The sequence below is a fragment of the Alphaproteobacteria bacterium genome (assembly GCA_016722515.1).
GTDB lineage: Bacteria > Pseudomonadota > Alphaproteobacteria > Rickettsiales > JADKJE01 > JADKJE01.
Window position 1 is genome coordinate 1 of sequence record JADKJE010000001.1, and the last position, 115,343, is coordinate 115,343.

A 115,343-nucleotide genomic window follows, 5' to 3' on the forward strand; every position below is an offset into this window, starting at 1 on the left:
AAAAAGTTTGTCAGAGTTCTCAAATCGATTTCTGCCGTATTTAAGTAATTTTCATAGGCAAGCGACATTGAGATTAGGTCTTTTGGAAAAGAAGCAGAGTCAGGTTTCGTTAATTGGTTCAATTCAGCAAAGAATTGTCCTAACTGTTTTGACATTTGCCGGATATCACTGGCCGCCAGATCGATATTAAATCGCTCGACCTCAGGTGTGTTTTGGATTTCTTCTTCCGTTAAACCAATATATCTGGCCCTTAGTAACATCGATTTAAAGAGTTCTGGATTGTCTCTGAAAGCAAGGCGATCGATTTTATAAATTTGCCTAAGCGGAACCCCTGTCAGCGTTTGCGCGATCCTTGTTGCAATGTCTTTAGCGGTAGGATCGGTTAAGGGCACCGTATACATATCCAGCCGGGATTTAAGCGCTTTGTCCGCCCACGACTCATCACGTCCTGGGCCGCCATAATTTCCGGTAAAAAAGAAATGGAACGTAGCAGGTATCTGATCACGGGTGAAATGGTATTCTTTATTTTTCCCGCCCCGAATGGAAAAGCTGCTAACATTAGGGTCGTTAAGGAACAGGAATAACTCATAGAGAGACTGAATTGACCCTTCTTTAGCCAGGTTAAATTCATCCAGCACAATCGGGCGGCCAAAATCCGGTGAACTGGGATCAAGCGCACGAATTAATATTCCATCACGGGTGGTAATACCAATATCGCCTTGATGCTGGGATACATTAATCCCTGCTTTTTGAGCAATTTGATGCAGACCTTGTTTGAGAACATTAGCAGCTTTTGCCTGCTCATCTGGGGTTATGCCTTCACACTCAACCGCATTCCAATTAATGACAACATTGACAAGCTTAGGCGCCAAATCTACAATTTCTGAAATGGTTTCTTGATATGCAAAACCAAGCAATGCCTTTAAATCACGCCGAACCTCATCTGAGAAAATAGTCTCAGGATTATCACGGTTCAGAAAAATGTGGGCATCGATAGCTGCTTTGATTTCTGAAATGCCATTCGTATCAAAAACTGTTTCTTGAAATAAGGTTCGCAAATCCTTGCCTTTGCCATTCATATAAAGGCTGCCTTGTGGGTGAAGCGCTTTGCCCAACTCCATGAGCGTAAAGGTTTTTCCTATTGCAGGCGTTCCCATCAAACCGGTCACATAGTGCCGGTTGGGACGGCTTAAATTAGCCAACAATTCGGTATACATCGGTGCAACCGTTTCCGATGGCAAGGAACGCACGATCCTGCCATAAACTTGGTCGGTTGCAAGGTCGCCTCGGTGTAGGGTAGGAAGAGTCAATTCTTCCGCCAGATTCCATCTTACTTTACCTGGATTGTCTGAATCCCTGCTGGCTATTGGAAGAACCGTGGTGGTGCGGCTACCGATCACGACGCCTAACGATCGAGCTCCCTCCTTTTTAGGGATGCTTGCTGTGCCTTTATATAAATCACGGACAGGTTTAGATTTTCCAGAAGGAAGGGCTTCTTTAAGTGCGGCTTGTCCAATACCGCAACTATGGGTATACAAGAGTGCGGCATTATACAGTTTTATACATTTATCGCGTGCTATACCATGGGCAACGGGACCATCCAAAAACAAGGTATGTACCCAATCCAGAAGCACGTTTTCCAGGCGTTGTCCATGACTTACAGATCCGCTTAAAATAATGTTTGATGAGAATGATCCGGACTGGGTATTCTCCGTAAAGCTTTTGTATAAAGCCCGAGTTTGTTGCTCATCTAAGGTGCGAGGAAGGACAATACCAGCTTTTTGAATTAACTGGGCGATCGTACGAAGGTCAATTTCAATATCTTTGAGATATTTCTCCAATTGCGGATCAAGGTCCATATTATTACCGCTGCTGGTATAATAGTCGGAATTAACATCCACCATTTGGCGAATGCCCGTGATAAATTGGGCTAATTGGCTAGAAAGGATAAGATGCTGCTTCCATCGAGTGACTTTCCTGCTTTTAGAATCAGGTATTCCTGCCACACGGACATCACCAAGAAACTGTGCAAATTCTTTTATATCGTCTTTACTCTTAAATTTGTTATAGGTATCCAAGTACGTTTCATACAACTGAAATAAAGGAACACCTCCAGCCAGTGTATGGGCAATACGGTCCTGGAAATCACCAAGCGTTGGCTCAGAAAGTGATTTGGTAAAACTCTGTAACCGCGTGGCAAGCGCACGATCATCGCTAATGGATTGGCGGTCTTCAAAACCTTGACTGCGAATATTGCCGGTAAAATTCAAATGGAACGTAGACGGCAACTCCCTGCGTCTAAAGGTAAATTTTCGATTCTTCCCTCCATCGACTTCACATTCTTGCTTTTTAGGATCGGTTAATAATTCTAGATATCCATATAAATGTTGGATGGAATCGGGAATTGCCAAATTCAATTCATCCAGCAAAACCGGCCGACCGTAATCGGGAGAACCCGGCGTCACCACCCGAATTAAAATACCGTCCCGGGTAGAAATTCCTAACTTTCCCTGCTGCTCAAGTACTTGAATATTTTCTGCATTGCAAATTTGAAATAATGCCTGCTCAAAGACGTCTACAGTTATATCTCCCGTTGGAATATTCTGCCAGTCGATGCTAAAGGATAACGAGCCTTCTTCGCTGCTTTGTTCAACCATAGCGTCGCCCACCAGTTTTTTTAGCGCATCGATGGTGCGGTCAGGTAGATTGCCTAATTTAAGTCTGGCATCAATGGCATCCTTCACATGCGAAATACCATCCGTATCAAATACGGTTTCACAAAACAAGGTCTTCAAGTCAAGATCTTTACAGTTTATATTGTAGGCGCCAAGTGGATGGACAATTTCACCTATTTTTTTAAAGAGATGGCTTTTCCCCAGGGAAGGGGCACCCTCTAAACCTGAAGCATAACTACGGGACTCGGGGGGAGTGCGGATGGGATCACGGACCGTTAATTCTTCAATCAGATGCTGCAGCAATGTGCGCGAAGGCAATGAGCGAAATAACGTACCCCACACTTTGGAGCTTATCTCTGGCAATGTTCCTGTGCCAAAGCGCACTGGCAAGGTTAGCGTTTCAACGACCTTAAACCCTCTCTCTTTTATATCTCCCTCTTTAACATAATTAATGAGACCTTCAATCGTAATATTTGCATTTTCCCATTGCTTCATAGAATCATTCCTTAAAGTTAAAAAAAGTTAGGAGTTTTCTCAATTATTGCTTTTGCCTCAGACAATTGCTGTTTAACGTGCGAATAGGTCTCAGCCCGTTTTGGCTTTCGACTTTCCTTAAGCAGGTTTTTTAGTGCATCAAAACAACCTTTTTGAATCCCTTTTGAAGAGGCGATTGGTACAACAAAACAATTTTTATGAGGTATTTTCTCTAAAATAATCTCGGGAGTTATTCGGTTGGTGGTTGAATTACCGTCAGCCCCAATTAAACACATGGTTACCGAAGAAGGCGGCACTTTTTCCAAAACAGTCTTAATGGCATTAAACGAACGGTTACCATCCGTGAATCCTGCATCAGATAAAATAAAATAATGCGTTTTTCCGACCTTAGCGCCAGGAAGCAGCCGCTGAGCACCAAGGACTCCTAAAGCATCTTCTAACGTGTAAGATAATTGGTCTTGTAAGCCCCCGACATGTTGCTTTATACCCACTAATTTTTTACTGATTTCGGCATGCGCATCATCTGGAAAGGCTATGACCCGCGCAGATTCTTGATCCATTCCATAAATATAAACATTAATTTTAATCCCTTCTTTGTGGCATTGCTTAGCCGCCTCAAAAAAAATACAAGCCGTATTCAATGCATTCTCGAATGGTTTACCGATCATACTGCCTGAACAGTCGATACATAAGACCAGGTTCATCACAGCTGGTTTATGTGCATTTCGGTCGCTCGTAAATAGATGGTAATCCTTGGTTTGGATAGGTTGGCCGGTTAAACGTTTTACACGAAAATCAATATAGGACCCCGCATCAAAACGCCCCAAATTGCCATCTTCTGGCAACATGGTGTGTTGCCCCTTATTTTTAATCGTAATTGTTTGACGATATTCCTCGCCTAATTTTCGCAGTGATGCCGAAACCTGCTTTACAGTCTGGGCATTCATCTGGATAATCTTTTGGTACTCGCTTAAATCTCCGGCAGGTACGGGGAGTTTTGGAAGTGGATTATTTGCAAATGACTGCATTTCGGGCAACGTGCCTTGAGAAGGCGATTCTTTATCTTTTGAAACATGATCTTTAGAAGGTTTTCCTTTTCGACTTGCCGCCTTCTTTTTTCCTTTTTTTGAACCATCCTTGTCAGCTTTTTGTTTCTGAGCTTCTTGCTTCTGAGCTTCTTCGAGTGCCTGCTCAATCGCCTCATCGATTTCTTCTTGAATTTCCTGCTGAGTCACATCGTTTGGATTCTTACCAGAACGATCTGCTATTTTCTTACGAAGCTGCTCCTCAACCGTTTTTCCCATTTCCTCTTCATCAGGATAATCCCCATAATCCTTTTGCGTCGTTTCGTTGGGTGTTTTAACATCAGGCATATCCACACCCTCAACTGAGATGGATTGTCCTGCTGATTGGCCCTGCCCCCCCTGACCTTCACTATTTTTTTGACCATCGGATTGGGGCTGGTTCCGTTGTTCTTGGTTCGGTTGTTCTTGGTTCTGTTGTTCTTGGTTCTGTTGTTCTTGTTGCTGTTGTTCTTGTTGCTGCTTTTTCTGTTCAAACTGTTCATTGATTTGCTTTTCCTGTTCTTTCAATAACTCAGGAAGCAGCGTGCGCTCGACGCATCTTCTAAAAATAATATCCGTAATGTGATTACGTTCCTGGGTAAACTTTTTATGTTGTCGTTTCGATTCAGGCGATAGGCTGGCATGCTCGTGGGGAGCTAATTGCAAATGCTCAAGTTTTTGGGTAAGAGAAATGATCTGTTTCAAAGCATCCCATTCCCTTAAATGTTTGGCTGATTTGCCACCCTCTTCATAAAGTAGTTTTTCTATTTTTATCCCAATACTCATCCAACGGCTGGGGTCATTTGGGTCAAATAATCCATTACCGCTAAAGAATGATTCACGAATGACATTTTTGGTATTTAAAAATGAAGTAAGATCCACTCCACCCTTTTTTGATAGAGGCTCTTGAGGCACCTCAATGCCATTAAGACCATCGATATGATCCAGAAGGTCACTGATGACGCATTCTACATAATTAGCGGAATGATAAAAATTCTGTATACTGCGGTTGGTATATTTAACAACAAAACTATTCGCATAGCTGTTTTCCGTTTCATCAAATATATAAAATAATAATCGGTGGGTCAGTTCCAATCGGTTTAATTCAATATATTCATCTTTGGTCAGACAACCACCATGGCCTGGCTGCATTATGAGAGCTATAGTCGCTTCTATTTTATTTCGCAGCTCATCCATTCTGCGAGTGGGCATTTCCGTCCCTAAAGCGTGTGCTACCTCATGCAACGCGGCTGCCCGTGAATGCTCAATCCCAATAAGTAATCCGCAGATCATATCCAGATTGATATAATTTTTCTCTGTATCATAGTAAAAGCTGACCTCTGGATAACCACCGTTAGAAATCCCCCAATTCAAACGAACGTCTCTGCGGCCGATACTCGTTGCAAGTATCCAGGCAAACTGGGTTAGTTCCTGCTGCATGTATTCTGTTTGCCGGACCCCTAACCAGAGCGAATTACACAACCATGAAAAACCTGGAGTCTTTGAAGAACTTCCTGAGGATGAATTCTCGATCCATTTTTTTTGTAATTCCTTATCAACAGCCAATGTAGCCAAAGCCGTACCCCATGCAAGCTGCAAAAGAGGTTCATTAACATGAAAGGAGCCCGGCACGATTCCTTGAAAGATAGCTTCTTTGATGTTATTAATTTCTTGTTCGATAGTCGAACTAGCACCTGAAAGACTATAAATTTTTTCCAGATTTTCCTGAAGATTAGCGCCTGTAAGCTTACTGTCTAAAAATTCTCTGAAAATATTACGGCGTAAACGTAGCAAAGGATCCTTAGCCATGTCGTCAATTTGATTTAACATTTTGGCTTTATACTTTGACATTATTGCGACCCTTTGAATACTTACAAATGATTATTTGGGAGCATATTAAGAACCCCATACAATGTCAAACAATATTAAACAAATTCTAAATACAAAATCTAAAACCCTACTAATATTACCGCCTTATGATACGTATCAAATTTCACTCCTGCCTAAAGATGACAGCAGTTTGGAGATTGATGCCACCAAGCGGCCTGTTACCCTCTACCCAGGCAATATCATTGATATGGATTGGGACATTCATCCTATCACCGTTATTTTAGGAAGGGTTGTAGACACTAAAGGAAACCCATTGGCCAATGCTAAATTAATGGAAGCACGCAACATAACGGTAAGCGACGAACAAGGTAACTTTCAGGGGGAGATTATAAACAACAACACCCTCACCTTTGAATTACGTCAGGAACGTGCATCGATTGAGGTTGATGAAACAAATCCCGCCTTGAAGTTTAGTTCCTCACATCAACGCTGCCAGGTGAAGCTGTCGAACGTGAGTACAATCAATGGTGTCGCCGTTTACCCGGATCCACTTGTGTGTCAGTAGGTGGATGTGGAATTTTGTTAGTCGCAAAATAGTGTTGCGCTAGATCTCCAGCCCATTACGCTTACGCTAGGGTGTGGGGCGTCATTCTCACCCTTTTTAAGCAGTATGAGCCGCAGGCGAGTGCTGCTTAAAAAGGGTGGGAATCCAGCACAATACACATTGCGCGACTAGCGCAATTCCTTTTCATCGGTGCCTGAATCACAGTAATGTGGAATTTTGTTAGTCGCAAAATAGTGTTGCGCTAGATCTCCAGCCCATTACGCTTACGCTAGGGTGTGGGGCGTCATTCTCACCCTTTTTAAGCAGTATGAGCCGCAGGCGAGTGCTGCTTAAAAAGGGTGGGAATCCAGCACAATACACATTGCGCGACTAGCGCAATTCCTTTTCATCGGTGCCTAAATCACAGTAATACTGATTATTTCCTACCCTACAGTGTTATATCCCTCGAATTCATCCCATCAAACGTATGATACGTCACCGGTGCTTTGCCATAAGGCAGGTGACACTCCAGCTTTGGCCAGCATAAATGCGGCTGATTGTTAGCTCTTTGCAATGCCCGGCAGACTCGCATTGCTGGCCGGACTGCAGCAGTACATTGGTATTGCCCTTGTTGGTAAATTCAATGGTATTTCCCACCCGTTTAGCGATTAAATCAGGATGTGGGTTTTGAGGGCGGAGAATCACCAGCGCCTCATAACCAACTAACAATTTAAGGGCAACCTCTCTTCCTTATTGTCCAGTTCATTCACAACAGGCTTGATGGTAACTCGATAAATTTGATCCTGATCGGTTGGCGGTGTCAGCATAATAAAACGCATTAACTTGGTAACCTTAGCAGGTAACACCATTTTTGCTGGCGAAACAATCAACCCTGATTTCTGCATGTTTGTGACGAGAACCTGCTGTTGGTTTTTGCCCCCTGGATTATTAATTTTATAAATCTCGGTGGCGATGTATTGTTTTTGGTCATCGAGGCTTCTAATTTCGATGTCTTTATGCGTTGTGGTTCCTGGAAGAAAATCAAGAATCATCGCACTCATGCTAAATTCAGCATGGGCAGACGATGACCAGGATAAAAAACCTACTGTGAGGATAAACCGAAGTGACGACGAAAATGAACATGCCATACCCCTAACCTTCCTACCAAGTATGAATTCTTTTCCAGGGTAGTCTTTTAAAGTTAATCTTTGGTGTATGGGTTTTTGATAAGCCGTTACGCGATTAGCGCAATTCATGCCATAGGCGAATTGCGCTAATCACTGTAGAATTTTAACTAATTCATTTGCTGATGCCCATCAATGTTTTTGGGTGCCATTTTATTTGCTATAGTAATCAATGTATTTTTATCTTTTCTAGTGATATCTTTATTTTCTTCAATGCTCGTTATAACCTGATCGAGCGAGTTTTCTTTAAGTGCCAATTCAATAAATGTTTTTTGTGCTATTTTATTTGTAGCATTATTGGCTCTATCAATGATTGAATCTAGATTCTTATACGTAGTGGCTTTGGCAGCAATTCGTTCTTGGTGAATGGTTTTGGCCAAAGTTGCCATCGCATTTACATCAACATTTGCTTCGTTAATTGCTGTATAAATACTGACCAAAGGTTTTTTGGATTGATCCACTTCAAATGCTTGTTCAAGGTACATTTTTCGTATATCTTCATTCTGAGCTTCAGCAGCTTTTTTAACTAACAATTTTACATCAACTATATCACCGGTAGCCACGTCAAACTTGGCGACTTGTACAATTTCGTCGTCTTTGGTATATGTTTTGGGCTTCGCACCTTGTAAGAAATACTCTCCCAGAAGATCAACAGCAAGGCTTGACGTTCTTTTGTCTTCTTTAGATTTCACTTTTTTCTTATATCGCAAACCACATATTTCATCAATTTTTTTGGAGACATTCGTGTAGAGATAAGATTTTAGTGGTGTAACTTCTTGTTTTGACCCAGCCGTAGATAGGCTGGCATTAATATTTTCAATAACCAGATTGAATCTAGTCAAGAAATCTGTAGAATTTTCGGCTTGAATCGGTTTTTGTGAAAGTGCAGCTAACAAGGTTAATAATGTATTTTTGGTTTTAGACCCGCGTCTTTCAATCAATTGTATGGATGTTTTGGCCACCTTTCTTCTCCTAATTAATAAAATAATATGACTTAATTGTTCTATTGATTTTATTGAATATAGTCAAGTTATAATGCTGAATTCATGTGTAAACTAATAACACTCCTTAACCACCACATCATACACCGGATGTTCTAATCCTGAAATACTTGGTGTCGATGAAAACATCCAGCCGAAGAAAATCCTCACCGGGTCTTTGCCGGGTTCGTTATCCCAGATTTCAATAAGGGCTTTGTTATCTGGTAACTCATCCGCAGGTGCATGCCAGCAACTGCGGACAGTGATGTCCAAATTGCCAAATTTGAGTACCTGATGGAGAGGGATTTTATATTCAGAGGAGCGTGCGGTAATTTTATTCAGCGTTCTGAGCACCGCCCCTGTACCATAGGTTCGATCTTTAGACCAGACAACTCCCGTGCGTGGATCTTTAATCAACGTTGTTTCGCTTTTTTCCAGCTGTGTCGGTGCCGTTTTTGCTAATTTTAATTCAGCATCGGTAATGGGCGCAGCAACCACGTGTTTAGATTCGTTCGCAGGCGTTGGTACTCCCTTTCTTTTAGCTTCAAGTACGCTGGAGGTCGGGACGATTTCCTTCCGTTTGGCGGATGCAGCCAGCGCACTATCCTGATGAGGCCTTGCTTTAAATTCAGCCTGTAACACCACTTCATCCAGTTGTCCATCTTCAGCTAACACACCTACCGATAAGGCAACCGCGCCAATCGTGCATAAACCGGCTAACAAGATCACACGCGAAAACGATATTTTCATAAACTTACCTTGGTGACCTTAATGAGTGCGCTATAGATCTGTTTAAGCTGGTCGACATCGCAGCCCATAGCGGCCGCATCATCCAGTATATCTTGAAATAACCCCTTAAATTCAAGATAATTTTCATTCAACACTTTCAGTTTTTCATGACAGGTAATGGCATTGCCGTTGACGTGGAGCCAATGTGGAGTGCCTTGCTGCATGTGCATGATACGCCTCTATGTCCTATTGTTCTAACCTAATTTCTGTTTCAGGATATCATTTACCAAACCAGGATTTGCTTTACCTTGAGTGACTTTCATCACCTGCCCGACAAAGAAACCAAACAGTTTATCTTTGCCCGAACGGTATTCAGCCACTTTATCAGGATTGGCAGCAAGCACTTCATCGATCGATTTTTCAATTGAACCGGTATCCGTTACCTGGGTTAATCCTTGCTCTTCAACAATGACAGAGGCTTCTTTGCCTGTTTCAAACATGGTGTCAAACACCTGTTTGGCGATTTTTCCAGAAATGGTATTATTTTGGATTAATTCCAATAATCCCGCCAGTTGTTTTGATGAAACCGGCGATTGTTCAAGCGATAATCCCTGTTTATTCAGTCTGCCAAATAATTCACCAGTAATCCAGTTGGCAGCCAGTTTAGGGTCCTGGTCGCGGATGACTTCTTCAAAATAATAAGCGGTTACTTTATCCGAAACCAATACACCAGCATCGTAACGGCTTAAGCCATATTGCTGCATATAACGCTGTTGTTTTTGATCGGGTAATTCAGGGAGGCTAGCGCGAATACGGTCAACAAAATCTTGCTCAAGCTCCAAAGGCAATAAATCAGGATCGGGGAAATAACGGTAATCATGGGCATCTTCTTTGGAACGCATGACCCTGGTTTCGTTGAGGGTAGGATCGTACAAACGTGTTTCTTGATACACGGTACCACCCGACTCTAATACTTCGACCTGACGCTGCGCTTCGTGCTCAATAGCACGCATAATATTGCGCACAGAATTGAGGTTTTTAATTTCACAGCGCGTGCCAAATTCGGAATTGCCGACACGCCGTACCGATACGTTGGCATCACAGCGCATAGAGCCTTTTTCCATATCGCCATCGCACGTGCCTAAATAACGCACAATGCTGCGTAGCTTTTTAACATATTCGCCGGCTTCTTCAGGCGTGCGGATATCAGGCTCCGACACAATCTCCATCAGGGCAATACCACAACGATTAAGATCGATAAACGAATAACGCGGGCTTTGATCATGCAGGCTTTTACCCGCATCTTGCTCCAAGTGCATACGCGTTACGCCAATTTCGCGGGTGGTGCCGTCTTTCATATCGAGGGTAATTTTGCCCTTTCCAACAATTGGATAATAAAATTGGGAGATTTGATAGCCTTGAGGTAAATCGGCGTAGAAATAATTTTTACGATCAAAGGCTGAATGCAAATTAATCTCTGCATTTAAACCCAGTCCAGTTTTAATTCCCTGCTCTACACAATATTTATTGACCACGGGCAACATGCCTGGCATTCCTGCATCAACCAACGATACTTGCGTATTGGGCTCGGCACCAAATGCCGTCGAAGCACCTGAAAATAATTTAGATTGAGAATCCACTTGTGCATGGACTTCCAAGCCGATGACGAGTTCCCACTCTCCGGTATTTCCTTGAATTCGGTAGGTCATATCATTTCCTCCTGTATAGTTAGGCGCTGTGATGCGGGGTTAATTTAAATCCAGCTTGCTGTTCAATCACATGAGCAAAGCTAAACAGCGTATTTTCGCCAAACATCGGGCCAAGTAATTGCAACCCAAGCGGCAGGCCGTCGGTGGAAAGCCCTGCTGGGACCACCATGCCTGGGATTCCGGCTAAACTGGCAGGAACGGTGTAGACATCGTTTAGGTACATGGTCAATGGATCGAGTTTTTCATCCAACGCAAACGCCGCTGATGGCGTTGCAGGAGTGAGGATAACATCGACATCTTGGAACGCCTGTTGGAAATCCTGCGAAATCAAATTACGGACTCGCTGTGCCTTCATGTAGTAGGCATCATAATATCCGGCCGACAAAACATAGGTACCAATCATGATGCGGCGTTTGACTTCATCGCCAAAACCAGCTTGGCGGGTCTTTTCGTACATATCATCAAGTGAATCGCCGTCGTCACAGACCCTCTGACCAAAGCGAAGCCCGTCATAACGCGCCAGGTTTGATGAGGCTTCTGCCGGGGCAATAATGTAGTAAGTCGCTAAAGCGTATTTAGTATGGGGTAAGCTGATGTCTACCGGCTTAGCACCTGCTTCGGTTAACCAGGCAATGCCTTGATCCCATAAGGCCTTAATATCAGCAGGCAGGTTTTGGGCATATTCTTTAGGAATCCCAACTCTTTTGCCAGCAATCGATTGGCCAACCGCCTTGCTGAATTCAGGAACCGCTACATTAGCTGAGGTTGAATCTTTAGGGTCATACCCGCAAATAGCTTCCAGCAATAAGGCCGAATCCATGACGGTACGTGAGAACACACCAGCTTGATCAAGCGAGCTGGCAAAGGCAATCATGCCATAACGTGAACATCTGCCATAGGTTGGTTTAATACCAACCGTACCGGTAAAAGCACCAGGCTGGCGAATAGAGCCTCCCGTATCAGAGCCAAGGGCTCCCATAGCCGAATAGGATGCAACAGCTGCTGCAGAGCCACCAGAGGATCCCCCTGGCACTAAATCTTTTTGATCCGACTTGCGGCGCCACGGATTAATCACGGAACCGTAGCAGCTCGTGGTATTGGCTGATCCCATAGCAAATTCGTCCATGTTCGTTTTACCTACCATTACGGCACCGTGGTTAAACAGGTTGGTGGTCACGGTCGATTCATAGGTAGGGGTAAATCCTTTGAGGATTTTAGAGCATGAGGTTGAAAGGAAACCTTTGGTGCAGAACAAATCCTTGACGGCAACAGGAATTCCTTCCAGAGCCCGCCCCTCACCTTTGGCTAAGCGTTGGTCTGAATCATGCGCTTGTGAACGTGCATGGTCAAAGCTTTCTACCATATAGGCGTTGAGGTTACGTGTTTGTTCAACCGCTTTAATATGCGATTCGACCAATTCAACGGCAGTAAATTCTTTTTTATCAAGTCCGCGGCGGGCATCGGCCAAGGTTAGATGGTTAAGTCCGGTCATGGTATTTCCTTCTGTTATTCTATTCGGCATCGATGACTTTAGGCACGGCAAAACAGCCATATTGGGCATCCGGGGCATTGGCTAGAATCTGCTCCTGTATGCCTCCATCTGTCACGACATCTTCGCGAAGATAAGGCAACATGTTAGAGACATTAGTCAGTTGCGGAACCTGTTTAGTATCCACCTCGCCTAATTGTTCGACCCATTGCAACAGCGAAGATAATTCTTCCGCGAAATGAGCGACTTCATCGTCTGATACGCGGATACGCGCCAGCTTAGCAATTTTTTTGACATCCTGGTGAGTAAGAGCCATAATGCACCTTTTGAAAAATCTGAATCAACGCAGTTATTCTGCGTCGCATAAGTGTTCAAGAAATTATCGTTTTTTGGCGCCAAAAGCAACACCCACTTCACATCAGGACTTTAAGTTTTTATGATAACCACCGATTTCAATGAATTCCGCTCTACCATTCCTTCAACCGGTTCACTGCTAGGGCTTGATGTAGGACAAGTACGCGTAGGGTTTGCTATAAGCGATAAAAACCGCATGATCGCCTCTGCACGCGAGGTCTATACGCGCCGTAACATCCAGATTGACACCACCTATATTCAACACTACATCCAAAAAGAAAACATTGTTGGCATCGTTAGTGGCTGGCCTTTGCAAATGAATGGTGTCGCTGCCGAAAGTTGTGAAATGGTAATGAAATTATTAAAACCTCTGGAGGCATTAATCGAATGTCCCGTATTCTTGCAGGATGAACGATTGTCTACCCGTGCTGTTTCGCGGGTCTTGATGGATGCGGGCCTTAATCGCAAACAACGTCAGGCAGTGGATGATAAAGCCGCTGCTACGTATTTGCTTCAGGGAATTCTTGACCGTCTATAAGGTTTGATTTACCCTGAATAGATGACAAAAAAACAGGTATGGACATTAACAAAAGCCTTCTTTTATATTATTACCGGATTTTATCTCGTAATAACGGTGGTGTTCCACAACCTGTTACCGACATCTGACGTCACGTTTACTGCCATACGGCATCGGCCAAAACCCCATGAAGATAATGGTCAGTGCGTCATCTTAATGCATGGTGCTTTTTCTAAAGAATCCATGTTGGAACCACTCGCTAATGCATTTTATAAAAAAGGATATTGGGTTCTGAGTGCGAATTATGCCTGGAACCGTTATACAACAGACCAGCTTAGTTTCTATACCAGTAAAATGGCACGCACCCAATGCTCAAACCGCCTGACGCATTTTGTGGTGCAATCCAGTGCCGTGATCTTGCTGCGCCATATGTTGGAGCACCACCCTATTCCTAATGAAATCGGTAAGGTGGTGATGATTAGCCCTTTAATCAAAGGCAGCGAACTGGTGAGTGATTTTAGCTGGATACCTGGGTTTAAAAAAAGTTTAGGTTTATCGATTGCCGAGATGGGGCAGGACAAACATGACCTACCGGCTAAATTTTCGCCGCAATTTCCATATCCAACAGGCGCAATCATGGGTATTCGAAGTTTTAACCCCCTCACCTCGGTTATTTTGCCCGGCATTGATGATGGCTTAATTTCTCAAATAAGTGCCGTTGCCCCTTTTTATAAAGACTCAATTACCATTCTTGATACCTATACTTTTTTACCCTCTAACCAGGACGTTATCCGGCAAACCCTGCAATTTGTTGAAAGCGGATCTTTTGATCATGTATTACCACAGAAGATCGTCTTGCCCAATACATCCAATCAGCCCAAAGGATTTCTTCAATCTAAGCCTGATGGCGCCACCAGGCCTTCTCGTTAATCGAATAAATAGGATGATAATGGCTGATCAAAGTCGAAGGTTTAACATCACTGTTACGGTTATCTAAAATATAGGCTGTGCCATCAACATACACCGCCAATACGGCATGAAGGATTTGCAGGCGCATATCTTTTAAGATCACCACCCGCATATTATCGGTAGGGATACCTGCGGCTGCCAGGCCATAATATTTAGCGATAGCGTAATCTTCACAATCACCTGAGCGTTTGCTAAAAAATTCCAAAGGTGTTGCCCAATAATCCGACTTTCCCCATAATTTTTGATCAAATCCATAAGGAATGGCGTTTACCGATTGGTTGACCGCTTGCAATGTAGCCATGGGCGATTGGCCAGAAAGCCCCTGCATACGCCTGATCCATTTAACATACGCACATGCCCCTCCCGTGCCGCTGCTGCACGCAGAACCTGCATTGACCGAATCGCTTTGCTGGCGGGCCATCACGCCTGTCCACTTCGGAAATTCATCGAGCTCATAGGAAATACTATCAAGCGAACTGTTAAATAGATGCTGACGTTCGTTTTCATCGGCACCCGAAAACAAACCATACGCATAGGCGGCACTACCAGCACAAACCAAGTAACCTGCTACTATTGCGCCTATAATTAAATGATTTAATCTCATCATAAATCCCCCTATCGTTAAATAATTATATCAATTATAGTTACGATAGTGTCATCTATTTAATTATATTATATTAATACTATGGCTTGTTTTTTGTTTTACCTTAAAAATTAAATTTGGCCACGATTTTAAAAATCGGCTTGAAATTTCAAAGCTATGCTCTTTCTCGCATGGACATTCATTGGGATATCACATTGAGGACACACCCTAGAAAAGCAAGGCACCACGCATCTAACAAAGGACGCCACCACATCTGTGCCCCTTCCTAATGGCGCGATGCACCAAGGTGATTTGTCTATACCCTATTCATGCCAGCCAATTGGCCATCGTTGACAACTTTAGACGTGATAAGCGTACTTCCAATACTAACGGCAGGCTTTATGGATTCTTTAATAAGGTTAGAAGTAGATGTAAGACAATACTTATTTGCTTTCGCTAATGCTTTTTCTTTATGAGCGGTGCTGATATCATCTCTTTGTTGCAGCAGGAACCTGCAAGATTCTTGACAATCAATAGTAGCAACGAGTGCTTTTCCAACATACTCAGGGGGTATGTCTTGTCTTTGCACCAACACGTGTCTGAATATTTCTTCACTATCATTTCTGGCCGCATAAATGAGTGCTTTTCCAGCATCGGCAGCGGGTATGTCTTCTCTTTGCTCCAGCAAGAGTCTGCAGATACCTTCATGTTCTTTCTTGGCAGCAAACATGAGTGCTTTTCCTGCATCAGCAGCGGGTATATCTTTTCTTTGCTCCAGCAAGAGTCTGCAGATACCTTCATATTCTTTTTTGGCAGCAAATATGAGTGCTTTTCCTGCATCAGCATCGGGTATATCTATTCTTTGCTCCAGCAAGAGTCTGCAGAGTCCTTCATGTCGGTTCTGGACAGCAATAGTTAGTGCTGTTCCAGCATCGTCATCGGGTATGTCTTTTCTTTGCTCCAGCAAGAGTCTGCAAATACCTTCATCTCTCTTTTGGGCAGCTAATGTTAGTGCTGTTCCAGCATCGTCATCGGGTATGTCTTTTCTTTGCTCCAGCAAGAGTCTGCAGATCGCTTTATCTCCCTTTTGGGCAGCTTGTGTCAATGCTTTTGCCGCATCCTGAGTTGTTATATTTGTTTTTTCTAGGAAGAGTCTGACAGTATCTTCAATTCCAAATTGGCCAGCCAAAAGTATTGCCTTGCCAGCGTCCACAGCTGTTATATCTTTTATTTCTTCCAGCAAAAACCTGACGGTATCTGTGCGGCTACAGCTAGAAGCATTAAATAATGCCTTTCTAACATCTTCAGCTGTGATATCTTCTCTTTTTTCCAGCAAGCATCTGACGGTATCTGTATTCCCCATTTGGGCAGCATTTAAGAATGCCTTTCTAACAGCTTCTGTTGTTATATCTTTTCTTTCTTCCAGCAATAATTTGACGGTATCTGTATGTCCATTTTGGGCAGCACTTACCAGTGCCAATAAGGCACAATTAGTTTTTATGTCTGTGATTTGTCTTAGCACGATCTGGCAGAAATCTGTATATCCTTTGGAGGCGGCATTAGTCAGTGCTTTTTCAGCAGCATCACAGGGTAAGCACTTTCCTTCTAAAGTTAATTTTTTCAGTAAGGTGAGACAGATTTCTTCATGACAATTTTGGGATGATTTTACGATTGATTCTATGATTATTTTAGAAATTTCGTCTTTGGAATCTTCTGCGATACTACCATTATCAAATAAAGAATCTATTAATAATTCACAAATATGATCATGTCCTTTACCAGCAGCTTCTACTAGTGCTTTTCCAGACATTATAGTCACTATATCGTTTTTTCCCTCTAATTTTAATCTATCCAGTAGGGATTTACAGGTATTTATTATTCCGTTTTCAGCAGCGTCTAATAGAACACCCCCTACATATTCAGATGCTTTATCTTTGCCTTCATTTAGAAACAAGGCATCCATAAAGTATAGGCAATTAGCTTCATCCCCTTGTACTACGGATACTGCTAGTGAATATTTAATAAGTTCGAGAGCTAGATCCATTTTCTTCTCACAGAAGAATTTTTCCAATATGAGTTTGCTAAAACCTGACTGCCCCTTTCTCATAGATTTTGCCAATATATGTTGTATATATTTATCCTCTATCACTCGTTTATCCAGGAAGATTCCGCAGATCTCGTCATTTCCTGTTTTAGCGGCATGTGCCAGTGCTTGTGCTACTGTTTTATCTTTTATTTCATCTCCCTTATTTTCGAGGATAAGAGAAACCATTTTGGAATCACCATATGCCGCAGAAATGATTAAGAATTCTGAAAATTTTTGTTGGTCAACCATTTTTTTATCTTGGCTCTTTTGAATTTTGAGTGGGTTATCAGAGGGGAGTACATTGGCATTCAATTTATCTATTTCAGATAAGAATGACTCAAATGGATCTTTTGGATCTTTTGGATCTTTTGGATCTTTAAATGTCAACTCGATAAGTTTTATCAAATTAACCTTATAAGAGTCAATTTCATTAGGCTTTGGTATATTCAATTTGTTATGTTCATTTAACTTAAAAACAATATTTAATGCCTTACAGGCGACCTCTTTCTGCTTTAGGAGCACTTGGTGATCAAAAACATAATCAACCAAATTACCCACCCTTTTTTCCAAAGAGCCTTTATCTTCAAGCAAAGAACTGTATCTTTCTATAAGTTCATGCTTTACTTTTTCAGTTTCATTATCAAATACCCATGGGAATTCTTTGCTTAGCCTGTCCAAACGCTCGTGTATCAATTTATCTTTTGCAGCCAGGAATTCCTCACGTTGTTTCTGCTCTGTATCACGTATTTCTTGAGGAATGCTATGTTTATTTTCAAAGAAATAGGCTTTAGCTAGGTTAAAAATATAGTCTTTCAGTTCTTCAACATTCATTTCTTCACCATTGAGTTTCCGCAATAGTTCTTTATCCGATTCCAAACAAGTCTTAAATGCCGACATATTGGTTTCTTTTAGCTGTTTTTCCATCTCTTCCAGGCTCTCTGAACCCATGTTTTCAATGAAACCCCGTATCGCTATACTTTTTACGAAATCCTTAAAGTTTGTTTCATTCTGTAATGTCTTGAGATAATGCCGAAGATCAGCACGTTCGCTGATATTGACCGCCCCTACTGCTAAGGATTTAAACTTTTCTTCGATCCAATTTTGCGGGGCAGTAGTCGGGAAAGAGTCTCGCCATAACTGATAGATGGTTGAAAGCGCTTGCTCCTGCTTTTCTTCTTGCGTGAGATAGCGTGAGGTACGCAGTATCCTATCCGCTTCCTTGGCCAAATCAGGATGATCTTTATCACCCTTGTACACGGTTCCATGCTGGTGGCGCGCAACGTCATCTTTTATACTCAATACCGCCAACACACTGCATTCCCAGTCATTTTCCTGGCTTTTATAAGGACTCTGTTGATAACCATCTATAGGGGAATCACATCCCAAAGTACTGGTGAGTGTCATCAATAACGGGTTTTTGATACTGGCTTGCCGTGTTGACTCTTGATGGTCATAGACGCGCAACTGCTTCAATTTTCTATCCACCACAACGCCTATCATGTGTGCTTGGCTGACGGCATAAGGGAAAACAAAGAACCTTTTCTCGCCATGCGTCTCCATCGCGGCTCGGAGCACGATTGACAATTGACTGTCCTGGCTGACTTCATGGCCTGATACAACATGAACATCGCTCTGCTCAGCAAAAGCAACCTGCAATGCACGCAGGGTTTGAATAAGGTCAAAACCACCTTTGCCATTGATTTGGGTGCGTTTAAGCTCTATGGCCACTTCACAATCTTCTAAAAAGATGTCCATTGCCAGTACCTGGCGCATATTATGGTCTGCATCCCTTGCCATCAGATATTCTGGAGAACCTTTATAGGCTTCCAATCCAGCTTTTACAGCATCAAAATCGCCACCGGCAACCGTATACGTAATGCCCCCGTCCTTATTCAATTGTGCAGCGAAGCTGAAGTCCTTCCCATTATGGTTAAATGCAAACCCATCCCAAATAATACGGGTCGTTTTTTCACTAACATGCTTCGGAAATATCCCTTCAAACATATAACGTGGGAAATTCGTATGTTCCCACATGGTACCAGGAGCTGGGATATAGGTGATGGTTGCATTTTTACCGCTTTCACTCACCTGGATATTAAAACAGGCTTCTTTACGGGCAAACACTAATTGCCGGCCTGACACTTCATCAAGAATCTGTTGCAACACGTCTTGGTTTAGCTTCTGCTCCTGGTGGTCTATCAACCTTATCTTTTCTGCGTACTGGGGCAGAATCTGATCACGCAACCCTTTGCGTTTCTGCGTGGCGAGTTCTGCACTACCAGCAATATCCTTTGATTTCTTTTTAAAGTCAAAAAGCGATGATGTATCATGGCTATAAATGGTGGTGCCATTCCAGACTTGCTGTTGACCCTCTTTTGTGCTCAGCTTTTGTACGATTTCCTTACCGTGCTTAGCGAGGTGACCCGCCATTTTATAGGCAAATACTGAACAATTACGGTTGTCATCGGGTAATTGAAATTGATTGGAAGAGGAGTGAATGATGCACTCTGGAAATGCTTCATGCAGGGCAGCAGCGATATTAACATTAGGCGCATATGTATCCCCCAATCCCTGTGGATCCACAATCAAAGCATGGATGCTCCCTTGTACATTGACCATATAGAGGTTGATGGCATGAATATAAGGGCGGACAATGCTGAGGCATTCTGTGTCTGGCTGTGACATCTCGTGTTTAAGGTGCTGAAGCAGAACCCGTAAATCTTCTGTCCCACCTAAAAAGTAAGCATGCTTCAGACCATAACGATCTTTAACCCTGACTTTAAAGATAACCGCAAGCTGTTCATGTTCCAGGGCTAAATCATTCTCCCTCTTACCCTTACCAAAACGATTGATTTGAGAGGTTTGCATCCATTGGTTGAGGATAGGCTGAATAGACGTTGTTTCTGAAGAGCCTTGGGTTTTCATACTATTTTCCAAATAATTAACGACAATGATAATTCATTATACTAAATAATTATTGTAGTGATGTGACTTAACAATAGAAAACCATTAGAGACGAGAATAAAAACATAGAAAATTTTAAAATCTCTAGCCCGGTTACTTCATAAAGCAGTTCATTTCTGATTAATTCTGTCGAGTGGTTGCTTTTTGTTATTAAACCGTGAACGAAAGAGATTTTTTAGGATGATTTCCAGATTTTGAACACACTTCCCCCCTACCACCATTATTTGCAAGTGTCAGGGGGGAAGCAGAGGAAAAGATGTTGATGGAGGTAATGGGAAGCCCGAACGTAAATACGCCTGGTATTCCCGGTAATCAGAGCACCAATATCGATAATCTATAGGCCTAGCTCTATTTTGATCTGGCGACTTTCTGCCCTACGGTAAAGCTGTCAGCGCTAGAAGTGATACGCGTACTGCCTATACTGACAGGAGGATTTATAGATTCTTTAATAAGGCCAGCGATAGCCTTGTTATTATGTTTATTTGCCTCATTTAATGCCGCCTGTTTATGACTGTGGTCGATATCACTTCTTTCTTCCAGTAAGAGTACGCAGAGACCTTCATTTCCTCTTTTGGCAACTTCTACCAGTGCGAATCCAGCATCGTTAACATTTATGTTTTTTCTTGTCTCAAGCAAGAGTCTGCAGACATCTTCTTTTCCTTCTTTGGCAGCCTCTACCAGTGCACTTCCTGCATCAAAAACCTCTATGTATCCTGTGTTCAGCAAGAGTCTGCAGACATCTTCTTTTCCATTTGCGGCAGCGACTACCAGGACCATTCCAGCATCATAATTCCTTAATTTTCCTGCATTCAGCAAGAGTGTGCAGGCCCCTACATTTCCTCTTTTTGCAGCTTCTTCCATGGCTCTTCTAGCAGCAAAACAATCCATGTTTACTGTCTTCATCAAGAGTGCTAAGACACACTCATTGCCATTTTGGGCAGCCGCTACTAGAGCCGATTCAGCCTGTAAAGCATTTATGTCTTTTCTTGTCTCAAGCAAGAGTCTGCAGACATCTTCATTTCCTGTTTTCGCAGCTTCTTCCAATACCCAGCCAACGACGTTAGCTGTTATGTCATTTCTTTTGTCTAACAAAAGTTTGCAGATATCTGCACGGCCATTTTCAACAGCTACTCCCAGTGCCTTTCCAGCATCTTCAACCACTATGTCGTTTCTTTCCTGCAGGAAAAGTTCGCAAATATCATAGTAGCCTTTTTGGGTTGCTTTTCGTAGTCCTAACCCGATTTCTTCAGCTGTTATATCTTTTCGTTTTTTCAGCAAGACGTTGCATATATCCTTATATCCATGTTTGACAGCACGCTTCAATGCCACACTTGCATAATCAACTCTTATATTATTGAACTTATCCATGATTAGAAGGAAGCTGTCTAGATCACCATATCCCGCAGAAGCGACTAATATTTTTGAAAATCTTTTTTGGTCATCGATATTTTTATTTTGGTCCTTTTGAATTGTGAGGGGGTTATCAGAGGGTAGTTCATTGGCATTCAATTTATCTATTTCAGATAAGAATGACTCAAATGGATTTTGTGAACCACGAAATCTCGACTCGATATGTTTTATCAAATTATCCTTATAAGAGTCAAATTCATTAGGCTCTGGTATATTCAGTTTCTCATGTTCCTTCAACTGCAAAACAATATTTAATGCCTTACAGGCGTCCTCTTTCTGCTTTAGGAGCACTTGGTGATCAAAAACATTATCAACCAAATTACCCACTCTTTTTTCCAAAGAGACCATATTTTTATCTTCAAGCAAAGAACTGTATCTTTCTATAAGTTCATGCTTTACTTTTTCAGTTCTATTGTCAAATAACCATGGGAATTCTTTGCTTAGCCTGTCCAAACGCTCGTGTATCAATTTCTCTTTTTCAGCCAAGAATTCCTCACGTTGTTTCTGCTCTGTATCGCGTATTTCTTGAGGAATGCTATGTTTAGTTTCAAAGAAATAGGCTTTAGCTAGGTTAAAAATATAGTCTTTTAATTCTTCAACATTCATTTCTTCACCATTGAGTTTCCGCAATGGTTTATTATCCGATTCCAAACAAGTCTTAAATGCCGACATATTGGTTTCTTTTAGCTGTTTTTCCATCTCTTCCAGGCTCTCTGAACCCATGTTTTCAATGAAACCCCGTATCGCTATACTTTTTACGAAATCCTTAAAGTTTGTTTCATTCTGTAATGTCTTGAGATAATGCCGAAGATCAGCACGTTCGCTGATATTGACCGCCCCTACTACTAAGGATTTAAACTTTTCTTCGATCCAATTTTGCGGGGCAGTAGTCGGGAAAGAATCTCGCCATAACTGATAGATGGTTGAAAGCGCTTGATCCTGCTTTTCTTCTTGCGTGAGATAGCGAGAGGTACGCAGTATCCTATCCGCTTCCTTTGCCAAAACAGGATGATATTTATCGCCCTTGTGCACGGTTCCATGCTGGTGGCGCGCAACGTCATCTTTTATACTCAATACCGCCAACACACTGCATTCCCAGTCATTTTCCTGGCTTTTATAAGGGCTCTGTTGATAACCATCTATAGGGGAATCATATCCCAAAGTACTGGCTAGTGTATTCAATAGAGTTTTTTCGATACTGGCTTGCCGTGTTGACTCTTGATGGTCATAGACGCGCAACTGCTTCAATTCTCTATCCACCACAACGCCTATCATGTGTGCTTGGCTGACGGCATAAGGGAAAACAAAGAACCTTTTCTCGCCATGCGTCTCCATCGCGGCTCGGAGCACGATTGACAATTGACTGTCCTGGCTGACCTCATGGCCTGTTACAACATGAACATCGCTCTGCTCAGCAAAAGCAACCTGCAATGCACGCAGGGTTTGAATAAGGTCAAAACCACCTTTGCCATTGATTTGGCTGCGTTTAAGTTCTATGGCCACTTCACAATCTTCTAAAAAGATGTCCATTGCCAGTGCCTGGCGCATATTATGGTCTGCATCCATTGCCATAATATAATCTGGAGAACGTTTATAGGCCTGCAGCCCAGCTTCTACGGCATCAAGATCACCACCGGCAACCGTATACGTAATGCCCCCGTCCTTATTCAATTGTGCAGCGAAGCTGAAGTCGTTCCCATTATGGTTAAATGCAAACCCATCCAAAATAATACGGGTCGTTTTTTCACTAACATGCTTCGGAAATATCCCTTCAAACATATAACGTGGGAAATTCGTATGTTCCCACACGGTACCAGGAGCTGGGATATAGGTGATGGTTGCATTTTTACCGCTTTCACTCACCTGGATATTAAAACAGGCTTCTTTACGGGCAAACACTAATTGCCGGCCTGACACTTCATCAAGAATCTGTTGCAGCACAGCTTGGTTTAGCTTCTGCGCCTGGTGGTCTATCAACCCTATCTTTTCTGCGTACTGGGGCAGAATCTGATCACGCAACCCTATGCGTTTCTGCGTAGCGAGTTCCGCACTACCAGCAATATCCTTTGATTTCTTTTTAAAGGCAAAAAGCGATGATGTATCATGGCTATGAATGATGAAGCCATTCCAATCTTGCTGTTGCCCCCCTACTGTGCTCAGCTTTTGTACGATTTCCTTACCGTTCTTAGCGAGGTGACCAGCCATTTTATAGGCAAATACTGAACAATTACGGTTGTCATCGGGTAATTGAAATTGATTGGAAGAGGAGTGAATGGTGCACTCTGGAAATGCTTCATGCAGGGCAGCCGCAATATTAACATTAGGCGCATATGTATCCCCCCATCCCTGTGGATCCACAATCAAAGCATGGATTCTCCCTTGTAGATTGACCATATAGAGGTTCGTGGCATGAATATAAGGGCGGACAATGCTGAGGCATTCTGTGTCTGGCTGTGACATCTCGTGTTTGAGGTGTTGAAGCAGAACCCGTAAATCCTCTGTCCCACCTAAAAAGTAACCATGCTTGAGATGATGACGATCTTTAACCCCGACTTTAAAGATAACCGCAAGCTGTTCATGTTCCAGGGCTAAATCATTCTCCCTCTTACCCGATTTTAAATTAAAACGATTGATTTGAGAGGTTCCCATCCACTGGTTGAGGATAGGCCGAATAGACGTTGCTTCTGAAGAGCCCTGGTTTTTCATACTATTTTCTAAATAATTAATGATAATGACAATTCATTATACTAACTAATTATTATGACAATATGATTTAATAATATAAAAACACTGCAAACACAAAACAAAATATAGAAATTGTAAAATTTCTATCCCGGATATTTCATGAAGCAGTTCTTTTCTGAATAATTCTGTCGAGTGGTTGCTTTTTGTTATTAAGCCGTCAACGAAAGAGATTTTTTAGGATGATTTCCAGATTTTGGACACACTTCCCCCTTACCACCATTATTTGCAAGTGTCGGGGGGAAGCACAGGCATTTTCGATTATTCCGTTGCCAGGGGTTTTGCAATGAGGAGGAAAAGATGTTGATGGAGGTAATGGGAAGCCCGAACGTAGATACGCCTGGTATTCCTGGTAATCACAGCACCAACATCGATAATCTATAGGCCTAGCTCTATTTTGATCTGGCGACTTGCTGCCCTGCGGTGAAGCTGCCAGCGCTAGAAGTGATACGCGTACTACCTATACTGACGGGAGGATTTATGGATTCATCAATAAGGCCAGCGATAGCCTTGTAAGTACTGGGATATGCCTCACTTAATGCCTGCTGTTTATAACTGGCACTGATATCACTTCTTTTTTTCAGTAAGAGTACGCAGACATCATCATGTACATTTCGGACAGCTCGTAGCAGTGCCTCTCCAGCATGCTGGACGGTTATGTCTTTTTTTGTCTCCAGCACGAGTCTGCAGAGACCTTCATTTCCTCTATTGGCAGCGTCTACCAGTACGAATCCAGCAGCGTCGGCTGCTATATCATTTCTTGTCTCCAGCACCAGTGTGCAGAGACCTTCATGCCCTTTTTTAGCAGCTTCTACCACTGCTCTTCCAGCAGCGCAAGCTGCTATATTTTTTCTTGCCTCAAGCACGAGTCTGAAGAGACCTTCATTTCCATTTTTGGCAGCTTCTATCAGCGCACTTCCAGCAGCGTCAGCTGTTATATCATTTTTCCTCATCAAGTATCCGCAGAGACTTTCATTTCCTCTTTTGGCAGCTTCTATCAGCGCACTTCCAGCAGCGTCAGCTGTTATATCATTTTTCCTCATCAAGTATCCGCAGAGGCTTTCATTTCCTCTTTTGGCAGCTTCTACCATTGCCTTTCCAGCATCGTTAACCAGTATGTCTTTTTTTGTCTCCAGTAAAAGTCTGCAGAGATCTTCATTATCTTTTTTGGCAGCTTCTATCAGTGCCCGTCCAGCATCGTCAGCAGTTATGTCTTTTCTTTTATCCAGCAAGAGTCTGCAGAGATCTTCATTGCCTCTTATGGCAGCTTGTAACAGCGCCCGTCCAGCATCCCCAACCTGTATGTGTCCTGTCTTCAGAAAGAGTCTGCAAAGACCTTCTTTGCCTTTTTTGGCAGCCTCTACCAGAGCCAATCCAGCATATTCAGCTACTTTGTCATTTTTTACCTTCAAGAGCTCGCCTAGCAAGAGTCTGCAAACATCTTCATTTCCTTTTTTGGCAGCCTCTACCAGAGCCAATCCAGCATATTCAGCTACTTTGTCATTTTTTACCTTCAAGAGCTCGCCTAGCAAGAGTCTGCAAACATCTTCATTTCCTTTTTTGGCAGCCTCTACCAGAGCCAATCCAGCATATTTCGCTACTTTGTCATTTTTTACCTTCAAGAGCTCGCCTAGCAAGAGTCTGCAAACATCTTCATTTTCTTTTTTGGAAGCTCCTACCAGAGCCCATCCAACATATTTCGCTACTTTGTCATTTTTTACTTTCAAGAGCTCGCCTAGCAAGAGTCTGCAAATATCTTCATTTCCTGTTTTCGCAGCTTCTTCCAATCCCCAGCCAGCAACCTTAGCTGTTATGTCATTTCTTTTGTCTAACAAAAGTTTGCAGATATCTGCACGGCCATTTTCAACAGCTACTCCCAGTGCCTTTCCAGCATCAGCAACCACTATGTCGTTTCTTTCCTGCAGGAAAAGTTCGCAAATATCATAGTAGCCTTTTGGGTTGCTTTTCGTAGTCCTAACCCGATTTCTTCAGCTGTTATATCTTTTCGTTTTTTCAGCAAGACGTTGCATATATCCTTATATCCATGTTTGACAGCACACTTCAATGCCATACTTGCATAATCAACTCTTATATTATTGAACTTATCCATGATTAGAAGGAAGCTGTCTAGATCACCATATCCCGCAGAAGCGACTAATATTTTTGAAAATCTTTTTTGGTCATCGATATTTTTATTTTGGTCCTTTTGAATTTTGAGTGGGTTATCAGAGGGTAGTTCATTGGCATTCAATTTATCTATTTCAGATAAGAATGACTCAAATGGATCTTGTGAACCACGAAATCTCGACTCGATATGTTTTATCAAATTATCCTTATAAGAGTCAAATTCATTAGGCTCTGGTATATTCAGTTTCTCATGTTCCTTCAACTGCAAAACAATATTTAATGCCTTACAGGCGTCCTCTTTCTGCTTTAGGAGCACTTGGTGATCAAAAACATTATCAACCAAATTACCCACTCTTTTTTCCAAAGAGCCTTTATCTTCAAGCAAAGAATTGTATCTTTCTATAAGTTCATGCTTTACTTTTTCAGTTCTATTGTCAAAGAACCATGGGAATTCTTTGCTTAGCCTGTCCAAACGCTCGTGTATCAATTTATCTTTTGTAGCCAAGAATTCCTCACGTTGTTTCTGCTCTGTATCGCGTATTTCTTGAGGAATGCTATGTTTGGTTTCAAAGAAATAGGCTTTAGCTAGGTTAAAAATATAGTCTTTCAGTTCTTCAACATTCATTTCTTCACCATTGAGTTTCCGCAATAGTTCTTTATCCGATTCCAAACAAGTCTTAAATGCCGACATATTGGTTTCTTTTAGCTGTTTTCCATCTCTTCCAGGCTCTCTGAACCCATGTTTTCAATGAAACCCCGTATCGCTATACTTTTTACGAAATCCTTAAAGTTTGTTTCATTCTGTAATGTCTTGAGATAATGCCGAAGATCAGCACGTTCGCTGATATTGACCGCCCCTACTGCTAAGGATTTAAACTTTTCTTCGATCCAATTTTGCGGGGCAGTAGTCGGGAAAGAGTCTCGCCATAACTGATAGATGGTTGAAAGCGCTTGCTCCTGCTTTTCTTCTTGCGTGAGATAGCGTGAGGTACGCAGTATCCTATCCGCTTCCTTGGCCAAATCAGGATGATCTTTATCACCCTTGTACACGGTTCCATGCTGGTGGCGCGCAACGTCATCTTTTATACTCAATACCGCCAACACACTGCATTCCCAGTCATTTTCCTGGCTTTTATAAGGACTCTGTTGATAACCATCTATAGGGGAATCACATCCCAAAGTACTGGTGAGTGTCATCAATAACGGGTTTTTGATACTGGCTTGCCGTGTTGACTCTTGATGGTCACAGACGCGCAACTGCTTCAATTTTCTATCCACCACAACGCCTATCATGTGTGCTTGGCTGACGGCATAAGGGAAAACAAAGAACCTTTTCTCGCCATGCGTCTCCATCGCGGCTCGGAGCACGATTGACAATTGACTGTCCTGGCTGACTTCATGGCCTGATACAACATGAACATCGCTCTGCTCAGCAAAAGCAACCTGCAATGCACGCAGGGTTTGAAAAAGGTCAAAACCACCTTTGCCATTGATTTGGGTGCGTTTAAGCTCTATGGCCACTTCACAATCTTCTAAAAAGATGTCCATTGCCAGTACCTGGCGCATATTATGGTCTGCATCCCTTGCCATCAGATATTCTGGAGAACCTTTATAGGCTTCCAATCCAGCTTTTACAGCATCAAAATCGCCACCGGCAACCGTATACGTAATGCCCCCGTCCTTATTCAATTGTGCAGCGAAGCTGAAGTCCTTCCCATTATGGTTAAATGCAAACCCATCCAAAATAATACGGGTCGTTTTTTCACTAACATGCTTCGGAAATATCCCTTCAAACATATAACGTGGGAAATTCGTATGTTCCCACACGGTACCAGGAGCTGGGATATAGGTGATGGTTGCATTTTACCGCTTTCACTCACCTGGATATTAAAACAGGCTTCTTTACGGGCAAACACTAATTGCCGGCCTGACACTTCATCAAGAATCTGTTGCAACACGTCTTGGTTTAGCTTCTGCTCCTGGTGGTCTATCAACCTTATCTTTTCTGCGTACTGGGGCAGAATCTGATCACGCAACCCTTTGCGTTTCTGCGTGGCTTGTGCGGTATTACCAGCTATATTGTGTGATTTCTTTTTAAAGTCAAAAAGCGATGATGTATCATGGCTATAAATGGTGGTGCCATTCCAGACTTGCTCTTGACCCTCTTTTGTGCTCAGTTCTTGTATGATGGCTTTCCCGTGCTTAGCAAAGTAGCCCGCCATTTTATAGGAAAATACAGAACAATTACGGTTATCGCTTGTTAATTGAAATTGATTGGACGAGGAGTGAATCTTGCACCCTGGAAATGCTTCATGCAGGGCAGCAGCGATATTAACATTAGGCGCATATGTATCCCCCAATCCCTGTGGATCCACAATCAAAGCATGGATGCTCCCTTGTACATTGACCATATAGAGGTTGATGGCATGAATATAAGGGCGGACAATGCTGAGGCATTCTGTGTCTGGCTGTGACATCTCGTGTTTAAGGTGCTGAAGCAGAACCCGTAAATCTTCTGTCCCACCTAAAAAGTAAGCATGCTTCAGACCATAACGATCTTTAACCCCGACTTTAAAGATAACCGCAAGCTGTTCATGTTCCAGGGCTAAATCATTCTCCCTCTTACCCTTACCAAAACGATTGATTTGAGAGGTTTGCATCCATTGGTTGAGGATAGGCTGAATAGACGTTGTTTCTGAAGAGCCTTGGGTTTTCATACTATTTTCTAAATAATTAACGACAATGATAATTCATTATACTAACTAATTATTGTGGTAATATGATTTAATAATATAAAAACATTTCACACGCTAATTAAAACATAGAAAATTGTAAAATCACGAGTGAGGGAAGCCATCTGCCGCCCATAGGTGACCCATCCTACTGGCGCAATGCACCGCGGGTATTGGTATCGACAAGTGCGTTGATCAATAATCCAGTTCTATTTTGATCTGGCTACTTGCTGCCCTGCGTTGGAGCTGCCAGGACTAGAAGTGATAACAGTATTTCCTATCCTGATGGAAGGATTTATGGGCTGTTGAATAAGGTCAACAATAGCCCTGCAAGTGCTAATATTAATTAATTAATTATGAAATACAACAGAATACCATCAAAATTATCATCCATGCAAACTAAACATAGAAATCTGTTTATGAAGGTGGCTGATACATTTTTTTCTTGGTTTGGCAGCCACTACCAACGCCAAGCCAACAGCGTCCGCTGGTATGCTTGCTCTTTCCCAGCAAGTATTTGCAGAATACGACGCATAGCATGTTAACCACGCATCATTGTCGTCAAACACGACTCGATAATAAACTTAGTACTCAGCGTCTTTGGCTTCATCCAGCTGATTCATCGACTGGTTGATTTCTTCCTGGGTAATACCCTGGTCGCTCATACAGCGCGAAAAGACAACTTCAAAAGGAACTTCTACGGATTGATCTGCCCTGGCAGAACACATGTTATACGCGGATGAATAAGCCTCGTCTGCTGCTTGTTCGTCAGCTGCATAGCACAGCGTAGAAAAAGAAATAACGACCACACTAGACAAAATCGGAAGAATTTTAAAAGCAGTCATAAAGACTCCACATGCCTTACTTTCCACACGTTCCCAACACGGCTATTGTACCATATTCCAACTCATAAATATAGCCAAATCCTTAAGAAACTTTTAACACCTGCTGGCCTATAACTTTACGGGCTTCCAGATCTTTATGCGCCTTGGCCACCTGGGCTATGGGCAGGATTTGATGGATATGGGGCCTGATGATCCCCTGTTCCATCCGGGTGAAAACTTCACTGGCAGAAAGTACCAGTTCGTTACGGTCAGCCTTATACATATAGACAGTAGGCCGGCTCAAAAACAGCGAACGAGCTGCCAGATGGGCAACTTCAAAATTGTCTATGAGCCCTGAAGGTTCTCCGATAGAAGCCATAAGTCCAAGAGAGGAAAGACATTTGAGTGATTCATAAAAGGTGGCTTTTCCTACCCCATCATAGACTACTTTAACCCCCTCGCCTTTAGTAATACCCATGACGATTTCAGAAAAACGCGGATACTTAGTGTAATTAATAACTGCATGGCATCCAGCCTTTTTCGCATGCGCAATTTTATGGTCACTACCAACAGTCCCTATCACCATAGCCCCGCCAGCAGAAGCCCATTGGCACAGTATCTGCCCTAACCCACCTGCCGCGGCATGGACTAACACGATGGAACCCGGCATGATCAACACTAGCCTTGTTAATAAATAATGAGCGGTAAGCCCTCTTAAAAAACACGCAGCGACGGGTTCATCATCGAGGTAATCAGGAATTTTAATCAGGTAACGTTCGTGAATCAGGCGTTTAGTACCATAACTGCCCACAGGTAATGTGGCATAAACGATCCGATCGCCTTCTTTAAACCCTTTTACATTTGGACCAACGGCTTCCACGATACCCGTTGCTTCGGTACCAGGTACCAGGGGCTTGGGAGCGGGATACACGCCATTGCGATGAAATACGTCAATATAACTAACTCCCACAACGGTGTGCCGTACTAACACCTCGTGCCCCTTAGGAATAAGATCTGAATAGTGCCGCCATTCCATGGTCTCTACACCACCTGGACTCTGGACAACCCACGCTTCTACTGGCATACTACAATAACCTTTTTATAGAGTCAGTATATGCGAATTTTTTCTCTTATCCTAGTGCTTATTGCTATCTCTTTTGGCTGTGCCGATAGCTGGGCACAGATAAAAGCAAAAGAAGAGCCCATGCCTACTCCCAAACAGGAAGAACAGGCGCAAGATATTTTTAAAACGCTTCGCTGCATGGTATGCGAAGGGCAAAGTATCGATGCCTCCAAAGCCGAATTAGCAGTCGATATGCGCGTCCTTATCCGTGACATGCTCAAACAAGGTAAAACCGAAGATGAAATTCGCACCTATCTGGTGGGGAAATACGGCGAGACCATCACGATGAAAATTGGCAATAAACCCGGGATAACCGTCTTAATCCTACTGCCCTTTATTGTCTTATTGATGGCAATGATTATTATCATGCGAAAGGTTAATAGTAAGCGGGAAAATTAAACATAAGAGACTTTTGAAGTGGCGCTATCTAGATAAATATCACACAAGCAATCAGTAGTTTCATCTTTAATATTTATTATTTTCAATAGATTTCAATACCCTCTTCTACTTTGAGGAGGGGCAGATTCCTTCATGCAGTCCCTGAAATTAGTTCTAGGCACGCCATTCAAATAATCCCGCTAACACCCGTTACGCATCTATAAACCCTCTTTTAACCTATTCTCCGCTAGAATAAAAAATCACTGGTCGCATCGCTTTAATTGGGCTAGTATGCTTATTCTCTAAACGGCTCAACCCCAGGAAAAAGGCAAATCCTGTGTCCGATAAACGGAAAGACCCCTCATTAACTGGGGGCACATCACACTTTAAACCACAGCTTGTCGCTAATAATATGGGGCTACGAGCAACGAATCTTGGAAAAATTTATGATGGTAGGCCAGTAGTCCGCGATATCAGTATCCAGGTTCAACGTGGCGAAGCCGTAGGGGTACTGGGTCCCAACGGTGCGGGTAAAACCACAACCTTCTATATGATTTCAGGACTGGTCAATCCCGATTATGGAAACATCAAGCTGGATGATCATGATATCACCTCTTTACCTATGTACCGACGTTCACGACTTGGCATTGGTTATCTGCCACAGGAAGCTTCGATTTTCAGAGGCATGAGTGTTGAAGAAAATATCCTCAGCGTTTTAGAACTTAACGAGCCGATTATCGAAAAACGCCAAACCGAACTGGACGAATTGTTAGCCGAATTCTCCATCACGCACTTACGCCGCACATCAGCACTGGCATTATCAGGTGGTGAAAGGCGACGTGTCGAAATAGCGCGTGCCCTTGCCTCTAACCCGTCCTTTATTTTACTCGATGAACCCTTTGCCGGTGTTGACCCTATTGCAGTCAATGACATACGTAACCTGGTATCACACCTTAAAGACCGTGGCATTGGTGTACTCATTACCGACCACAATGTCCGCGAAGCCATGGGGATTATCGACCGCGCATACATCATCCATGATGGCACGGTCTTAATGGAAGGTAAACCATCTGAAATTGTGAAGGATACCGAAGTTCGGCGGGTTTATTTGGGCGAAAAATTCAGCCTTTAAACCCGAAACTCATCCCACCAAGACGTGTCCCCTGACCAATTTTACTCTATCATAGCCGACACTCCCTAAATCCCCTTGCTGCAGCCTTGGCCTTCTGATATTCTTGAATCCAGGGGAATAAAAGGGGGGTACACATGCGGGGGCGTGGAAGCACACACATTGGTTTGCATCAAGGGGGCAGTCAACGGCAGCGCCAGGAACAAAGCCTGCAATTGACGCCAGAACTCAAGGAGTCCATAGAGTTACTGCAATTACCATCCGTTGATGTCCTTGCTATCATTCAGCAAGAGATAGAACAAAACCCCTTTCTCACTACACAGGAATTAGAAGATATCAAAGCCAGCGATGATATACCCGACTCAACGAGGGATATAGACGCAGATAACAACGCCGATGTTGAATCTGATGAGTCTGATTTTCAAGAACACGAACAGGAACATCAAAACCCCTGGGATAACGCCGATATTGATATGGACGATTATCAGGCAGGTTTTTCTTATGCAGCCTTTCAATCTAAACACCATGAAGCCGGCGATGATGGCGATTATTTTGAATCGCTATCGCAGCAACCCAATCTTAAACAGCATCTTCTGCAGCAAGTGGAGTGCATGGGGCTTCCGTTTGCACAACAGATCGTTATGAACCATCTCATCGATTTGATCGAAGCCGATGGATATATCCGCGAAGATATCTATCAGATATCATTGATACTCGGCGCAAACCAACACGATATTGACCTTGGCTTAATGGCATTACAGCAATGTGAGCCTGTGGGGATCGGCGCTAGGGACCTCAAAGAATGTTTATCGCTGCAACTGGCTGATCAAGGGCTTCTTACGAAGGAAATGGCACTATTGTTAGACCATCTTGAATTGCTGGGTAAACATAAGCATGATGCGTTGGCATCCCTATGTCAGGTTCCCTCCTCTATGCTGCAGATTATGATCGCCGACATCAAGGCTTGCAACCCCAAACCTGGCCTTGCTTTTGCGCATGAACCAACCATTGCCGCCATTCCTGATATTTTTGTTAGAAGAGGAAAATTCGGCCAATGGCTCATTGAGTTGAACCAGGAGCTACTGCCCCAGGTACTTATCAACCAACAATACCGGGTGATGCTGGATACCCATCATCAACACGAACAACTCAAAACATACATCACCAACCAGTGTCAACATGCGCAGTTTTTAGTCCGCGCCCTACACCAGCGTGCCCAGAGTATTTTGAAAGTCACTACCGAAATTGTGTTTAAGCAGGAAGCTTTCTTTCTGCATGGTATTCATCACTTAAAACCCATGACACTGAGCGTTATTGCAGAAGCTGTTGGATTGCATGAAAGCACGATCAGCAGAATTGTTAACCAGAAATTTATGTCTACACCGCGTGGATTATTTGAATTGCGTTATTTTTTATCCTCAGGACTGGTCCAAGAAAACAGTGACCATGCAATTTCTAGCCTTGCTGTTAAGCAAAAAATAAAAGATGTGATTGATAATGAATTACCCAGTGCTATACTCTCAGATGAGGATATTGTTTCTCATCTGCGTGGAAAGGGAATAACCCTATCTAGGCGCACCGTTACAAAATATCGGGAAGCGCTAAAAATAGGTTCATCATCGCAGCGCAGACGACAAAAAATAGTAAGCTAATTTATGAGGGAGTGAACATCATGAAAATTACAGTTTCCGGCCAGCAAATGGATATCGGTACAGCGATACAAGAATACGTTCAAAATGAGATTGAGCAGAAAGTCTCTAAATTCTTCGAGCGTGCCGTTGGCGCCGATGTTATTTTTGCTAAAAAAGGCGCCTTCTTCCATGCTTCTATTCAAGTTAACGAAGGCACAGGTGTATTGCCAACCATTCGTGGCCGCGGCGATTCACAAGACGCCCATGCCGCATTCGATATCGCCCTTAAACGTATTGAACAACAGCTTCGCAAATATAAAGGGCGGATTAAAAACCATCGCCATCCAAGTACAGGCAGCATTGCAGCCAAACAGGAAGCTTTTTATGAAGGTCATAAATATGTGATCGAAAATAAAGCCGAAGAAGCCTCTTCCGAAGAGATCCCCGTTATTGTTGCAGAAAGAGCTCATAATATTGATACACTAACCGTGGGTGAAGCTGTCATGCACATGGAATTGGCTAATCTTCCTGCACTTATGTTTATTAATAAAAAAACAGGAACCATCTGCGTGGTTTATTTCCGTCATGACGGCAATATTTCATGGGTTGATTCTCGCATTCAAGCTGCTGCATAATAACCAAATGTAACATTGCAGTGATAGGGGGACGGTAATGAATGACGCGCAGCCTCGCGTAATCTTAGTCACGGGTCTTTCAGGCGCTGGTAGGACAACGGTTCTAAAAGCTTTTGAGGATTGTGGTTTTGAGGTCATTGATAACCTCCCCCTTTCACTTTTACCACTGGTGCTAGACAAAACAAGCCAGCGTCATGGCCAGTTGGCGATTGGTATTGATATCCGCAATCGCGATTATACAGGTGAAGATTTTGCCGCCAACATTATCAATACCTGTAGCCAATTTTACGTAAAACCAACCATCCTCTTCCTTGAATGCGATACGGATATTCTCACCCGGCGTTACATGGAAACACGTCGTGAACACCCTCTTGCCAAAGGCAGATTAACAACCGATGGTATTGAACAGGAACGCGTGTTACTGCAAAGCGTCAAAGACGTTGCCAATCATGTTGTTGATACATCATCACTCACGGGTCATGAATTACGAAATTGGATCAGGCACCACTTTTCTAAGGAAGCAGATGGCATCTCTTTATCGGTTATGTCGTTCTCCTATAAAAATGGTCCCCCTCGAGAAGCCGATATTGTGTTCGATGTTCGTTTTTTAAGGAATCCACATTATCTGCCGGATTTAAAACCATTAACAGGACGTGATATCGCCGTCAGTGAGTATGTTAAGGGCGACCCACAATTTTTACCGTTCATCGAGCAATTTTCAACCCTCTTAACGTCTCTCCTGCCTGCGTATGAATTGGCTGGCAAAAGCTTTTTAACCATCGCCATCGGTTGCACCGGCGGCCAGCATCGATCGGTCGTGGTTGCGGAAGCCCTGGCTAAGCAATTCCAAGATGCTGAGCTTGAGGTTCATGTTTTTCACCGCGAGTTGAAATAAATCACAAAAAGAATTTTTTTTAGAGCAAACAAAGCACGACCCCAATTTTATAAGGAAAAATGGTAATTCTTTACTGCACCTTGCCGTGCAGAAGAATGATGCAAAAATGGTTAAGATATTACTTGAGCATCATGCCAATCCAGCGACGTTAAACCGCAAAGGATATACCCCCATCGTAACTGCGATCAAGCGTGCACAAGGGGATATCATCCAGGAATTTATTAACAGCAAAGCTTTAGTAGATGTTGTGGATAACAAAAAGCGCTGCGCCCTTCATTATGCAGTCAATACTAACAAGGATAGCATTATTCAAATGATTCTAAAGGCTAATGTGTTTCAGGCCGATATACCGGATTATAAAGGCAATACTCCTGCACATCTTGCTGCCCAAAAAGGGAATCAATATTTAGTGAAGCAGCTCTTAGTTGCTGGTGCCGATATTTTTTATATTACCAATAATGAAAATAAGACAGCCGATGCACTCCTCAATGAAACATTGAATAAACCGATAAGCCATCAACATAAAATAAAACGGTCCCCTAAAGAAACGAAATGCCCCCCTGTGGAACGCAGTAAATCAACTAAGGCTAATTCCAGTGGGCATAAGGGGCTATGAGTTATAACGCTCGCGCTTCAAGAATTAGGATTAAGGGAAAGCATTCTTATAGCTGGCCGAAAGCCGACGTGCAGCATCCAAACTCTTGAAGAGCGAGGGGCATATAAGAGCCTTATTCTATTATTTTCAACTTGAAACCACGAAAATGAAACGTAGTATAGTTCTGAAAGGCTGCGTACTATAGAATGAAGTAAAACACCAAGTCACAACATCTTTCTATGACATGACTAAATAATTTTATAAATATATAATTATCTTATTTATTTATTAAGGAATTTAATATATAAGAAAAATCAATTTTCTTACATTAAATAATAGATAGAGGAATATTCATGAAACAGACTGTTGATTTTGATCTTTTAACGATAGACCTTTACCAACTTCTAGAGGTAAACAAACAGGCTTCTAAAGTAAATATTCAAGAAAAATATTGTTATTTACTATCAAAAGCAGTGAATTCAATGCCTAGTCGAAGTGAAGCCCTAGATGAAAGAAAAAACCAATTAACACAAGCTTTGGAAATACTATGCGATACAAAGCAAAAAGAGGAATATGATAATTGGATGGAATTCCGCATACAGGAATGGAGTACAATTGGAGACTTTAATCATTTAAGTTTTGATCCTTACTCCGTTTTACATTCGAAGCGTGAGGATAGCATTCCCACCATTAACGACAATTATATGAATGTATTTAAAACTTTAACCAATGATGATACATTCTCAAAGGAAGAAAAAATCAAACAACTAGACGACGCGTTAAAAATATTAGGACATGGGATTTCAAAGAAGAAATATGATGAATATTTAAATCTTAAGGAAAGGAATGCCAAGATGCTGACGACTGAAGATTTTAAAAAATTATCATACAACTACTATGAAGTCTTAGAGGCAACCGTAACAATGTCAATTTCTGACATTAAAAAATCCTTCAATAAATTAGCTCTAAAATATCATCCCGATAGATCATCAAATAGGTCAGATTCATTATCAGCACAAGCAGCAGCAGAAAAAATGGTACAAATAAATAATGCATGGGAAACAATTAACAATCAAGAAAAAAGAAAATATTATGATGAATACCTAAGTAATAAAAAAGAATCACAATTAGCAGTGGAGGCTGTTCCATCTTTTCATGAAACGAATCACGCTTCATCTGTAGGTCCTATCCACACTCATTATCCTGTAAACACACCTCATTCTGATGGTTCATCAACACAGAGAACACCAGGAACACCCTTTAATTTCAATGATACTAAACCTACATTTTATACGCCAAAAAACGAGAATCGTTTTTTTATGAATTCCTCCACGGGCAATAGCTCATTCCACCCTGAGCCTCAACATAGGAGTCCGAGGAGTTCTAATTCGCATAATGCTGATTACCAAACACCTCCCTATCCCACCGCTTCAGACCAACAATACTTTAGTAGTAGCGCCACTAATTACGACCAGCCCTATTATCAGCCAACAGGACAACAGCAGAATGCTAGCCATAATAGCGCCACTAATTACAATCCGCACCATTATCAATCAACAGGAAATCAGCAGAGTTTTAGCCATAATAGCGCCACCTATTACAACCAATACTATTATCAACCAACAGGATATCAGCAGAATGTTAGTCGTAATAGCGCCACTAATTACGACCAGCCCTATTATCAGCCAACAAGACAACAGCAGAATGCTAGCCATAATAGCGCCACTAATTCCAACCAGTCCTATTATCAACCAACAAGACAACAGCAGAATGTTAACCATAATAGCGCCACCAATTCCAACCAGCCCTATTTTCAACCAACAGGACAACAGCAGAATGTTAGTTATTCCTACCCACAACATAATCAGCCTAAACCAGAACAGCAGAATGTTGACTATAGTGACGAAAGAACACCCAATCGTAACACTAATAGCAATTTAAAATTTCATACCCACACAGTAATGCCCAATGGATCAGTTAAAAACATATCTTTACCTTCTGTAAACGAGTTGTTAGCCTCCGCAAAAGAACGACAACCCCGTCATCCCTATAAGCGTGCTGAGGGTCAATCATATAAACGTAGGTCTGAAACGCCCCCTTCTCAACATAGCAGTGACAGACAGCTTTAAAGGGAAGCGCCCTGACATTTTTTAGAAAAACCTCAATGGGAACGACCCATTGAGGTTTTTCTGACTGCTAGGTTAACGTTGATTGAATTGCACTTTATTCACGAAAAACGATGCATACTCTACAACCATCGCAATCAAAGGTAGCAACGGGATAAGGCAAGACCGCCGATAATTTTCTTCTTAAGACAAGAGAAGATAAGTCATAGAACTCACAGTTCGGGTGTTTTATCTCCCCCCTGCAAATCAAACTTAATTCTATCCTTTTACCCTCGATGTTTGCACTGATGTCACACTATCTTTCCAGCTTAGATCAGGTTTATTTGCAAGGCCCTCTGTGTTAATCCGGCTTTGGTGATCCAACCTATTTTCACTCTGTAACGCGGCGTTGAATATTTCGATTTTTTTATCGACTTGTTCACTAAAGCCTTTCAAGGATACCGCATTTTTACTTGCAGATATGTGTTCAACACCGTGGTTGTCAATAAAGGCTTTATTGCGTTTATAAGCTTGTTCGAACTTGTGATTCAGACGTAAGTTACGGACTTTAGTTTTACCATTCCCTAAATCAACATTTCTTTCATAGTGCTTGAATGCTTTTGCTAAATCAGTAGATTCACATGTTGCCGCCGCCTTTGCAATTTTTTGTTTGCTATAGAGTTCAGATTCATCCTTGCCAATGGTGCTAATTACATCCTCTTTTTCCTTAAACGATTGACAACTACGGTACGTACGCGAAGGGAACAATGTAGCTTGGCAGACATACTTATGGTTGTCCCTATCTTCAACATCAAAATCCTCTATTTTATGTTCTTTCAGATAACGTGTCATAGCGTCTGGAGACGACAGATGATGAGACACATATTTTGCTGGCATATAATCTAAGCTTGTTATCAATTCAGACACTGAATTTGCTGCAAAAACAGTGCACCCAGTAGGAGCTGACTGCATTGCCCGTCGGTTGAAATAGATATCAACAGGGGGAACAAAACGACTAAGTGTTGATAATACTGCTTGTGTATTTGGATATGACCCCAACGAATCAACCCAATGCAAGTTAGTCGATTCACGACTAACTACAAATTGAGCACCTATATCATGTATTCCATATCGAAAAACAAAAGGCACACGAACAGGAGATATCCCAAGATAAGGCTTTAAACGACAAATCTCTTCTACAAAAAGTCCAAACTCTGATTGAGATACATAAACAGGAAAAAATGTTTTCTCAGTATCAATCTTACCTGCAACTAATAAGGCCTCATTTTTAGCTGCCATGGTAAGTTGCAGCATATCAACAGGTATACGTTCTGGGTTATTATACCCTATATCAAAATATCTCTTATTTTGAGCATAATAAACTTGCTTTACCTTTTGCTCATAGGCCTCAAAAATATTTGAATGGTTGAGCCGCGCAGCAAGTGCTAAAGCTGTTTCACCCGACATATTGGTAATATTAATATCGTCTAGTGAACTATGAGAAATGAGATTCTCGAATATGTCCTGAAAATTATGATAGGCAGCAACATGAAAAGGTGTATTACCATTATGATCAGCACTCGTAACCATATAGGGATACTCTTCTATGATCACGTTGACTATCTCATTACTTCGATTTTGCACAGCGTAATGTAGCGCTGTCCTGCCTAGATTATCTTTTTCGGTCTTTCTCGCACATGACTTAGCAATATTTAGATAAAGGTCCAAATCTCCCGTAGCTGCTGCAAGATGGAGTATGGTTTGACCAGCCATATTTTTATTCTGCTTGATTATATCAAGTCCAGCTATCACGAGTACGGCATCTTTATTATAGACTAAAAGGGCAATATGTAATGGCGTGTTACCTTCTGCATCAATCACGTTAGAAGGAAAATATTCACTTAAAACACGGAGGCAATCATAGTCGACAACATGTCCAGCCGCCCAACACATCATGGGCCCCATGGGGGTGTTATGCAACGATTCAAATCGTTCAGGCTCATTCTTTCTAATATCGCTGAGCCATTGCACTAACGAGTGATCATCCCCTTGTCTTGCAAACGTCAGTACTTTTGCTAAATCAGCACTTGCATAATCTTTCATTTCACAAACCTTTATTGTGTTTTTTCTATTATATCAATTTTATGTTGAGATTATGTCAAATTATAATAATTTCTATAAAAACATAATAAGCATTAGGCAAATATATAAATATAAACTGTTTTTTATATGAAAAATAAATTTAATACTTAGTTTTATGTCATTAAATCAGCAGAGGATGGATGAGCACTCCCCTCTACCAACCATGGCTGAAATCTGGTAAACCTTAAATGTCAGCAACTGCGGTGGTTGAATAAAGTCTGCATCCTGCTGTTGTTTTGAATACAGAACAGACGCCTGACTAGCGGGGATTGTCCGGACTAGTTTTTGGTCTAAAAACACATCCACTTCATAAGATTCAACCGCCTCGCCTACTTGCATATCCACCCCGTCTACCCATTGTGTTGGAATGCGGCTACGGCGGATCCAGCTTATGAAAATATCTCCCATTGGTAAGCGATTGGCTTGAAGATAGACGGGAGCTAGTGGTTTTAGGCATTTTCCTTGATAAACATAAACCTGTCCGGATGACGTATTAAATTCACTCCCTTTTGAAACGGCCTGTATGAAACGCTGCTGTCCTAACCATGACGACCATGCAGGCAGTGCAAGTAATTCTGGGGTTATTAAAATAAACCGTTCACCTGGCTGATGGTTAGAAATTGCATGACCCGTTCCATACCGACCACGGAGCAAACGAGATAAGAGATAACCATCGGCAGATGTAGATTGCACCTGACAAAACTGAATGAGTTCATCGCCAACGAGCGCTAAATTACTTCCCAACAAAACCTGATCCTTATTGGCTGAAAAAAGGGCACCATGAATGAGAGATACTTGAATCTGCGATACCTCATCCCACACCTGCTCAGGCATCTTACTAAGTCTGTTTAGTACATACCCCATGGTGGCTTGCTTGTCATGTGCAGCAACAAATTCATAATGATTTCCACCATCAGCAGAGACGTAAAGCTGCGCACCAGGCCAATAAGGTCCCGTCCCACACATAGCCATCCAGATAAGCTGAGTCGTATCTTTTTGTTGAGGTATGGTAGGCATCTCAAAAATCCAAGCCTCTGTAGCGGATGGATGAGTGGGAACAACCGCCGTCATTGGCTCCGGTAAATCTGTATGGTAGGAGAGTTCATACAGATCCGGCTCAAAGGAATGCGAGGTTATGATGATTTTCATACTATCCAATACAATCTCACGGACACAATATCGGTTGCTATTAGTGTTAGAGTTACTGTTACTGTTACTCTCTTTAAAAACAAATTGATCTCCTGGCTGCAACGTAATGTAAGACGGTGGCAACGAAAAATGCGCAGAGACTCCTTCCATCTGTGCTTCTTTCAATAAACGCTGACATATCTGCTGTGCCTGCGACGCTGTCAGCACCAGTGGCACACCATTGGTTATCGTAGATACCGACGCTAATACATCATTCCTTTTTGTTAAACAGGCCGAAGCAACAGCAGGCTGATAATCACGCGCAGGATCTACATAGAGCAAATCAGCCTGTACCGGCAATTGCCAAGAGCTGGTGTTGGATACCACCCCCTCAACGATTGCGTGATCGTTTAAAATAGTATCTTGCCAGTCTATGACCCTGTATTCCTGTTTTTGTCGCGGCCTGGCAGACATACCGTTACCGTGCTCTACCAGGTCAAATGCGTACACATCGGCCAAATCCATCAATGCCGTGTAGGCTGTGGTGGGTTTGGATAACACATATCCGAATACAACTCCCCTTAATTGAGAAACATCTATCTGCTGATCTTCGAGCCCTACTTGTTTAAGCAGATCATGCACCACTGCCGCTAATTGGGATAACCCCATTTTACCTTGTACCCAATGGCCCGTGCGCCAATTGGGACCATCAGCCCATGCTTCATGCAAATCAGGGAAATATGGATAAGGCCTGGCATCCCATGTCCATAAGAACTTGTATTCAACCATGGCTGAATGCTGCCACATCAACTCAGTAGCGGTAATCGCAGCACGTTGGGCAAGGCAATCAATCAAGCCACTTGATCCAGTAGGATAATTCGTTTCGACGCTGCTAGGGTCAATAAAGCGATTGGGTTGATTACTACAGGCATCAACACTGGGAAAACCATATTCGGTAAACCAAATTTTCTTTGATTGTGGTAGCCACGGTGTTGGCGAACCATCAGGATGATAGTGTTTCGTTTGCCACCAATAGGTTATATTTTTCCAAGCGCTTTTAGGATCGGTATAAGGAATCTGCTGGTCGGATTGCCCTGCCTGGCTTAGGTAGAAAAAATCATACCCCTCACCACTTACCCAACCTTGCTTTATGGTTTCAAGTAAATAGCGATTATCCTGAGTACCTGTGGTGAGTGGAAAATAAGCATCAATGCCCACTACATCAATGGCAGCAGAAGCCCAAAGGTCATCGAGTGTATACCAACCATTTACCGAATGATATTCCGACCAGTCTGCAGCATAGGTAATCGTAACAGCCGCCCCTAAAACCATTTTAACATGGCTGGCTAAATCACTGAGGCATTGTGCCGCAGGAAAACGTTCGATTCCAGCCTTTGTTTCATCGTAAAGAGACGTCATTCCCTTTAATTCAGAACCGATAATAAATCCATCCACCTTACCCTTTACAAGATTAGCGTAATGCATGATAAATTCATTATATCCATCTGTTTTATAGAAATAATGATGTATATCATCTATAGATCCTGTAATGTCTCCGCGCCACGGTTTCCCATCTATATCCATTTGCAACATGGGGTAAAACATAATCTTAAGATTACGTTTTTTAAGTTCTTCAACAACCCGCGTGACGCTGCCATCATGATAGGTTCCACCATAGCGAAGTTGGTTGAGTGTATCGCGTGAAATCTGTCTGGCATTACTGCGATTCCACTTTCCGACTTGCCAGGATTCCGGTTGGGTTTCAATCACAGGGCCATTTTCTACACACGGCACAACGAGACAATCTTTCATAGTAAGGCTCGTACCAAACCAACACACAACCAACGCTACCCATTCTAAATTTGGGAAAGTTTGCTGTAACTGGTCGAGTGCCATCATAATATCGGCTTGACCGGATAAGGTATGCTGATTAATCATCACACTCTTTCCCTGTGGCACAAAACCACCATTTGCCAGTGGGGTAATGAATCGCTTTGAATGAATGACAGTATCAATCGTAAATTCACCACTTCCAGGAATGAGCGTTATTGCCTTTACTAATTGTTCAGGTTGTTCATCGACAAGTGACTGGGACAGCTGGTAACTGGATTGCTGGCGTGTTACCTCAAAGACAAAACCTGGAATGCTGTTCCCAAACGCCGTTAAGGGAAAATCTTCCATCACCACATAGGCAAGGCCTCGATAAGCAGGAACCACGCCGATTCCATCAAACGCTTCGATAATAGGGTCGGGTAACTGTTCTTCCGTTCCCTTATAGATGCGGTAACTTCCCAGCGATAAATCAAGCAAGGTTTGGTCAGCCCAAACCCTGTTTATGCTTGCAATGGGCCCTTCACAAATGGCAATGGCCATGGTTATTGTATAACTGTAATCCGTCGAAGTGTTCGTCATTTTGGGCCCCAACCCAAATTTTCCACCTCCTTGGGTAAAACTTGAAGTATGGATATGTTCTTGAATAGGTCTGGCCCAGATGATATTCCCTGCCATTCTCATGGTTCCATATACGATAGGAATCATAGCCCCATAAGACGAGCCCTGAACACGGATATCGTCGAGCCTTACTCCTTCATGATGGCGATAACGGTGGCGGTCATTACCCTGTAGCCTGTCATCCATTAGATTACCCGCATATTTACCAAGCGTACTGCCAATGGTTGACCCGAAGGTTCCAAAAGCCCCACCCAAGGCCGCCCCCATATTACCCAGTATTACCGATGCCATAGATACCCTTTTTTATTGTGTAGAGATTGACAAAATGAGGATTTTTGTTAGACTTCTTTTCAGATAAATTCTTATATATTTCTCACCTATGACACCTGAAAACGTCCTTCATAATCTTTTTGTAGTCACCACCGTTGTGTTCGTGCTGTCGATGATTTTCACGCACGTTTTTTCGCATATATTCTAACCGGTTACGCTCCCCTTTACACCTTATCCCCTCACAGCCAAGAGAAGCTGCTTGCTCTGAGTTTTTTTTCTGATTACACTGAATGATTATGGGCATTCAGGGGGATTCATATGCACAAAAAACGTTTTATTCAATTGCTATCCGTTGCTTCTTTACTCGTGTCTGGCTGCACTGCCTTGAACCATGCCCATGATCAAAGCATTCTTATTATCACACCTGATGCCGAAGGAGCTAAATGCAAGCTAACAGACAGAAAGGGCAATGAATGGAAATTAATGCGAACACCCGGCAATATAACCGTTGAACGTGGCCATCCCCCCATGAGCGTCATTTGCACTAAAACAGGCTATCATACGCTGGTTGAAATGGTCGACGCGAATCCCTATGAAAGTGATTATAACGATCTGGTCCAGGGGGTTACAGGGTTGACCAAAGATCCTTTTGGCCAGGTTACCGATAAATATCCTTACAAATTAACCTTCTATCTTGAGCCTTTGACATTCGCTTCGGAGGTCGATAAAAAACGCTGGCTTGCCAACCGCGATTTTGCCAAACAACAGCAGGCTACCGAGCAGGCCATTCTGCGCAAGGATTATGAAAAGCAACAGGAAGAAAGGCGCAAAAACAGCTTGTTTCAATTTAATAATAGTGAACCGGAAGGAAAACCGTTGGCAGACCGTGAGGTTCCTGTCATTTCTGGGCAAATAATACCTCTTGATTTTCAGGATACGGATACTATGATAACAACCATAGACAACCATACCAGGTAATATATGAAATTACTGCTACTCGCGCTTTTATCCTTGATTTGCTTGTCTGCTTGCCAGGAAATATTGGGGCCACCTTATGCACCTGTTGATTCGGATTATCGTGCCTGGTAATAAAAACCCTGTTTTTGAAAGGCAGTTTTAGTGTTTAAATGGATCTTCTTAGTTTTTATATTCTTAATACTGTTGGGAGCCTGTGCAGATTTTGACAGCGGTGGAGCATTCCAGAAAAACTTCTCAATTTCGTACAATCCCCTTAGCACTGGTTGTCATTATGCCTAGACTAGAGTATAATCAAACCGATACTGATTGGAGAATATCATGAAAAATGTGTCTATTTATCTTAAAGGGTTCCTGCTTACAGCCGCTACATTTGCGCTGGTTGCTTGCGCTTCTCATCCACTTGATTTTGGACAGCTTTAATCCAATCTAGAATCAGGCAGAACCGTGCCTGTGGTATACGTGCAATGGCGCTGGTCCAGTAGGTGTGTTGTGCTGGGTTCCTCTATTTTTCATCCAAAGCTGGGGGTGAGTAAAAAAATTACAGCCGATACACACCTTTACACCGACTCTGCCATGATTCATCATATCGATGCTCTACCACGCCCCCTGCCCTTATATGGCAATGAATGAGTCCTAACTCTGAAACATTTTCTGGGGATGGATAATCACTAAAAATACCTACATGCTGATTATAATTGGCCATAGCAAAAAGGCCAATTGCGCCTGGGTATGGCTTACCGTCATGTTTGAGCAAATGCAGATCTAAAACCTGACTTAGCTGATCTTGGCTGTGGATAAAGCCATAATTGGGGTTATCCAATTCGCATAGAAACGGATGCGGCGCATACAACGATTGGATGCCTAAGGATTTACAGACACCTATTACCAGTCCCAGGCAATCACAACCACCCGGTTGATCACTTGTTTTTTTACTACGCCCCTGATGCAAAAAACGCGTACCTATCCAGGTACGCGCTTCTCTTACCACGGGATTCGAATCCCATGTTTTACTCATCGATTCGATTATTGATCCGAATCGTCTTGATGATCATTCCGCTCGGGCCTGTCGTTTCTTTCTGAGCGGTTATTTTTTTCCTGTCTGTCATTCCTGTCTTGACGGTCGTTGCGCTCTTGATGCTCACCACGATTATCACGATGTTGTGGACGGTTATGTTGACGATCCTGACGTTGATCACGGTTATTATTTCTTCCAGCAGCCCTTCTAAATTGACGCTTAGAAACCATTACGGCAATAAACAAATAACCAAAACCAACCAAAACTGTCAGCAACGCTAACATGGAGTGATCCGAGGTTGCTAATCTGACAACGGCCCAAAGCGTTCCTAACGCAATAAGGAGCGAAAATAATTGGCCAAAACGGTAGCTGCCCTTCATTGCCTGAAGATAGGCGGCTTCAACACGATGGCGATGCTCCATCTCTTTTTCAGCCATAGCAAACAAACGGTCTTTTGCTCCTGGAATGAGCTGCTCATATGCCTCAATAACAGCAGCCGGAGGCAATATCGAATGAGAACGGCGTGGACCTCCGCCAAAGTGAGGACGCCCACCTCCATTACTGCGTGGACGTGAATGTTGCCGTGAGTTACGGCGATTATTATTATTGCGATTATAATTTGTATTCATAGAGAAATCCTTTTATTATGAGTCCTGCGAGTCATTATCTCGAGGTAATGCATCCGCATCATGATCTGATTCGTCTTCAACATCTTGGTTGCCTTCATCTTCTGGCTGACTCTCTTTATCCTGCACAGCAGCCCTGTGAGAATGAGCTTCTTGAGGAATCACAGAAGTAAGGGCTTCACTAACGAATTTCCAATCTTCACCCATGGCGATGTCAGACGGGGCAAACGGGCCGCGATCAATAGGTAAAGCAGGCAAAACAGCCGCCCTAGCGCTGCCGATAGAAAAGTTTTTAACAAACAAAGAAATTGACTGTAACAAAATAACCTACCTTTAAAGCGGGAACAACCAAGCGTATTGCCTCACTAACGTGAGCCATACATTTGCAATACTACTGGAATATCCCAATCAATGCAAGGAGTTATGCACCCTTTTCAACGCTTAACAACCCGGATTGCCCAGGTATAAAAGGTTCACCCCTAAAATTGATGGCATTATTGAAATAGCTGACACAGGTAGAAAACCGTTTATCACAACGGATCTGGCTAGGATACTGTGCTAACATAACTCCGCATTTTTTATCCCCCAATTCAGCCCTGCAGGTAGACGAATAAAATTGCCCCAAACGAGCCTGTAAACGGTCTCCAAGACCCGCTACTTCTGCATAAAAACGCTGGCCTTGTAAGTGAATTTTAACAATCTCACCAACTCTCAAAACACGGTGCCCCTGAGATAAATCGTCATAGTTAACCAGCCATAGTTCTACTTTAGCATGATCAAGTAACCCATTGTTAATTATATCAATACTTAGGTAATCATCGTCAATGATGGCTTCACACGTAAAAGGGAGCTCCTGTTCATCTGGGTAACCCAGTGTAGAGGGTGTCATCAATCCCGCTCCAGGACGAAAAAGGATCGATTGATAAGTTATAGCCCGATCATGGGATGTATAGGCTAACAAGGCACCATTGCTTAATGAGATATGCCAAAGATAAGCAGTCGTGGTTAGCGGCTGCTGCAAATGATGATGCAGTGCGGGAGATATTTTCATGGGAGATCATTGGAAAAAAGATTCAAAAACGCAGTATCCCCATCGCCTTCCCTCGAAACCGAGGAGCAACGAGGATACTCATTCTAATTATTCTAATTATTCTAATTATTCTAATTATTCTAATTATTCTAATTATTCTAATTATTCTAATTATTCTAATTATTCTAATTATTCTTTTTATGCATTTTCATGCACGCCAGCTCTTTTGCGTTGCGGAATAGAAACAGCCGGTGTTTGCTGAGGAACCAAGCTTCCTACCCGTACAAATGGATCATGATAGAATTGCACACCGGCATCGGCCATAATGCGCCCAAACGCTTTCAGGTAAAATTTATCCTGTGGCGAGAACCGGGCTTTAATGGCGTGCGCCAAACGTTGAATTTTTTGTAATAATTCTGAAGGGATAATGGATTTTCTACGGATATCAGAAACAGATTTGGCTTTGAGGACATTTAGTTGTTGCGCGCGTTTAACCTCTTCCTCAGAAGTGACACGACGAACCTCACCTTCATAATCGTCCTCTTCATTCCCCGCTTCAGCCTGCTCGTCTTTTTTCTCTAATAAAGGTGGAAATAATAAGTCACCAACCAGTTGTGGGTTTTCTAATGGAAGAGACTGCTGACGCCCCGCCCGTTGCATACGCAAGCTCAATTCTTGAGCCTGCTGCTGGGCATGTTCTTCTAGCTGGAGTCTAAGCTCTTTATTTTCATTGGCAGAAGGGTGTGCCTTTACTTTGACGTCAGGTATAACGGGCTGTTCCGGTTCGACGACTTCCTGAGCGACCATATCATTTAACCATTGATCAAACGCTGATCCCATGAATTGATCGTCTTTAACGATCTGCGGATCCCCATCGTGTTCATTAATATGCTGATTATGACGTTTTGTTGATGTAGCTCGTGGCATATATGCTTTCCCCTTTTCACAAGTGAAACTATTATACCATAAATTTCCATTAAGTTCAATCCCTTAAATCCTTATTATTTAACTGACTTTGTAATAAAACCTGCTATAATACAGGTAGGAAGACAGTATAAATAGGACATCCCTATCATGAAAGGTGAAACCGCCAATATGCAGCCTCAACCGATTCGGTTGGCCTTGACCCCTGAAATCAGGGCACAGGCGCTTGTTCTAGCCACCCAACTAATCGATTCAGGCGTTATTTCACATAATGGATCTGTTCTTAAAGAATGGGTATTTGATAAGGCAGTGTCGAATGCCAATAAGCAATCTCCACAACCATCAACCGAAGAATCACAATCAAAAGAGCCCTCAGACAAAGCAACCACGTCAGAATCTGCTCAATCAAGCAAGCCTCCTCAAAGCACTAAAGGCCAATCCCCAAAAGGCCAGATGAATAATAAGCAAGCCAAATACCTGGCTCAGGAAACCATAAAAACCAGCCTCATGCTTAAAATCGGAGCAGAAAAAGACCCGAGTCAGCGTGCTGGCGAATCTCGACAAACGAATATAGAAAAGGCCTCTATTTACCATCGTGAAGGCCATGCCAATGTGGGTTTGATTCGCAAAGCCTTGGGTGCGACCTTAGCTCTAGGTGACCAAATAGGTACAATCATCAGCCATATTTTTAATCCCATCCACGGCAAAGATGCTCAAACAAGTGTTGAGCATGATGTAGGCCCTTCCGTTGGCCCTCAGGATCAAACAACAGCCAAAGAGAACAGTGAAAAAGCAGCACAAAAAGCGCTTGAAGAATACACGAAGCGCTTAATGGTCGAAGTCGAGCGCCAGAAAAAACCGGAAGTGCAAAAGAAACTTGCCGAATCTGCGAACATCGAAACACCCCGGGAAGTGGTTATGCCTATCCTTGAAATTCCAACCTCACTGAATGATCTGGGTTCTGGAGTTAGAATGAAAATGTCCATCGGCAATCTACAACCAGACCCTACACCGCCTACTGACCAGCAAGAGAAAACCCAAGAAAAAACTCCAGGTTCTCACCATCCAGCCCGTAAAGGTGGATCGGTCATCCCGGGACGTTAAACCCAGGCTTCCCATTTCACTTGTCCATGCTGAATGCCACCTTCATCCAAGGTGCTTAATTCGATCTTGTTTATCTTTATGGCTCGAACGCCCGCTGTTTGCCAGTCATGTTCCTGTAGCGCCTGTTTCACTTTTTCCATCACCTCTATGAGATGAATCAGTGATGAATCCTGACTGTAATAGTGGCACATAAGTTCAAGCCTAAAACCGTAATCCGTCATGGTGTCACACGACCAAGCCTCCTTACACTCCAGTGTCATGTAGGGAAATGGTGACAGGGGCCACACTTTAGTAAAGACGGGAATGCCATAGGACTTGATCTCATGATATTCTTTGAGCATCCCACACGTTTGCAGGAGAACATTGGCAATCAATAATGGTTTCATTTCATCGGTCTCCCTGTCCCTGACAAACGATAATTTCCTGCCAACCATGACGATTATCAAGGTTTGTTATACTGATAATACCAAAGGTTAGGTCGTTAAAGCGGATACGCATGGTCTGATCCACTCCAGGCTGAAAGCGCAGGATAATGCGTAGCATCTGGCGCAATTGCTGCTGCTGGGCCAATTCCATTTCCTGAGAATATCCGACACGCACGGTCGTTACCTGCGCAAAAACAGATAATATTTCTGTCCAGATAGTCGTATACCCGCCGCCCCCGTCATCAAGGGGTTGTGGTGCATCAATCTTGATTAAGTCACGTAATTTTGAGCTATCAAATCTAAACATTGCAGACATCGGATACTCCCCTTCAAAAACGATACGCACGACGATGAATGAGCAACTGCGATAACGATAATGGTTCTTTGGCATCATACGCTGCTACCACCCATTGGAACAACGCCTGGACAATATCCACGGGAACCTCTTCATCGTCGGCAAGCCCCACCAGTTTTCTGTTTAAAAATAATTCTGCTTTGATGCGTGCCGCCTTAATTAATTGCGCAAGATACGCATCATCTTCATCGTGGTTAATCCGCAATTGTTTTTTAACCTGTGCCACTGAAACAGGTTCGCAACAAACGGACAACAAATGAATGTCTGGCATAAAATCTCCTTTAAAGATAATGACTTTTGTGAAAAGGATCGATATAATACTGGCTCGAAATGGTCTCGTAGCTCAGTAGGATAGAGCACAGGATTCCTAATCCTGGGGTCGTGCGTTCGAATCGCATCGAGACCACCATATTTCCTAGGTTTTAAGCACTTTAACCTAGTCAAAAAAATGCTCTTTTTTGCTACTTTCTGCTCTTATGTATGCAGAAAGTATACAGAGTGCCGGCGCGGCTGAGCCAAACTTTGACCAATTTCCCAAATGGCAACCAATCGCCGAATGGTTTAAAACTCAGCATTACCATTCTCACCATTTATCAGATGCCCAGTTTGATGAACTGATAGCCCAGGTCAACAAATCCATAAACCATTATCAGTTTATCAGTGATAAGGGCGACATCTGGAAAACTCCAGACCAGTTCCATCATGACAAAGGTGGCGATTGTGACGACTATTCCATTGCTAAGATGGATCGATTGGCCAACGCTGGTCACTGCTGTCCCGTTTAAAAAAACGCATATAGCTTGCATGCTTAGCCAACACTGAAAAAGTGCCTATAATGTTGGTATCGAAACAGCATTATGGAGCACAGGCATGCATCACAAAGATATGTTATTTAGTCAAATAATCAAATATATTCCCCGTCATAGGTTCGATACTATAGTAGAGCAGCACGGCGGAGATCGGCGTGTGCGTAAATTGAGTTGCTGGACGCAGTTTAGGGAGTGTTTAAATAACTGTGTCACTGATAGCAAGTTAAGCAGAAAGCTGTTATGCTGGCTTTATCTCTGTGGCGATTTTTGAGATGCATTTAAACCTTGGAGCAATGTTTTTTCTTTGATATAGTTTTTGCTAAAATGCCCCGCTCCTTTTCCTTTGATGATATCCATACTGCCTTTATAAAGTGTTGAAAGGCCGCGTGAGGAGTTTTTTTGAGCTTCACTAACACTAGTAGCTATACTTTTGATAAGCTTTTCTTTGTCCACTTCGTCCACTTTTTCAATATAATTTCCTATATTGTCTTTACAGAATTTATCTAATATTTTATCGTTTTTCTTAGTGTTATATTTTATTCCCTTGCTTTTCAATTCTTTTTGTAACGTTTGTTTAAAATTTTGTTCTTCGCCCTTAATATCATCGCATATTTTTTTAATAAACTGATCTTTCTTACCCGTTGTATCTCTATAAATAGTTGAAATATCACGGAAACTTTTGTTGGTAATCATGTTCTGGATCAGCTTGTCAGGATTATTATATCCTAATTCAGTAAGTGTATTTTTGAGTTCTTTTCTAGGTAATGATTCGGATATTGTTTCTTTTATTAATCTTTTCAATGGTTCTTTTAGTTCTTCGGGATTACCCCAAGGTTTATCATGGTATTCCTCATGAAGCTTATGCAATAATCTGTCAGATAATGTTTTAGCAGTACTTTTAAAATTATCAGTGGTGTCCTCTAGTTTTTCGTGATTTAATGCAGCAATTTTAACAATAAGATCTTCGGGCGAAATATGCTCGCTTTCATCAATTCCCTTTAAAATATCAACTATTTCCTTACGCAAATCATTATTTTTATGACTTTGTTTACAAATAAAGCGGGAAAGCAAATGACATTGTAACGCTGGCTCAAGTATAGCTATATCTTTCGATTTTTTTGTATCATGTTTTTTCGATGTGTCGACAAATGATTTGACCTTTTTTTGTAGTTCCTCTACTTGTTCTCTTAAGTTACTTTTTTGATCATTATTTAAGTCTGCGTTCTCAGGTTGTAATAATTTGTCTTTAAAGCTCCCTGGTATTGCCTCTAATTGCGGGATCATATCATGGGCCCTGCTTTCTTTTAAATCAGCTATTTTATGTTCGGTCAGCGGGCCATTTTTTGTTCCAAGCTTGTACGGGTTATCTGCTTTACTGCGCGCATCTAGCATTTCCACGAGACCAGAAATGATAGTATTCTTTTCAGGAACGACATGCTGAACTGGTCTTTTAAAACCCTCGGTGGGTATTCATCTGCTCCCATGTTAGTTTTGAGAGCCTCTTTGAGAGCCTCTTGAAATTTAGCTAATTCTTTAAATCTAGCTAATTCAGTATTGTCTTTGCTTGAGTATATCTCGTTTATGCGCTCTGTTAATGCCTTGCAATTACCCGTTTTGGCATCGGCCAATACTTCTTTTTTGACGCCAAGTACGTTGATGATAGCTTTGTCCAGTTCTTCTTTTTTGTTATCAGGTACATTTGTTTCAATGAACTTGATTAATGCATGCACTCGATACTCATCAGAATCAGGGCTTTGAGCTATTTTTTTAATTTTAGCTTGGATGCTAACGACTGAATGCTGACTTTTATCATCTTCTACATAATTAATATTTTTATCCTGGCCCGCTAATTTATACAGTTCCCATAATTTACTTTCAGATAAGTCATTTAATTTTTCTGAAACCATTTTTTTACTACCAATGAGTAAATCATACAATCTTAAATCATCCAAAGCGGCTATTGAAAGTTCAATCGTTTCATTAGCTTTCTTAATTTCATCCTGTAGTTTTTTAAAAATGTTTTGGTCTTTAGACATATTAAGTGCTCTATTATAATATTCTATAATGAAATGCGAAAAATTAATAGTGAACTATAATATAATTAATCGCCACATAATAATATTATACACTTTATTGTGAATAAATCAATAAATATCATTTTTAGTATGATTATTAAATAATTAACAAATAATTTTTACGAAAATATTAATTATTATAAATTGATTTCTATGATTTTTGACTAGGAAACCCAATGCCTCACCCATATTAAGGCTACAGACCAAGAATATAGATGAAGAATGTGCCAAGAGATGGGGCTCTTCGTGTAAGAGACCATTACTATAAATGTATCGATTGTTTACAGGTATTTTTGAGGGAATATACACAAAAAAGAGCCAATGGATTTACCATTGGCCCTTAATTTTTATTGGCGTAAAAGAAAGAGGCTTCAGCAAACATCCTGCGTAGCTTTAGCGAAGCAGGACCGTTTGCTTAACCCATGCAGCAGCGCTTTGATAAATTAATTCGGCATCAAATGGGGCTACTAAAATAGCATCGATACCTAGCAAATTTAATTGCTCTTTTGAAGCACCGAGTGTTTCTTTGGTTAGTGCCAGGACTGGGATTTCTGGATAGGCTTCTTTTAATAATTGGGCGATGTGTTTTCCATCACCATAAATATCAAACAAATCACAAAATACCAGACGTATTTCGTTTTCTTTAATAAGCACTAATGCTTCAGCTGCATCGTTGGTGGAATAAATATCCATAAATCCCTCTTGCTGTAATTGACACAATGTTTGCGGCTGTAAACCAGCATTTTGAAAAATAAGGACCTTGATACACTGCACAGGGGCTTCAGACGAACCTTCGTTACTGTTACTTGGATCATCCATCCATGACACTTGATTGACTGTCACAGGAATATCAATACGACAAATCGTTCCACCTTTTCTATTATCGCTGAAAACAATAGATCCAGATAAGGCGCGTACCATTTGACGTGTAACAAATAACCCCATTCCTAACGTGATAAGATTATCATCTATATTATTCTTCTCAGAAAAGAACTGGCTCATTTTTTTCTTTTCCAGATCAGACATACCAGAACCGTTATCCATGATTTCAACTAATAAAAAATCGTTATTTTGCCCCAGACGTGACAAACCAACAGTAACGGTGATAGTGCCTTTGTCAGAATATTTAACCGCATTACTAAGAATATTCATCACGATATGCCGCAAAAAAATAGGATCACTGGAAATGATGTGATAAAGAGGAATAGCCAAATCCAGTTTAATATTTACGCACTTGTCTTTAAGTGGAAGATCAAACATCGAAACCACGTGCCGCACCAATTGTTGTACATCAACAGGTTGGGTGCCGATCACTTTAAAATTCTGTTCTAATTTTGAAAGATAAAGAAAACCATTAACCGTTTCCAGCAGATTCTGACTGGTTTGTTGGATGGTATTGACCCATTTTTTCATTTCCGGTGTTAACATTTGATCTTGTAATAAACCTGACATCGCTACGATAGCCTGCATAGGGGTACGCACTTCATGGCTGAGTGAGAGCATACATAACTGCATGAATTGCACCTTAGAGACAGCTGAAGACGGTTCATTCTCGGTATTAATACCTACTCCATGATGATTCATTCGCATGATATGGATAGTGCCCATGACAACTAAAAGCAGCAAAACAGCAATCAAGCATCCGACAATAATGAATTCTGACATTCCCATTTGATTACCATGATTTGGGTTAAGAAATGTTCAGTATCATTAACAATTCTTAATATTTTGATAACCGCCTAGGCTGTGACAGCTTAACCATCAATCTTAGATTGTTAAACCTTACCATCATAATTTTTATTTCTTCATTCATAATGATCATTTTTTCTTTTAAACCTATAATTAAAAAATTATTTTTCAATGTTTTGAAGCATGTTTACCTGCATAGGAAACCAGAAGCTCTTGTATCTCTTTAGCTTCCTCATTTTCTCCACTGGCAACCTGATCGGCCAAACTTATTAAATTATCCCCTTTTTGTGGGATAGTACCGTTTGACTTTGAAAGCAGATTCCAAATCAGATAGGCCTGAGGTAAATATTCGTTAATAGCAAGATATTGTTCATGATGCTTATAATCGAGGATTTCCTCATACGTATAGTGGCTACTAAGGGGCTTCATCAGCGGTAAATCATCAAATTCAAGCGCGAGTTTTATCATTTGCAGATGCTGTTTACTGGGATTTAATACCAATAAATGTAAGGGCGTGAGCCCTAAAACATCGTGCATACGAATGGTTTTCTCACTGAGATTTTCTTTAAAACCTTCCATATCATTTAAAATAATGGATTCCAATAATCCAAAAACGTCGGCCCAATAAGCCGACTATGGCGATGTTGTTGACCCATAGTGCATTTTCCATTGTGTCATGTATGTGCCACATCATTTCAACTCTAAGAACTTCTGGTACTGGGTTTTCCCCACTAGGTGAAGTAACGTTGAAGTAACTCAGGCATCTATAATTCTATAGGAAAATAGATAAAGAATTGCTAACATCCTCCCGTTCATGCTTAAGATCACTTGGGGAGTTATGGGTTATACGCGTTCGCTTTCATTTTATATCCTGATGGCCATATTACTGGGTGCGCTGCTTGGTTTTTATGATCCAACAGCAGCAACGGCCATGAAACCATTTGCCGATGCGTTTATTAAAGCATTAAAAATGATAATTGGCCCTATTATATTTCTCTCTTTAACCATAGGAATGGCTAAAGCAGGAGATATCAAACGCGTGGGACGCGTAGGCATCAAGGCCATATTATATTTTGAAGTGGTCAGCACTATCGCCCTCCTGTTTGGCTTGGCAATAGCACTTATCGTTAAACCCGGCCTTCATGCCGCTTTACCTGACATTGAGAGCCAGCGTGCCATAGCCTCCTATATCGACAAAGGCCATCATTTATCAATGGTCGAGTTTCTCGTCAATATCATTCCAACCAGCTTTTTATCAGCCTTCTCTGAAGGCAATATGCTACAAATCGTTTTTATTTCGCTCCTTTTTGGCCTGGCGCTCATTTTAATAGGCCACCAGAAATCAAAACCGATTGTGCAACTCTTTGAAACGGTTAATGACATCTTCTTTATTATCGTTCGTTTGCTTCTCTATACAGCACCTTTGGGAGCCTTTGGTGGAATGGCCTATACCGTAGGTACCTTTGGCGTCCATATATTAGGTAACCTGGCAATGCTGGTAGGCTTGTTTTATTTTACCTCTGTATTGTTTATTGGACTTTGCCTGGGAGCCATCAGCTGGTGTTGTGGCATTTCGTTGTTGAGTTATATCAAATGGAATCTTCCAGAATTATTGATGGTCTTTGGTGCCTCTTCCAGCGAGCCGGCGATGCCTTCCTTGATGAAAAAACTTACATTACTCGGTATCAGTAAAGAAACCGTAGGATTGGTGGTGCCTGCCGGTTATAGTTTTAATCTGGATGGCACTAATATTTATATGGCTTTAGCCAGCTTATTTATTGCCCAGGCTTATGGGGTAGAGCTTTCATGGCAACAAATAGCCCTACTCATTCCTATTATTATGATTACCAGCAAAGGAGCTACCGGCATTAGCGGCAGTGGCTTTATTACCCTGGCAGCAACCCTTGCCGTCATTCCCCAAATTCCAGCTGTAGGGCTAGCCCTTATTTTTGGCATAGACCGCTTTATGAGCGAATGCCGGGCTCTCACCAACCATATTGGCAACGGTATTGCAGCCATTGCCATTGCCCGTTGGGATAAAGAGATTTCTGCCGAATCGCTCCATATCAATTTGGAAGCCCATAAAGATAACCTGATCAATGATTCTTTAGTTGATAAACATGTCACAATTTAATTTGAATGTGAAAAAAATTGGCTCTTGTCCATAAAAGGTAATTGTGATAGTATACGTACGAAATTTTTGTAATATATTAGGACTATATGTTTGTTTAAAAAACATTCTAGGAAGGTTCTCATCCCATAGAATAATTAACGTACGTTTTAATCAAAATTAAGTTTAATATTGAGAGAGAGAGGGAGTAATTGAAGTATGGAAAATGATGTAAATCAACAGGACACTTTAGATAAAAAACCCATTACACCGTTCGTTATGGAATTTGATGAAATTGAAATTCCACCCACTTTTACTTCTGAAGAACCCATTAGTATAGAACAAGATGAACCTATTCTTGAATGGAAAAAAAGCAAAGATTATGAACTATTGGAAACCTATTCTGTTTCGAAAGTAGATGCCAATTCCAAAAATCAAGTCCCTACTCCTAATAGTGATTCTCAGATCAAACCCATGCAGTATACTGCACAACCAACATTCAAGGTACCAAGTTGCGTACAAATACAGGACTATTCATCACTGATTAACTTCACAACTACTCACCACAAAAGCTCAAAAAATACAAATTACAGGAAAAATATAGCAAGACGACCAGAACGTATTAAGGAATCTTTCCCAAATCAAACTGCATTTATTTCTATAAATAGCAATTCATCTTCTCTTGATAGTGATTCGGAAGATTTTTTTGCAGACCAGTCCACCCAAAGTTATTACAAGACTGGTTCAACAGGAAAATCAAAACGTTCCATGAAAAGCACTCGCCAGAAGCAGAGTATAAATTACAGCCAGACCCCTTATATCCCCTCCTCAACTCATGGATCTTACAATCACGATAATTCTTCCCATTCAGAGAGTGAGGAAGAAATCGATTTGACTTTTCATCAAGACAATCGTAAAAAAAGCCAACCACAAAACCAAACGAAAACTAAGAGTAAAAAAGTTGCGATAGATACAAAACAATCACGCCAAGGTAATCGATATTTTGGTGATCATGGTCAATTTTTTGCACCCCAGCCCTCCCAAGAATATTCCGCGAATGCCTCAACAGCAAATTCAAACTATTACAATAAAGCTCCTAACAGGCATCCGAATAGAAATTTCCCTGATTACGATTTATTTAATGAATTTTCGCCTACTTTACCTAATACTCCTTTGTTTTTAAGTTTAAGTAATGATGAAGTAGACATTCATACTAATTTTACTCAAGACAATCATAAAACGAAAGAAAAACTAAACACTGGGAATTTTGATGTATCTAACCAAATGAGTCAGAAACCTAAAAAATCCACACAGCAAAATACACTTGTCTTTACAACTTCCGCATGTGATCTTCTGATGATGATTTGAGAAACCAGGTTCATGGATCAGTAGAGACTAAGAAAGAAAAAGCAGAAAGAAAAAAAATCACAAATCAGCCACCACAAAAAGAAAAGCTTACCTCACGCGGCCAGAATAGCCAGAATAGATATAATATCCAGAGTAACCGTGGGACTGAAATAGGCCAACCAACAGAGACATTTGTGGACAGCGAACAGCGCCGCAGAAATGTCTCCCGTCCGACAACAACGAATAAAGATGGTCAAGTAGTGATGAATATTAGTTTTAAATTTTAGTTTAAAGCTATAGGATCGCTACCATACGAGAAAAGCACTCTTAAATCCCCCCAAATTCAAATTTGGGGGGATTTTTATTAGTCGGTATGATCCTCTTAAATATCAATTCTCATTAATTTTAATGCTTCGTAATTCGTGACATCTCCGCCCACCCGTTTGGTTGAATAAAATTTAACAAAAGGCTTATTGGTGTAAGGATCTCTGAACACCCGAATACCCATTCTATCAACAATGCGATAAGCGCGTTTGAAATCACCGAGAGCTATCACCAATTTTCCAGCACCCATTGTCTCCATATCGGGAATCTGGATAACCGGAATTCCAAGCAGAGTATCTGGAGTTCCCGCACTTAAACCTGGCTGCCATAAATATTGTTTTGACCCAGCCGAATCAACCTTTATTTGTCGCAAAGCCTGAACTGTAAAACGGTGCATAACGAATTTCGCGTTTGCCGCATAATCCTGCTTTAAGCTATAATACATCGCCAAAAGTGCATCACCTGAAATTGCACCAGATTGGCCCGATGATACCTGTTCAATTTGCCCCCAATTATGACCTTCTGGATAGGAACAAAAACCACGCGGCTTACCATTACCATCCCCTTTAACAAACGCATAATTCTCACTGCTGGCAAAGGCCTGAGTTAGTTTATCATTGAGCCAGGATTCTATGTCAAAGGCGGCATCATCCAATAATTTTTGTGTGGCTTTAGGTTGCGCAAACATTTCATGCACAGGAATGATTTTCTTACCCCAATGAGGTGTAGGGGTGTCATCTGTAACCAGGGTTGTTTCTGTTGTCCACCCAACTCCAGCTTCTCCCGTATCTTCCATGACTTCGAGGCTGTCGGTAGAAATGGTTTCGACCGCGCAGATACTTCTCAAAGGAGAAAGCTCCACCAGGTGACGCACCACATCACGTGACATGCTGGGCGTAACCAAATATCCACCATCTGCATCCACCTGCGTCGACAAGGCTTTTCTTTCCATGTGCGATAGATGGGTATCAATCCCTTTACGCAAGAACTGATGGAATGCCTTTTTATGTTCTGCGCTGGCAGGATCTTGCCCATTGTGATTGGGGTGTCCTTGATGTGGATGGGAAAATTCGGATACCGCCGACATAATTGGCCGCACAACGTATTGTTCTAATTCCTGTAAGCGTGCCTGGTAAGTATCAATCGTTTGATTGATTTTATCCAGTTGCTCAAGATGCAGTGGATCTGCGCTCCCCCGTTGTTCAATTTCGGTTAGACGCTGATCATTGACACGTTTAAATTCTTCCCATGCACGACCGAGTACATCGATTTTTTCACGTATTTCTTGAAATACCATAGAAGCTCCTTACTGTTAAAATAGGTTAAAGTTAAAAAGAAAGTGGTGTGTGGATGGTTGCAATTAAGCCCTCTATCATCGTAGTGAGGTCTTGTATGTGTGCTGATTCTTGGAGTGTTAATTGTCGCTTAAATGAAGAAATAGCCGCCTCAGGATTAGCTGGAAAAGTAACAAGGCTTACCTCCCATAACCATAATGAGGTGATATGGCGAATACCGGTTTGTGGATTAATGAATGCCTCATTAATAGAGAAACCAATACTTAATCCATCAATCGATCCAGCATTGAGTAGCGCATAGGCTTCCTTTGCCCTCTGCAATGATAATAAGAGTTTACCTTCTACATACAACCCGTGACCATCTTCTCTTAAAGTAGTCAACACACCGATAGGCTCTTCTGGCAAATGTTGCCATAATAATTTAACGCGAGGGCTATGGTTATTATCCGCTAAGGTTTCTTTAAAGGCCCCTACTTCAATAATATCCTGATGCGCATCAACAATGCCAAACACACTAGCATAGCCACTAAATATACCCGATTCGCCTAATGCCTTCATAGCAAACGGTGCGTATGATCTGAATTCCATCCTTATTCTCCTTGTTGAATTAGACATAAAAAAAACGCACCAAAAGCGCGCTTTCATGGTTATTTGCATAGGGAATGTGATGATGCGTTGAGGGATTGAGGATGACGCCCCTCGCCAAACTCCGTCATTCTCACTTTTTTTAAGCAGTATGAGCCGTAGGCGAGTGCTGCTTAAAAAGGGTGGGAACCCAGCGCAACACCATATCCCTCAACGCATCATCACATCCCCTACCCAAAACGCATGCTAGATTTCAAGAGTTGCGGTAAACCACGACCGTATCGGCAATAACGTCATGCAACCCCTGTTTATGATGATGCAACCCTACCATCATCACCCCCACACCAGTAAAGAATGAAAGCCAAAATGCTACTGCACGCAGCAGCGATCGTCCCAAACCGATAGGTTTATCACTATGTGCTTGATGGATATAAATACCCAGTAGCCTCTTTCCTAATGTTGCCTGCAAAGGCGACGCAGTCAGTGCCACGGTATAAATCACCTGGCAGATAATTCCATAGATTAAAAAATTACTGACATGTACCCAGGCATGGCCTTTGAGGGGAACCAGCGCAATAATTATAGAAACCCATATGATATAGACAAATAACGTATCAAATAGAAAAGCCCAGAAACGAACCCAAAACCCAGTACAAACAATGCCATGCGGTAAATTGCCGTGCTCGAACTGATTCCATGTCTGCTCCACCTGCCGTGCATGACTTCCCATAAAGCGGGGTATATGCCGTATATGTTTGATAAACATCTTCGATTTCCTCCACCTTTAATAGTAGCAGGCAATGGATAATAGATAGTAAATACAACAATTACTATAGTCAAAAACGTATAAGTAAGGACTTGTTTGAACAATACTATCGATTACACCCAATCATCGGGTCATAACACACTTTATGGTGATATGGGTGACGATAGCGTTATACGTGTTTTAATTACCACTTTTTATCCCCAGGCCCACCATTTCCCGTTTTTCATTTTGCGTTAAGAAATCTGCCTTCTCTAAGCGTGACCAGATAGAATCGCGCCGGGGAGCAAGGGCGCTAATACTGTCGCTATCATAACCTAACAATAAATCTTTTTCGAAGTACCTCACCAGCCAACGGTTCAAGTGGCCTGTTAATTGATCAATCATCGGCAAAATAGTTTGTTCCCATAATGCCAGCCGTGCCTCAGCCAAATTACTATACGTGTTATCACCTGGAATGCCTAATAATTGCGGCGGAACGCCAAAAGCCAAGGCAATTTCGCGGGCAGAGCTATGCTTGCTTTCAAGGAAATCCATATCTTTAGGATTATATCCCATCTCGTGCCACTCTAGCCCTCCTTCTAATATCAATGGTTTTCCGGCTTTGGCAGAGCCACTATATTCCTGCTCAAATTGATTTTTAAGGCGATAAAACTGGTCATCTGTTAAATAGCCACCAGATCCGTCATCCATTGGTTTCACCACTAATGCTCCAGAAGGCCTGGCACCATTTTGCAATAATGATTGGTTCCATTCGCTGGACTGATTATGCTGGTCAATACTGTAGGCTGCCGATTCTATCGGTGACAATCCATACCAATCATTAAGCGGATGGAAATACCGCCAATGAAGGCACGTTGAAAGACCTGTTTTTAAATCGATCATCATATCCTGCACATTCTGGCCACACCGATAGCGGTAACCAGCCGGCAATCCTCCCGTTTGAATTAATATCTCAACACGATCTGGCCTTAATGCATAAAGTTCAATGGGCATTTTTTGTTTTGAAACAGCCATATATTGAAAACTATTACCACTGATTAAGCGATAACTATAAACTTGCTCTAAATACTCACTGCCAGAAAGATAAGGATTGGGATGGGCTAACAATGTCAGGAGTGGATGTGCTTTGATGTGTATTTTTTGATTCTCCTGGCATCGATACAGTTTCCACGGAACGGATGATGCACACGAGGCTATCATGTGAATGGCACGATGAGCGACCACGTTACGTATATATCCTTCTTGAGAAAATTGCTGATACGAACGCTCACTCCATTTCGCTGGCAACATGTCCTGCATCCACGTGGTTGGTGCTATCCGTTTAACCAGCGTTGATTTGTAAAGAGTTGATTTTGGTTTAAAGAATTTAGCCAGCATAATTCTCCGCAAACAATTGTCCCAGTCTACCTATTACGCTAACAAAATGATTTTTCCTTCTGCAAGTGCATTTTTAAGGTAATATTGAAAAATAATTCTATGGTAGCGACACTAATTCCTATAAACTGTCAACAGACACTGTCAAGACTTCCTATATGCTTATTATTGCGAAATATGTTAAAAAAATTCTTGGATCACATCTCACATACCGTGGGTGTGGCGCATTGCTTTCTGTTATCGGGATGGCCTTGATTATAGCTATCATTAGTTTTAATCCTCATGATCCCTCGTTTAACAGAGCTGCCCACGATCACCCCAGTAACTGGCTAGGTTATCCGGGTGCTTTCATTGCCGACCCTGCCCTGCAATTCTTAGGATTTGCATCGATTTTAATGTCGCTTGCGATTATTCCTATAGGCTTTCACATGGTTATAAAAAAACCAAAACTTTTCGCAAGCCTTCGCTTACCACTGTTACTCCTCATTGCCGGACCACTTCTTGCTGCATCACTGCATCCACTTCCGTCTCCTGAATCATGGGACCTTATCGGATTAGGAGGCGTTATTGGTTTTATGATTTATAAACCGCTCACTTATTATATCCCAGGCTCGGTTTTGGTACCCGCATTGATGATCCCTGGAATCGTTCTATTATTCGTAGCGTCTTCACTTAAAATGTCTTCCATTAAATGGGCTATTTATCATATTGCATCGTGCCTGGGCTTTTTACGTTGGTGCGTCAAAAAAATTAAATCACCAAAGCAATCTTCTGATGCCGATCCCCTGTCCAACGAAAACGAAGCTCAAGAGTATAAAGACGAAAATCAGCACGTGTTAACCCCTCCCATACAAGCTCGAAATCATCAAACTACCATTGAAAACTCTGATGAATTTTCAGCAAAGGATACTGACGAATCCGGTGCGTCATCTCATGCCTCCATGCTTAATAAATTCCGTGATAAATCAAAACCAAGAGAAACCCCCTTTCCCTCACAGGAGGAATTTAATTTCTCAGAAAACAGTTATGTATTACCTGCCCTTTCACTTCTAGCGCCAGTTCCTAAGAAAAAGAAAAAATTAAACAACGATAATGCGCTCGAGCAAAATGCTAAAATGCTCGAAAATGTTCTAGAAGATTTTGGTGTCAGCGGTAAAATTACCAAAGTCCGTCCAGGACCTGTGGTGACGCTTTATGAATTAGAACCATCGGCTGGAACCAAATCCTCCCGTGTCATTGGACTAGCTGACGATATTGCCCGCTCCATGAGTGCCGTTTCTACACGTATTGCCGTTATTCCTGGACGCAATGCTATTGGTATAGAATTACCCAACCAGCTAAGAGAAACGGTTTATCTCACCGAAATTTTTGAATCCACCGCCTATAACACCAGTGCTGTTTCATTGCCACTTGCCCTGGGTAAAGATATCAGTGGTGAAGCCGTAGTAGCTGACCTTGCTAAAATGCCACATCTATTGGTAGCCGGAACCACCGGTTCCGGTAAGTCAGTCGCGGTCAATGGCATGATCCTATCTTTGTTATTCTATCATACCCCCGATCAATGTAAGTTTATTATGATCGATCCCAAAATGCTCGAACTGTCCATTTATGATGGCATTCCACATTTATTGGCACCCGTAGTTACAGAACCAGGCAAAGCGGTTATCGCACTTAAATGGGCGGTACGTGAGATGGAAAACCGCTATCGTTTAATGTCAAATCTTGGAGTACGTAACGTTCATGGTTATAACGAGCGGATCAAAGATGCCATTCAAAAGGGTGAGGTTCTGGAACGTACCGTTCAAACAGGGTTTGATCCAGAAACCGGCAAGCCAATTATTGAACGCGTCCCACTCAACATGAATACCCTTCCCTACATTGTGGTCGTGGTCGATGAAATGGCCGACCTTATGCTGGTTGCAGGCAAGGACATTGAAGCATCAATCCAACGTCTGGCGCAAATGGCCCGCGCTGCTGGCATCCATTTAATTATGGCAACCCAACGTCCATCCGTAGACGTTATCACTGGCGTTATCAAAGCAAACTTCCCTACCCGTATCAGTTTCCAGGTCACCTCACGTATCGATAGCCGTACTATTTTGGGGGAGCAAGGTGCAGAGCAACTATTAGGTATGGGTGACATGCTTTATATGTCTGGTGGTGGCCAAATCCGCCGCGTCCATGGTCCCTTCGTTAAAGATCAGGAAGTTGAACAAGTGGTTAAGTTCTTAAAAGAACAAGGTGAACCTAAATACATGGAAGATGTCACCGCCGAAGACGACGAAAGCACAGGTGCAGGAAGTCATGGCGGAGAAGCAAGTGGCGATGGATTGTACGATCAGGCGGTAGCGATTGTTATCCGCGACAAAAAAGCATCCACCAGTTATATTCAACGTCAGCTAAAAATTGGCTATAACCGAGCAGCTGACCTTATTGACCGCATGGAAAAGGAAGGCGTAATTAGTGCAGCCAATCATGTAGGCAAGCGTGAAGTCATTGGCAGCTAAATAAGTACCCTCAATTTTGGATAGAAAATGTGATAATGCATTGACTTAACACGTCTCCGCTAGCAACATTCAGCGCAGTGAATAATCCTATAAATAGCTTATATTCGGTATTTTTGACTCTGGTAATAGTTCGAACTGCTCTTGTTAGGATATCCCTCTCGCGTTTCAAGAGCGAGGATTCTGCTCGTCAACGTTGGACCATAATACCAACGCTTGAAGCGCAATTTCTAAGTCAATGAAATGGCGCGCGTACGCTGAGCTTTCATTGAAAATAGAACGTCACCCCCTCACGGAGGGCCTCACCCAAGCAGTGTTTGGCATCATTCATAAAAGTTTTTTTAACATGAAACTCATCACCGGCTATCCTAAAATCGCTGATTCCAGGCGAGCGCTTATCCCATCTCAGAAATAAGGATTTTCCTCTTTTAACTTATTCAAGAGAATGAATTAAACTTCCTTTCAAGAATCGAAACTTGACAGTCAGCACTTTTCTATTAATGTATCATCCTCTGTGGGTGCAGTGAGGGTTGCGTGATATCTGTAAAAAACAATGACCTCCCCTGCAAAATATAACAAAAAAAACATTGGCGGTATTCGTTATTATGCTTAGTTTTATTTCAAGAACATGTCTTGCAACGACGAGTTTAGTATTATTGGGCTTTCCAGCTTTTGCCGCCATCCCTACTAGCGTTGAACCCGATAGGCTTCCGCAACAATATAAACAAATTGAAGAGCTTAAATCAACCAAAGCTCCCTTATTGGTTGTTCCAGCTCCTGAAGAAGTGGTTGCAGCAGCCGATACCGTCAAAATTTTCAAACTTCAACGTGTTAATTATAAAGGACTAACGGTCTACTCAAGCGATACGCTAAAGCCATTATCAGAGGACTTCGTCAATCAGCAAGTCTCAATGGCTGATTTACAGACGATTGCAGCCAGACTTACGCTGCGTTTACATAATGATGGTTACGTTTTTTCCAGAGCGGTCATGGAGCCTCAGGAAATTGAAAACGGCACTGTGACATATACTATTATAGAAGGCTATATCAGCGATGTCATCATTGAAGGTGACGAGGCACAACGAAAGTTGGTAAACCAGTACGTCAACAAAATTAAAAAAATGAACCCATTACGCATTTCGACGCTAGAGCGCTACCTGCTATTGGTTGATGATTTACCCGGTGTCACAGCCCGCACGGTACTTAGACCCTCTAAACAAGCGCAAAATGCTGCAGAGTTGATTTTAACTCTTTCAAATAAAAAAGCTGAAGGCGATATTGAAGTCAATAATTACGGAAGCAAGTATCTAGGACCTATTCAGCTGGAGGCGGTAGCCGCACTTAATTCGCCTCTAGGAATCTATGATCGCCATGTCTTGCGTGGTATCACCAGTAGTGATTTTGATGAGCTCGGATATCTGGAATATTCCAATGAAGAACAATTAGGCAGTGAAGGTACTCGCCTGCTTCTAAGAGGAGCGCTGTCAAAAGCACATTCAGGCGGCACTCTAGAGCCTCTTGACATCAAAGGCGAAAGCACCTTATTAGAGGCCAGCTTGTTGCATCCGTTAATTCGCTCACGTCAACAAAACCTTAATCTTTATCTGACTCAGCAAGTGCTAGATTCTTCCGTTGATCTATTGGGATCAGAAATCGCCGAGGATCGCGTGCGTCATATATCCGGAAAGGCCGCCTATGATTTCACGGATCGTTTTAGTGGGGTCAATTTGCTAGAAGGCGAATTGGTTCAAGGCCTAGATATATTGAACGCTACCAATGATGGTCTTGGGCGATCACGGGCGAATGGAAATCATGTCTTTACGCGTGGAAATTTTAGGGCAACCCGCTTACAAGCATTAACAGGTTCTTGGTCTGCTTATTTTGCAGCCTCAGGTCAATACTCACCTGATCCATTATTAGCTTCTGAAGAATTTGCCATTGGCGGCCGCACTTTTGGCCGCGGATATGATTCAGGTGAAATTGCCGGAGACAGTGGAATAGATATGTCTTTAGAATTAAGATTCAGCCAACAACTCAATAATCCTTATTTAAGTTCTTATCAATTATACAGCTTTTATGACATAGGCACTGTGTGGAATAAAGATGCCGTCGTCGGAGAAAGTTCTCGTAATAGCTTGGCATCTGTGGGAATAGGAACACGGGTAAACCTTGCCTATAATATGTCAGGTGTCCTTGAATGCGCTGTTCCCCTTACAAAGGATATCACTTCATTTGGCAACGCTGGTGATAATCCTAGGGGCCTTTTTAGCCTGACAAAACGGTTTTAAGCCTCCCCTCTCTCGACAAATTTGAATTATTTTTTACTTAAAAAACGCTATTACCTAAAATCAAACCATTTTAGGTAGCTCTCATCATTTAACCTAAACAGAGCAGCTACATCATAGCAAATAAGTCAGACATGCACATTTGGTGCTGCTGGCTCTCGCAATCATTTTAGCTGCTCTTTAGGTTAAAACAACTCACATTATTAAAATACCCCTAACTATTACGAATAAAATATGTTATAATACCCGGACTTCCTCTTTAAAAATTAGGTATTGGTCAGATAAATTGTTGGAGTTTTATGAAAAGCACAATAAACACAGTTAAAAACTGGAGTATACGAAAAAAAAGCAGATTTGTTTATAATGTTTGTGTTACTGCCTTATCAAATTTTACCTTCTTAATTGGAAGTCTAGTCAATATGGGTTTAAGCACGGAGGCGTATGCTGGGCCTAGTGGTGGCTCAGTCGTTGCCGGCGAGTCGGTGATCTCTTATTCAGGCAACCAAACAACCATCCATCAAACCAGTGATAAAACCATTATTAATTGGGATAATTTTGATATTGGTGCAGATGAGATAACTACTTTTATTCAGCCCTCTAGCAGTGCAATTGCCGTCAACAGAATCCTTACTAGCGGAACTTTTACGACCATTGAGGGGCTTCTTCAAGCGAATGGTCATATCATGATCATTAACCCAAACGGGATTTTAATTGGCAATACAGGAAAAGTGGATGTTGCTGGTTTCCTCGCCACCACCACAAACATGACAGATAGTGACTTTATGAATAGTCATGGTTCTTATCATTTTAGCCAACCATCTTCCAACGCCAATGCATTTGTTGAAAACCGAGGAACCATAACCGTTGCCGAAGCCGGAATTGCTGCTTTGGTTGCGCCAAATGTTAGGAACCATGGAGTCATTCAGGGAAAATACAGTAATATTAAACTAGCAGCGGGTGATGCTTTCACCGTTGATTTATATGGCGATGGGCTCATTAATTTTGAAGTCGGCAACTCACCTGATAATAAATATGAAGTCAACAACACAGGGACGATTAAAGCTCCCGGTGGAACCGTTATTTTGCAGGCAGCAGCAGCCAGCCGTGTAGTGGACAGTGTTATCAATACATCAGGTACTATTTCAGCGACTTCGTTGCAATCACGTAATGGAAAAATCATACTGACTGCTGACAAGGGAACCGTTAAAGTTTCTGGAAAGCTCAATGTTTCCGGCAACACAAGTGCTGGCACCATCAACATTGGCGGTGATCAACAAGGTCAAGGTGACATGCCCAAATCGGCACATGTCACTATTTCTAAAGATGCCGTTTTGACTGCTAGCGCAGCAGATCATGGTCATGGCGGCACAGTAACGCTTTGGGCCGATCGTCGCCTCTCTTTTTCAGGTAATATCCATGCCAATGGAGGAGCAGCAGGTGGTGATGGCGGATTCGTGGAAACCTCAAGCTCTGGGGAATTATCCATTTCCGATGCTACAGTGGATACCATGGCTGCACGCGGGAATGCAGGAACCTGGCTTTTAGATCCCAACAATATTAATATTGTTGCCAGTGGAACCTCTTACGATCCATTGCTTCACCATAACACATCAACATCTGGTACGTCTAATATTGATGTGAATTCAATCAATAATGCAGCCTCCAATGTCGTATTGGCTGCTTCGAATGATATTGATATTACGACCAACATTAAAATGACGCATCTTGGCGTTGGCCTTAGCGCAACCGCAGGCCATGATATTTTAGTTACGAATCAGTCAGTTGAAACAAATGACGGTGATTTAAATTTAAATGCAGGCAATAATCTTACCATAAATAATAGCGATATTAACACGAAAGGCGGAGACATCTCATTTCAAGCGGGCAAAGATTTTAGTATCAATAATAGTGATATTGTGACCCACGGGGGTGATGTTTCAGTTGTCGCCGACAGAAAAGCCATATTCAATAGCACCAATATAACAACAACAGGCGGCCACACTCCTGGACACATCGACGTAACAGGAAATGATTCTGACAAATTTTTAACTCATGTTAACAACAGTTTCACAGAGGGTGAGAATGGTGGTGATATTACCGTAGCCACTGGAGAAGGTAAGCAACAGGAAGTAAGCGGAAACTCAAATTGTTTTGAAGCAGGAGGTCTTGGCGCTTGCGGTAGTATATCTACCCCTCAAGATACGAACGCTGACAACGGTGGCGACCACTCAGGCGATAACGGTGGCGATCATTCCGGTCACAACGGCGACGATCACTCAAGCGATCATGGCGACGACCATTCCGACAATAATGGTGGCGATCATTCCGGTCACAACGGTGACGATCACTCAAGCGACCATGGCGACGACCATTCCGACAATAATGGTGGCGATCATTCCGGTCACAACGGTGACGATCACTCAAGCGATCATGGCGACGACCATTCCGACAATAATGGTGGCGATCATTCCGGTCACAACGGTGACGATCACTCAAGCGACCTTGGCGACGACCATTCCGACAATAATGGTGGCGATCATTCCGGTCACAACGGTGACGATCACTCAGGCGATCATGGCGACGACCATTCCGACAATAATGGTGGCGATCATTCCGGTCACAACGGTGACGATCACTCAGGCGATCATGGCGACGACCATTCCGACAATAATGGTGGCGATCATTCCGGTCACAACGGTGACGATCACTCAAGCGATCATGGCGATGACCATTCCGACAATAATGGTGGCGATCATTCCGGTCACAACGGTGACGATCACTCAAGCGATCATGGCGATGACCATTCCGACAATAATGGTGGCGATCATTCCGGTCACAACGGTGACGTTCACTCAGGAGATAACGGCGGCGATCACTCAGGCGACAATGGTGATGACCACTCAGGCGACAATGACGGCGACCACTCAGGCGACAATGACGGCGACCATTCAGGAGACAATGACGGCGATCACTCAGGCGACAATGACGGTGACCATTCCGGAGATAATGACGGCGATCACTCAGGCGACAATGACGGCGACCATTCCGGAGATAATGACGGCGATCATTCCGGAGACAATGGTGATGACCATTCCGGCGATAATGGCGGCGACTACTCAGGCGACAATGACGGCGACCATTCCGGCGATAATGGCGGCGACCATTCCGGAGATAATGACGGCGATCACTCAGGAGATAACGGCGGCGATCACTCAGGCGACAATGACGGTGACCATTCCGGAGACAATGACGGCGATCACTCAGGCGACAATGACGGTGACCATTCCGGAGATAATGACGGCGATCACTCAGGAGATAACGGCGGCGATCACTCAGGCGACAATGACGGCGATCACTCAGGCGACAATGACGGTGACCATTCCGGAGATAATGACGGCGATCACTCAGGAGATAACGGCGGCGATCACTCAGGCGACAATGACGGTGACCATTCCGGAGATAATGACGGCGATCACTCAGGCGACAATGACGGTAACCATTCCGGAGATAATGACGGCGATCACTCAGGAGATAACGGCGGCGATCACTCAGGCGACAATGGTGATGACCACTCAGGCGACAATGACGGCGACCATTCAGGAGACAATGACGGCGACCACTCAGGCGACAATGACGGCGACCATTCAGGAGACAATGACGGCGATCACTCAGGCGACAATGACGGTGACCATTCCGGAGATAATGACGGCGATCACTCAGGAGATAACGGCGGCGATCACTCAGGCGACAATGACGGTGACCATTCCGGAGATAATGACGGCGATCACTCAGGCGACAATGACGGCGACCATTCCGGAGATAATGACGGCGATCATTCCGGAGACAATGGTGATGACCATTCCGGCGATAATGGCGGCGACCATTCCGGAGATAATGACGGCGATCACTCAGGAGATAACGGCGGCGATCACTCAGGCGACAATGACGGTGACCATTCCGGAGATAATGACGGCGACCATTCCGGAGACAATGACGGCGACCACTCAGGCGACAATGACGGCGATCACTCAGGCGACAATGACGGTGACCATTCCGGAGACAATGACGGCGATCACTCAGGCGACAATGACGGTGACCATTCCGGAGATAATGACGGCGATCACTCAGGCGACAATGACGGCGACCATTCCGGCGACAATGACGGCGACCATTCAGGAGACAATGACGGCGATCACTCAGGCGACAATGACGGTGACCATTCCGGCGATAATGGCGGCGACCATTCCGGAGATAATGACGGTGACCATTCCGGAGACAATGACGGCGATCACTCAGGCGACAATGACGGTGACCATTCCGGAGATAATGACGGCGATCACTCAGGAGATAACGGCGGCGATCACTCAGGCGACAATGACGGTGACCATTCCGGAGATAATGACGGCGATCACTCAGGCGACAATGACGGCGACCATTCCGGAGATAATGACGGCGATCATTCCGGAGACAATGGTGATGACCATTCCGGCGATAATGGCGGCGACCATTCCGGAGATAATGACGGCGATCACTCAGGAGATAACGGCGGCGATCACTCAGGCGACAATGACGGTGACCATTCCGGAGATAATGACGGCGACCATTCCGGAGACAATGACGGCGACCACTCAGGCGACAATGACGGCGATCACTCAGGCGACAATGACGGCGATCACTCAGGCGACAATGACGGTGACCATTCCGGAGACAATGACGGCGATCACTCAGGCGACAATGACGGTGACCATTCCGGAGATAATGACGGCGATCACTCAGGCGACAATGACGGTGACCATTCCGGAGATAATGACGGCGATCATTCCGGCGACAATGACGGTGACCATTCCGGAGACAATGACGGCGATCACTCAGGAGATAACGGCGGCGATCACTCAGGCGACAATGACGGTGACCATTCCGGAGATAATGACGGCGATCACTCAGGCGACAATGACGGCGACCATTCCGGCGACAATGACGGCGACCATTCAGGAGACAATGACGGCGATCACTCAGGCGACAATGACGGTGACCATTCCGGCGATAATGGCGGCGACCATTCCGGAGATAATGACGGCGATCACTCAGGCGACAATGACGGCGACCATTCCGGAGACAATGACGGTGACCATTCCGGAGACAATGACGGTGACCATTCCAGCGACAATGACGGTGACCATTCCGGAGACAATGACGGCGACCATTCCGGAGACAATGACGGTGACCATTCAGGAAATAATGGTGGTTTAATTTCCTCTCACCTTCCACGAGAAAACATTAATCTTTGGGAAATAGATCCGCTTGGCAGACCTATTATTTCGGTATCTAATCAAAGTATCGTTATTGATCGCCCCTTTGAGCATATTGATGTATCAGGAGTTGCTACCAATGTTAGCCTTCAGAAAAATGACAACGATATATCACCACGTTCTGAGACACTAGGTCAATTGGAACCCGCCGCTGGAAACAATCTTGAAGATGATAAAGACAACCAACGAAAAACTTCTCTAAAACTTGATTGTGTCAATGCTTTCTTAGATAATAAAGTATGTGTCCAATAAAAGGACACATACTTTCTGATAAGGGAGGATCAGAAAAGGCACGCCTTAACTGATCTAATGGTTAGCTTCTCTTATTCGATGACATCGTGACAACGGGAACCTCAATCAACGTGAATTTCGGAATCACTCACGTTAATCTTATTATGTGAGCTATGTAGCTAAAGCATCCTTCAATGTTCTGCTATCATGCGGATTGCAGTGGAATGCTGTGTGTTAGCTGGTTTTTTATGGCCAACCATTTATTTTTAGTTAAACGATTGAATGTGTTCTACGTTTTCGTTATAAATCAACAATCTTATTGATCTGTGTTTATCATGATGAGAGTTGTATATATGAAAGATTGTAAAACTTCAGCTGGTTCAAATACAGCACTTATTTTAGCCGTTAGAAGAGACGACCTTCCGCAGGTGGAGGCGTTATTAAAGCAAGGCAGAGAAGATATTAATCACCAGGGTGAATTTAAGTGGACAGCGCTTTATAATGCAGTGCGTCAGTGTAATATTGAAATAACGAGGCTGTTGCTTGCACATGGGGCTAATCCCTTTATAGGCGGTCACCAGGAATTAAATCCAATTGAATTGGCATGTCAGATAAGCGACGATATTCAAAAGAATAAGTTTGTAACGATGTTAACAACGGCCGCTTTTCATAGCATAGGGTTAACCGCTTCTGAGCGTTCTAACTTACGTGAATTTAGCCGGGGATTCAGGTGGAAAAAAGGAAACCATGACATACTAACGATCACCTATCGATGGGATCTTCCAATGATTGGAAAAGATACGCCATTGGCTAGAAAAATGGAAGTTTTAAGCAATTGGCCTCTAGGAGGAGCGACTTTAAATGCGGGTCAACAAACGATGATAAAGCAGGCATTTTTAGCATTCGAAGAAATGATTCCTGTTATGTTTGTGGAGGCTGGGAGCGACGAACCAGCGCAACTGATTATTAGACAAATTACAAGACCCTTCGGATTTTCAGCAAATGTGAATATTTTTCGGTTAATAGATCATCAAGGTTATATTACTCAGTCCTGTATTGACCTATTAGATGATACCGGCTTAGTTAATCCACACCATCCTTTTAATAGGAAAATCACTGATACCAGATGTCTTCATAAAGATCAGTTTCTCAAGACACTCATCCATACAATCGGACATGCTCTTGGAATGGAACATCCCAAATCCTATGGCGTTAACCAAACGGTTATGTCCTACGATCTTCGACCGCTGCAGCCGTTTGAAACAAGTGACGGAGTTGATCGTATTTTAACGTATCCTAGTACCCTAATGCCTTATGATATAAGAGCGTTACAGTCTTTGTATGGTGAAGCGAAACATCTAACGCATGTGGTTCCTATAACAAGAGGCGGCAAACTCTATACCCTTCCTCAGACGGGAGTAGAAACGATCTATGCAGGGCATATTGATACTCCTTCTGAGATTAACCTTGATGAGATGACCCAACTGGAACGTCCATCACATATTGCATCAAATCGGTTTTACATCGTTCCGGGAACAACGATCAAACGCATCATTACTGGTCGTGGCAATACGACCATTGAGAGCAATATGAAGGGAGGTAATACCATTGATACACGACGGAACGTCGGTAAAGTACGTATCCATTTAAATGGGGTCGGTAACCGCATCAACCTCCATGCGGGTAAAATTGAAGAAAGGAAAGGAAAGGCACAATTATCGGTATCGCCAACGCCTGGAATTGATTTTGTTCGCGGATTCACGTTTGGACAGGATAAGTTAACCATGGAAGCCGCCCATGATGAAGCTATGAACGCAACACTAATCGTGATGAAAAACATTTACCCCCATTTACCCCCTGCTTTGTTGGTTATGATAACTTCAAACCAGTTAGCGAATAAAAGCAAGTTTATCTTGCTGGAAGGAATATCGGCTCAAACGGTCGAAAAGGCCTTAGAAGATGGTACATTAAATCAAAGTCTGATTTTTTCCAGATGTTCAATGGAACAAGATCTTGAATTAGGAAAAAACAGCGTCGATGCCTATCTCAAGCAGGAACAGCAGATTTTCAATGATGAATTCCCCCCGATTTCTAAGTATAATAAAGCTGCTTACGTTATTGCCAATCACTGGAGAAGCTATGTGGGTAATCGGAGTCCACATAGGGAGGCGAATTCAAGAAACTGTCATTAAATATAGTGACGATAACCTGAAACCTCGAAAAAGCTCAACGGGATAACTCCTAATGAGGCCTTCCTAAAAAATATCACAGGTTGCACTTCAAACTTGAATGTAGCCTGCACTTCAACGTTGAATGTAGCAAGAATCGTTTTTGTCATACGAAATTCTACTATGCTTGCTAGGTGTTAAGCATGCGCTTGGATTTGAAGCACATTGCTGAAAGTCTTGCTGCCTTTCAAGAAGGCGTTTCGCCACGGCCTCGAAATCCTGCACAGACCATTTTTGACATATAAAACTTACATCGACCGTGCGATTATCGACTCTAAAGGTACACTTATTGTCGATGGCTTCACGCGTTCGGTTAACGAGTTCTTCAGAATAAGAACCGACTTCACTAGCCATACGCTTACTAATCAAAGGAAGTAATTTCTCCGCGCTTTGATCCCCACACCAATTTAGCAGCGTTATAGCTTTATCAAACGTTAGCATCCCCACCGAATTCTTAACCAGCAATTTGAGCTGTAATGGCGAGAATAGAGGAGAAAATTTATAAGCCCCCCCACCTGGATTAATCAGCCCATCGGTGAGGCCTTCATAAAATTTTTCCAGCGCACCAATAGGAACCGCGCCACCTGACTTCTCAATATAGTTGGCCAAAGCATCGTGGACATGTTCTATCATCGTTTTTCCATCTCCTTTGGTTGCCTTATTCATAAGGAGAATGCGCAGCTTCCCGCTCTTATTATGCCTAAAACAATCTGATATCACATCGAAATGCTGTTGGATAAAACCATTTTCCCCCTCCTTTAAGATATTTAATAAAAGAGATTGGATTGAAACCGGTGGCCTGTTCTAAAATGAAGTGCAACACCTTATGATGTTTGTTGTCAAAACAGATAATCAAAAAGATGTTGCGTATGAAAAGATATAACCATTTAAGTTATGATGAAAGAGTAAAGATATCTCAGCTGAAGCAATCTGGCCTGCTAGCAGGCCAGATTGCTTCAACGATCAGCCGTCCAGTGTGTACCGTTTATCGGGAGCTAAAGCGCAATGAAGCACCGCCAGGTCAATATTGGCCGGATACGGCACATCGCCTGGCAGCTGGCCGCCGTTGCCGTCAAGCGCGACTCGACAAGGATATCAAGCTCCAGGAATTTGTTATGGAACACATGCAGAACCATTTCTGGACACCTGAGCAAATCGCCGGTCATCTTAAGCATGGTCAAACCGAGCTAAAATCCATTTGTCACGAAACGATCTACCACTGGATTTATCAGGGTTCCAGACGAAAAGAGAAAATCTGGAAGTTCCTTCCGCGGCATAAAGCAAAGCGGGGACTAAGGAAATCTAAAGGCGCTGGTGCTTCACGTATACCAAACAGAGTCTCTATCCATCAACGGCCCAAGCACATTGATAAGCGGACAACATTTGGTCACTGGGAAGGGGATTTGATGAGCTTCTGTAAGGGCTCTCAACATATTCTGGTTCTCAGGGAAAGACAGACCATGTTTACCCTCAGCAAGCAATTGCCCAGTAAAAAGGCCGATGACGTTGCAAACGCAATCCTTAACCTGCTAACCAAAATACCTCAAAAAGCACGCAAGTCGTTGACTTTGGATAATGGTGGTGAATTTACCCGTCACCAGTTATGGGGTACAGCACTGGACATCAAAACCTTCTTCTGCGACCCATATGCATCATGGCAAAAGGGCGGCGTCGAGAATACCAATGGAAGACTGCGAAGAGACTTACCCAGAAAAACAAACATTCACACATACAACAAGGAGGATTTCAATGAAACCATTGATAACTATAACCTAACACCACGCAAAAAACTCAATTGGATAACTCCTAATGAGGCATTCCTAAAAAAATGTCAGAGGTTTGCACTTCAAACTTGAATGTGGCGGTGGAAAAATCTTAAAAACATTATTAATATAAATGAAGGACCTCAATTCAAGAATATCGATCTGCGGCAAAGGCGAAGGAGCAGCCCTAAATCTCTTAATCATTTCAATGGTATTATGGTGAGAAGATTCAAAGATGCCTATCGCCCACTTAAATTCATCATTGTACCAATCCCTATTCAAAAATACAGATTCAAAGCTTCTTGCTGTTTTTAACTTAGTGTTCATGTCGCTATCATTCTTGCTGATCGCTAAAATAAGTTCTTTATATTGCGTGCGTGCTAATGTTTCCAGATCGTTTGGGACATTAAATAATTTAAATGTTTTATCCAACAGCATCAATGTGAAGAAGTCAGTTATAACGTGATCTTTTTTCTCATTGATTAAGTACTCATACGAGTTTTTGAGAACTTCCTGGAAATGAAGCTGCTGATTTTCATCTAATAGAGGAAACAGAAATTTTAGAGTTGCATGGAAATGTTTATCAAGAAGCAAATCCAAAACATCTGAGCCTGTAAGCTGGCTTTCAAATGCTATGAATTTTTGCGTAATATGGTCTTTTATTCCATTTTTAACAGCAAGCTTCCACTCTTGCGGATAATACCGATCCAATCGTTTCATACCCTGAGAAACAAACTTGTCTAGTATTGCGATTAATGATTCGTAGGTGAGCTGCTTAGAAGCAGTCGTAAAAGAATCATTATCTTTAAGCATGCCCTCAAACGCAGCAGTCCACAACAAAACGATAGTGTCTACTGTGAAATTATAAGGCTTAAGGCGATCTTCTTTTAAATTATATTCATAGATAGGCAACACAGTATTTTCAAAATAGTGTTTATACAGCAAAGACAGCTCAATCGCCTGAAGCGGTAAGCGATATTCTAAAGCACCTTTATCAACTTTAATATCTAGATACGAATGATCCGTAAAGAATATTCCCTGATAACTATCAATATTAAAAATACATTCATTGTTAGAATATTTAGTGCCAGAATCCTTACTGCCCCCTAGTTTTAAATCATGATGCACTTTTTGTATTTGTAGTAACACTTTATCTGGAGCGTCCGCAATAGTGTCCTTTTTCTTACCTTTACCTGACACTAAATTACGGGAACTGGCTTTGACACATTGATCAAACCTAGGTTTGATCAGCAAAAATCCTACTGAGGCCTTATAAAACAGAGGCGCTCCATAACCAATCATCGTGGTTGAACGATTTCTATTAGCCCTTTTTACGTCTAATTTCTCATCCCCTACGGGTTTTATATTAAACCCTCTTCTGACTTTTCGTAACTCAAGCTCTGCTCTTGATTCTTTATATTTAGCCGTAATATCCATCGGCTTATTGATACACCTGGCAAATATTTCGCCGCTTTGCATGATTCTATCTATTGGAGCCAGTGAATCTTTGGCTGCTTGAAGGATCAAAGTAAGATCTAGTTTTTTATGATAGGGTTCCTTAACCAATGCACCTAAAACACGGTAATTGCCCTGAGTAATAGAACTCCGCAAATCACTTAGAGGTGTCAGTGAGGATTCAAGAGGGACTTTAAGAGTAGGGTTTTTATCATAGATTAGATCGCCCTGCTCATGGAGCAATTTCCGGAAATCCTGGATAAGGCAGGCAAGCACGTCTAAAAGCACTTTCTGTTTCTGTACAACAATGACACGCTGGTAAAAATCCAACCTTGTACCGTCAAATTTATGGCGCGCCCGCAAAACATCTAGACAGTCACCGCATTGCAGTAAAGCTATTATAAGTGACTGTGATAAACCAAACTGATTTTTTGTATCTTTTAAAAGGATGGTGTTCGCATATTTCTGCGCTTCCTCTTGGGTGAGGCCAAGAACATCATAAAGATAGAAATAACAATTTTGGGCACTATGCTCTTCCCACAGCTCGGTATCTTTAAAATCTCCTTCCCTTCCCGTATCGTGTAGCAGGCCAACAATCTGCATTATTTTAAGTAAGTTATGATCATACGCCAGGTCAAAATGCTGATCAAAGCTATTATAAAGTTTAAAAAATACTTCAATTAAAAGCGCCACCCTATATGCATGAGACCTGCCATGAAGGTCTCTGTCTCCAGTGGCTGCATTATCTTTGCTTTGATAGGGATGACGTAATATAAACTCCCCTATAAAGCGCGCATGCACATCAATATCATCATCCAAACGTGGACGAACGAAGTGACTCCAATCAATATTTAGAAATTTATAAATAGTCATTAATAATAATCACAAATTACTTTATAATGATTATTATATAATATAATCACATCAGCTCAATCTGATTTATATGAAATATTTGTGAAAGGCGTACGGAGCCGTCTTCTTTAGCCTTTATTGTGGAGCAGGCCAAGGGGGAGCGCTCATCAAGAAATCAGGGGGAAGACGGCGTATTGCTCTAATTCATTGCTTTATAACGGAGCAGGCAATGAGGTTTCCTGCGTTATTTGCACTTCAATGGCGGAATCAAACTTAACATTGCTTGGCACGGTTTAATAAAAGTCTCCTGAAGTTTCATAAGTAACTACTTAGCCAGCTCCTCCTCAATCGCCTTCACCAGATGTTTTGCATCAGGCTTGGTATTAGAATAAAAATAATCCACCAGCTTTCCATTCCTACCAATTAGATATTTATGGAAGTTCCATTTAGGAGCAGAGGCAATTCCCAGCGTTTTACGGGCCCAACGATAAAAAGGGTGTGCTTTATCACCAGTGACTATTTCTTTTTCGGCCATTGGGAAGGTAACCCCATAATTGATACGGCAAAATGTCTGGATTTCTTCACTGGTGCCGGGCTCCTGTTTACCAAAATCATTGCTTGGCACGCCAATAATCACGAGCCCTCGATCTTTATAGGTATTAGAGAGTTTTTCTAATCCCTCATATTGAGGTGTAAAACCACATTTAGAAGCCGTATTGACTACCAAAATAACGTTGCCTTTAAAGTCGGATAACGGCAAGGGTTTATCCTCTCTTAGTTTAGTGAAAGTAAAATTATAGGCGCTTCCAGTTTGATTCTTTGCGTTTATCGTAAATGGCCACATGAGTAAGACTCCTAACATTAATATTGTTTTCCATTTCTTATTCATGAACGTTCTCACTTGTATTAAGTTAATTAAATTATGGTTTTCGAAAGGTAACAACCAACTCACCGACAGTTAAACCAAATTTTTTCATTTTTATTCGGTTAATGATCGTTTTATCATCCATTAAGTACAACCAGTCATCCATGTTAAGGTGGATCGTTTTACCATTGTCACGTTTAGCATTGAGAACATATTTAAGATTGGCCACATTGCCAAACTGCTTTCCAGTAGCCTGGCCTATGACATCACCCGCTGTTGCTGTAAAATGATGGTCATCCGCAAACTGAATTTTCCAGACGCGATGATCTTTACGTCCATCGCTATAAACAAAATCTTCTTCCAATATGCCTTCATTAGCATTCCAGCTTCCTTTCATGGTTGCATAAAACCGTAAATCGGCTTTCCCTGTCATATCATAGAGAATACCCCACGCTTCTAATGGCCCATTCATGTATTGTCGAATATCCAGTTTAGGAGTATTGGGTGCATAATCTTCAACATTCATATGACTACAGCCACTTAGCATCAATGCCAAACCGCCTAAAATTGTACTGATTTTTTTCATTTATTGTTTCCCTTTCAAGAGGTTCGTTCTAACAGCCGGTTCAGAGGTTTTTTCACCAAGCCAGATATCCAGAAATTGTTTAGAAAACGCTATTGAGCTTATCGTTCCTTTCTCATTCCCATTGAAAAAGAAGTGAATTCCGTGGCTTGGGCTAAATAGCGCGGTAATTCTATCTCCACGACGTACACTGGGAAAGACGGCTTCTAATTGGGGCCGATATAAAGCTTGCTGTGCCTCATTATAAGGCTGGATACGGTTAAGCTCATCAAAGGTTCTATCGACTAATTCTTCTGTAGAGAAATTCCTATAATACGTCAAAGAAAGGGCAAAGGGCTGCTCGTAAGACCAGATTCTTGCATCTGTCCATAATTGAGCATCATAAACATGCAGGAAAAGTTTATAGAGTTTGCCTTGTCCGTAAGGTGCCGTTGCCCTAAACAGAGTATCCAGTTCGCTCGGTTTGTTAGCCGCATAGGCTTCAATCGACATCAACATGGCCAACATGACAATAATCCATTTTATCCCTTTATTAAGCATGTACCAGCTCCACTTGCATCACATTGGTTCTTCCATTTCCAAATGAAGCCGCGCACATACTTAAGTACATATCCCAGCTTCGGATAAATTCATCATTATGCCCAAGCGCCCTTATAGCAGCATCACTGGCCGTAAATCGACGACGCCATTCTTTTAATGTTGTTGCATAATCTTCGCCAAAAAGATAAATATCCCGGCATGTTAATCCGGCTTGTTCTGCATATTCTTTAAATTTAGTGACTGAAGGCAGTAATCCTCCTGGAAAAATGTAATGGCGAATATAATCACTCTGCTTAATATAATGGTCAAACGCATCATCCCTGATGGTAATCGTTTGCACCATCGCCACACCATCTTTGGCCAAGCACTTCTTCAATGTAGAAAAATAGGCAGGCCAATAACGAATACCAACGGCCTCAAACATTTCAATCGAGGCAATCGCATCAAACGTGCCCTGCTCACGTCGGTAATCTTGCAAGCATATCTGTGCACCACCTTTAAGGCGGTTAGTTGCAAAGAGCTGTTGTTGTGGTGATACGGTCAACCCTTTAAGTGTATGCCCCCTAGAAATGGCCATTTCTGCAAACCCTCCCCAACCGCAACCAATTTCTAAGATAGATTTTCGTGAAGGCTCTATGCGCTCTAGAATGCGTTGATATTTCTGTATTTGCGCTTCTTCCAGCGAGATGGGTTTTCCACCAAAAATCCCTGAAGAATAGGTCATGCTTTTATCAAGCCATAAACCATAAAAATCATTTCCTACATCATAATGGGAGCGGATATTGGACTGACTACCTTTGATACTGTTACGCCGCAAGAGGTGATTGACAACATAAAACCAGCAACGGCTCCACAAATGTCCATTAGCATAACGGTCCATTTCATCGATATTATCGATGAAAAACCTTAATATTCCTTCCAGGTCATTTGTTTCCCATAAACCTTGAGCATAGGTTTCACCAAATCCTATATCTCCTCGGCTGGCAACGGCTTTTACCACACGCCAGTCTTTTATGCGCCAGTCTACTTCCTGGCCAGATTCGTTCCCTTTATAGGTAATGGTTCTTCCGTTTGGCGCTGTCACGTGTAAGATACCTTTAGCTGTACCTTCGCTCAAAACCTTATCCATTAAATGCTGCAGAACATGCTCAGAAAAACTCATCGGCTAACCTCATCTTTAGGGGGCAACGGTTTAGATTGATAGCGTATACCTTTTATAATCAATTTTAGTGCATGATAATGAATCATGGCGATCACTTTAAGCGTTACTAATGGGTAACGGCAAAAACTTTTAAAAGCACTCATTGCTGTTAGATCTGAACGATTTCCAATTAAGGATGTTACCAGCATTTTGCGGTTCTCTACCCAGTAATTAATCCACACACCAATAGTTTCTTCCGAGTAAGAAAATCTAAATTCATAGCGTCCCTCTACTTTCATAAACGGCGACACATGGAATATTTTGCGTGCTTGAATACTATCATCTGGTTCAATCGGCCGCTGATCATCATGAAAACTCACATAACAATGACGCTCACCAAACGTATTCCTAACTTCAGAGAGTACAGCTCGAATCTGCCCAGCGTGGTCTAGACAAAACCAGAAACTGACAGGGTTAAATACATAGCCAAGCACCCTTGGCATTGTCAGCAACACGATATCTCCATTGGCCTCTGTTATATTCCAGGCCTGCAATATTCCATCAATCCATTGCTGCGATGTCTGCCCTTCCTTACCGTGGTCCTTATCATAATAACTAAGCAGATTAAAGCGGTTGATGGAAACACATCTATTTTTAAGCTCCTGCTGTCGTTTAAGCGGAAAACAAACATAATAGACTTTATAACCAAGCACATGTTCCTTTGGCAATAAACGCTTATGAAAAACATCGGCGATCAATAAGCCACCCTTTAATGCCATGGTGCCGATACCCCCAATTCTTTTGCAACCGCAACGGCACTCATCAAACCATCTTCATGAAACCCATAACGCTGATAAGCCCCACAAAACCAAATATTGCGTTTACCTTGAATCAACGGTATTTTTGCCTGGGCTGCGATGGCTTCCGTTGTAAAGACAGGATGCATAAATTCATGTTGGTTGAATACCGATTGCGAATCAATAGGCTGAGAAGGATTCAGTGTCACAAACAACGGGTAGTCATTATCAATATTCTGGAGCGAGTTCATCCAATAGCTAAGCGATAGCTTATCGATAGTGTCTTCACGAATGGTGTTATACACCCAGCTGGACCAACATGACTTACGTTTTGGCATAACGTTCACATCTCTGTGCAAATAAGCGATATTTTTCATATAGCCAAATGCTCCTAAGATTTCTTTCTCCTGTGCTGTTGCATCAATCAACATCTTTAAACTTTCATCCGCATGGGCTGCCAACACCACATGGTCATAAAGTTCTTTCTTACCCTGAGATATCACCGCAACCTGTGCACCTTCCTGCCGTACCTCTTCTACAGCACTATTCAGGCGAATCGAAGATTCGAAAGGTTTAATGAGTTTTTTTAAATACTCCTGCGAACCACCCGTAACCGTATACCATTGATGCTGCCCTGTGAAGGATAACAAACCATGATTTTTAAAGAATCTAACGAATGTTTTAGCCGGAAAATCAAGCATGGTTTCAATAGGACAACTCCAGATGGCGGCTCCCATTGGCAATATAAATCGCTGGCGGAATTCAGCACCCATTTTATAACTATCGAGCAATTCCCCCAGCGACATCTCACCAGCTGTATCAAGATACTCAGGGGCGTGTTTATAAAAACGGTAAACATCCAAAAGCATCCGGTAAAAGCGAGGATTAACCAGGTTGCTGCGTTGCCCAAATACCGAGCTTAAGGTGCGTGCTCCCCATTCAAATTTTCCATGGTCAGTGGTAAAGCCAAAGGACATTTCACTTTTTTGGACCGTGACACCTAAGTGCTTAAACAGGCCCTTTAATTCAGGATAATTAACCTCGTTATAAACGATAAAACCTGTATCAACAGAAATCTGCTTATCACCATATTGAATGGTCAGCGTGCGGGTATGCCCACCCGGTTTATCATTTTTTTCATACACAGCCACTTGGTATCTCGGCGAAAGCATATACGCCGCCGCCATACCCGAGATTCCAGTGCCAATAATCGCAACTTTAAGAACCATTTTATCTACCCCACTTAACTTGAGATAGTTTATGTTAAGGCTGCATGAGATTCAAGATAATCGTGATAGAAAATCAAAATGAAATTCTGCATATTCTACCCTCTCCTCATCGGAGCCGCAGATTCGTGCTTTCTGGCACGAATCTGGGAAGAGTTGAAACTCCTAAGCCGCCTTCAACTTCGCTTTTCTTTGACGAATAACGGCCTGGGCTGCAGCTAAACGAGCAATCGGCACCCGATATGGCGAACATGATACATAATTCAAACCGACACTTTGACAGAAAGCAATCGATGGCGGATTACCACCATGTTCACCGCAAATACCTAATTTTAAATCAGGTCTGGTTTTACGGCCTCTTTCTGCGGCAATCTGTACCAACTCTCCTACACCTTCTTCATCCAAACGAACAAATGGGTCATGCTCTAATATTCCTTCAGCTTTATAAACCCCTAGGAATGATGCACAATCATCGCGCGAAATACCCATGGTAGTTTGCGTCAAATCATTCGTACCAAAACTAAAGAACTCTGCTGTTTCAGCAATATCACCGGCACGTAAGGCAGCACGAGGTAATTCAATCATGGTGCCAATAATATAGTCAAGCTTAATACCCTTCTCGGTGGTCACAGCTTCAGCCTGGCGATCAATGACCTCTTTAAGGATATCTAATTCCTTTTTACTTAAGACGAGCGGTATCATGATTTCAGGAATCACTTTTAAATTTTCTTCCTTAAACACTTCGGCCGTTGCTTCAAAAATAGCACGGGCCTGCATGGCATAAATCTCTGGATAGCTGATACCTAAACGGCAACCACGATGGCCAAGCATCGGGTTAGATTCCGCCAACGCAAGCGCCTTATGTTTAACTTCTTCAAATGTCACTCCCGCATGGCTTGCTACTTCTTTCATTTCTTCATCAGTATGCGGCAAAAATTCGTGCAGCGGCGGATCAAGCAAACGAATCGTCACTGGTAAACCCGCCATGATCGCAAACAACGCCTTAAAGTCGCCCTTTTGCATCGGCAATATTTTAGCAAGTGCCAATTCACGACCTTCTACAGTGCTGGCTAAAATCATTTCGCGCACCGCAATAATGCGTTCAGCGTCAAAGAACATGTGTTCGGTACGGCACAGACCAATTCCTTCAGCACCAAAACGACGAGCGGTTTGAGCATCAAGTGGGGTTTCTGCATTCGTACGCACTTTAAGTTCGCGCGTTTCATCTGCCCATTGCATCAAGGTCATAAACTCGTCAGATAATTGTGGCTGAATCGTCGGCACTTCGCCATACATAACTTCACCTGATGTACCGTTGATGGTAATCAGTTCTAATTCACGTACTGTTAAACCACCAGCAGTAAATACCTTATTTTTATAATCAATACGAACACCGCCAGCACCTGATACACATGGCTTACCCATACCACGAGCCACTACAGCTGCGTGTGAGGTCATACCACCACGCGCGGTCAAAATACCCTCAGCAGCGTGCATTCCATGAATATCTTCAGGGCTGGTTTCAATACGGACCAAAATCACTTTTTCACCACGGCCTGCCAAAAGCTCAGCATCTTCGGCATTGAACACTACTTTACCGCAGGCAGCACCTGGGGATGCAGGCAAACCACGATCCATCACCTGCTTATGTGCTTTAGGATCCAAGGTTGGATGCAGTAATTGATCTAATGATAAGGGGTCAATACGATTAAGTGCCTCTTCTTTATCGATAAGACCTTCATTAACCATATCCACAGCAATATGGACGGCAGCAGCAGCGGTCCGTTTACCGGAACGCGTTTGCAGCACCCATAATTTATTTTTCTGTACCGTAAATTCAATATCCTGCATATCGCGGTAATGTTTTTCTAATTGCTCATACACATGCACCAGTTGCTGATACACTTCAGGCAGGGTTTCTTCCATAGCCAAAAGGTCACTGTTCATTTTATGCTTAGCAGCAATGGTAATCGGTGCAGGGGTACGGATACCGGCGACCACATCTTCACCCTGAGCATTAATCAAATACTCACCATAAAAAAGTTTTTCACCAGTTGAAGGATCACGGGTAAACGCTACACCGGTCGCACAGTCATCGCCCATGTTACCAAACACCATCGATTGGACATTGACTGCCGTTCCCCAGCTTTCAGGAATTTCATGAAGACGGCGATAGGTATTGGCACGTGGATTCATCCATGATTTTAACACTGCACCAATGGATCCCCATAATTGCTCATGCACATCCTGTGGGAACTGGCTTCCGTATTCCTCTTCAACTTTTGCTTTAAATTTAGCAACTAACTCTTTGAGATCACTGGCGTTAAGCTCAGTATCAAGTGTTACACCGCGTACACGTTTTAATTCATCCAGAATTTCTTCAAAGTGGTAATGGTCAACCCCAAGAACCACATCAGAATACATTTGGATAAAACGTCGATAGCTGTCATACGCAAAACGTTCATTGTTACTCTGTGTAGCCAGCCCAATAACGGTTTGGTCATTTAAACCAAGATTAAGAATCGTATCCATCATACCAGGCATAGAAGCTCTAGCACCTGAACGTACCGAAACAAGCAATGGGTTTTTAGCATCACCAAAGACACATCCCAATTTTTTCTCTATCGCATGCAGCGAATCAGCCACCTGCTCTTTTAACCCTTCAGGATAATGACGGTTATTCTGATAAAATGCTGTGCACACTTCGGTGCTCAGGGTAAATCCCGGAGGAACCGGTAAACCCAGCAGACACATCTCTGCCAGGTTAGCGCCCTTCCCGCCCAAAAGATTTTTCATGCCCGCATTACCTTGTGCGGTGCCGTCACCAAAACTATAGACCCATTGATTCATATATATAATCCCCATGGACTTGACTCATCAACATGTTGTACAACGATTAATCAGATGCTGCCTCGATTTGCGAAAAATCGCCAATACGAAGCAACACATTTCTAAATTGGGAAAGGAGCCTTAAACGATTTAACCTTACCGCCTGATCCTCACTATTTACCCTTACTTGATCAAAAAAGCAATCAACAGGTTGACGCAACTGCGCTAAAACTGTCATTGCATCAACAAACCGGTCTTCCTTTAGTGCTTCATCGACCTTAGGCTCGACTTGCAAGAAGGCATTTGACAGATCAATTTCTGCTGATTCGGTTAATAAATCTTTATGCGCTTGAGTGTTGAAATCCTCACCACCTTTCTGCGATTCTATCCGAACAATATTGGCTGCGCGCTTAAATGCAGCCGACAAATTAACACCATCCGCCGACTTCACAAAGTCACGCAACGCCTCTACACGCTTAACCAGACGTACCAGATCGTCTTCTTTTCCATCCGCAAATACGGCCTGGATCAAATCATGGCGAATATTATTATCTTTCAAAAGCACCTTCAAACGCTCGATGATAAACTCAAGCACATCACTGACCACATTATCTGTAACTCCGTGCTTAGCAAGCTGTGAACCATAAGGCAGGAGTGCCTGATCAATAGCCTTCTTAAGAGGAACGCGCAATTGGTTATCCAAAATAATACGAATTAATCCAAGCGCTGCACGGCGTAAGGCAAAAGGATCTTTTGAGCCCGTAGGTTTTTCATTGATCGCAAACAAAGCAACCAATGTGTCTAATTTATCTGCAAGGGCGATTACCACGCTCACCGGCTGTGTTGGTACAGAATCGCTGCGACCTATGGGTTTATAATGTTCATTGATTGCCTTTACAACGGCCTCATCTTCACCCTGATGTTCTGCGTAATAAGACCCCATAATTCCCTGTAGTTCAGGGAATTCAGAAACCACGCCAGTAGCCAGATCGGCTTTACATAAAAAAGCCGCCCTTTCAACCTGCTTAAGGCTAACGTGTGGCACCCATTGCGCAATAGCAGCAGCAAGTTTGGACATGTTGCTAACCTTATCGGCTATCATCCCAATACGTGCATGAAAAACAACCTGCGTAAGCTTTTTAGCCCACTCATCCAATTTCACGCGTTTATCGGTATCCCAATAAAATTGGGCATCGGATAATCTGGCTCGAAGCACGCGCTCATTACCGGCAATAATCTGTTCATTGGCAGGGATATTGGCAACCACTATAAAATGAGCCGACAGCTTATTCTGGAAATCCTGTAACGCAATGTACCGCTGATGGTTACGCATGGTACTTACTAACACTTCCTGCGGCAATTCCATGAAAAGCGAATCAATAGTCCCTATAGCCGGGTAAGGGTATTCAACCAATCCAGCAATCTCTTCTATTAGCCCTTCATCTTCGCAGACAACTAAATTCTTCCCAGCGGCAAGCATTGCGATATGTTCTTTAATAAAATTAATGCGCTGCTGACGGTCAAGCATCACATGATGACTTTCAAGGAATGCCAGATAATCTTTACTGTTTTTAACCGATTGTTTGGTTGGGCTTAAAAAACGGTGACCCGATACTTGGTCATTTGCCACCAAATGCTCAATCGATACGGGCACAACCTGACCAGCAAATAGGCACAAAATGTTACGAAGCGGTCTAACCCATCGAAACGTATGGTCACCCCATTGCATCGATTTTGGCCAGGCAAAATTAAGAATCAATTGTTCAATATACGTCTTTAAAACAGACGCAACATCAGCCCCTTTTTCAACGGTTTGGGCAAAGTAGAAATCACCTTTAGGGGTACTGCGCACTTCAAGCTGATGCTTGGTAAGACCTGTGGATTTTAGAAATCCATCTAGGGCAGCCTCTGGCCCATCCACACGGGGGCCACGTTTTTCAACCGTTTTATCAGGTTGAATTTCAGGTAAGCCATCGACGATCAACACCAAACGCCGAGGTGATGAAAACGTAGTAAGCGCACGATAGGATAATCCCTGCTCGGCTAAAAACTGTTCCGTTTTTTGACGCACTTGCTCTTCAGCCCCAGGCTGCATACGAGCGGGGATTTCTTCACTGAATAATTCTAGCAATAACTCTGCCATTTATACCCCATTCATCACCAAGAAACTTCACATTCAACCACTCGACTTGTCGACTTGACCGCATTGCCTTCACCTAACAAAACAACGTTAGGTTTATGGTTCTTTGCCCGTTGCTCGACCATCTGTACATAAGCACAGATAATGACTTTATCACCTACCTTGCATAAATGCGCAGCAGCTCCGTAAATCGCTATCACGCCACTGCCAGCAGGAGCTTCTATCGCATAGGTAGCGAATCGCTGACCATTGGTAATATCATAAATTTCCACACGTTCATACGGAAGGATGCCGGCTTCCTTCAAGAGGTTGGCATCAATACCAATTGATCCTTCATACTCAAGTTCCGCATGCGTTACAGTAGCACGATGTATTTTTCCCTTCATTAAGGTCAAAATGGGCTCAGGCAGTGAAGAAACATCTGTGGATGAAGATATGGCAGATGATGATGTCGTTGAAATGTCGGTCATGGTTGAGTCTCTACCCAAAGGGCACAACAAGCGCGTGCCAGGTTACGAACACGGCCAATATAGGCCGCTCTCTCTGTGACTCCCATAGCCCCACGGGCATCTAAAATATTCAGCAAGTGCGAAGCCTTCAAGCACTGGTCATACGCTGGTAGCGCCAGTCTTTTTGAAAGCATGGATTGGCTTTCAGTTTCCGCATCATCAAAATGACGCCTTACCATGTCTACATCGGCATAATCCAGACAATAGGCTGAAAATTGTTTTTCATTTTCTTTAAAAACATCGCCGTAGCTCACCCCACGGTCGTTCCATTTGAGGTCATATACATTTTCAACCCCCTGGATATACATGGCAAGCCGCTCCAACCCATAGGTCAATTCTCCAGCAATCGGCGAACACTCAATACCGCCTACTTGTTGCATATAGGTAAACTGAGATACTTCCATACCATCACACCAGATTTCCCAGCCCAATCCCCATGCACCAACAGATGGATTTTCCCAATCATCTTCAACAAAGCGTATATCATGTTTTAATGGATCAATGCCAAGCGCATAAAGGCTTTCTAAATAAAGGTCCTGAAGATTATCTGGATTAGGTTTTAAGATAACCTGATATTGGTAATAATGCTGCAAGCGATTGGGGTTCTCCCCATAGCGTCCGTCTTTTGGGCGTCTGGAGGGCTGCACATAAGCCACATTCCATGCCTTAGGGCCCACAGCACGAAGTACCGTTGCCGGATGCAGGGTACCCGCCCCAACCTCTACATCATAAGGTTGCAGCATGATACACCCCTGCTCCATCCAGAATTGATGCAGCCTAAAGATGATGTCCTGAAAGGTTTTTGGCTTAGCAGATACCATGAAAAACTCGAGCTTAAGTAGGACGCCATCATAGCGTTTTTCATACCCGTACGCAAGGAGATTCCTCGATATTAAAGTCGCTCATTATGCTAACTGCAGGTGACACCCGGAGAGATCTTTGCGCTGCTTGGCCCCAACGACACAGCTAAAACAACACGTAAGCGCCCTCCTCCTTGCATCCTGGTCATTTTTATTCCAATATCATAGGAAGCATCTTCCCGCAAATCAATGACAGTTGGTGTAAAAAACCAGCTTGCATCAATCGTATCGGATGCTCCTGCATCCCACAGTGTTATCGTGCCAGAACGTGAGCCAAAGTCAGCTTGGCCATAATAGTCATCACCATTATGGGTAACGCATATTGGCCCCATATATATGCTGTATGGGTAACATTGCTTTTGATATACGACATGACTGATACATCAATATGTTGTTTGGCATTTTTGAGCATTATGCGTAGATTAGAACAAGAATGAAATAATCGATATCATACTGTCCATTAATTGACTTTTAAGGGGTTAATAGATATAATAGTATCTATATGATGAAAACAGTTCAAGAATTGATGATCGATATAGCTGGAAAAGCCAAAGCCAGACGATTGGCCATGAATTTAACCCAGGAAGGTTTAGCGCTACGGTCGGGTGTAAGTTTTGGAACTATAAAATTATTTGAACGTAGCGGGAAAATTTCCTTAGAATCGTTACTTAAAATCGCCATTGCTCTTGGATCTTCAGAGGAATTTGAGACGCTTTTTAGTACGCCACAAGCTATTCCTCGTTCACTTGAGGAAATTCTTAGCCAGCCCAAAGTACGTAAACGGGGTTCAATCAAATGAAATATCAGCCTTTAAATCTTCTGAATGTATTTCTTGATTTCCCAACCAAGCAAAAGGTGGGACGATTAGCACAAGTCAATGGGCGTGTTTACTTTGAATATGAGCAGCATTTTTTAAGCAGCAAACTAGAATTATCGCCTTTCAAGCTTCCTCTGAAACCAGGTGTCATACAATGTAATGAAATGCTTTTTGAAGGATTATTCGGTGTATTTAATGATAGTCTTCCTGATGGTTGGGGACGTTTACTCTTAGATCGGCATGTTCGGACACATGGTATCGCACCAGAACTTCTTACTCCATTAGACCGGCTTACGCATGTGGGACCATTTGGGATGGGTGCATTCATTTATGAACCAGATGTATGGGAAAAAACAGTTCATTCAGATGTAATTCATCTTGATAAATTGGCAACAGAATCTCAGGAAGTTCTTGAAGGTGAATCAGAGGATGTGTTTACAGAATTATTGGAGCTCTCTGGATCTTCAGCCGGTGCTCGACCTAAAGTTATGGTTGGAGTAGATGAAAATAAAAAACGCATTATTTATGGCCAGCAACATTTGAAAAAAAATTATGATCACTGGATGGTAAAGTTTTCTTCAAGTCATGATATGAAAGATATGGGCGCGATCGAGTATGCTTATAGTCTAATGGCGAAGGCAGCATCTATAGAAATGATGGATACACATCTTTTTCCCTCGAAGAAAGGTACGGGATATTTCGGCGTTATGCGTTTTGATAGAGATAAAGAAAAGCGAAAGCATATGCACACAATCTCTGGCCTCCTTCATGCGGATCATCGATTGCCTTCAATTGATTATGAGCACATCATGCGTGCCACCCAGCAGCTCACACACAATATAAAGGAAGTAGAAAAGATTCTATCTCTTTGTGCATTTAATGTGTTTGCACATAATCGGGATGATCATGCAAAGAACTTTAGTTTTCTAATGGATGATCAAGGTCGCTGGACAGTTTCACCGGCCTATGATCTAACGTTTTCAAGCGGACCTGGTGGTGAACATAGTACCACTGTCATGGGTGAAGGAAGGAGTCCGGGTAAAAAGCATTTATTGAAACTAGGAGAAAAATTTGGAGTTTCTCAAATTTTCATCAATCATATTATTGATGAAGTGCAGTGTGCCGTTAATAAATGGCCTTTATTTGCAGACGAAGCGGGCGTAAGAAAAACGTCTAGTAAGCTGATTGCGAATGTAATTATGGGTAAAAGGTGAAGTTCTTGGTGTATGTGGTATCTATTTCAAAATTGGCACAATATAGCTCTAGTTCGGTAGCTTTAGCTTCCGAAACATCTACCATTTGTGGTGGTGGTGGCCACATTCAAGTTTGAAGTGCAAACCTCTGACATTACTTAAATGGCTATATCTTTTCATACGCAACATCTTTTTGAAGTGTTTGTCAGTCAACAAACATCATAAGGTGTTGCACTTCATTTTAGAACAGGCCCTCGTCTAAAAATCAGCAAAATCAATCAAATTAACCATAAATGACTCTACGATTAGACAATCTGAAGAAATTTTCAATAGCACAGGCTCCACACAACAGAAAGTCTAGGACTTTTGCAAGTGACTCTAGTGACTGCAGTAACTAATATTTGCTGTTTTCTTCTCTTTGTTCTCTAAAATTATTTGCATTTCGTATTGTTTCGTTCCTTTGGCGTAATCTTTAGCCGTGAGGTTTTCTTTACTTTTATGTTGAAAATCAATGTTGGGGCGACTTAACAGTAACTTGACGATATTAACACGACCCATAATAACAGCATATTGTAATAATGACTTGCCGGATTCGGTTTCCTTTTGATTAGGATTAGCGCCCCTGTCTAAAAATTTCTTAAGAGCAACTTCATTATTATTTTTAACATATGATATCATTATGCCAGTTTGTTCTATTACATCATTAGCTGAAAATCCGCTTGCTTTTTCAAATTGAAAAAGGCCGCATTTAGGTAATAATACATCGATTAACGATTCATTTCTTGTGAACAAAGCCATAACCAAAGGCAAACGGCCTTTTAAATCTTGAGTCTCCGGATCCAGTCCTGCATCTATAAGCGCCTCTAACCACTTGGGATCGGGATTTTCTTGTGCAATTGCCCATGTCAAAATAGAAAAACCCTGGATACTATTATGAGTTGGATCGACATTCTTAAATCTTTCTAAGCCGCCACTTTTATTTAAGCTTTCGTCTTGCATTTCATTGAAATGACCTAAAGAAATTAATTGCGATAAACTATGACTCGAATGATTAAAGGCTTCTTTGAGAATCAAAATGGCCTGAGGAAAAGAGAATAGTTTTGGATCAGTAATAGGTGGAAATACTTGGAAAAAGTTACATAATTTATCTATTATTTCACCTTTTTTGGTATCAGGAACGGTAGAAAGAGAAATCAGGCGTAGTAATGACTCTAAAATTTCTGGTTGCTGCTCTTTAATAAGATTCGTAAGAACAGTAGGGTTATTCATTTTATCTTTTATACTAATTAAGGTATCCAATAATAAACTTATTTGATTTGAACCACATCCTTTAATAAGAACAAATAATTTATTGATAAGTTCAATTTGTTCATTTTCAGTCCAATCCTTAAAGGAAGCAGAAGAACTAATAAAATTACTACTAGAAGGCACCCTAAAAATATCATAAAAATTATTAATGGTAATTTTTTCTTTTCCAATGGAGATTTTCTGAATGCAATATTCTTTAATTTCATCAATAGAATGTAAAAAATCATTTGAACTCATTATTTTTTCTAATTGTCTAAGTTGATCTTTATTATCCAGTTTATAAAAATCTCTATTAACGGAATGGCTGCCAATTAGTGTGAGTAACCGTGTCTGAAGTAACGCAAGAGAGTTATAAACACTGAATGAATTCAAGTAGTTAAAATTAAAATTCTTCCTAGCTAATTCCATTGAAAATCTTATAATGAGTGAATAAATATCTTTGTTTCCAAAATTCATATCAAATAAAGATTCCATTTTTTTATAATCTATTAGATTAGAAAGAATCATTGCCACCGCATAATATTTATTAGTATATGCATGGTTAAAGGCATCTATTATATATTTTTCACCAACCACTTCAACAATTTCTTGGAAATTCTCGATTTTACCTGCTATAGCTTCACCGGAAGGCAATTCACGTCTTAGTGAATAGCATGCATTAACAAAGGACTCAACTGTTATACGGTCCTTCGCCATCGTCAAAATATCCATATAAATCGGAAATAAATCAATTAAACCTTCGCTCTCTATCAACCCAGCAATGCCCAAAAATAATGATTTCAAACCATCATCATCCAGTTGATTTATCAATTCAGTAACCGTTGTTGTTCCCTGCTTTTCTTTAGTTGTTCTAAGTATCATGGATACAGTATACCAACAACGATTTGAAGTAGCTTTTATAAATAAATCACGTAAACCATCAACATCATTTTCACTTAATAATTTATTTGTCCGCTCTTCCAGATAATCGAACACGTCTGCATATGGATCTTCCATTTTTTTCAAATACCAAAATAAAATATCATGTGGTGTTTCGTCATACAGCATCTTAATTATTTCAGAGGTTTCTTCTTGCATATTGGGTGAACGAATAAGTGCTTCAAATAAATTGTGATATATATATTCTTTTTCTAAATTTTTTGTACCAAAGACAGATAATAAACCGTATATTACTTTACCTGAATGATTTTGAACAGCTGACTTAAGAAGAATTATAAATTGTTTATTTCTAGTATCACTAAATAACTGAAACACTTTCACAAGTTGATTACTATGAATCTCCGTGTACAGCTCAATATCTTCATAATGAATTATGTCAAATATTAAACTTTTAAATATCATTGATTTATTCATACAACGGATATCAACAAGACTTAGAATTTTTTCTTCTATATCTGGACTAATATTATTGTGAAACACCATCCAATAGAGTAATTCTGATACGTAATTCATGTTTTCTCCAGTTATATTTAATAATATTTCTGGAGATTTTTCTTTTTGAATTAATGAAAACACATACTTAAATACTTCATTGAGTGCTTCGAAGCCTTCACTTTTTAATTGAATTTGTTTCAATAAACTTTGAGGTATGAACCATGTTTCTTTGTTGTCTAAAAGGTCACCATCTTGATTAAAGTATATTTGATAATCACATAGCCATTTTTGGTACGCTGATTTTGTCATTTCTTTAATGAAGTTTTTTGTCTGAGGCTTATTAGCAACAAGACCTATTTGGACTAATCCATTAAATCCTTCGTCCGTTAATGGATATTTTTCACTCAGATCTAGAATATTGTCTTCTTTCATTTTAATTTCCATTTAAAAATAAGAATGTAATATAACTGAATATAAGCCACATTCAAGTTTGAAGTGCAAACCTCTGACATTTTTTAGGAATGCCTCATTAGGAGTTATCCAATTGAGTTTTTTGCGTGGTGTTAGGTTATAGTTATCAATGGTTTCATTGAAATCCTCCTTGTTGTATGTGTGAATGTTCGTTTTCTGGGTAAGTCTCTTCGCAGTCTTCCATTGGTATTCTCGACGCCGCCCTTTTGCCATGATGCATATGGGTCGCAGAAGAAGGTTTTGATGTCCAGTGCTTTACCCCATAACTGGTGACGGGTAAATTCACCACCATTATCCAAAGTCAACGACTTGCGTGCTTTTGAGGTATTTTGGTTAGCAGGTTAAGGATTGCGTTTGCAACGTCATCGGCCTTTTTACTGGGCAATTGCTTGCTGAGGGTAAACATGGTCTGTCTTTCCCTGAGAACCAGAATAGGTTGAGAGCCCTTACAGAAGCTCATCAAATCCCCTTCCCAGTGACCAAATGTTGTCCGCTTATCAATGTGCTTGGGCCGTTGATGGATAGAGACTCTGTTTGGTATACGTGAAGCACCAGCGCCTTTAGATTTCCTTAGTCACCGCTTTGCTTTATGCCGTGGAAGGAACTTCCAGATTTTCTCTTTTCGTCTAGAACCCTGATAAATCCAGTGGTAGATCGTTTCGTGACAAATGGATTTTAGCTCGGTTTGACCATGCTTAAGATGACCGGCGATTTGCTCAGGTGTCCAGAAATGGTTCTGCATGTGTTCCATAACACATTCCTGGAGCTTGATATACTTGTCGAGTCGCGCTTGACGGCAACGGCGGCCAGCTGCCAGGCGATGTGCCGTATCCGGCCAATATTGACCTGGCGGTGCTTCATTGCGCTTTAGCTCCCGATAAACGGTACACACTGGACGGCCGATCGCTGAAGCAATCTGGCCTGCTAGCAGGCCAGATTGCTTCAGCTGAGATATCTTTACTCTTTCATCATAACGTAAATGGTTATATCTTTTCATACGCAACATCTTTTTGAAGTGTTTGTCAGTCAACAAACATCATAAGGTGTTGCACTTCATTTTAGAACAGGCTCAGGCCAGGGATCTGGTGGCAGGTCCCTTTAATCCATCTTATCAAAGCAGTTATAAGTCATCTAATCAAAATCATAATCCACCGCTGAGATGGCCTATAGGTTTCTTAATGAATGATGATCGATTAACTAACCTTAATGCTAAATTTTAGGGCATGATAGGCCTACAATTGGCCTTAATTCATTTGGTTAGCTCTAAGTGAAGGGATCACGCCCAATATGCACAATAATATTTGGAATAATGTTGGTGAGCTAAATCCGATAAAACCGAATATTTGCTCACCAACCAATTATGAATAAGAAATCATAGAATTCTTAATGTCTTTACTTCAATCGTTGGGTTTGTATTCCGTCATTCCCAATAATTTGATTAGAACTACTTACCATTCTTGACCATCGATTAGAATTATGACGATTCAAAACATCTGAAGATTCATATCTAACTTCTTTTACACCAACCTTAGACGCTAACTTATCAAAATCAAGCTGATAGCTAGATGGTTTACCCTGAAGAACTGTATATTTAAAACAACCTTTGAATTCATTAAGTTTATCAGTATTAGTTAGATTAGAAATATTTGATTTTCCGATCTCCACACATATTTTTTCAAACAATTCTGGAGAAACATTTAAGACACCATCAAGCACCAAATTTGTTTTCAGATTTCCATGTTGTTGTACGTAATTATAAGTTGTAGCGGATATAAGAAACAGTCGCCCCTTTTCAAAATCTGACAAATCTGACATCTTTGTCGCATTTTTGCTCGAAAGATAATGATTTAAGCAACCACTTTTAAAATTAATTTCTTTTTCAGAACATTTAGACCATAAGACATTCTCTTCAGCTGTAAGTCCTCTAGTCTCAGAAACCCCTTGTTCTCGAGATAATTTAGCTTTGTCTTTATTGCGCAAATTACTAACTTTCAACCTTTTTGAAACCGTCCCCTCTGCGTTTTTAATTGCATTCAAACCTAAGAAGCTAATTTTTTCTAATGCTTTCTTCCACTTGCTAGTTTCTGATTTGATCACTTTTGTGAGGTTATTTTTAGCTAATTCATTTGACGTTGTTTCTGCAGGATTATTGATAAGTGATTTATCTTCATCTTCTTTAGTTACAGGTGTAGATTTTTTTTGTTTTCTTCTTGTGTGTTCTTTTTTGTTACTAACAGGGGCAACCTCACCTTGTCCATCGGTCTTAGGTTTACCAGAGTTAGGCAAACGCACTTCTTTATCTTTATCTTTATCTTTATCTTTATCTTTATCTTTATCTTTATCTTTATCTTTATCTTTATCTTTATCTTTATCTTTATCTTTATCTTTATCTTTATCTTTATCTTTATCTTTATCTTTATCTTTATCTTTATCTTTATCTTTATCTTTATCTTTATCTTGCTCTTTTACTGTCCGTGTCTCAAAATCTTCAGTTTGTGAATTACCCTTAACTTCTTTTTGGGTACGGACTTCACGCTCTTGCTCTTTTACTGTCCGTGTCTCAAAATCTTCAGTTTGTGAATTACCCTTAACTTCTTTTTGGGTACGGACTTCACGCTCTTGCTCTTTTACTGTCCGTGTCTCAAAATCTTCAGTTTGTGAATTACCCTCAACTTCTTTAATTACATCTAGTGTAACGTCTTGCTCGTTCACCTTAGTTTTAACTTCATTAGGTTCGCGATTATCCACTACAACTAACGGAGTACAAAGTTTATATATTGCTTTCCAAAACTCATCATCATTAGACTCAACGTCTGCTGGAAAGTTAAGATCTAACATCTGTTCGGCAGTCAAAGGCTTGCCCTCTGCTTCCAAAAGCTCCCTTTCCTTTTTAGGTGACGTAGGATCAATGCCAAGATCTGATTCTCTTATTGGATCGACTCCCTCAGCTGAATAAACAACTTTATCCGGCCCCACTCTCCGTGCAGGAGCTGGGCGTCTTGTTCTTTTAGTTACTCCACCTTCGTTTGTCATTTGCATTTTCCTTTAAACTATTTAAAAGGATTATAACATTAACTTCCATATTGTCAATATATAATATTATAAATTCCCATAACATATAAACAATCAATCCATAACATTAAAAATTAACAGGCCCATCCGTGTGTTATATTCATAAAACCGTCTTAATTTACTTATTTAATCATATTAACATGACTAATATTTGATATCTTATAATAAACGTCCTAGATTAAGAGGGTATCGTTACCAATTCATAATCTTTATGCGCTACTATAATAACCATAGACTTTAACCCTATTTTGCTATAGAAGTATCGTCTTGGCTTTTTTTACAGCACAAATTACCTTTAACCAATTGATTAGTAAGGAGGAAAAGGACAAAAATGAACGTTACCCTTCACGATGCTACCGTTCATGATATCCCTGAAATAGAGCGTATTTACACGTTCTATGTCCTTAATACTTTCTCGTCGTTTGAAGAAACCCCTCCTACCGCCGACGAACTGGATCATCGGCGCACGACGATTCAAAATAGCAACTTTCCCTATATTGTGGCCAAATTGGATGATAAAGTCATCGGTTATGCCTATGTTGTCCATTACCGTACACGGTCTGCTTACCGTTATACCGTGGAGCATTCTATTTACGTGGATAAAGACTTCCGAACCAAAGGTATAGGGGATATTTTGTTAACTGAAATTCTTAAACGCTGCCGCAAACAGGGATTAAAGCAAATTATTGCCGTCATCAGTGGCGATATAAATACCAATCGCGCGTCTATTGCCCTTCATGAAAAACATGGTTTTAAAAAAGTAGCCCATCTGCATAAGGTTGGCCTGAAATTCAACCAATGGGTTGATTCCATCCTTCTTCAGCATTCCCTCGATGAATAACGCCCCTCCTCTCCTTTATCTGAAAAACGTTGAAGTCCATTTTGGTGGAAAGCCCCTCTTTACAGACCTTTCCATGAGCCTTTATCCCGATGATAAAGTGTGCCTCGTTGGTAAAAACGGGTGTGGAAAAACCACACTATTTAAGCTAATATCGCACGAGCTGGAAGCTGATAAAGGCGAATATTTTATCCAGCCAGGTAAAGAGGTTGGCTATTTACCCCAACAAGTTATCACGGGTCAGCCTATCAGCCTTTACGATTATGTGCTTGATAATCTTGACATTCCCGAGGGTGAATTGAGAGAATCTTTTTATTACAGGGCCGATATGGTTTTAAACCCGTTAGAACTAAACGGACCCGATTCAATGGAGCGTCTTTCTGGAGGCCAGTATCGCCGCGCATCCCTGGCAAAAGCATTAATTCAAGAGCCTGATATTTTGCTCCTGGACGAACCCACAAACCATTTGGATTTAGCTGCAATAACCTGGCTTGAAGGATTTTTAAGAACCTATCATGGTGCCGTATTATGTATTAGCCACGATCGTGAATTTTTACGGAATATTTCCACCAAAACTTTTTGGCTGGATCGCGGTGTCATGCGGGTTAATTATAAAGGTTATGCCGATTTTGAGAACTGGTCCGATGAACTTATCGAACAAGAAGCCAGGCAACTTGCCAATCTAGGCCGTAAAATGCAGGTCGAGGAAGGCTGGATGCAAGGCGGAATCTCTGCTAGGCGTAAGCGTAATGTCCAGCGTGTAGAAAAACTGGTGCAGATGCGTCAACAATTGCGTGATGATAAAACAAGGCTGCGCCAGGTTCTCAATAAAGTTGAGCTTCCAGCCCTTACCGCCGATATGAGCGCCAAACTGGTCTTTGAAATTAAAAATGTCGTCAAAAGCTTTACCGATGCTAACGGAAAAATCAAACCTATTGTCGATGGTCTTTCTACGCGAATTATGCGTAAAGATAAAATCGGTATTATCGGCAATAATGGAACCGGTAAAACCACCTTCTTGCAAATGCTGACAGGCAATCTAGAGCCTGATTCCGGCAGAATCCGTACAGCGAAGAATGCCGATATACGCTATATCGACCAGCATCGTCTATTGCTAGACTCACAAAAATCGCTCATTGAAGTTCTATGCCCGCATGGGGGTGATCACGTTAATGTGAATGGGCACCTTATGCACGTGATTGGTTACCTTAAAAAATTCATGTTTAACAAAGATGAAGCTCGCGGTATGGTCTCAACCCTTTCCGGTGGCCAGATGAACCGTCTATTGCTAGCCAAGCAGCTAGCCGACCCTGGCAATGTGTTGATTCTGGATGAACCCACCAACGACCTCGATATGGACACCCTTGACCTCTTGCAGGAATTGCTGGATGAATATGACGGCACCCTCATCATCGTCAGCCACGATCGTGACTTTATCGACCGTATTGTCAACCGGACCCTGGTCTTTGAAGGCAATGGTGTGGTAGAAGGTTATATTGGCGGGTATACCGATTACCTTAATTATAAAAAGCGCTTCCCTAAAAATGGCAAAGAAAGCCTTACTGACCCTAATCTGCGAATCGAAAACAAGCCAGCCGACAACGAACCTAAACTTGATCCCAAGGTTAATAAGCTTTCCTATAAACTAAAACGCGAGCTCGAGATATTACCAGCACAGATTGAACAATTAAGTATCGATATCAAAACCATTGAAGAAGCCTTAGCAGATGCCAATCTCTACTTAAAAGACCCTGAACAATTTGACAAACTAAGCTTCGACCTTTCGGATAAACAACACCAACTGGCATCTTCCGAAGAAAGATGGCTGGAACTTGAAGAAATGCGGTTGTCGACAGAGAATTAGACTGTTATACTTTGCCTTATTTTCAATAAGGAACTCCCATGATCCCTCGTTATTCACGCCCCGAAATGGTTGCCATTTGGGAACCGCAAAACCGTTATAAAATCTGGTTGGAAATTGAAGCCCATGCTTGTGATGCACAGGCAAAGCTTGGAGTCATTCCAGAGTCAGCCGCAAAGACTGTATGGGAAAAAGGAAATTTTGACGTTGAACGAATTGACGACATTGAAAAAGTCACCAAGCACGATGTCATTGCCTTCCTTACCAGTGTCGCTGAATATGTAGGTGAAGATTCACGTTTTATCCACCAAGGCATGACCAGTTCTGACGTGCTTGATACCTGCCTTGCTGTACAACTGGCCCAGGCGAGCGATATCCTCATCAAGGACATTGAAGAGATTTTAGTCGTGCTCAAACGCCGCGCTTATGAAACCAAAGATATGGTTAGTATGGGGCGCAGCCACGGCATCCATGCTGAACCAACAACCATGGGACTGAAGATGGCTCGTTTCTATGCCGAGATGGCGCGTAACTTAACACGCCTCAAATCAGCCCGTGCAGAAATTGCCACCTGCGCGATTTCTGGCGCTGTTGGAACCTACGCCAATATTGACCCATTTGTTCAGGAATATGTTGCTGAACAAATGGGCCTGACATCTGAACCTGTTTCAACTCAGGTTATTCCCAGGGATCGGCATGCGATGTTTTTTGCAACACTTGCAGTGATTGCAGGATCGATTGAAAACATCGCCATCGAAGTGCGCCATCTTCAACGCACGGAAGTCTTGGAAGCAGAGGAATTCTTTTCTGAAGGTCAGAAAGGCAGTTCTGCCATGCCGCATAAACGCAACCCAGTACTCAGCGAAAACCTCACTGGTCTTGCGCGCCTGGTACGCGGTTATGCAATGCCTGCACTGGAGAATGTAGCACTCTGGCACGAACGTGATATTTCACATTCATCCGTTGAGCGCATGATTGCACCTGACGCCACCGTCACTCTGGATTTTGCCTTGCACCGATTGAAAGGATTACTGGATAAACTAGTCATTTATCCAGAGAATATGGAAAAAAATCTTAACCAATTAAAAGGATTAGTGTTTTCCCAACGCGTACTCCTTGCCCTCACCCAGGCAGGTGCCAGCCGTGAAGATTCCTATGTCTATGTTCAGCGTAATGCCATGAAAGTATGGAAAGAAGGAAAAGACTTCCTCGAGTTATTGCAAGCTGATCCTGACATCGCCCGTTACCTTAACAAACCTCAAATCGAGGCCATGTTTGATATGAGATATCATACTAAACATGTGGATACAATCTTTAAACAAGTATTTGGAAACGAAAACCAGTGAGCGTTAGATAAGCAAAAATGTAAATTGACAATCGTGATGACTAGCACTAAAAGATATGAGAACAATTATCATTCTCATCAACAATAAGTGCGCCTGTCATTATGAACAATAAAATTTACACGCTGATGCTTCCGTTAGTTACGCTTCTTCTATCGTGTCCAATACGTGCCCAAGCTGATGAGGTGCCAGAGGAGCTAAAAGATTATTCTGCCTATTTAACGGGTGATTGGGGTGGAGCGCGTCGCAATTTAGAAAATAGGGGCATCGCAACCGATATCATCTATAAATTTGATGTCGTAGGAAATGTTAGTGGTGGCATTAAACGTGGCATTCGAGCGCTTGATAATCTTGATGTTATTTTTACGCTCGACGGCGAAAAGATCCTAGGCATCAAAGGATTAAGTGCTAAAGTCAACTTACTGAATAATATGGGGAGCAGACCAGATAACGATTTAGTAGGCAGTAGCCAAGGGCTTAACAATATTGAAGTGCCAAGCCCCACAGCAAAGCTTTATCAAGCTTATCTTGAACAAACACTACTGGAGAATCAAGTTTCTCTTCTTGCCGGTCTATATGATTTAAATTCAGAATTTTATGTTACGGACTCAAGTGCTTTATTTATTCATTCTACCTTTGGTATTGGAACTGAAATGTCACAATCCGGTCAGAATGGCCCTTCTATCTTTCCAAATACATCAGTCGGTACAAGAGTTCGCCTAAACCCTACTAAAAATATATATATCCAAACAGCCATTTTGGATGGTGTTTCAGGTGCCGTTAATCATCCACACGGCACTCATATTCGGTTAGATAATAATGATGGCTGGTTGCTCGCAGGAGAAACCGGCTATACTCAACAAGGTGCAACAATTGCCGTTGGTGGTTGGTACTATACTGAAAAATCTGATCATCTCGCACTTACCGGCGACAAAGAACATAACAACGGCAGCTATATCATCGGTGAAAAGCAGCTTTACCAGGAAAGCAACGATCAAGGCTTGGTTGGCTTTGTGCGTTTTGGCATAGCCAATGGTGATGTAAATGAAATTAGTTATGCTTGGAGCGCAGGCTTTGTGTATACCGGCTTCCTACCTGGGCATGATGAAGGGCAATTGGGATTTGGTATTACGGGTGCTCAACCTAGCAGCGAATATAAAAAAGCCGCTCTGGTCAGCGAAGGAACTATTGCTAATGCCGAAACAACGTTTGAGCTCACCTATAGTGACAAAATTACCCCTTGGCTTTTGTTGCAACCAGACATTCAATATGTGATTAACCCCGGCATAAACAAAGAGTTAGAGAATGCACTTGTGCTCAGCACACGATTTACGATTGATTTCTGAGTATCGCAATAACAAAAAGAAATTGCCCTAAAACACGCAATGCTCTCTAAATATGCCTAGAACCCTACCGTTTCAGAATCAAGCAGCTTGGTCTTACGACCATATTCCGAATTATAATTGACCTGAAGCTTACCCTTTTTAAGGTCAATTTGTTGCGGAGCATCCCATTTTATTTCCATATGGCGTTGCTCAAGAGGAGCAAACACATTCGCAGGAACCGTTACTAAATCAATCTGCTTCAGCGAACTATCAGAGGGAATATAGGTAACCGAGAGTGAGCCCAACACCGAGAAATCACCGGAACGTTTTATATCTAGATTAAGTCCCTTTTTTTCTTTGGCTATCACAACATTCGTTAGGTCAATTTTGGAAAATGCCTTTTTAGGCCTCAACAGAACCGGAACAGATCTTACGGCATCCGCTAGGGCATCAGCATTTTTTGCCACATGCGAAGATTTTTTTTCGCTGTGCGATGAAGATACATCCTTATCATTAAAAATGACACCGTTATCACCATCTTCAACTTCACGCAACACGATATAAGCACGGTCTTCACGCATAGAAGCTGGCCCAGCAACACCGCGTAATAATACTCGTATATCTTTTTTTTCATTTGACTTAAGTTTAACCATTCTAGGGTAAACAACTACATGTGAAGTAATCACGTTTTGTGTAGCTGGATTTAGCGGTTGCTCTACGACCTCAAAAAGACCATTTTCCAACGGATGAGCATCAACGATATCAATTTTAAAAATTTTATCTTGGCCACTATGATTTTTTAGAGAGATGTTAGCATTATACTTATTGCCACAAAAAACCACCGCCCCTGGATCAGGTACGATATCCTGGTTTTGTGATCCATCATGCGACTCAATGCTCAGTGTCGTTTGTGCCATTGCAACAGCAGCAAGAGAAGCGCTTACCAAAAAAACGCCGCCCATGAGAAGGCCAGATTTATTCTTTTGTGACCGCATGTCACCTCCTTGATGTCGTTTAAGCTATTTATTCCTGTGAATAATACGCCCCTTAGATAAATCATAGGGGGTCATTTCAACAGTAACTTCATCACCAAGCAAAATACGGATACGGTTCTTACGCATTTTACCCGAAGTGATCGCAATGATCACATGTCCATTTTCAAGCTCAACTCTAAACATGGCATTTGGCAGTAATTCGGTTACCTTGCCTTTAAACTCAATTAACTCTTCTTTAGCCATATAACTCCTATCGATACTAACTCAAGATGTTAGTTATATCCGGCTATGCGATAAGTTTCAAGTGCTTGAACAGTTACTTTGTGATATAAGGTTAGATATACCTGAAATCTGGATCCTTTATCATTCATGCTAATACCTGATCATTTTATTGATGAAGTACTCGACCGCGTCAATATCTCGGAAGTGATTGGCCGTGACGTTGCTCTGAAACGACGCGGGCACGAGTTTATGGGACTATGCCCTTTTCATCATGAAAAATCGCCCTCCTTTACGGTCAACGACAACAAGCAATTTTACCACTGCTTTGGTTGCGGAGCGCATGGAACTGCCGCAACTTATTTGACTAAACGCTATCATTTTAGCTTCCCCGAAGCCGTTATTGAACTTGCCAAATCCGTAGGGATGACAGTCCCAGACTTCAAGCCCACAGAAGCAGAAGTTCAGCAACAATCACGCCGAAAGCAACTTCTAGAATGCGTTGAAAAGGCCTGTCAATTTTTTGAAGCTCAACTACAGACAACTTCAGGCTTTGCAGCCAGGGAATATATTGAAAAGCGCGGCTTAACTCCTCACTATATTAAAGACTACCGTATCGGCTACGCACCAGAAGGTAATCTTCTTTACAAACAATTATCCGCCGAGGGAATAAGCAACGATCTCCTCAACGAAAGTGGACTTATCATTGAAATAGAGGGCAAACCACCCTATGACCGCTTCAGAAACCGCCTCATCTTTCCTATCAGCGATAGTAAAGGCAATGTCATTGCTTTTGGCGGACGCATACTGGGAAAGGGCGAACCCAAATATTTAAATTCTCCAGATACACCACTTTTTCATAAAGGGCAGACACTCTACGCAGAACATCTAGCACGCATGCCTCACAAGGACATTAAGCCCTTAATATTAGCAGAAGGCTATATGGATGTCATTGCCCTTAACCGCTCTAACACCTGTCACGCCGTTGCACCTTTAGGCACTGCCGTAACCGAAGATCATATCAAAAGACTTTGGAAAATTGACCATGATCCGATTATATGTATGGATGGTGATGCCGCCGGTATCCGTTCGATGTGGCGGGCTGCTGAACGTATCCTTGCCATTTTAAAACCAGGAGTATCCGTCAGATTTGTTAAATTACCCGACAAAATGGACCCTGATGATATTTTGCGGGTGTATGGTTCGGCTAAATTAGAAAAAATATTAGGGCAGACGATTTCCCTGTCAGAATTTATTTTTGAATATCAGTGCCAGCTTGTTGATACGAGTCGGCCAGAACATCAGGCACAACTACGCAAAACCCTGTCACTTCTGGGTCAAAAAATTCAAGATTCTGACATCAGGAAATTCTATCAACAATATTTTTATTTAGCATTAAACGAACTAACCAAACGCAATTCATCACATAAATCATCCAAGTACCAAACGGCGCATGGACATAATAAACCAGCGTTTACGCCGCCTAAAAGCTTAACAAGTTCAACCAAATCGCTATCATCGATGGTCACAGGTATTGATCCAATTTTAATGACTGAAAGTCAAATTATCCGGCTTTTATTGACTTACCCCTCACTTTTGTGCGATGATCACGTTTTAGAAGAAACATCTCGGATGACTTTTTCTGGGAAGGAGCTTGACAAAATACGTCAGGTGATTTTACATAAAAGGGAGGAGCTTTTAGCCGTACCACATGTTGATTGTCAGGTCTTTTTGACTGAAGAGGGATTATTGAGCGAATGGCAGCTGATCAAACGGCACAGTGATGTGTTTTTTCAGGGCATTGAGCATCTACCCAAATCTGCTCAGCAAGCGGCTTGGCTGTATCTGTGTGACCTGCATTGTCTTGAGGACATAAAAAAAGAATCGAGGCATGCTTATTTAGAGCATACACCCGAAGGTGAGGAACGCGCGAATGCGTTATCTCAAGAGATTGCAGAGATGGAACGAACGATTGCTACCAAACGAACTAATTTAGAAATGCTGTTACACAGCGATGCTGACCTCTAGGAGACTTTATGGCTACCAAATCTAAATCTAAAAAACCTGCACCAAAAAAATCGTCCCCTTCTAAATCCACGACATCCAAAACAGCCCCTGCACAAGCAAAAGTGGCCAAGAACGTCACTACAGCTAAAAATACCAGCACACCTGCTAAAAAAACTACTGTGCCTCAAAAACAGGCAGGTTCTTCTGCTAATCAAAATATTAAAAAATCTGCTCCCGATTCTAAATCGCCCCAAGCAGCAGCCGTGAAAGCAAAAACAAATACTCCTTCAAAAAAACAAACGTCTGCTCCGGCTAAAGCCACAAGCACGCAAAAGGGAAAAATGTCCGCAAAAACTACATCTACACCTGCCAAACCAGCTGCTAAAGTTGATGCATCTAAAGCGAAACCATCTCCTGCTCAAGCAAAAGTGGCCAATCAGGCTAAGCCACAAGCAGCCACCACTCAGGTGCAAGCACAACCTAAACCTAAAGCCAAAAGGCCTATAAAAGAAGAATCAGAACAAGAAATTGCGCGCCTTACCGGTGATACAATCCCTATGTCAGGCTCCAAAAAGAAGGGCGATGAGATTCTTTCAGAACCTATTTTAAATGCTGTAAAACGTTTAATTATCATGGCCAAAAGACAAGGCGGATTTTTGACGTATGATGAATTTAACGAAGTCCTTCCACAGGAAACCTTATCTGCAGATCATATCGAACGGGTTATGAACCTGCTTTCTGAAGCCAACATTACATTGGTAGAAGGCGATATAGAATTTGACTTTGAAGGTGATGCCGAATCTGAAGACAGCCTTGATACCGATGACGAGCTAAGCCGCACCGATGATCCTGTGCGTATGTATTTGCGGGAAATGGGGGGCGTTGAGCTGCTCTCGCGTGAGGGTGAAATTGAAATTGCCAAGCGTATTGAGGAAGGCAAAGTGATGATGATTCAATCATTGCTAGAAAGCCCCCATGCCTTACAACGTTTTACGTCCTGGTATGATGATTTAACCAATGAAAAAATTCTTCTGCGTGAAATTGTTGACTTAGATTCGACATTAAACCCTGAAGATGGATTCCCTGGCGAAGCCTCTGTAAGCGAAGATGATTTCGATACCGACGAAGTTCTCACTCCCAAAAAGAAAGGCGATCTTTCAGCCAAAGACGATGATGATGATTTTGATGATGATATCGATGGTGAGGATGGCAAAACTGAGGACGGAAAAAAGGCTGAAGGTGACTCTTCTGAAGAGGGTCAAGAAGCTACTGGTGGCGTTTCTATTGCAGCAATGGAGGAAGCCCTGCTTCCTAAAGTACTTGAATTACTAGATGAAATTTCTCCTCTGTGCAAACGCATGATTAATATTCAGGATAATCAGTTGGCAGTCGCACTTGGAGAAGAAAAACCAAATCCTAAAAATAAACCTGAATATGAAGATTTGGGCAACCAGTTAGTTGCTAAACTAAAGGATTTCCACCTAAGCAACGCCTGTATTGAATCAATTAAAGAAGAGCTCTATACCACCAACAGAGAAATTATCCAGATTGAAGGGCAATTAGTGAGGCTTGCTGAAACCAATGGTGTTGGCCGCCCCTACTTCTTAAAGCATTATCACGGTCATGAACTGGATCTTAAATGGTGGCCTCAGCTAAGTGAGGGTACGAACAAAGAAAAGCTGGCCTGGGATAATTTTGTTAAAAACAACCAGACTAGAATTACAGAACTGCAAAAGGAACTGATCACCCTCGCCCGCCGTATTCGTATTAATCCAGTTATTTTTAAAGATCTGGTTAATTCGGTGCAACGTGGTGAGCGCACCACCACTCAGGCCAAGAAAGAAATGATCGAAGCCAACTTAAGGCTGGTTATTTCGATTGCTAAAAAATATGCCAATCGTGGTTTGCAGTTCCTTGATCTTATTCAGGAAGGTAATATTGGTCTGATGAAAGCGGTTGATAAATTTGAATATCGCCGTGGTTATAAATTTTCAACATACGCAACCTGGTGGATTCGTCAGGCTATCACGCGCTCCATTGCTGATCAGGCACGTACCATCCGTATCCCCGTACATATGATCGAAACCATTAACAAAATTGTTCGTACATCAAGGCAAATGGTGCACGAAATGGGACGCGAGCCAACACCTGAAGAATTGGCAGGTCGCCTATCCATGAGCCTTGAGAAAGTGCGCAAGGTCATGAAGATCGCGAAAGAGCCTGTAAGCCTTGAAGATCCAATCGGTGATGAAGACGGCGGTTATTTAGGTGACTTTATCGAAGATAAAAACGCTATCGCCCCACTTGAAGCCGCGATCCACTCCAATTTAAAAGAAGTGATCACCCGAATACTAACCACCCTCACCCCACGTGAAGAACACGTATTGCGGATGCGTTTTGGTATTGGTGTCAGCACGGACCATACATTGGAGGAAGTCGGCAATAAATTCGGCGTTACCCGTGAGCGTATCCGTCAGATTGAAGCCAAAGCCCTGCGCAAACTCAAACACCCAAGCCGTTCACGGAAATTGCGTGGGTTTTTGAATTCGTAGGAAAAGAGGTAAAGCGTAAATAACTATTTGAGCGCCGCCTATAGAACGCCTCATCGGTTTACGCTACATGGGCTGAAGATGACGGAGTGTTGGACGTTATTCTCAGCCTTTTTAAGCAGTATGAGCCGCAGGCGAGTGCTGCTTAAAAAGGCTGGGAATTCAGCACAACACTCATAAAACGCCGTCATTGCCCCCTTCCATTACAAATGAAAATTGATATAATCCAAGTAAACATAATTAATTAACAAAAGCTCTTGGAAAATAATATGGCTAAAATCCATTACGACCGACGCATAGAAGGGATTTTTATTCAAATATGGAATCAGACTCTTACTCAAAATGAATTTAATGATCAAAATACACGTCCCGCCTACCTTAGGGCCTGCCATCAGCTTTCAAATATTTTAAAAACGACCCTGGATTCCATCGCTCGTTATCAACCCACTCCCACCCTTTCAGAAAAATCCCCTTTACTCAATTATGCAAGACCGCCAGAATCGGCCACTCCTGGAATGCCTGATTCCTTACGTTTCAGGTTAAACTCTTTGGCTCCCGAAATTACTGATCGAATACAATATGCCAATAGTTTAAAAATTGAATTTTCTAAATTACCGACAGATCCCGTTGCCCCTTCTGCGAGCTGGGTTGAACGCTCTTTTCGTAAAATGATCCATAGCGTCAACGAGAGCAGCGCCTCCACTACAATGCAGGAATTTATCGTTGGTTTAAAGCCATTAATAAGGGAGGTCTATAATATACTCTATACCAGTGACCCTCAAAACTTAGCTTCCTTTTCTGATGCACTCGAAGAAACCTACATTCACAGCCTGCTAAAGCAATCTCCGACTTTACTGTCAAAATAAATCAGCTTGAAGTGGAATTTTGCTAGTCGCAAAATAGTGTTGCGCTGGATCTCCAGCCCATTACGCTTACGCTACATGGGCTGAAGATGACGGAGTGTTGGACGTCATTCTCAGACTTTCTAAGCAGTATGAGCCGCAGGCGAGTGCTGCTTAAAAAGGCTGGGAATCCAGCGCAATTCCTTCTCATCGGTGCATGTTTCACCAGCCCATTATGCTTACACTCCATGGGCCGAAGATGACGGAGTGTTGAACGTCATTCTCAGCCTTTTTAAGCAGTATGAGCCGCAGGCGAGTGCTGCTTAAAAAGGCTGGGAATCCAGCACAATACACATTGCGCGACCAGCGCAATTCCTTCTCATCGGTGCATGTTTCACCAGCCCATTACGCTTACACTCCATGGGCCGAAGATGACGGAGTGTTGGACGTCATTCTCAGCCTTTTTAAGCAGTATGAGCCGCAGGCGAGTGCTGCTTAAAAAGGCTGGGAATCCAGCGCAATTCCTTCTCATCGGTGCATGTTTCACCAGCCCATTACGCTTACGCTACATGGGCTGAAGATGACGGAGTGTTGGACGTCATTCTCAGACTTTTTAAGCAGTATGAGCCGCAGGCGAGTGCTGCTTAAAAAGGCTGGGAATCCAGCGCAATTCCTTCTCATCGGTGCATGTTTCACCAGTCCATTACGCTTACGCTCCATGGACCGAAGATGACGGAGTGTTGAACGTCATTCTCAGCCTTTTTAAGCAGTATGAGCCGCTGGCGAGTGCTGCTTAAAAAGGCTGGGAATCCAGCACAATACACATTGCGCGACCAGCGCAATTCCTTCTCATCGGTGCATGTTTCACCAGCCCATTACGCTTACGCTCCATGGGCCAAAGATGACGGAGTGTTGACGTCATTCTCAAGCCTTTTTACAGTATGAGCCGCAGGCGAGTGCGCTTAAAAAGGCTGGAATCCAGCACAATACACATTGCGCGACCAGCGCAATTCCTTCTCATCGGTGCATGTTTCACCAGCCCATTATGCTTACGCTACATGGGCCGAAGATAACGGAGTGTTGGACGTCATTCTCAGCCTTTTAAGCAGTATGAGCCGCAGGCGAGTGTCGCTTAAAAGGCTGGAATCCAGCAATACACATTGCGCGACCAGCGCAATTCCTTCTCATCGGTGCATGTTTCACCAGCCCATTACGCTTACGCTCCATGGGCCGAAGATGACGGAGTGTTGGACGTCATTCTCAGACTTTTTAAGCAGTATGAGCCGCAGGCGAGTGCTGCTTAAAAAGGCTGGGAATCCAGCACAATACACATTGCGCGACCAGCGCAATTCCTTCTCATCGGTGCATGTTTCACCAGCCCATTATGCTTACGCTACATGGGCTGAAGATGACGGAGTGTTGGACGTCATTCTCAGACTTTTACAGTATGAGCCGCAGGCGAGTGCTAAAAAGGCTGGGAATCCAGCACAATACACATTGCGCGACCAGCGCAATTCCTTCTCATCGGTGCATGTTTCACCAGCCCATTATGCTTACGCTACATGGGCTGAAGATGACGGAGTGTTGGACGTCATTCTCAGCCTTTTTAAGCAGTATGAGCCGCAGGCGAGTGCTGCTTAAAAAGGCTGGGAATCCAGCACAATACACATTGCGCGACCAGCGCAATTCCTTCTCATCGGTGCATGTTTCACCAGCCCATTACGCTTACGCTCCATGGGCCGAAGATGACGGAGTGTTGGACGTCATTCTCAGCCTTTTTAAGCAGTATGAGCCGCAGGCGAGTGCTGCTTAAAAAGGCTGGGAATCCAGCACAATACACATTGCGCGACCAGCGCAATTCCTTCTCATCGGTGCATGTTTCACCAGCCCATTACGCTTACGCTCCATGGGCCGAAGATGACGGCACAATACTCATAAAACGCCGTCATTGCCCCCTTCCATCACCAATAAAAATAAAGCAATCTCCGACTTCACTGTCAAAATAAATCAGCTTGAAGATTATACCTTCAATAGCAACGCCTCAATCTCCTGCGGCGATTCAATGGATGTACACGGCAATTCTTTTTCAATCCGTTTAACCAGTCCGCTTAGCACTTTACCGCTGCCGATTTCATAACATTCTTGGATATCCTGCTTTTTAAAGAACTCGACTGTTTCTCTCCAACGCACTTGACCACAAACCTGCTTTACGAGTAATGCTCGGATGGTATCTGGGTCGGTTACAGGTTCTACGGTGACATTGGCAACGACCGGCACAATAGGCGAACGTAATTTTACAGCTGCTAATGCCTCTTCCATCGCTTTAGCCGCTGGTTCCATTAATGCACTGTGAAAAGGAGCGCTTACAGGAAGTTTGATGGCACGCTTGATGCCGCGTTGCCCTGCCAGTTCGATGGCTCTGTCCATCGCTTCCATATGGCCGCTAATCACAATCTGGCCACCGCCATTATCATTGGCTAACTGACATACTTGGCCACCAGCTGCATCACGGGCCAGCGCAGCCGCATCTTCGGGAGTGACACCAATCAAGGCCACCATTCCACCAATCCCCCCAGGAACGGCTGCCTGCATCGCTCTGCCCCTAATCTGCAATATCTTGGCACAATCTGAAAGGCTAAACGCATCTGCCGCAGCAAGAGCCGTATATTCACCCAACGAATGCCCTGCTACATAGCGACAGACTTGATCTAATGTTAACCCACCCTGTTTTTGCATGATACGAATCACTGCCATCGAAACCGCCATCAACGCCGGCTGGGTGTGTTCGGTCATGGTAAGCGTTTCAATGGGACCGTCAAACATAAGTTTGCTGAGATTAAAGGCAAGCGCCTCATCCACTTCTTGAAATACTTCACGCGCTTCTTGGAAATTTTCTGCTAATGCTTTTCCCATGCCAACTGACTGAGAACCCTGACCTGGAAATATAAATACTTTCATAACGTATCTCCCAATAGATAACTGAATAGATCTAGGCAGCGATCGCTTGCTGCTGTAAAATGAGTGGCGTATAAAAAGCTTCAACCATGTCCCTGATTTGTTGCAAATCAGTCACTTGATTAACCCGGTTGCGAAATTCGCATGAACCGGGAAGCCCGGAACAATACCACCCAACATGCTTACGTGCAAGCATCATCCCTGTCTGAATTCCATAGAATTCAATCATCTCTTCATAATGCGCCGTAATAGCAGCATATTGCGTTTCCAAAGAAGGATCCTGTATACGTTCACCCGTTTTAAGGTAATGGATCACTTGCTGTAAAAACCACGGCCTGCCATAACAGCCTCGGCCTATCATGACCCCATCGGCGCCAGATAACCGTATGGCTTCATCCACATCATCAAGGCTAGTGATATCGCCATTGACGATAACCGGGATTGAAACGGCTTCTTTCACTTTTCTTACTGCTTCCCAATCGGCACTGCCTTTATACATCTGGCAACGGGTACGACCATGCACGGTCAGCATTTTAACACCAACTTCTTCTGCCCTCTTTGCAAGTTGAGGCGCATTAAGATGAACATGGTCCCAACCCAGGCGCATTTTAACCGTTACCGGTACATCAACTGCCTTTACCGTGGCTTCCATAATTTTAGTAGCCAGGGGTTCATCTTTCATCAACGCAGAGCCAGCATAGCCATTGACCACTTTTTTAACAGGACAGCCAAAGTTA

At 42.3% G+C, this 115,343-nt stretch carries 93 protein-coding genes and 1 tRNA gene (1 of these 94 running past the window's edge); 35 read left to right on the forward strand and 59 right to left on the reverse strand.

What is annotated here, in order from left to right; all coding sequences use genetic code 11:
• Positions 1–3,170, reverse strand: a 3,170-nt coding sequence (locus tag IPP74_00005) for a hypothetical protein (protein MBL0317685.1), incomplete at its 3' end; no start/stop codon positions are given.
• A gap of 17 nt (positions 3,171–3,187) precedes the next feature.
• Positions 3,188–6,085 carry a VWA domain-containing protein gene (locus tag IPP74_00010; GenBank protein ID MBL0317686.1) on the reverse strand — a complete coding sequence of 966 codons (2,898 nt, stop codon included), beginning with the start codon at positions 6,083–6,085 and terminating at the stop codon, positions 3,188–3,190.
• A gap of 61 nt (positions 6,086–6,146) precedes the next feature.
• On the opposite strand from IPP74_00010, the gene IPP74_00015 reads away from it, so the two are divergent.
• Positions 6,147–6,629, forward strand: coding sequence for a CS1-pili formation C-terminal domain-containing protein (locus IPP74_00015; protein ID MBL0317687.1), 483 nt, complete (start codon positions 6,147–6,149; stop codon positions 6,627–6,629).
• Between the two features lie 474 nt (positions 6,630–7,103).
• On the opposite strand, the gene IPP74_00020 is transcribed toward IPP74_00015, so the two are convergent.
• From IPP74_00020 to gatC, 8 genes are all read right to left on the reverse strand, one after another.
• Positions 7,104–7,337 carry a hypothetical protein gene (locus tag IPP74_00020; GenBank protein MBL0317688.1) on the reverse strand — a complete coding sequence of 78 codons (234 nt, stop codon included), beginning with the start codon at positions 7,335–7,337 and terminating at the stop codon, positions 7,104–7,106.
• On the reverse strand, positions 7,331–7,756 hold the full coding sequence (locus IPP74_00025; GenBank protein ID MBL0317689.1) for a hypothetical protein: 426 nt from the start codon (positions 7,754–7,756) through the stop codon (positions 7,331–7,333). The genes IPP74_00020 and IPP74_00025 overlap by 7 nt, the downstream gene beginning before the upstream one ends.
• Positions 7,757–7,902: 146 nt before the next feature.
• Positions 7,903–8,754 carry a hypothetical protein gene (locus IPP74_00030; GenBank protein ID MBL0317690.1) on the reverse strand — a complete coding sequence of 284 codons (852 nt, stop codon included), beginning with the start codon at positions 8,752–8,754 and terminating at the stop codon, positions 7,903–7,905.
• A gap of 93 nt (positions 8,755–8,847) precedes the next feature.
• The gene (locus IPP74_00035; protein ID MBL0317691.1) at positions 8,848–9,522 is read right to left on the reverse strand and encodes a DUF2155 domain-containing protein; all 675 of its coding nucleotides are present in this window, start codon (positions 9,520–9,522) and stop codon (positions 8,848–8,850) included.
• Entirely contained in the window at positions 9,519–9,731 is a 213-nt protein-coding gene (locus IPP74_00040) for a hypothetical protein (protein ID MBL0317692.1), read from the reverse strand. Before IPP74_00040 ends, IPP74_00035 begins: the two co-directional genes overlap by 4 nt.
• Before the next feature lie 24 nt (positions 9,732–9,755).
• The gene (gene gatB / locus IPP74_00045; GenBank protein MBL0317693.1) at positions 9,756–11,210 is read right to left on the reverse strand and encodes an Asp-tRNA(Asn)/Glu-tRNA(Gln) amidotransferase subunit GatB; all 1,455 of its coding nucleotides are present in this window, start codon (positions 11,208–11,210) and stop codon (positions 9,756–9,758) included.
• 19 nt (positions 11,211–11,229) lie between these two features.
• On the reverse strand, positions 11,230–12,702 hold the full coding sequence (gene gatA / locus IPP74_00050) for an Asp-tRNA(Asn)/Glu-tRNA(Gln) amidotransferase subunit GatA (protein ID MBL0317694.1): 1,473 nt from the start codon (positions 12,700–12,702) through the stop codon (positions 11,230–11,232).
• A 19-nt stretch (positions 12,703–12,721) separates the two neighbouring features.
• Positions 12,722–13,015 carry an Asp-tRNA(Asn)/Glu-tRNA(Gln) amidotransferase subunit GatC gene (gatC, locus tag IPP74_00055; protein MBL0317695.1) on the reverse strand — a complete coding sequence of 98 codons (294 nt, stop codon included), beginning with the start codon at positions 13,013–13,015 and terminating at the stop codon, positions 12,722–12,724.
• A 120-nt stretch (positions 13,016–13,135) separates the two neighbouring features.
• Here gatC and ruvX point away from each other — a divergent pair, with 120 nt between their 5' ends.
• Together ruvX and IPP74_00065 are read left to right on the forward strand one after the other, a co-directional pair.
• Complete coding sequence (gene ruvX / locus IPP74_00060) at positions 13,136–13,591, forward strand: Holliday junction resolvase RuvX (protein ID MBL0317696.1); 456 nt, start codon at positions 13,136–13,138, stop codon at positions 13,589–13,591.
• Between the two features lie 21 nt (positions 13,592–13,612).
• Positions 13,613–14,500: a hypothetical protein gene (locus IPP74_00065; GenBank protein ID MBL0317697.1), complete on the forward strand. Its 888-nt coding sequence runs from the start codon at positions 13,613–13,615 to the stop codon at positions 14,498–14,500.
• Here IPP74_00065 and IPP74_00070 read toward each other — a convergent pair.
• The 9 genes from IPP74_00070 to IPP74_00110 form a co-directional block, all read right to left on the reverse strand.
• Complete coding sequence (locus IPP74_00070) at positions 14,466–15,146, reverse strand: transglutaminase-like cysteine peptidase (protein MBL0317698.1); 681 nt, start codon at positions 15,144–15,146, stop codon at positions 14,466–14,468. The genes IPP74_00065 and IPP74_00070 overlap by 35 nt on opposite strands.
• Positions 15,147–15,438: 292 nt before the next feature.
• Positions 15,439–20,133, reverse strand: a complete 4,695-nt coding sequence (locus IPP74_00075) for an ankyrin repeat domain-containing protein (protein ID MBL0317699.1) — start codon at positions 20,131–20,133, stop codon at positions 15,439–15,441.
• 387 nt (positions 20,134–20,520) lie between these two features.
• Positions 20,521–24,288 carry an ankyrin repeat domain-containing protein gene (locus IPP74_00080; protein ID MBL0317700.1) on the reverse strand — a complete coding sequence of 1,256 codons (3,768 nt, stop codon included), beginning with the start codon at positions 24,286–24,288 and terminating at the stop codon, positions 20,521–20,523.
• 428 nt (positions 24,289–24,716) lie between these two features.
• A complete protein-coding gene (locus IPP74_00085; GenBank protein MBL0317701.1) occupies positions 24,717–26,228 on the reverse strand; it encodes an ankyrin repeat domain-containing protein in 1,512 nt (503 codons plus the stop codon).
• Positions 26,228–27,142 carry a hypothetical protein gene (locus IPP74_00090; protein MBL0317702.1) on the reverse strand — a complete coding sequence of 305 codons (915 nt, stop codon included), beginning with the start codon at positions 27,140–27,142 and terminating at the stop codon, positions 26,228–26,230. Before IPP74_00090 ends, IPP74_00085 begins: the two co-directional genes overlap by 1 nt.
• Before the next feature lie 11 nt (positions 27,143–27,153).
• Positions 27,154–28,140: a hypothetical protein gene (locus IPP74_00095; protein MBL0317703.1), complete on the reverse strand. Its 987-nt coding sequence runs from the start codon at positions 28,138–28,140 to the stop codon at positions 27,154–27,156.
• Positions 28,137–29,168 (reverse strand): hypothetical protein, encoded by a 1,032-nt coding sequence (locus tag IPP74_00100; GenBank protein MBL0317704.1) that lies wholly within the window; start codon positions 29,166–29,168, stop codon positions 28,137–28,139. Before IPP74_00100 ends, IPP74_00095 begins: the two co-directional genes overlap by 4 nt.
• Positions 29,169–29,767: 599 nt before the next feature.
• Positions 29,768–30,028, reverse strand: a complete 261-nt coding sequence (locus IPP74_00105) for a hypothetical protein (protein MBL0317705.1) — start codon at positions 30,026–30,028, stop codon at positions 29,768–29,770.
• Positions 30,029–30,110: 82 nt separating this feature from the next.
• Positions 30,111–31,091: a quinone oxidoreductase gene (locus IPP74_00110; protein MBL0317706.1), complete on the reverse strand. Its 981-nt coding sequence runs from the start codon at positions 31,089–31,091 to the stop codon at positions 30,111–30,113.
• A 30-nt stretch (positions 31,092–31,121) separates the two neighbouring features.
• Here IPP74_00110 and IPP74_00115 point away from each other — a divergent pair, with 30 nt between their 5' ends.
• The 7 genes from IPP74_00115 (at position 31,122) to IPP74_00145 (ending at position 38,522) form a co-directional block, all read left to right on the forward strand.
• Entirely contained in the window at positions 31,122–31,529 is a 408-nt protein-coding gene (locus tag IPP74_00115) for a cytochrome c-type biogenesis protein CcmH (GenBank protein ID MBL0317707.1), read from the forward strand.
• A 391-nt stretch (positions 31,530–31,920) separates the two neighbouring features.
• Complete coding sequence (gene lptB, locus IPP74_00120) at positions 31,921–32,640, forward strand: LPS export ABC transporter ATP-binding protein (GenBank protein ID MBL0317708.1); 720 nt, start codon at positions 31,921–31,923, stop codon at positions 32,638–32,640.
• Between the two features lie 134 nt (positions 32,641–32,774).
• Complete coding sequence (rpoN, locus tag IPP74_00125; GenBank protein ID MBL0317709.1) at positions 32,775–34,289, forward strand: RNA polymerase factor sigma-54; 1,515 nt, start codon at positions 32,775–32,777, stop codon at positions 34,287–34,289.
• 20 nt (positions 34,290–34,309) lie between these two features.
• Entirely contained in the window at positions 34,310–34,903 is a 594-nt protein-coding gene (gene raiA, locus IPP74_00130) for a ribosome-associated translation inhibitor RaiA (protein ID MBL0317710.1), read from the forward strand.
• A gap of 37 nt (positions 34,904–34,940) precedes the next feature.
• Positions 34,941–35,798, forward strand: a complete 858-nt coding sequence (gene rapZ / locus IPP74_00135) for an RNase adapter RapZ (protein MBL0317711.1) — start codon at positions 34,941–34,943, stop codon at positions 35,796–35,798.
• Between the two features lie 106 nt (positions 35,799–35,904).
• Positions 35,905–36,414: an ankyrin repeat domain-containing protein gene (locus tag IPP74_00140; GenBank protein ID MBL0317712.1), complete on the forward strand. Its 510-nt coding sequence runs from the start codon at positions 35,905–35,907 to the stop codon at positions 36,412–36,414.
• A gap of 332 nt (positions 36,415–36,746) precedes the next feature.
• Positions 36,747–38,522, forward strand: coding sequence for a DnaJ domain-containing protein (locus tag IPP74_00145; GenBank protein ID MBL0317713.1), 1,776 nt, complete (start codon positions 36,747–36,749; stop codon positions 38,520–38,522).
• 255 nt (positions 38,523–38,777) lie between these two features.
• Here the strand turns inward: IPP74_00145 and IPP74_00150 are convergent, their stop codons facing one another.
• Together IPP74_00150 and IPP74_00155 are read right to left on the reverse strand one after the other, a co-directional pair.
• Positions 38,778–40,601, reverse strand: a complete 1,824-nt coding sequence (locus tag IPP74_00150; protein ID MBL0317714.1) for an ankyrin repeat domain-containing protein — start codon at positions 40,599–40,601, stop codon at positions 38,778–38,780.
• Positions 40,602–40,766: 165 nt separating this feature from the next.
• Positions 40,767–44,510, reverse strand: coding sequence for a glycoside hydrolase TIM-barrel-like domain-containing protein (locus IPP74_00155; GenBank protein ID MBL0317715.1), 3,744 nt, complete (start codon positions 44,508–44,510; stop codon positions 40,767–40,769).
• Positions 44,511–44,807: 297 nt separating this feature from the next.
• Here IPP74_00155 and IPP74_00160 point away from each other — a divergent pair, with 297 nt between their 5' ends.
• On the forward strand, positions 44,808–45,467 hold the full coding sequence (locus IPP74_00160; GenBank protein MBL0317716.1) for a hypothetical protein: 660 nt from the start codon (positions 44,808–44,810) through the stop codon (positions 45,465–45,467).
• A gap of 538 nt (positions 45,468–46,005) precedes the next feature.
• Here IPP74_00160 and IPP74_00165 read toward each other — a convergent pair.
• From IPP74_00165 to IPP74_00185, 5 genes are all read right to left on the reverse strand, one after another.
• Positions 46,006–46,482, reverse strand: a complete 477-nt coding sequence (locus IPP74_00165) for a hypothetical protein (protein ID MBL0317717.1) — start codon at positions 46,480–46,482, stop codon at positions 46,006–46,008.
• 8 nt (positions 46,483–46,490) lie between these two features.
• Positions 46,491–47,111 carry a DUF2335 domain-containing protein gene (locus IPP74_00170; GenBank protein ID MBL0317718.1) on the reverse strand — a complete coding sequence of 207 codons (621 nt, stop codon included), beginning with the start codon at positions 47,109–47,111 and terminating at the stop codon, positions 46,491–46,493.
• A gap of 15 nt (positions 47,112–47,126) precedes the next feature.
• Entirely contained in the window at positions 47,127–47,429 is a 303-nt protein-coding gene (locus IPP74_00175; GenBank protein ID MBL0317719.1) for a hypothetical protein, read from the reverse strand.
• A 100-nt stretch (positions 47,430–47,529) separates the two neighbouring features.
• Positions 47,530–48,159, reverse strand: a complete 630-nt coding sequence (locus IPP74_00180) for a DUF2163 domain-containing protein (protein MBL0317720.1) — start codon at positions 48,157–48,159, stop codon at positions 47,530–47,532.
• Positions 48,160–48,336: 177 nt separating this feature from the next.
• Entirely contained in the window at positions 48,337–49,065 is a 729-nt protein-coding gene (locus IPP74_00185; GenBank protein MBL0317721.1) for a hypothetical protein, read from the reverse strand.
• Positions 49,066–49,212: 147 nt separating this feature from the next.
• On the opposite strand from IPP74_00185, the gene IPP74_00190 reads away from it, so the two are divergent.
• Complete coding sequence (locus IPP74_00190) at positions 49,213–50,166, forward strand: hypothetical protein (GenBank protein ID MBL0317722.1); 954 nt, start codon at positions 49,213–49,215, stop codon at positions 50,164–50,166.
• Here the strand turns inward: IPP74_00190 and IPP74_00195 are convergent.
• The 3 genes from IPP74_00195 to IPP74_00205 are packed head-to-tail and all read right to left on the reverse strand — an operon-like array spanning position 50,163 to position 51,217.
• On the reverse strand, positions 50,163–50,552 hold the full coding sequence (locus IPP74_00195) for a hypothetical protein (GenBank protein ID MBL0317723.1): 390 nt from the start codon (positions 50,550–50,552) through the stop codon (positions 50,163–50,165). The genes IPP74_00190 and IPP74_00195 overlap by 4 nt on opposite strands.
• 1 nt (position 50,553) lies before the next feature.
• A complete protein-coding gene (locus tag IPP74_00200) occupies positions 50,554–50,907 on the reverse strand; it encodes a phage head closure protein (protein ID MBL0317724.1) in 354 nt (117 codons plus the stop codon).
• A gap of 13 nt (positions 50,908–50,920) precedes the next feature.
• Positions 50,921–51,217, reverse strand: a complete 297-nt coding sequence (locus tag IPP74_00205; GenBank protein ID MBL0317725.1) for a phage head-tail connector protein — start codon at positions 51,215–51,217, stop codon at positions 50,921–50,923.
• A gap of 61 nt (positions 51,218–51,278) precedes the next feature.
• Between IPP74_00205 and IPP74_00210 the strand changes: the two genes are divergently transcribed.
• The 3 genes from IPP74_00210 to IPP74_00220 all read left to right on the forward strand — a co-directional run bounded on the left by IPP74_00210 (position 51,279) and on the right by IPP74_00220 (position 52,026).
• Positions 51,279–51,355, forward strand: a tRNA-Arg gene (locus IPP74_00210).
• 49 nt (positions 51,356–51,404) lie between these two features.
• Positions 51,405–51,731 carry a transglutaminase-like cysteine peptidase gene (locus tag IPP74_00215; GenBank protein MBL0317726.1) on the forward strand — a complete coding sequence of 109 codons (327 nt, stop codon included), beginning with the start codon at positions 51,405–51,407 and terminating at the stop codon, positions 51,729–51,731.
• A gap of 85 nt (positions 51,732–51,816) precedes the next feature.
• On the forward strand, positions 51,817–52,026 hold the full coding sequence (locus tag IPP74_00220) for a DUF4372 domain-containing protein (GenBank protein MBL0317727.1): 210 nt from the start codon (positions 51,817–51,819) through the stop codon (positions 52,024–52,026).
• Here IPP74_00220 and IPP74_00225 read toward each other — a convergent pair.
• The 4 genes from IPP74_00225 to IPP74_00240 all read right to left on the reverse strand — a co-directional run bounded on the left by IPP74_00225 (position 52,005) and on the right by IPP74_00240 (position 56,122).
• On the reverse strand, positions 52,005–53,147 hold the full coding sequence (locus IPP74_00225) for a hypothetical protein (protein MBL0317728.1): 1,143 nt from the start codon (positions 53,145–53,147) through the stop codon (positions 52,005–52,007). The genes IPP74_00220 and IPP74_00225 overlap by 22 nt on opposite strands.
• Positions 53,141–53,791, reverse strand: a complete 651-nt coding sequence (locus tag IPP74_00230; GenBank protein MBL0317729.1) for a hypothetical protein — start codon at positions 53,789–53,791, stop codon at positions 53,141–53,143. The genes IPP74_00225 and IPP74_00230 overlap by 7 nt, the downstream gene beginning before the upstream one ends.
• A 432-nt stretch (positions 53,792–54,223) precedes the next feature.
• Positions 54,224–55,501 carry a hybrid sensor histidine kinase/response regulator gene (locus IPP74_00235; protein MBL0317730.1) on the reverse strand — a complete coding sequence of 426 codons (1,278 nt, stop codon included), beginning with the start codon at positions 55,499–55,501 and terminating at the stop codon, positions 54,224–54,226.
• A 186-nt stretch (positions 55,502–55,687) separates the two neighbouring features.
• A complete protein-coding gene (locus IPP74_00240) occupies positions 55,688–56,122 on the reverse strand; it encodes a hypothetical protein (GenBank protein ID MBL0317731.1) in 435 nt (144 codons plus the stop codon).
• 211 nt (positions 56,123–56,333) lie between these two features.
• On the opposite strand from IPP74_00240, the gene IPP74_00245 reads away from it, so the two are divergent.
• From IPP74_00245 to IPP74_00255, 3 genes are all read left to right on the forward strand, one after another.
• On the forward strand, positions 56,334–57,653 hold the full coding sequence (locus IPP74_00245; protein MBL0317732.1) for a cation:dicarboxylase symporter family transporter: 1,320 nt from the start codon (positions 56,334–56,336) through the stop codon (positions 57,651–57,653).
• A 195-nt stretch (positions 57,654–57,848) separates the two neighbouring features.
• Complete coding sequence (locus IPP74_00250; protein MBL0317733.1) at positions 57,849–58,997, forward strand: hypothetical protein; 1,149 nt, start codon at positions 57,849–57,851, stop codon at positions 58,995–58,997.
• Positions 58,994–59,263 carry a hypothetical protein gene (locus IPP74_00255; GenBank protein MBL0317734.1) on the forward strand — a complete coding sequence of 90 codons (270 nt, stop codon included), beginning with the start codon at positions 58,994–58,996 and terminating at the stop codon, positions 59,261–59,263. Before IPP74_00250 ends, IPP74_00255 begins: the two co-directional genes overlap by 4 nt.
• Positions 59,264–59,358: 95 nt before the next feature.
• Here IPP74_00255 and IPP74_00260 read toward each other — a convergent pair whose 3' ends face one another.
• From IPP74_00260 to IPP74_00275, 4 genes are all read right to left on the reverse strand, one after another.
• Positions 59,359–60,597, reverse strand: a complete 1,239-nt coding sequence (locus IPP74_00260) for a phage major capsid protein (GenBank protein MBL0317735.1) — start codon at positions 60,595–60,597, stop codon at positions 59,359–59,361.
• Positions 60,598–60,628: 31 nt separating this feature from the next.
• A complete protein-coding gene (locus tag IPP74_00265) occupies positions 60,629–61,183 on the reverse strand; it encodes an HK97 family phage prohead protease (GenBank protein MBL0317736.1) in 555 nt (184 codons plus the stop codon).
• 250 nt (positions 61,184–61,433) lie between these two features.
• Entirely contained in the window at positions 61,434–61,946 is a 513-nt protein-coding gene (locus IPP74_00270; GenBank protein ID MBL0317737.1) for an RDD family protein, read from the reverse strand.
• 180 nt (positions 61,947–62,126) lie between these two features.
• Positions 62,127–63,245: a phage portal protein gene (locus IPP74_00275; GenBank protein ID MBL0317738.1), complete on the reverse strand. Its 1,119-nt coding sequence runs from the start codon at positions 63,243–63,245 to the stop codon at positions 62,127–62,129.
• Between the two features lie 233 nt (positions 63,246–63,478).
• Here IPP74_00275 and IPP74_00280 point away from each other — a divergent pair, with 233 nt between their 5' ends.
• From IPP74_00280 to IPP74_00295, 4 genes are all read left to right on the forward strand, one after another.
• Positions 63,479–65,827 (forward strand): DNA translocase FtsK 4TM domain-containing protein, encoded by a 2,349-nt coding sequence (locus IPP74_00280; protein MBL0317739.1) that lies wholly within the window; start codon positions 63,479–63,481, stop codon positions 65,825–65,827.
• Between the two features lie 602 nt (positions 65,828–66,429).
• Positions 66,430–68,112 (forward strand): ShlB/FhaC/HecB family hemolysin secretion/activation protein, encoded by a 1,683-nt coding sequence (locus IPP74_00285; protein ID MBL0317740.1) that lies wholly within the window; start codon positions 66,430–66,432, stop codon positions 68,110–68,112.
• A gap of 296 nt (positions 68,113–68,408) precedes the next feature.
• On the forward strand, positions 68,409–73,670 hold the full coding sequence (locus IPP74_00290; GenBank protein ID MBL0317741.1) for a filamentous hemagglutinin N-terminal domain-containing protein: 5,262 nt from the start codon (positions 68,409–68,411) through the stop codon (positions 73,668–73,670).
• Positions 73,671–74,002: 332 nt separating this feature from the next.
• Positions 74,003–75,841, forward strand: a complete 1,839-nt coding sequence (locus IPP74_00295; GenBank protein MBL0317742.1) for an ankyrin repeat domain-containing protein — start codon at positions 74,003–74,005, stop codon at positions 75,839–75,841.
• Between the two features lie 111 nt (positions 75,842–75,952).
• Here the strand turns inward: IPP74_00295 and IPP74_00300 are convergent, their stop codons facing one another.
• The gene (locus IPP74_00300) at positions 75,953–76,510 is read right to left on the reverse strand and encodes a hypothetical protein (protein ID MBL0317743.1); all 558 of its coding nucleotides are present in this window, start codon (positions 76,508–76,510) and stop codon (positions 75,953–75,955) included.
• Between the two features lie 236 nt (positions 76,511–76,746).
• Here IPP74_00300 and IPP74_00305 point away from each other — a divergent pair, with 236 nt between their 5' ends.
• Positions 76,747–77,733, forward strand: coding sequence for an IS30 family transposase (locus IPP74_00305; protein MBL0317744.1), 987 nt, complete (start codon positions 76,747–76,749; stop codon positions 77,731–77,733).
• Here IPP74_00305 and IPP74_00310 read toward each other — a convergent pair.
• From IPP74_00310 to IPP74_00365, 12 genes are all read right to left on the reverse strand, one after another.
• Entirely contained in the window at positions 77,698–79,968 is a 2,271-nt protein-coding gene (locus tag IPP74_00310) for a hypothetical protein (GenBank protein MBL0317745.1), read from the reverse strand. The genes IPP74_00305 and IPP74_00310 overlap by 36 nt on opposite strands.
• A 304-nt stretch (positions 79,969–80,272) precedes the next feature.
• Positions 80,273–80,791, reverse strand: a complete 519-nt coding sequence (locus tag IPP74_00315) for a glutathione peroxidase (protein ID MBL0317746.1) — start codon at positions 80,789–80,791, stop codon at positions 80,273–80,275.
• Positions 80,792–80,867: 76 nt separating this feature from the next.
• Positions 80,868–81,398 carry a DUF3833 domain-containing protein gene (locus tag IPP74_00320; protein ID MBL0317747.1) on the reverse strand — a complete coding sequence of 177 codons (531 nt, stop codon included), beginning with the start codon at positions 81,396–81,398 and terminating at the stop codon, positions 80,868–80,870.
• Complete coding sequence (locus IPP74_00325; protein ID MBL0317748.1) at positions 81,399–81,935, reverse strand: chalcone isomerase family protein; 537 nt, start codon at positions 81,933–81,935, stop codon at positions 81,399–81,401. It lies immediately after the preceding gene.
• Complete coding sequence (locus tag IPP74_00330) at positions 81,928–83,097, reverse strand: class I SAM-dependent methyltransferase (GenBank protein MBL0317749.1); 1,170 nt, start codon at positions 83,095–83,097, stop codon at positions 81,928–81,930. The genes IPP74_00325 and IPP74_00330 overlap by 8 nt, the downstream gene beginning before the upstream one ends.
• Entirely contained in the window at positions 83,094–83,855 is a 762-nt protein-coding gene (locus IPP74_00335) for a DUF1365 domain-containing protein (GenBank protein MBL0317750.1), read from the reverse strand. The genes IPP74_00330 and IPP74_00335 overlap by 4 nt, the downstream gene beginning before the upstream one ends.
• Complete coding sequence (locus IPP74_00340; GenBank protein ID MBL0317751.1) at positions 83,846–85,102, reverse strand: FAD-dependent oxidoreductase; 1,257 nt, start codon at positions 85,100–85,102, stop codon at positions 83,846–83,848. The genes IPP74_00335 and IPP74_00340 overlap by 10 nt, the downstream gene beginning before the upstream one ends.
• A gap of 162 nt (positions 85,103–85,264) precedes the next feature.
• Positions 85,265–87,949, reverse strand: coding sequence for a pyruvate, phosphate dikinase (locus tag IPP74_00345; GenBank protein MBL0317752.1), 2,685 nt, complete (start codon positions 87,947–87,949; stop codon positions 85,265–85,267).
• A 46-nt stretch (positions 87,950–87,995) separates the two neighbouring features.
• Positions 87,996–90,071: a glycine--tRNA ligase subunit beta gene (locus IPP74_00350; GenBank protein ID MBL0317753.1), complete on the reverse strand. Its 2,076-nt coding sequence runs from the start codon at positions 90,069–90,071 to the stop codon at positions 87,996–87,998.
• 14 nt (positions 90,072–90,085) lie between these two features.
• A complete protein-coding gene (locus IPP74_00355; GenBank protein ID MBL0317754.1) occupies positions 90,086–90,538 on the reverse strand; it encodes an aspartate 1-decarboxylase in 453 nt (150 codons plus the stop codon).
• Positions 90,535–91,398, reverse strand: coding sequence for a glycine--tRNA ligase subunit alpha (locus tag IPP74_00360; protein ID MBL0317755.1), 864 nt, complete (start codon positions 91,396–91,398; stop codon positions 90,535–90,537). Before IPP74_00360 ends, IPP74_00355 begins: the two co-directional genes overlap by 4 nt.
• An 89-nt stretch (positions 91,399–91,487) precedes the next feature.
• Positions 91,488–91,769: a hypothetical protein gene (locus IPP74_00365; protein MBL0317756.1), complete on the reverse strand. Its 282-nt coding sequence runs from the start codon at positions 91,767–91,769 to the stop codon at positions 91,488–91,490.
• Between the two features lie 170 nt (positions 91,770–91,939).
• Here IPP74_00365 and IPP74_00370 point away from each other — a divergent pair, with 170 nt between their 5' ends.
• Positions 91,940–92,236 (forward strand): helix-turn-helix transcriptional regulator, encoded by a 297-nt coding sequence (locus IPP74_00370; GenBank protein MBL0317757.1) that lies wholly within the window; start codon positions 91,940–91,942, stop codon positions 92,234–92,236.
• A complete protein-coding gene (locus IPP74_00375) occupies positions 92,233–93,468 on the forward strand; it encodes a type II toxin-antitoxin system HipA family toxin (GenBank protein MBL0317758.1) in 1,236 nt (411 codons plus the stop codon). The genes IPP74_00370 and IPP74_00375 overlap by 4 nt, the downstream gene beginning before the upstream one ends.
• 357 nt (positions 93,469–93,825) lie before the next feature.
• Here the strand turns inward: IPP74_00375 and IPP74_00380 are convergent, their stop codons facing one another.
• The 5 genes from IPP74_00380 to IPP74_00400 all read right to left on the reverse strand — a co-directional run bounded on the left by IPP74_00380 (position 93,826) and on the right by IPP74_00400 (position 99,633).
• A complete protein-coding gene (locus tag IPP74_00380; protein ID MBL0317759.1) occupies positions 93,826–96,561 on the reverse strand; it encodes an ankyrin repeat domain-containing protein in 2,736 nt (911 codons plus the stop codon).
• Positions 96,562–96,692: 131 nt separating this feature from the next.
• On the reverse strand, positions 96,693–96,905 hold the full coding sequence (locus IPP74_00385) for an IS30 family transposase (protein ID MBL0317760.1): 213 nt from the start codon (positions 96,903–96,905) through the stop codon (positions 96,693–96,695).
• Positions 96,902–97,060, reverse strand: coding sequence for a hypothetical protein (locus tag IPP74_00390; GenBank protein ID MBL0317761.1), 159 nt, complete (start codon positions 97,058–97,060; stop codon positions 96,902–96,904). The genes IPP74_00385 and IPP74_00390 overlap by 4 nt, the downstream gene beginning before the upstream one ends.
• Positions 97,061–97,174: 114 nt before the next feature.
• Positions 97,175–97,597 carry an IS30 family transposase gene (locus tag IPP74_00395; GenBank protein ID MBL0317762.1) on the reverse strand — a complete coding sequence of 141 codons (423 nt, stop codon included), beginning with the start codon at positions 97,595–97,597 and terminating at the stop codon, positions 97,175–97,177.
• A gap of 395 nt (positions 97,598–97,992) precedes the next feature.
• The gene (locus tag IPP74_00400) at positions 97,993–99,633 is read right to left on the reverse strand and encodes a hypothetical protein (protein MBL0317763.1); all 1,641 of its coding nucleotides are present in this window, start codon (positions 99,631–99,633) and stop codon (positions 97,993–97,995) included.
• A 370-nt stretch (positions 99,634–100,003) separates the two neighbouring features.
• Between IPP74_00400 and IPP74_00405 the strand changes: the two genes are divergently transcribed.
• The 4 genes from IPP74_00405 to IPP74_00420 all read left to right on the forward strand — a co-directional run bounded on the left by IPP74_00405 (position 100,004) and on the right by IPP74_00420 (position 105,060).
• The gene (locus IPP74_00405; GenBank protein MBL0317764.1) at positions 100,004–100,513 is read left to right on the forward strand and encodes an N-acetyltransferase; all 510 of its coding nucleotides are present in this window, start codon (positions 100,004–100,006) and stop codon (positions 100,511–100,513) included.
• Positions 100,506–102,374, forward strand: coding sequence for an ABC-F family ATP-binding cassette domain-containing protein (locus tag IPP74_00410; GenBank protein ID MBL0317765.1), 1,869 nt, complete (start codon positions 100,506–100,508; stop codon positions 102,372–102,374). Before IPP74_00405 ends, IPP74_00410 begins: the two co-directional genes overlap by 8 nt.
• A 38-nt stretch (positions 102,375–102,412) precedes the next feature.
• Complete coding sequence (locus tag IPP74_00415) at positions 102,413–103,717, forward strand: adenylosuccinate lyase (protein MBL0317766.1); 1,305 nt, start codon at positions 102,413–102,415, stop codon at positions 103,715–103,717.
• Between the two features lie 101 nt (positions 103,718–103,818).
• Positions 103,819–105,060, forward strand: coding sequence for a carbohydrate porin (locus IPP74_00420; GenBank protein MBL0317767.1), 1,242 nt, complete (start codon positions 103,819–103,821; stop codon positions 105,058–105,060).
• Positions 105,061–105,116: 56 nt separating this feature from the next.
• On the opposite strand, the gene IPP74_00425 is transcribed toward IPP74_00420, so the two are convergent.
• Positions 105,117–106,034, reverse strand: coding sequence for a hypothetical protein (locus IPP74_00425; GenBank protein ID MBL0317768.1), 918 nt, complete (start codon positions 106,032–106,034; stop codon positions 105,117–105,119).
• Between the two features lie 24 nt (positions 106,035–106,058).
• Positions 106,059–106,277, reverse strand: a complete 219-nt coding sequence (gene infA / locus IPP74_00430; GenBank protein ID MBL0317769.1) for a translation initiation factor IF-1 — start codon at positions 106,275–106,277, stop codon at positions 106,059–106,061.
• A gap of 126 nt (positions 106,278–106,403) precedes the next feature.
• On the opposite strand from infA, the gene IPP74_00435 reads away from it, so the two are divergent.
• The 6 genes from IPP74_00435 to IPP74_00460 all read left to right on the forward strand — a co-directional run bounded on the left by IPP74_00435 (position 106,404) and on the right by IPP74_00460 (position 113,657).
• Complete coding sequence (locus IPP74_00435) at positions 106,404–108,281, forward strand: DNA primase (GenBank protein MBL0317770.1); 1,878 nt, start codon at positions 106,404–106,406, stop codon at positions 108,279–108,281.
• 536 nt (positions 108,282–108,817) lie between these two features.
• Positions 108,818–110,812: an RNA polymerase sigma factor RpoD gene (gene rpoD, locus IPP74_00440; protein ID MBL0317771.1), complete on the forward strand. Its 1,995-nt coding sequence runs from the start codon at positions 108,818–108,820 to the stop codon at positions 110,810–110,812.
• Between the two features lie 266 nt (positions 110,813–111,078).
• Complete coding sequence (locus IPP74_00445) at positions 111,079–111,675, forward strand: hypothetical protein (protein ID MBL0317772.1); 597 nt, start codon at positions 111,079–111,081, stop codon at positions 111,673–111,675.
• A 277-nt stretch (positions 111,676–111,952) separates the two neighbouring features.
• Positions 111,953–112,150: a hypothetical protein gene (locus IPP74_00450; GenBank protein ID MBL0317773.1), complete on the forward strand. Its 198-nt coding sequence runs from the start codon at positions 111,953–111,955 to the stop codon at positions 112,148–112,150.
• Between the two features lie 494 nt (positions 112,151–112,644).
• Positions 112,645–113,292, forward strand: a complete 648-nt coding sequence (locus IPP74_00455) for a hypothetical protein (GenBank protein ID MBL0317774.1) — start codon at positions 112,645–112,647, stop codon at positions 113,290–113,292.
• 104 nt (positions 113,293–113,396) lie between these two features.
• Positions 113,397–113,657 (forward strand): hypothetical protein, encoded by a 261-nt coding sequence (locus IPP74_00460; protein ID MBL0317775.1) that lies wholly within the window; start codon positions 113,397–113,399, stop codon positions 113,655–113,657.
• Between the two features lie 13 nt (positions 113,658–113,670).
• On the opposite strand, the gene fabD is transcribed toward IPP74_00460, so the two are convergent.
• On the reverse strand, positions 113,671–114,609 hold the full coding sequence (gene fabD / locus IPP74_00465; protein ID MBL0317776.1) for an ACP S-malonyltransferase: 939 nt from the start codon (positions 114,607–114,609) through the stop codon (positions 113,671–113,673).
• A gap of 31 nt (positions 114,610–114,640) precedes the next feature.
• Positions 114,641–115,343 carry the 3' portion of a tRNA dihydrouridine synthase DusB gene (gene dusB / locus IPP74_00470; GenBank protein ID MBL0317777.1) on the reverse strand. The gene runs 299 nt beyond the window's last position, so only the last 703 of its 1,002 coding nucleotides appear in the window; its start codon lies off the right edge, out of view — the gene reads right to left on this strand; its stop codon occupies positions 114,641–114,643.

Coding starts and splice junctions, on each gene's coding strand:
- gatB (MBL0317693.1), bottom strand. CDS start 11,210: ATGACCTACCGAATTCAAGGAAATACCGGAGAGTGGGAACTCGTCATC.
- IPP74_00015 (MBL0317687.1), top strand. CDS start 6,147: ATGTCAAACAATATTAAACAAATTCTAAATACAAAATCTAAAACCCTA.
- IPP74_00010 (MBL0317686.1), bottom strand. CDS start 6,085: ATGTCAAAGTATAAAGCCAAAATGTTAAATCAAATTGACGACATGGCT.
- IPP74_00075 (MBL0317699.1), bottom strand. CDS start 20,133: ATGAAAACCCAAGGCTCTTCAGAAACAACGTCTATTCAGCCTATCCTC.
- IPP74_00280 (MBL0317739.1), top strand. CDS start 63,479: ATGCTTATTATTGCGAAATATGTTAAAAAAATTCTTGGATCACATCTC.
- IPP74_00190 (MBL0317722.1), top strand. CDS start 49,213: ATGAAAGGTGAAACCGCCAATATGCAGCCTCAACCGATTCGGTTGGCC.
- IPP74_00150 (MBL0317714.1), bottom strand. CDS start 40,601: ATGAAAGATTATGCAAGTGCTGATTTAGCAAAAGTACTGACGTTTGCA.
- IPP74_00370 (MBL0317757.1), top strand. CDS start 91,940: ATGATGAAAACAGTTCAAGAATTGATGATCGATATAGCTGGAAAAGCC.
- IPP74_00325 (MBL0317748.1), bottom strand. CDS start 81,935: ATGCTTAATAAAGGGATAAAATGGATTATTGTCATGTTGGCCATGTTG.
- IPP74_00450 (MBL0317773.1), top strand. CDS start 111,953: ATGAGCCGCAGGCGAGTGCTGCTTAAAAAGGCTGGGAATCCAGCACAA.
- IPP74_00065 (MBL0317697.1), top strand. CDS start 13,613: ATGACAAAAAAACAGGTATGGACATTAACAAAAGCCTTCTTTTATATT.
- IPP74_00425 (MBL0317768.1), bottom strand. CDS start 106,034: ATGCGGTCACAAAAGAATAAATCTGGCCTTCTCATGGGCGGCGTTTTT.
- IPP74_00335 (MBL0317750.1), bottom strand. CDS start 83,855: ATGGCATTAAAGGGTGGCTTATTGATCGCCGATGTTTTTCATAAGCGT.
- IPP74_00380 (MBL0317759.1), bottom strand. CDS start 96,561: ATGAAAGAAGACAATATTCTAGATCTGAGTGAAAAATATCCATTAACG.
- IPP74_00250 (MBL0317733.1), top strand. CDS start 57,849: ATGGAAAATGATGTAAATCAACAGGACACTTTAGATAAAAAACCCATT.
- IPP74_00170 (MBL0317718.1), bottom strand. CDS start 47,111: ATGAATACAAATTATAATCGCAATAATAATAATCGCCGTAACTCACGG.
- IPP74_00185 (MBL0317721.1), bottom strand. CDS start 49,065: ATGCCACGAGCTACATCAACAAAACGTCATAATCAGCATATTAATGAA.
- IPP74_00435 (MBL0317770.1), top strand. CDS start 106,404: ATGCTAATACCTGATCATTTTATTGATGAAGTACTCGACCGCGTCAAT.
- IPP74_00365 (MBL0317756.1), bottom strand. CDS start 91,769: ATGGGGCCAATATGCGTTACCCATAATGGTGATGACTATTATGGCCAA.
- IPP74_00355 (MBL0317754.1), bottom strand. CDS start 90,538: ATGACCGACATTTCAACGACATCATCATCTGCCATATCTTCATCCACA.
- rpoN (MBL0317709.1), top strand. CDS start 32,775: ATGCGGGGGCGTGGAAGCACACACATTGGTTTGCATCAAGGGGGCAGT.
- IPP74_00345 (MBL0317752.1), bottom strand. CDS start 87,949: ATGAATCAATGGGTCTATAGTTTTGGTGACGGCACCGCACAAGGTAAT.
- IPP74_00245 (MBL0317732.1), top strand. CDS start 56,334: ATGCTTAAGATCACTTGGGGAGTTATGGGTTATACGCGTTCGCTTTCA.
- IPP74_00395 (MBL0317762.1), bottom strand. CDS start 97,597: ATGAAAAGATATAACCATTTACGTTATGATGAAAGAGTAAAGATATCT.
- IPP74_00375 (MBL0317758.1), top strand. CDS start 92,233: ATGAAATATCAGCCTTTAAATCTTCTGAATGTATTTCTTGATTTCCCA.
- lptB (MBL0317708.1), top strand. CDS start 31,921: ATGGGGCTACGAGCAACGAATCTTGGAAAAATTTATGATGGTAGGCCA.
- IPP74_00180 (MBL0317720.1), bottom strand. CDS start 48,159: ATGAAAATATCTCCCGCACTGCATCATCATTTGCAGCAGCCGCTAACC.
- rapZ (MBL0317711.1), top strand. CDS start 34,941: ATGAATGACGCGCAGCCTCGCGTAATCTTAGTCACGGGTCTTTCAGGC.
- IPP74_00070 (MBL0317698.1), bottom strand. CDS start 15,146: ATGATGAGATTAAATCATTTAATTATAGGCGCAATAGTAGCAGGTTAC.
- infA (MBL0317769.1), bottom strand. CDS start 106,277: ATGGCTAAAGAAGAGTTAATTGAGTTTAAAGGCAAGGTAACCGAATTA.
- IPP74_00420 (MBL0317767.1), top strand. CDS start 103,819: ATGAACAATAAAATTTACACGCTGATGCTTCCGTTAGTTACGCTTCTT.
- IPP74_00235 (MBL0317730.1), bottom strand. CDS start 55,501: ATGGGAATGTCAGAATTCATTATTGTCGGATGCTTGATTGCTGTTTTG.
- IPP74_00415 (MBL0317766.1), top strand. CDS start 102,413: ATGATCCCTCGTTATTCACGCCCCGAAATGGTTGCCATTTGGGAACCG.
- IPP74_00300 (MBL0317743.1), bottom strand. CDS start 76,510: ATGATAGAACATGTCCACGATGCTTTGGCCAACTATATTGAGAAGTCA.
- IPP74_00105 (MBL0317705.1), bottom strand. CDS start 30,028: ATGACTGCTTTTAAAATTCTTCCGATTTTGTCTAGTGTGGTCGTTATT.
- IPP74_00225 (MBL0317728.1), bottom strand. CDS start 53,147: ATGCTAGATGCGCGCAGTAAAGCAGATAACCCGTACAAGCTTGGAACA.
- IPP74_00205 (MBL0317725.1), bottom strand. CDS start 51,217: ATGCCAGACATTCATTTGTTGTCCGTTTGTTGCGAACCTGTTTCAGTG.
- IPP74_00145 (MBL0317713.1), top strand. CDS start 36,747: ATGAAACAGACTGTTGATTTTGATCTTTTAACGATAGACCTTTACCAA.
- IPP74_00305 (MBL0317744.1), top strand. CDS start 76,747: ATGAAAAGATATAACCATTTAAGTTATGATGAAAGAGTAAAGATATCT.
- IPP74_00200 (MBL0317724.1), bottom strand. CDS start 50,907: ATGTCTGCAATGTTTAGATTTGATAGCTCAAAATTACGTGACTTAATC.
- IPP74_00390 (MBL0317761.1), bottom strand. CDS start 97,060: ATGAGCTTCTGTAAGGGCTCTCAACCTATTCTGGTTCTCAGGGAAAGA.
- IPP74_00405 (MBL0317764.1), top strand. CDS start 100,004: ATGAACGTTACCCTTCACGATGCTACCGTTCATGATATCCCTGAAATA.
- IPP74_00195 (MBL0317723.1), bottom strand. CDS start 50,552: ATGAAACCATTATTGATTGCCAATGTTCTCCTGCAAACGTGTGGGATG.
- ruvX (MBL0317696.1), top strand. CDS start 13,136: ATGATAACCACCGATTTCAATGAATTCCGCTCTACCATTCCTTCAACC.
- IPP74_00310 (MBL0317745.1), bottom strand. CDS start 79,968: ATGACTATTTATAAATTTCTAAATATTGATTGGAGTCACTTCGTTCGT.
- IPP74_00100 (MBL0317704.1), bottom strand. CDS start 29,168: ATGAAAACCCAAGGCTCTTCAGAAACAACGTCTATTCAGCCTATCCTC.
- fabD (MBL0317776.1), bottom strand. CDS start 114,609: ATGAAAGTATTTATATTTCCAGGTCAGGGTTCTCAGTCAGTTGGCATG.
- IPP74_00140 (MBL0317712.1), top strand. CDS start 35,905: ATGGTTAAGATATTACTTGAGCATCATGCCAATCCAGCGACGTTAAAC.
- IPP74_00360 (MBL0317755.1), bottom strand. CDS start 91,398: ATGGTATCTGCTAAGCCAAAAACCTTTCAGGACATCATCTTTAGGCTG.
- IPP74_00220 (MBL0317727.1), top strand. CDS start 51,817: ATGCATCACAAAGATATGTTATTTAGTCAAATAATCAAATATATTCCC.
- IPP74_00230 (MBL0317729.1), bottom strand. CDS start 53,791: ATGTCTAAAGACCAAAACATTTTTAAAAAACTACAGGATGAAATTAAG.
- IPP74_00110 (MBL0317706.1), bottom strand. CDS start 31,091: ATGCCAGTAGAAGCGTGGGTTGTCCAGAGTCCAGGTGGTGTAGAGACC.
- IPP74_00410 (MBL0317765.1), top strand. CDS start 100,506: ATGAATAACGCCCCTCCTCTCCTTTATCTGAAAAACGTTGAAGTCCAT.
- IPP74_00160 (MBL0317716.1), top strand. CDS start 44,808: ATGCACAAAAAACGTTTTATTCAATTGCTATCCGTTGCTTCTTTACTC.
- IPP74_00320 (MBL0317747.1), bottom strand. CDS start 81,398: ATGAAAAAAATCAGTACAATTTTAGGCGGTTTGGCATTGATGCTAAGT.
- IPP74_00290 (MBL0317741.1), top strand. CDS start 68,409: ATGAAAAGCACAATAAACACAGTTAAAAACTGGAGTATACGAAAAAAA.
- IPP74_00350 (MBL0317753.1), bottom strand. CDS start 90,071: ATGGCAGAGTTATTGCTAGAATTATTCAGTGAAGAAATCCCCGCTCGT.
- IPP74_00315 (MBL0317746.1), bottom strand. CDS start 80,791: ATGTGGCCATTTACGATAAACGCAAAGAATCAAACTGGAAGCGCCTAT.
- IPP74_00155 (MBL0317715.1), bottom strand. CDS start 44,510: ATGGCATCGGTAATACTGGGTAATATGGGGGCGGCCTTGGGTGGGGCT.
- IPP74_00270 (MBL0317737.1), bottom strand. CDS start 61,946: ATGTTTATCAAACATATACGGCATATACCCCGCTTTATGGGAAGTCAT.
- IPP74_00460 (MBL0317775.1), top strand. CDS start 113,397: ATGACGGAGTGTTGGACGTCATTCTCAGCCTTTTTAAGCAGTATGAGC.
- IPP74_00275 (MBL0317738.1), bottom strand. CDS start 63,245: ATGCAGGACATGTTGCCAGCGAAATGGAGTGAGCGTTCGTATCAGCAA.
- IPP74_00040 (MBL0317692.1), bottom strand. CDS start 9,731: ATGCACATGCAGCAAGGCACTCCACATTGGCTCCACGTCAACGGCAAT.
- gatA (MBL0317694.1), bottom strand. CDS start 12,702: ATGACCGGACTTAACCATCTAACCTTGGCCGATGCCCGCCGCGGACTT.
- IPP74_00445 (MBL0317772.1), top strand. CDS start 111,079: ATGGCTAAAATCCATTACGACCGACGCATAGAAGGGATTTTTATTCAA.
- IPP74_00330 (MBL0317749.1), bottom strand. CDS start 83,097: ATGAGTTTTTCTGAGCATGTTCTGCAGCATTTAATGGATAAGGTTTTG.
- IPP74_00295 (MBL0317742.1), top strand. CDS start 74,003: ATGAAAGATTGTAAAACTTCAGCTGGTTCAAATACAGCACTTATTTTA.
- IPP74_00265 (MBL0317736.1), bottom strand. CDS start 61,183: ATGGAATTCAGATCATACGCACCGTTTGCTATGAAGGCATTAGGCGAA.
- IPP74_00400 (MBL0317763.1), bottom strand. CDS start 99,633: ATGACAAACGAAGGTGGAGTAACTAAAAGAACAAGACGCCCAGCTCCT.
- IPP74_00090 (MBL0317702.1), bottom strand. CDS start 27,142: ATGTCGGCATTTAAGACTTGTTTGGAATCGGATAAAGAACTATTGCGG.
- gatC (MBL0317695.1), bottom strand. CDS start 13,015: ATGGCTCTTACTCACCAGGATGTCAAAAAAATTGCTAAGCTGGCGCGT.
- IPP74_00260 (MBL0317735.1), bottom strand. CDS start 60,597: ATGGTATTTCAAGAAATACGTGAAAAAATCGATGTACTCGGTCGTGCA.
- raiA (MBL0317710.1), top strand. CDS start 34,310: ATGAAAATTACAGTTTCCGGCCAGCAAATGGATATCGGTACAGCGATA.
- IPP74_00035 (MBL0317691.1), bottom strand. CDS start 9,522: ATGAAAATATCGTTTTCGCGTGTGATCTTGTTAGCCGGTTTATGCACG.
- IPP74_00080 (MBL0317700.1), bottom strand. CDS start 24,288: ATGAAAAACCAGGGCTCTTCAGAAGCAACGTCTATTCGGCCTATCCTC.
- IPP74_00025 (MBL0317689.1), bottom strand. CDS start 7,756: ATGGCATGTTCATTTTCGTCGTCACTTCGGTTTATCCTCACAGTAGGT.
- rpoD (MBL0317771.1), top strand. CDS start 108,818: ATGTCAGGCTCCAAAAAGAAGGGCGATGAGATTCTTTCAGAACCTATT.
- IPP74_00115 (MBL0317707.1), top strand. CDS start 31,122: ATGCGAATTTTTTCTCTTATCCTAGTGCTTATTGCTATCTCTTTTGGC.
- IPP74_00285 (MBL0317740.1), top strand. CDS start 66,430: ATGCTTAGTTTTATTTCAAGAACATGTCTTGCAACGACGAGTTTAGTA.
- IPP74_00165 (MBL0317717.1), bottom strand. CDS start 46,482: ATGAGTAAAACATGGGATTCGAATCCCGTGGTAAGAGAAGCGCGTACC.
- IPP74_00340 (MBL0317751.1), bottom strand. CDS start 85,102: ATGGTTCTTAAAGTTGCGATTATTGGCACTGGAATCTCGGGTATGGCG.